Here is a 113,067-nt window from a genome sequence, read left to right as displayed (position 1 = left end):
AGGCCTTGCAGGTCGAGGCGGCCGTCGCCCTCCAGCAGCAGTTTACCGGCCGGCAGCTGCGCCTGCTCGCCGGCATGCAGGCAGATGTCCTCGCCGTTGATGGTCAGCCAGTGCGCACCGCTCAGCGCGCGGACCTGGCCGGGGCGCACCAGTTGCAACACCAACAGTTCCTGCCGTTGCAGGGTCAGATGCAGTACGTGTTCCATAGCGTTTCCCTCCAAGTAGTGTTGCTACTATAAGCTGGTGAAACACAAAGAAAAATTGATGATTTCTGCCGAGACGTGTTAGTTTTTCTTACATGAAAGCTCTGCCGCCCCTCACTGCGCTGCGCAGTTTCGAAGCCGTTGCCCGCCTGGGTGGCATTACCCGTGCCGCCGGCGAGCTGAACGTCACCCACTCCGCCATCAGCCAGCAGATCCGCCTGCTGGAAGAGCTGTTGGGGGTGACGCTGTTCGTGCGCGAAGGGCGCGGACTGCGGCTGAGCGAAGAAGGGCGCTTCTACGCGCTGCAGATCCGCTCCGGCCTGGCCGAACTGAGCGAGGCCACCCGGCTGGTACAGGCGCGGCCGCGCGAGGGCGATCTGGCGGTGGCGGTGCTGCCGTCGTTCGGCTCGCAGTGGCTGCTGCCGCGGCTGCACCGTTTCCAGGCGCTGTACCCGCGCTACCGGGTGAGCATCCGCGCCAGCCTGGACATTCTCGACCTGCGCCAGGGGCTGGTGGATGTGGGCATCCGCATTGGCCAGGGCGACTGGGAAGGCTTGCAGCAGCTAAAGCTGTTCGATGACGAATTGTTGATGGTGGCGGCGCCGACGTTCAACGGTGGCCGTCTGCCGCAGACGCCGCAGCAGGTGATGGCCGGGCCGCTGATCCGCTCGGTGGAAAGCTGGCAGCCGTGGTGCCAGCTGGCCGGCATCGACGAGCCGGGCGAGGCCTGGCTGTGGATCAACGATTCCAACCTGATCCTGGAGATGGTGCGCCAGGGGCAGGGCATTACCCTGGAGCGGCGCAGCCTGGTGCAGCGAGACCTGGAGGCCGGCCGGCTGGTACAGCTGACTGATATCGTGGCGCCGTATCCCTACCCCTGCTGGCTGGTGTGGCCGCCGCGCGAAAGCTCGCGCTACAAGCAGGAGATCTTCGCCGCCTGGCTGCAGCAGGAAGTGGCCGCTTACCTGGCCGGGCTGGCGCGCGGGACGGCGGCTTAGCGCGGCAAGGTTGGCCGCAGGCGTGATGCGCCGAGGTTTTCCTGGCGCGCGGCTTTTGGTACCGTGTCGGCCATGAAGATCACCCGCCATATCCCCCGCGAAGAAATCAAGGCGCTGCCGCTGTTTGCCGGCCTGGCGCTGCCGCAGATCACCCTGGTGCAGGACGAGGCGGCGCTGGCCGCCGCCGTGGCCCGGCTGGCACAAGAGCCGGTGCTGGGCTTCGATACTGAGTCGCGGCCAACCTTTCACAAGGGGCAGCAGCCCACCGGGCCGCACCTGGTGCAGTTGGCCAGCGCCGAGCATGCCTGGCTGTTCCCGCTCGGCGAGGGGCCGATGCCGGCGCCGCTGGCGGCGCTGCTGGCGCGCCCCGGCCTGACGCTGGCCGGCTTCGACCTCAGCTCCGACCGCGCGCATCTGAAGAACCGTTTCGGCGTGACCGATCTGGCGCTGCTGGACCTGGGCAACCGCTTCCAGTGCGAGGACAAGCGGCTGACCATCGGCGCGGTGCAGGCGGTGGCGCAGCTGTTCGGCCAGTACTTTCGCAAGTCGAAGAAGGTGTCCACCTCCAACTGGTCGCTGCGCCAGCTCAGCGAGTCGCAGCAGCTGTATGCGGCCAACGATGCCTGGGTGGCGTTCCGCGTGTGGCAGGCGCTGCAGCAAGGCTAGCCCGCCCTGCCGGCAGGGGTGAAGCAGCTGCCGATTCGTGGTAGTCTCATCGCCCCGCCGCCCGGCGGGTTTTCTCATTGTTTTTCATCGAGTTCCAGCATGCTGTTTGATCGTCCCCTCGCCATCGTCGACCTGGAAACCACCGGCGGCCACATCACCCGCGACCGCATCACCGAAGTGGGCATGATCCTGATCGACGGCGAGCAGGTAGAGCGCTTCGACCTGCTGGTCAACCCGGGGCAGAGCATCCCGCCGTTCATCGAAGAGATGACCGGCATCAGCGACGCCATGGTGGCCGACGCGCCGCCGTTCGCCGCGGTGGCGGAGCAGCTGCTGCACAAGCTGCAGGGCCGGCTGTTCATCGCCCACAATGTGCGCTTCGATTACGGCTTCCTGAAGAACGAGTTCAAGCGCGTCGGCATCAAGTTCCGCAGCGAGGTGCTGTGCACCGTCAAGCTGTCGCGCAAGCTCTACCCGCAGCACTACAAGCACAACCTGGACAGCATCATCGCGCGGCATGAAATTCAGTTGCCGTCGCGGCACCGCGCCATGGCCGACGCCGAGGCGCTGTACCAGTTTCTCGGCCAGTCGCTGGCCACGCTCGGCCGCGACGCGGTGGAGGCGGCGGCCAGCGAGCTGATGGCGCAGGCCACGGTGCCGCCGGGGCTGGACCCGGAGGTGATGGAGCAGCTGCCGGACGTGCCGGGGGTGTACCTGCTGTACGGCGAGCACGACCTGCCGCTGTACGTGGGCAAGAGCAGCAATCTGCGCAACCGCGTGCTGGCGCACTTTACCGGCGGCCAGCAGCACAAGGAGGTGCGCCTGGGGCAGCAGATCAAGCGGGTGGAATGGCACGAAACCATCGGCGACTTCGGCGCCCAGCTGCTGGAGCTGGAACTGGTCAAGGCCAGGCAGCCGATCCACAATCAGCGCGGCCGGCTGGAACAGGAGCTGTGCTCCATCCAGCTGCAGCAGGGCGGCAGCGGCTTCCTGCTGCCGCGGGTGGTGCACGCGCGCGAGGTGGATTTCTCGCAGCTGTCCAGCCTGTACGGCCTGTTCCGCAGCCCGAAGGAGGCGAAGAAGACGCTGACCGAGCTGTGCGAGTTTAACGGTCTGTGCCAGACCTGTTTGCAGCTGGAGAAGCGCGGCGCGCGCAAGGGCGCCTGTTTTGCGCATCAGCGCGGCCGCTGCAAGGGCGCCTGCGTCGGCAAGGAAGACGCCGCCGCGCACAATATCCGCCTGCTGCAGGCCTTGTCGCGGCTGCAGCTGAAGGCGTGGCCGTATGCCGGCGCGGTGGCGGTGCGCGAGACCGATCCGGTGAGCGGCGAGTGGGAGGAGTTTTTGTTCGAGCGCTGGTGCTATCTGGGTTCGCGCCGCGCCGACAGCAGCCAGCAGCAGGCCAAGCCGCGTTTCGATCACGATGTGTACAAGCTGCTGGCGGCGTTCCTCAAGAAGCCGACCGACCATGCCCAGCTGCTGGCGCAGCCGCCGGAGTGAGCCGCCGCGCGGTGGCCGCGTCAGCAAAACGCCCGCTGTTAGCGGGCGTTGTCGTTGGGGCGGGAGAGGCTAGTCGGTAATGGCCTGGAAGCCGCGCAGCCGCGCCTCGATCTGGCGCGGGTTCTCGCCGTTGGCGATGGCGACGATGCCCTCGATCACCAGCTCGCGCGCGGTGCTTTCCAGTGTGATCAGGTGCTTGAGCTTGTGCGCCATCGGCAGGAACAGCAGGTTGGCCGCACCGACGCCGTACACGGTGGCGACGAAGGCCACGGCGATGCCGCCGCCCAGCTTGGACGGGTCGGACAGGTTTTCCATCACGTGGATCAGCCCCAGCACCGCACCCATGATGCCCATGGTCGGCGAGTAGCCGCCGGCGGATTCCCAGATCTTGGCCGCCAGCTTGCGAGCGTGTTCGTGCGCTTCCAGTTCCACCTCCAGCACATCGCGGATCATCTGCGGCTCGCCGCCGTCCACCAGCAATTGCAGCGCCTTCTTGGTGAACGGGTCTTTCTGCGCGTTGAGGTAGCCTTCCAGCGCCAGCAGGCCGCTGCGGCGCGAGGTGTTGCTCCAGCCGACGATGTCGCGGATCTGCTTTTCGAACTCGAAGTTGGGCGGCACGAACACCCACTTGGCCATCTGCAGCCCGGTCATGAACTGGCGCGGGGTGGACTGCAGCATCACCGCGCTGGCGGTGCCGCCGATGACGATGAGGAAGGCGGTGACCTGAACCAGCGAGGCGATGTGGCCGCCTTCCAGCGCCTGGCCGGCCAGAATGGCGGTCAGCCCGCCAAGAATGGCGATAAAACTGATCTTGTCCAACATGTAGGGTTCCGTTTACTGGCGGCGCAAAAGGTTGGCCGCATCAAATCCAGTCGCGCAGCCGGCTGCGCAGGCGGGTTACCGCCTGGCTGTGCAGCTGGCAGACGCGCGATTCGGAGACGCCAAGCACGGCGCCAATTTCCTTCAGGTTCAACTCTTGTTCGTAGTACAGGCTCATCACCAGCTGGTCGCGTTCCGGCAGTAGCTTGATCGCCTCCACCAGCGCGCTGCGGAAGGCGCCGCTGGCGAGGATGTCGGCCGGCTCGTGGCTGTTCTCGTCCACCACGTTTTCCACGTGGTGGCCACTGCTGTTGCCTTCGTCGTCTTCGAAATCGGAAAAATGCACCAAGCTGACGCCACGGCACTCGCCCAGCATGTCCTGATATTGCTCCAGCGGCAGCTCCATGTGCCCGGCGATTTCGCTTTCCAGCGGCGGGCGGCCCAGCTGCTGTTCCAGCGTATGGATGGCGGTTTCGATCTGGCGCGAATTGCGCCGCGTCTGGCGCGGCATCCAGTCTTCGCGGCGCAACTCGTCCAGCATGGCGCCGCGGATGCGCTGGCTGGCAAAGGTCTCGAACTGCACGCCCTGGCTGGCATCGAACTGCTTGGCCGCTTCCATCAGCCCGATGATGCCGACCTGGATCAGGTCGTTGATATCGACGCTGGCCGGCAGCCGGGCCACCAGCATGCTGGCAAGCTTCTTCACCAGCGGGGTGTGGCGCTCGATGTCGATCTGTTCGCGCGTGGCGGCAACCTGGGCATAGGCGCGTATTTTATGGGGGGCTGCCATGTCAGCTTCCTGTCAGATCTGCAAGCGATTTGGTAGTCATCAGCAAGTGTTCCAGATAGCTGGCGCGCTGGGTAGCGCTGTCCGGGCCATGCCAGCGCGGCAGCATCTGTGCCAGCTGGCGGCAGGCCTGCGACGCTTCGCTATCGGCAAACGCTTCCACCGTGGGGCGGCGCAGGGTCTGGCTTTTGCGCACGGTGTGGTCCAGCGGCACGAAGCCCACCCAGCGCAGCGCTACCGACAGGTAGTCGCCGGCCACGCCGCTGAGGCGGTTGAACACTGCCTGGGCTTCGTTGAAATCCTGTGCCCGGTTCACCAGCACGTTGAAACGGCGGCGGGCGTAGTCGCCGGCCAGCCGCTTCAGGCTGGCATAGCCCTGGGTGAGGCTGTCGGCATCCGGGCTGAGCACCAGCACCAGATTGTCGGCGATGCACAGCGGCGCCGGGTCGGTGGTCAGCGCCGGGGCGTCGACCAGCAGCACGCTGTTGTCGGCTTCCAGCGCGGCGAATTCGCTGGCCAGCCGCCGCCACAGCCGCGGCGACATGCGGGTGCGTTCCTCGCTGCTGGCCACCAGGTTGACCAGGCTCAGGCCATAGCGGTTGCTGACCAGCAAGTCGCTGACGCCGCCCAGGCTGATGGCCAGGCTGGCGAAACTGGCGCTGGTGGGCAGCCCCAGCCGGCGGGCCTGATGGTTGCCCGGCTGGTGTTCCACCAGCAGCGGACGTTGGCCGCTCATGGCCAGCGCGGCGGCCAGCTCGCCGACCACGGTGCTGACGCCGCTGCCTTCGCCGCCAAAGAAGGCGAACGAGGGCGGGTAGTGGGATTGCGCGCGCGCCTGGCGCAGGCTGGAGGCTTGGTCGCTCATGCTGTTAGCCCAGCCAGCCGGATTGCGCGGCGTTGACCAGATTCAGCTCGTCGCCGGACGGGCTGAACGGCGAGTGCTGCTGCGCGGCGCGCAGCGCGCGGTCGATCAGCAGCTCGGCGTGGGCGGCGTGGATGTCTTCCGGCACGCGCTGGCCGTTGGTGACATAGAACAGCCGCAGGCGGTTGCGGATCACCACGTCCAGGCTGGGGCCCAGCGCCAGCGCCTCGTCGATCTTGGAGACGATGGCGCCGGTCAGGCCTTCGCCCTTGTAGTGGCGCACCACGTCTTCCAGCGTGTGGCCGTCGGCGTTGGCCGCCAGCAGCAGCAGGCGCTGCACCGGGCGGCCGGCCTGCTTGAACATTTCCAGCTGGCTCTGCACCCGCGCATCGCGCTGGCTCATGCCCACGGTGTCGATCAGCACGATCTTGCGCGGGGTCAGGTCGGCCAGCGTCAGCTGCAAATCGCCTTCGTTCTGTACCGAGAACACCGGCACCCCGAGAATCTTGCCGTAGATGCGCAGCTGGTCCTGCGCGCCGATACGGTAGGTGTCGGTGGTGATCAGCGCCACGTTCTGCGCGCCGTGGCGCATGGTGGCGCGTGCGGCCAACTTGGCGACGGTGGTGGTCTTGCCGACGCCGGTGGGGCCGACCAGCGCGAAGATGCCGCCGGCCTCGATCGGGTCGTGCTGCGGATCCATGCACTTGAGGTTGTGGATCAGCGCCGAGCGTGCCCATTTCTGCGCGATTTCGCCATCGTATTGCGGCGGCAGTTTCTGGGTGAGCTGGCGGATCAGCGCCGAGCTGAAGCCGGCGGTGAGCAGGTGGCGGAACAGCTCGGCGCGGTTGGGCGCGCGCTGTTCCATGTCCGACCAGGCGAAGCCGGCCAGCTGGCTTTGCAGCAGGCTGCGCAATTGCTTGATCTCGTCGCTGATCTGCTTGAGCTCCTGCGACATCTGCTCGCGTTCGGCATCGGTTTCCGCGGCATTGCTGCTGCGCGGGGTGGCCGGCGCGGCGGCGGCCGGGCGGCGGCTGCTGTTCTGCTGCACGTGCTGCAGGAAGGGCTGCGGCTGGTTGCGCGCCGGTTCCGGCGGCGGTGCGGGCGCGGGGGGCGTTGGCGGCGGTGGTGGTTCGTCCAGCGGTTCCACCGGCATGGCATAGGTGCGCGCCAGCGCGCGGTTGACGGCCGGCGCACTGCTGCCGGCGGGCGTGGCCGGCGGCGCAGGGTTGGCCGCAGGCTGCGGCGCGGTGTTGCGCGGCGGCTTGGGCTGCGCCGGTGGCGTCAGCGTGGTGGCAATCGCGGACACGTCAGCATCGGCAACCGCCATGATCTCTACCCCACCGCCCAGCGTCGGGCGGTTGGACAGGATCAACGCGTCGGCGCCAAGTTCTTCCCGAACCTGGCGCAGCGCGTCGCGTGTAGTTTTGCCGTAGAACTTTCTGACGACCATGCGTTAGCCTTTGCTCCCCCCGATCACCGCAATTATACGAATGGATTTGCTGTCGGGTATCTCATTATGAGAAATGACCCGCAGTTGCGGCAGCGCCCGGCGCAAGAAGCGTGCCAAAAGCGGCCGCAAGCCAGGCGGTGTGAGCAGCACCGGATTGTACCCCTGATTTTCAACATTTTCTGTTTGATGCGCGGCGTTGGACAGCAGGTTCTCTGCAAGACCCGGCTCCAGCCCGCCGCCGGCCTTGCTGTTCACCGCCTGCATCAGGATGTTTTCCAGCTGCGGCTCCAGCGTCATCAGCGGCAGCTCCTGTTCGCCGGGGAACAGCTGCTGCACGATGGCGCGCGACAGCGCGGTGCGCACGGCGCTGGTCAGGTCGTCGATATCCTGGGTGATGGCGACATGGTCGGCCAGCGTCTCGATGATGGTGCGGAAGTCGCGCAGGTGGATGCCATCCTGCAGCAGCTGCTGCAGCACCTTCTGCAGGATGCCGATCGGCACCACCTTGGGCACCAGATCCTCCACCAGCTTGGGCGCTTCCTTGGCGACGTGTTCGATCAGCGCCTGCACTTCTTCGCGGCCCAGCAGCTCGGCGGCATGGGTCTGCAGCAGGTTGGAAATGTGAGTGGCCACCACGGTGCTGGCATCCACCACCGTGTAGCCCAAGTTCTGCGCCTCGTCGCGCTTGCTGGCGTCGATCCAGATTGCCGGCAGGCCGAACGCCGGGTCGGTGGTGGGCGTGCCCTGCAGCTCGCCGCTGACCTGGCCGGGGTTGATGGCCAGGAACTGGCCGATATAGGCCTCGCCGTTGCCGATCTCCACGCCCTTGAGCAGGATGCGGTAGGCGTTGGGGCGGATTTCCAGGTTGTCGCGGATGTGTACCGGCGGCACCAGGAAGCCTAGCTCCTGCGCCATCTTCTTGCGGATGCCGCGGATGCGGCGCAGCAGCTCGCCGTCCTGGTCGCGGTCCACCAGCGGGATCAGCCGGTAGCCCACTTCCAGCCCCAGCGCGTCCACCGGCTGCACGTCCTTCCAGCCCACCTCGGCCAGTGGTTGTTCCAGCACCGCCGGCGGCGGCTGCTCGCTGACGGTGGCCACCGCCTGCTCTTTTTGCTGGCTGAGTTTTTCCAGCCAGCGGGCGGTTGCGGCCAACGTGCTGGCAATCAGCAGGAACGCCAGATGCGGCATGTTGGGAATCATGCCCAGCAGGCCGATGACGCCGGCGGTGAGGTACAGCACGGTGGGGTTGGCGAACAGCTGGCCGGCCAGCTGCTCGGAAATGCCCTTCTCGGTGCCGACGCGCGCCACCACCATGCCGGCAGCGGTCGAGATGATCAGCGCCGGAATCTGTGCCACCAGGCCGTCACCGATGGTCAGCAGGGTGTAGCTCTCGGCGGCGCTGGCCACGTCCAGGTCATGCTGCACCACGCCGATGATCAGGCCGCCGACGATGTTGATCACCATGATCAGGATGCCGGCCACGGCGTCGCCGCGCACGAACTTGGAGGCACCGTCCATGGAGCCGAAGAAGTTGGCCTCTTCGGTGATCTTGGCGCGGCGGCGGCGGGCGTCGTCTTCGCCGATCAGGCCGGCGTTGAGGTCGGCATCGATCGCCATCTGCTTGCCGGGCATCGCGTCCAGGGTGAAGCGCGCCGATACCTCGGCGATACGGCCGGCGCCCTTGGTGATCACCACGAAGTTGATGATGGTGAGGATGACGAACACCACGATACCGATGGTGATGTTGTCGCCGATCAGGAAGTGGGCAAACGATTCGATCACCTTACCGGCGGCACTGGCACCGGTATGGCCTTCCAGCAGGATGATGCGGCTACTGGCCACGTTCAGCGACAGGCGCAACAGGGTGGTGATCAGCAGCAGGGTAGGGAAGGAGGAGAACTCCAGCGGCTCGCGCGTGTTTACCCCCACCATCAGCACGATGATGGAAATGGCGATGTTGAAGGTGAAAAAGATGTCGAGCAGCAGCGGCGGCAGCGGCAACACCATCATCGACAGCACCAGCATGATCAGGATCGGGCCTGCCAGGGTGTTGACGTCGACTTTCTTGAGCAGTTCGGAGAGCTTGTTCATGCCTCGTTACGGGGTGCCGGTGGGCGCAGTATGTTGATTGCGTTTGGATTCGGGGTCAAGTTCGGGCGGCACCTGCAGTTGTTCCGGGAAAACCGGCGAAATGCCGCCGCTCTGCTCATACTGCTGCAGCTGGTAAACATACGCCAGCACTTGCGCGGCGGCAGTATACAGCTTGGCCGGAATGGCTTCGTTCAGCTCGACATTGAAATACAGCGCGCGGGCAAAGCTGGGCGCGCGCAGCACCGCCACGCGGTGTTCCTTGCCCTTGCCGATGATGCGCTCGGCCAGCTTCAGCGAACCCTTGGCGATCAGCTTGGGGGCGCCCATGCCTTCTTCGTACTGCAGCGCCACCGCGTAGTGGGTCGGGTTGGTGACGATCACGTTGGCCTTGGGTACTTCCTGCATCATGCGTTTGCGTGCCGCTTCGCGCTGCAGCTGGCGGATGCGGCCTTTCACTTCCGGCGAGCCTTCCTGCTCCTTGTATTCCTGTTTCAGCTCTTCCTTGGTCATGCGCAGGTTCTTCTGGTATTGCCACAGCTGGAACGGCACGTCGATCAGCACCAGCAGCAGCATGGCGCCCACCACCATGATGAAGGTGTGCTCCATCAGCCGGACCAGCTCGGGCAGCGCGCGGTCCAGCGGCATGCTCGCCAGCCCGACCAGCTCGCCGCGTTCGCTCCAGATCACCCAGGTGGCGACGCCGCCGATCAGCGCGCTTTTCAGCACGGCCTTCAGCCCTTCGGTGGCGGCCTGTACCGAAAACATGCGCTTGATGCCGGCGGCGGGGTTGAGCTTGGCAAAGTTGGGCATGAAGCCCTTGCTGGTCAGGTTCCAGCCGCCGATGCTCAGCGGCGTCAGCGCGGCGGCGAGGAACAGCGCGCCGAGGATGGGGGCCAGGATCTGCAGCGCATCCAGCAGGCTGCCACGGAAGCGCTCCATGATCTGCACGGCATCGAAGGCCTGGCGCTGGTCGAAGCTGAACCAGTCGATCATCAGCTTGTGCAGAAACTGGTAGATGCTGCTGCCGGTGGCCATCAGCAGCGCCAGGCCGGTAGCGGTAACGGCAAAGGTGGACAGCTCGCGCGAACGCGGCACATTGCCCTCGGCGCGGGCCTGTTCCAGCCGCCGGGGCGAGGGTGCTTCGGTGCGGTCTTCCTTGTCGCTTTCTTCTGCCATTGCTCGCGTTGCTTCTATCTAGAGCTGCCAAGCGGCGATGTTAGCCGATTGCAACCCGGCTGCGGTGGAGTTTGATCAAGCGGCCAGGCCGTGGTGACGGCGCGCAGGTTGGCCGCAGACGGCAATGACCGTACAATCGTGCGGTTTCTCTACTGGTTTTTTTCGAGGTACCGATGAAGCAATATCTAGATCTGATGCGCCATGTGCTGGAGCACGGCGTCGACAAGTCCGATCGCACCGGTACCGGCACGCGGTCGGTATTCGGTTACCAGATGCGTTTCGACCTGGCGCAGGGCTTTCCGCTGGTGACCACCAAGAAGTGCCACCTGCGCTCCATCATTCACGAGCTGCTGTGGTTCCTGTCCGGCGACACCAATATCCGCTACCTGAAGGAAAACGGGGTGTCGATCTGGGACGAATGGGCCGACGACAACGGCGAGCTGGGGCCGGTGTATGGCTACCAGTGGCGCAGCTGGCCGGCGCCGGATGGCCGTCACATCGACCAGATCGCCAATGTGCTGGAGATGATCAAGCGCAACCCGGACTCGCGCCGGCTGATGGTGTCGGCGTGGAACCCGGCGCTGGTGGACGAGATGGCGCTGCCGCCGTGCCACAGCCTGTTCCAGTTCTACGTGGCGGACGGCAAGCTGTCCTGCCAGCTGTATCAGCGCTCGGCGGACATCTTCCTCGGCGTGCCATTCAACATCGCCAGCTATGCGCTGCTGACCATGATGGTGGCGCAGGTGTGCGGCCTGCAGCCGGGCGATTTCGTGCACACCCTGGGCGATGCCCACCTGTACAGCAACCACCTGGAGCAGACTCGGCTGCAGCTGTCGCGCCAGCCGCGCGCGCTGCCGACCATGCGCATCAACCCGGATGTCAGCGATCTGTTCGCCTTCAAATTCGAAGACTTCACGCTGGAAGGCTACGAACCGCACCCGCACATCAAGGCGGAGGTGGCGGTATGAGTCTGCGGCCAACCTTGACCCTGGTGGCGGCGATGGCGCACGACAACGTGATCGGCATCGACAACACCCTGCCGTGGCATCTGCCGGAAGACCTCAAGCACTTCAAGGCGGTGACGCTAGGCAAGCCGGTGATCATGGGGCGCAAAACCTTCGACTCCATCGGCCGGCCGCTGCCGGGGCGGCTGAATATCGTGGTGACGCACCAGCACGACTGGCAGCACGACGGTGTCAGCGTCGCGCACTCGCTGGCAGCGGCGCTGCAACTGGCCGGCGCGGTGGACGAGGTATGCGTGATCGGCGGCGCCAATCTGTACGCGCAGGCGTTGCCGCTGGCGGACAAGCTGTGCCTGACCCACATCGATCTGGCGGTGGCCGGTGACGCGCGCTTCCCGGCCTGGGTCGCCGACGAATGGCAGTGCACGGCCCAGCCCGCCCTCGTTGCGGCCAACGGCTTGCAGTATTACTTTGCCGACTATCAGCGGCGGGCCTGATCCGTCGCCACATGCAATAAAAAAGCGGCCCGGCGGCCGCTTTTTTATTGTCGCCCGGTTCTAGCCCAGCAGTTCCGCGGCGGCGGCCTGCGCGGTATGGCTGTACTGGATGGCGAACTCGCGCAGCATCTGTCGCAGCTGGCTGCCATCGCGCGCCACGATGGCCTTGAGCAGGCGGTCGAGGAAGTCGTAGGTGCGGTCGATCTGGTTCTTGCCGGCGCGCAGGATGGCAAACAGGCAGCGCTGCGACTGCGGCAGCAGGTCGAACAGGGTCTGCTGCAGGTAGCGGTTGCCGCAGTGCAGGTACAGCAACTCCAGGAACTGCACCCCGGAGCGGTAGAAGCCCTCGCTGTCGCTCTTGCGCTGCTGCTCGCCCAGCTCGGTCATCAGCTCGATGAAACCGGCCAGGTCGTCGTTCTGCCAGTTGGCCGCCAGATTGTCCACCGCCTGCTCCAGCAGCAGGAACCACAGCGCGAACAGCTCGCGCACGTCTTCCGGGCTGATGCTGGAGACGATGGCGCCGCGGCGCGGGTAGATGTCCACCAGGTGGCGGCGTTGCAGGATCAGCAGTGCCTCGCGCACCGAGCCGCGGCTGACATCCAGCTCGGCGGCAATGCGCAATTCCTGGATGCGCTCGCCCGGCTGCATGTCGCCGCTGACGATCTTGTGTCCCAGGTATTGCGCGATCTGTTCGGTAAGCGAGTCGTTGGCCTTGAAGCTCACACGCGCCTCCTGCTGGCTGCTAGTCATGGTGATGGTCGGAATTGAAGTTTGTCGATTGTCCGGCAATCGAACAGCAGGATTCTAGCATTGCCGGCGCTGCCGGCGTGCGCGCCCGTGCTATCGGACAGGCGATAGCGGCAAGTTGTGGCGTAAAAACAAACGGTTGTTTGACCGTGGCGAGAAAAACCTTGCCTGCAGGGCGGCGGCAAACGTACTATTCAAACGCTTGTTTAAGCAAGGCCAAGCGAGGAATCAGGGGCTAACACGACAAGTGGCTCGCAAGGTAGGTTTGAACAGCTGCTTCAAGAGCAATAACGCCGTTATTGCGTGTTCCATTGGGAACCTTGCAGGTACGACACGGGTGTTGACCTCTCCCTTCATCGGGAGAGGTCTTTTTTTTTTGCCCGCGGTCAGCGCGCGCCGCGTTCGCGTTCGGCGGCGATCAGGTCGGACAGCAGGATGTTCAGCGCATCGGTGGACATGCGCAGCTCCAGCAGCGACATGCCCAGCGACATGATCATCAGCAGCAGGCTGGCGCCAAAGGTGACCTGCGCCACCTGCGGCCAACCGGTATAGATCTGCAGCATCGCCAGCACGCACAGGAACAGGCTGCCCACCCCCAGGCTCTGCATCCACTTGATCAGCGCGATGCGGCGGCGCAGGTTGCCGATCTGCTGCACCAGTTTTTCGTCCGGCGCCTGCTGGTAGTCGTCGTACAGGTTGCGGATGATGCTGGCCAGCGCCAGGTAGCGGTTGGTATAGGCCAGCAGCAGCAGGGAGATCGCCGGGAACAGCAGGGCAGGAGTGGTGAGGTTGAGCATGGGTCACAGGTTTTCGTTGATCAGGACGTCCAGGCCGTTGCCGGTCAGGGCAAACAGCTCGACGATGTCTTCATTGCGCATGCGCACGCAGCCGCGTGAGGTCGGGGTGCCGAACGCCACGTGCTCGCCAGCGCCGTGGATATAGATGGCGCGGTCGTAGCTATCCACCTCGCCGCCCTGGTTCTTGCCTGGCTCCATGCCGCACAGCCACAGGATGCGGGTGAGGATCCAGTCCTTGTCCGGGTATTCCTGGTGCAACTGTGGGCTGTATTTCCACGGTGTCACCTGGCGGCGGTAGATGATGGTGCCCGGCGTCACGCCATCGCCGATACGCTCGCAAACCCTGTGCCAGCCGCGTGGCGTCTGGTAGCTGTTGGCCAGTTCGCCGACGCCGTTCTTGGCGGTGGAAATGGCGTAGTGGGCGCGGGCAACGCCCAGCGCGTCGTAAAACACCAGCGACTGGCTGCGTACCCCCACTTCCAGCCACGGGCTGCCCGGGGTGTAGGGGTTGGGTTTGATCTCCGCCGCCTGTACCGGCTGCAGCTGGCTGGCCAGCAGGTACTCCGCCTCCGGCGGGCTGGCCGCCAGTGCCGGCAGTGTCAGCAGCACCAGCAGGGCCGGCAAATAGGGCAGACGAGTGGACATGCTGCTCTCCTCGGTTACCTGCGTTGGGCAAAGAAATCGGCCAGAAGTGCCGTCGCGGCGTCGGCCGCGATGCCACCGTCGATGGCTGTGTGGTGATTGAGGCGGCGCTCGGCAAACAGATTGAGCACGCTGCCGGCGGCGCCGGTGCGCGGCTCGGCCGCGCCGTACAGCACGTGATCCAGCCGGCTGTGCAGGATGGCGCCGGCGCACATCGCACACGGCTCCAGCGTGACGTACAGCTGGCAGCCATGCAGCCGGTAATTGCCAATGTTGGCCGCCGCCTCGCGCAGCGCCAGCATCTCGGCATGGGCGCTGGGGTCGTGGCTGCCCAGTGGGCGGTTGTAGCCGCGACCGATGATGCGCCCGTGCTGCACCACCACCGCGCCGACCGGCACCTCGCCGTGCTGCGCGGCCTCGGCCGCCAGCGTCAGCGCCTCGGTCATGAACGCCTGTCGTTCCGCCTGCGGCGGTAACGGCCGCACCGGCGGGTGCTTGGCCGCCGCCTGGCGCAGCGCGGTGCGGCTGGCATCGTCCAGTGCCGACCAGTGCTCGCCGCGTGCGGCCGCCGCCAGCGCGAACAGCAAGCGTTCGGTAGCGGTGTGGCCGCTGGCTTTCAGCAGCAGAAAGGCGCGCACCACGCCGGCGCGCTGCAGATCGGCGCGGCTGTGGATGTTCAGTGCCGCCAGCCAGCGGATGGCATTGGGCGGCAAGGGAGGCGAAGTCAGCATGGGGCAGGCTTAAATGCTGCGGCCAACCTGCACGTCGTGTCAGGTTGGCCGCAAGGTGGTCACGCCGGCAACATCAGCCCGGACGGCGCATGGCCAGCAGGTAGTTGACGTCGGTGTCGTCGTTCAGGCTATAGATATGTGTCAGCGGGTTGTAACCCATGCCCTTGACCTGCACCAGCTCCAGCCCGGCGCCGCGCGCCATGCGCGCCAGCTCCGAAGGCTTGAGGAAGCGGCGGTACTCGTGGGTGCCGCGTGGCAGCATGTTCAGCACGTACTCGGCGCCGACCACCGCCAGCAGATAGGCCTTGGCATTGCGGTTGAGGGTGGAGAAGAACACCCAGCCGCCGGGCTTCACCAGCTCGGCGCAGGCGTGTACCACGCTCAGCGGGTCCGGCACATGTTCCAGCATCTCCATGCAGGTCACCACGTCGAAGCTGGCCGGCGCTTCTGCGGCCAACTCTTCCACCGGCACGCAGCGGTAGCTGACGCTGACGCCGGATTCCAGGCTGTGCAGCTGCGCCACTTTCAGCGATTTCTTCGCCAGGTCGATGCCGGTGACGCTGGCGCCCTTGGCGGCCATGCTCTCGGCCAGAATGCCGCCGCCGCAGCCCACGTCCAGCACCGTCTTGCCGGCGATGGCGGCGAAGTCATCGATAAAGCCCAGGCGCAGCGGGTTGATCTCGTGCAGCGGCTTGAACTCGCTGTCCTTGTCCCACCACTTGTGGGCAATCTGGCTGAATTTATCCAGTTCCTGTTCGTCTACATTGCTCATTTGGTGTCCTGCTTATTTGGCCAGAATGCGTACGCGCCAGTCTTCGGCCTTGGCCTTCAGTTCGGCTTCGTTCAGGGTGGTGAGCGTGCGTTCGCGCAGTACCGCGCGGCCGTTCACCCATACGTGGCTTACCTGTTCGCGGCCGGCGGCGTACACGATGTGCGAGATCGGGTCGAACTGCGGGCTGGTTTCCACCGCCGACAGATCGACGGCGATCAGGTCGGCCTGCTTGCCCACGCTGACCGTGCCCACCTTATCGGCGATGCCCAGTGCCTGCGCGCCGTGCAGGGTGGCCATGCGGATGGCGGTGGCCGCCGGCACCGCGGTCGGGTCCAGCGTGCCGACCTTGGCCAGCAGCGCGCCCATGCGGGTCTCGCTCAGCATGTCCAGCTTGTTGTTGGAGGCGGCGCCGTCGGTGCCGATGCCCACGTTGACGCCGGCGGCCAACAGTTTCTGTACTGGGGCGATGCCGGAGGCCAGCTTCATGTTGGAAGTCGGGTTGTGGGCGATGGACACGCCATGCTTGGCCACCAGCGCGATTTCCTCGTCGCTCAGATGCACCATGTGTGCGGCGATCAGGCGCGGCGACAGCAGGCCGAGACCGGCCAGGCGCGCCAGCGGGCGCTGCTGGTACTGGTCGATGCTGCCGTTCACCTCGTCCAGGGTTTCGTGGATGTGGCAGTGGATCAGCATGTCTTCCTGCTCGGCCAGGGTCACCACCTTGCGGAAGGTGTCGTCGGACACGGTGTACGGCGCGTGCGGTGCCAGGGTGAAGGTAATCAGCTCTTCGCCGAGGAACTGCTGGCGCTCGGCCATGCCCTTGGCGATGTAGTCGTCGGCGTTCTGGCCGTAGACGGTGGGGAATTCTAGGATCGAGCAGCCAACGAAAGTACGCATGCCGGCCGCCAGGCCGGCGCGGGCCATGGCGGCGTGGAAGAAGTACATGTCGTTGATGGTGGTGGTGCCGCTGCGGAACATCTCGCCCATTGCCAGCAGCGCGCCGTCGAATACGAAGGCATCGCTGACATGCTTGCCTTCCGCCGGCCAGATGTGGTTCTGCAGCCAGTCCATCAGCGCCTTGTCGTCGGCCATGCCGCGCAGCAGGGTCATCGCCGAGTGGCCGTGCAGATTGATCAGCCCCGGCATCAGCACGTGCTGCGGCAGGTTGATATGCTCGGCGGCGCTGGCGCCGGCAATCTCTTCCGGTCGCAGGATTGCCACAATGCGGCCATTTCGCACGCCTACTGCGTGGTTTTCCAATACCTGGCCATCCTGCTCTACGGGGATGATCCAGCGCGCGCAAATCAACTGATCAAAAGCGGTATTTTGCATGAAATGTTGCCTATAAAAGTATGCGGGCGATTGTAGGCGCTGGCTTCCCGGTTCGGCAACCTGCCTTATACTATGCAAAAAGAGAAATTCCGCGCACGGGCAAGCACTTCCGTATAATCTGTTTCAATAAATTGAACATCCATGGCGCCTAGCCTTTGGGGAACCCGAGTCCATGACCCAGAAGCCTGACAATTTCGATAGCTATACCATTGGTTCGCGCCTGTCGTTGCGACAGGTCTTTCTGATGGCGCTGGTCCTTGGACTACTTATTCCCGCCGTCATCATCAGTGTGCTGAGTTTCAACCTGCAGCGTGAGCAGGCCGAGAACCAGCTGGCGGTGGACCAGAAGCGCCTGCTGGATATCGTGGCGCTGGGCATGCAGGAGCCGCTGTGGAACCTCAGCCGCCAGGCTGGTGCGCCGCTGGTGTCGTCGGTGATGGACGACCCGCGCGTGATCTCCATCCGTGTGTCCGACACCCAGTCCAATACCGTGTTCCTGTCCACCCTGCGCAGCGAACGCCGCATCGGCAGCGTGGCCTTCGTGCAGAAGCCGGTGGTGTACCGCGGCGAGGAGATCGGCCAGGTCAGCATCGAGTTCGACACCGAGCACCTGGCCATCTACCAGCGCAACCAGCTGAAGAACCTGTTGCTGATCGTGGCGGCGCAGTTGCTGCTGTCGGTCATTCTGGTGATGACCATCCTGCATTCACGTTTCCTGCGCCCCATCGCCCAGCTGTCGCAACAGGCCACCAGGTTGGCCGCACTCAAGCTGGACGAGCCGTTCCACTGGGGGCGGCATGACGAGATCGGCACCGTCGGCAAGCATCTGGAGTGGACCCGCTCCGAACTCAAGCGCCTGATCGACGAGCTGAAAGCCAAGACCCTGGCGCTGGAGGCGGATATCGAACGCCGTCGCGAGGTGGAAGACGCGCTGCGCCGCTCCGAGAACAAGTACCGTGAGCTGTTCTGGTCCAACCTGGACGGCATCGTGATCAGCTCGCTGGAAGGGCAGATCATCGACGCCAACCCGGCCTTCCTCAGCCTGCTGGGCTACAGCCTGGACCAGCTCAAGCTGCAGAACTTCTGGGGCCTGCTCGATCGCGACAGCGAGGCCCACGAGCGTTACAACCTGGACAACAAGGTGATGCGCTTCGGCTTCTGCGACGAATTCGAAGTGCAGTACATCAACCGCATCGGCAACCCGATTCCAGTCAGCGTCAAGACCGTGGCGATGCGTGATGCCAGTGGCCGTATCACCGCGGTGTGGCGCATGGTGCGCGACATCTCCGAGCGCCGTGCCGCCGAGGAGCGCATGCAGCTGGCGGCCAAGGTGTTCGAGAACACTGCCGAAGGCATCATGATTACCGATGGCGATGTGCGCATCCGCAGCGTCAACCGTGCCTTTACCGAAATTACCGGCTTTGCGCAGGAGGAAGTGCTGGGCCAGCGCCCGATGGTGCTCAGCTCCGGCCGCCACAACAAGGACTTCTACGACAGCCTGTGGCAGGTGTTGAACGAGCAGGGCTCGTGGCAGGGCGAGGTGTGGAACCGCCGCAAGAACGGCGAGGTATACCCGGAGTGGCTGGCGATCAACGCGGTGAAGAGCCCGTCCGGCGACGTGACCCACTATGTCGCCATCTTCAGCGACCAGTCCGAGCGAAAGGCCGCCGACGAGCGCATCCAGTTCCTGGCGCACTTCGACGTGCTCACCGGGCTGCCCAACCGCGGCCACCTGCAGGATCGTGCCTTGCTGGCGATCCAGAACGCCACCCACGACAACGGCAAGCTGGCCATCCTGCTGCTGGACCTGGACCGCTTCAAGACCATCAACGAATCGCTGGGCCATGCTGCCGGCGACATCCTGCTGAAGATGGCCTCCGAGCGCATCCGTAGCGTGCTGGGCAGCGGTGAGGTGGTGGCGCGCCAGGGCGGGGACGAATTCATCATCCTGCTGCCGCTGGTCAGCGATGCCGCCGCCGCCGCGCACGCCGCCGAGCGCATCCTGTCCGAGTTCACCACCCCGCTGGAGGTGTACAACCACGCGCTGATGGTGACCGGCAGTATCGGCATCAGCGTGTTCCCAGACGACGGCCGCGATTTCGACACGCTGGTGCGCAACGCCGATGCGGCGATGTACCACGCCAAGTCCAGCGGCCGTAACAACTACAAGTTCTACACCGCCGACCTGAACGCGCGGGCGCGCGAAATCCTGGCCATCGAGAGCCAGCTGCGTTACGCGGTGGAGCGCGGCGAGTTCGTGCTGCACTACCAGCCGCAGGTGGAAATCAAGAGTGGCCGCATCGTCGGCGCCGAGGCGCTGATCCGCTGGAACCATCCGTCGCTGGGTCTGCTGGGGCCGCTGCACTTTATCGACGTGGCGGAAGAGCGCGGCTTCATCGTGCAGATCGGCAACTGGGTGATCCGCGAAGCCTGCCGCCAGATTGCCGCCTGGCACGCTGCCGGCCTGCCGCTGATCACCATCGGTGTCAACCTGTCGGCGCTGCAGTTCCGCCATCAGGACCTGACCCAGGTACTGGGCAATGCGCTGGCGGCCTACAACCTGCCGGGCAGCTGCCTGGACGTGGAAGTGACCGAGAGCGTGATCATGGACGACATGGAGTCCACGGTGCAGTCGATCCGCGCCATTCAGGACATGGGCATCCGGCTGTCGATCGACGACTTCGGCACCGGTTACTCCAGCCTGGCCTATTTGAAGCGCTTCAAGGCCGACAAGCTGAAGATCGACCGCTCCTTCGTGCGCGATATCCCGGACGATCAGGACGATACCGCCATTACCCGCGCCATCATCAATATGGCGAAGAACCTGAACATGCAGGTGGTGGCCGAAGGTGTGGAAACCATCGAGCAGTGGCACTTCCTAGAACAGCATGGCTGTGATCAGGTGCAGGGTTACCTGCTGGCCAAGCCGATGGCGGCAGAGCTGGTGGAGCCTATGCTGCGCAAGGCCAGCCTGTTGCCGCAGGGCTGAACGCGCAGCATGCGGCCAACGTTGGCCGCATGCTGAAAACCCCGCCGAGACTGGCGGGGTTTTTTCTTGGCCGCCGGATGGCGGCGAGGGCGGCCGGCAGCGTCGCAGGGGGCAGGGCTGGTGCCAGGGGATGGCGGGTTCTCTGCACGATGCGCGACAGTGCACGACTGCTGGGCAAGAAAAAGCCCGCCATCTTGCGATGGCGGGCTTTCTTTAATCCGCAAACTGCCGGATTAGATCATGCCTTTGGACTTCAGCAGCTCGAACATGGTCTTGCCGATCTCAGCCGGGCTGCGGGTGTAGGCGATGCCGGCACGCTCGAAGGCCTTGAACTTCTCTTCGGCCGTACCCTTGCCGCCGGAGATGATGGCGCCGGCGTGACCCATGCGCTTGCCTTTCGGGGCGGTAACACCGGCGATGTAGCCTACTACCGGCTTGGTCACGTACTGCTTGGCGAATTCGGCGGCCTCTTCCTCGGCGCTACCGCCGATTTCACCGATCATGATGATGGCGTCGGTATCCGGATCGTCCTGGAACAGCTTCAGGGAATCGATGTGGGAGGTACCCGGGATCGGGTCGCCGCCGATACCGATGCAGGTGGACTGGCCCAGGCCCAGCGCGGTGGTTTGTGCCACGGCTTCGTAGGTCAGAGTGCCGGAGCGGGACACGATGCCGATGCGGCCCGGGTTGTGGATGTGCCACGGCATGATGCCGATCTTGCACTCGCCCGGGGTGATGATGCCGGGGCAGTTCGGGCCGATCAGGCGGATGCCGGCTTCGTCCACGGCTTTCTTCACGTACAGCATGTCCAGGGTCGGCACGCCTTCGGTGATGCACACGATCAGCTTAACGCCGCTGTCGATGGCTTCCAGGATGGAGTCCTTGGCGAAAGCTGCCGGTACGTAGATCACAGAGGCATCGGCCTGGGTCTGGCGCACGGCGTCCTTCATGGTGTTGAACACCGGCAGGCCCAGGTGCTCAGCACCGCCCTTGCCCGGGGTAACGCCGCCGACAACCTTGGTGCCGCACTTCAGTGCCTGTTCGGCGTGGAAAGTACCGTTCTTGCCGGTGAAACCTTGCACCAGCACTTTGGTGTCTTTGTTTACCAATACGCTCATTTTGAAATCCTTATGCGGTGCGGGTGATTAGAGGGCGGCCACGGCAGCAACGATCTTCTCGGCTGCGTCGTTCAGGCCCTGGGCGGAGGTCAGTTTCAGACCGGAGTCGTCTAGGATCTTGGCGCCCAGCTCGGCGTTGTTGCCTTCCAGGCGCACAACCACCGGCACGGTCACGTTCACTTCCTTCACCGCGGCAATGATCGCTTCGGCGATCATGTCGCAACGCACGATACCGCCGAAGATGTTGATCAGCACGCCCTGTACCGAGGTATCGGCCAGGATCAGCTTGAACGCTTCGATCACGCGCTCCTTGGTAGCGCCGCCGCCCACGTCTAGGAAGTTGGCCGGCTGGCCACCCTTCAGCTTGATGATGTCCATGGTGGCCATCGCCAGACCGGCGCCGTTCACCATGCAGCCGATGTTGCCTTCCAGGGCCACGTAGTTCAGGTCGAACTCGGAAGCTTTCACTTCACGCTCGTTCTCCTGCGACTTGTCGCGCATGGCCAGCAGTTCCGGGTGACGGTACAGGGCGTTGGAGTCCAGGTTGATCTTGCCGTCCACGCAGGCCAGTTCGCCGTTTTCGCGCAGCGCCAGCGGGTTCACTTCGAACAGCGCGAAGTCGTTCTCGATGAAGGCCTTGGCGGCACCCAGGAACAGTTTGGTGAAAGCGGCAACCTGCGCGCCTTCCAGACCCAGGGCGAATGCGGCATCACGGCCCTGGAACGGCTGCGCGCCAACCAGCGGGTCGATCTCGATCTTGATGATCTTTTCCGGGGTTTCCTCGGCAACCTTCTCGATCTCGACACCACCTTCGGTCGACACCATGAACACCACGCGCTGGGTGCCACGGTCAACCACGGCGCCCAGGTACAGTTCGCGCTGTACCGGGTACATGTCTTCGCATACCAGCACGCTGTTTACCGGCTGGCCGGCGGCGTCGGTCTGATAGGTCACCAGGTTGGTGCCGATCAGGGTCTTGGCAACTTCAGCGGCTTCTTCGCGGCTCTTCACCACTTTTACGCCACCGGCCTTGCCACGGCCACCGGCGTGCACCTGGGCCTTCACAACGGCAAACTTGCCGCCCAGCTTGTCGTACGCAGCAGCGGCTTCTTCCGGCGAGTTGGCCAGAATGCCCTGTTGCACCGGCAGGCCGTACTTGGCCAGCAGCTCTTTCGCTTGGTATTCGTGCAGGTTCATTGATTTTCCTTTCGGGTGGAAATGATGGCGGGGCCTGTCTGGCCTACGTCTCTATTCCTTGACTGTTCACACAGCCTTATTTTGCCGGCGGCAAGCGCGGGTAGCGCCTGCCGCACCGTTCACGTGGGCCGCGACATTGTACACGGCCCGCCTGGCTTTAGCCGTGCAGCGCGCGCTTGTCGGCGGCCAGCGCAGCTTCGTGCACCACTTCGGACAGCGACGGGTGGGCGTGGACAATGCGCGCCAGGTCTTCGCTGGCGGCCTTGAATTCCATTGACACCACGCCTTCGGTCACCAGTTCGGACACCATCGGGCCGATCATGTGCAGGCCGAGGATGCGATCGGTCTTGGCGCAGGCCAGGAGCTTGACGGTACCCTGGGCATGGCCCAGACCCAGCGCGCGACCGTTGGCCGCAAAGCCGGAAGTGCCCTTCTTGTACTCAATGCCTTCGGCCTTCAGCTGCTCTTCGGTCTTGCCGACCCAGGCGATTTCCGGCGAGGTGTAGATCACCCACGGAATCACGCCGAAGTCCACGTGCGGCTTCTGGCCGGCGATGCGCTCGGCAACCGCCACGCCTTCTTCCGACGCCTTGTGCGCCAGCATCGGTCCGCGCACCACGTCACCGATGGCCCATACGTTCGGCAGGTTGGTGTGGCAGTGGTCGTCCACCACCACGAAACCGCGCTCGTCCAGCTGCAGGTTCACGTTGTCGGCGCCCAGACCGCCGGTGTTCGGCACGCGGCCGATGGCCACGATCAGCTTGTCGAACTCGGCCTTCACGGCTTCGCCGTTCAGTTCGTAGTTCACGGTCACGCCGTTGGCGCCCTTGCTGATCTCGCCGATTTTCACGCCCAGCTTGATGTCGAGGCCGGTGTCCTTGGTCAGCGACTTGAATGCTTCCTTGGCGATCTGCTGGTCGGCAGCGGCCAGGAAGGTCGGCATGGCTTCCAGGATGGTGACGTCGGCGCCCAGGCGCTTCCATACCGAACCCATTTCCAGGCCGATCACGCCGGCGCCGATCACGCCCAGGCGGGCCGGTACGTCGGCCAGCGCCAGCGCGCCGGCGTTGTCCAGCACGATCTGGTTGTCGGTCGGCAGGCCCGGCAGCTGGCGCGGGTTGGAGCCGGTGGCGATGATCACGTGGCCGGCTTCCAGGGTGTCCACCACCGCGCCGTTGTCCACCACTTCGATGATCCACTTCTCGCCCTGGCGGGACTTCAGCGTGGCCAGACCGTGGATGTTGGCTACCTTGTTCTTCTTGAACAGGAAGGCAATACCGCCGGCGTTCTTGGTGATGATGCCGTTCTTGCGATCCAGCATGGTGGCCACGTCCATCTTGGCACCGTCGACCGAGATGCCGTGCTTGGCGAAGTCATGCTGGATGGCGTGGAAGTTTTCCGAGGACTGCAGCAGCGCCTTGGACGGGATGCAACCCACGTTCAGGCAGGTACCGCCCAGGGAGGCCTTGCCTTCCGGGTTCTTGTAGGCGTCCACGCAGGCGGTGCTGAAACCCAGCTGTGCCGCACGGATGGCTGCCACGTAACCGCCGGGGCCGCCGCCGATCACTACTACGTCGAATTGTTGGCTCATTAATCTTTCCTTTGCACGTTGCGGCCAACCTTGTGGGTTGGCCGCACGCGGATGTGCCGAAGCAGGCGGGTACTTACAGGTCCAGGATCAGGCGGGCCGGATCTTCGATGGCTTCCTTCACTGCCACCAGGCTCAGTACCGCCTCACGGCCGTCGATGATGCGGTGGTCGTAGGACTGCGCCAGGTACATCATCGGGCGAACCACCACCTGACCGTTTTCCACCACGGCACGTTCCTTGGTGGCATGCATGCCGAGGATCGCGGATTGCGGCGGGTTGATGATCGGGGTGGACATCATCGAGCCGAAGGTGCCGCCGTTGGAGATGGTGTAGGTACCACCGGTCAGCTCTTCCACGGTCAGCTTGCCTTCCTGTGCGCGCTTGCCGAAGTCGGCGATCTGCTTCTCGATCTCGGCCAGCGACAGTTGGTCGGCATTGCGGATGACCGGTACTACCAGGCCGCGCGGGCTGCCAACCGCTACGCCGATGTCGAAGTAGCCGTGGTAGATCACATCGTTGCCGTCAACCGAGGCGTTCACTACCGGGTATTTCTTCAGCGCGGCAACCACGGCTTTGACGAAGAAGCCCATGAAGCCCAGCTTCACGCCGTGCTCTTTCTCGAACTTGTCTTTGTACTTGTTGCGCAGGTCCATCACCGGCTTCATGTTCACTTCGTTGAAGGTGGTGAGGATGGCGTTGGTCTGCTGCGACATTACCAGACGCTCGGCCACGCGCTGGCGCAGGCGGGACATCGGCACGCGCTGTTCCGGACGGCCGGACAGTACCGAGGTGTTGATCGCCGGGGTGGAGGCCAGCGCCTTGCCCACGTTGGCCGCAGCCGGTGCGATAACCGGGCCGGACTGGGCCGGCGCAGCCGGCTTGGCGGCGGCGACGTCTTCTTTCAGGATGCGACCGTCGCGGCCGGAGCCGGCGACGTCAGCCAGGTTGACGCCGGTTTCGGCGGCCAGCTTGGCAGCGGACGGCATGGCGGCGCCACCGGTGGCGGCAGCCTGTACCGGGGCAGCAGCAGCGGCAGCCGGTGCGGCGGCAGCGGCCGGGGCGGTGGCGCCGGCGGTGGCTTCAGTGTCGATGTGAGCGATCAGCTGGCCGGAGGTAACGGTAGCACCGTCCTGCTCGATGATCTTCACCAGTACACCAGCTTGCGGTGCCGGCAGTTCCAGCACCACCTTGTCGGTTTCCAGGTCGATCAGGTTTTCGTCACGGGCGACGGCCTGGCCGACTTGCTTGTGCCAGGTCATCAGGGTGGCTTCGGACACGGATTCCGGCAGCTGGGGGACTTTGACTTCAATGATGGCCATTGTTCTTCTCCGTTGGGGGGCGGCGCTATGCCGCCCCGTTCTTATGTGCAGGTGTTATTTGTTGAACGACAGTGCTTCTTCGACGAAGGCTTTGAGCTGGGCAACGTGCTTGCTCATATAGCCGACGGCCGGGGAGGCGGAAGACGGACGGCCGGCGAAGTCCAGGGTCTGCTTGGCTTGCAGCAGGCCTTCCAGACGGTGGCGGATCTGGTACCAGGCACCCTGGTTACGCGGCTCTTCCTGTACCCATACCAGTTCCTTGGCGTGGGTGAACTGTGCCAGTTCCGCCTGCAGCTGCTCGGTGGGGAACGGGTACAGCTGCTCGATACGCACGATGGCCACGTCTTCTTCCAGGCCACGCTCCTTGCGACCGTTCACCAGGTCGTAGTACACCTGACCGGCGCACAGCAGCACGCGCTTCACCTTCTTGGCGTCCTGGATGGCGGCATCGCCGATCACCGGGCGGAAGCTGCCGCTGCTCAGGTCGCTGATCGGGCTCATCGAGTCCTTGTAGCGCAGCAGGCGCTTGGACAGGAAGATCACCAGCGGCTTGCGGTACGGACGCAGCACCTGGCGGCGCAGCACGTGGAACATCTGGCTGGCTTCGGACGGCATCACGATCTGCATATTGTGCTCGGCGCACAGCTGCAGCCAGCGTTCCAGGCGGGCGGAGGAGTGCTCCGGACCCTGGCCATCGTAGCCGTGCGGCAGGATGGTGGTCAGGCCGCACAGACGGCCCCACTTGGTTTCGCCGGAGGAGATGAACTGGTCGATGGCGACCTGGGCGCCGTTGGCGAAGTCGCCGAACTGGGCTTCCCAGATCACCAGCTGGTCCGGAGCGGAGCAGGCGTAGCCGTACTCGTAGGCCAGTACCGCTTCTTCGTTCAGGATCGAGTCGATCACCAGGAAGTCCCCCTGGTTGTCGCTCATATTGCGCAGCGGCACGTAGCTGCCCTGATCCCAGCGTTCGCGGTTCTGGTCGTGTACCACGGAGTGGCGGTGCGAGAAGGTGCCGCGGCCGGAGTCTTCGCCGGAGATGCGCACGCCGTAGCCATTGGTCACCAGGCTGGCGTAGGCGGTGATTTCCGCCATGCCCCAGTCCAGCGGCTGGTCGCCGCGGGCCATGGCCATGCGGGCTTCCTGCACTTTCTTCACGGTCGGGTGCAGCTTGAACTCGGCCGGTACGCTGGTGAACTTCTCGGCCAGGCGCACGATGTCGGCCTGTGGCAGCGAGGTGTCGGTCGGGTGTGCCCAGTGAGTGCCCTGGTACTGGCTCCAGTCCAGTGCGTGTTCGCGGCGGTAGTTGGACAGCACGGTCTGTTCGACGTGTTCGCCCTTGTCCAGCGCATCGCGGTAGGCGCGGATCAGGTCTTCGGCTTCCTCGGCCTTCAGCACGCCTTCAGCCACCAGACGCTGCGCGTACAGGGCGCGCGGACCGGCATGCTTGGCGATCTTCTTGTACATCATCGGCTGGGTCAGGAACGGGTCGTCGCCCTCGTTGTGGCCCAGTTTGCGGTAGCACACCAGGTCGATCACCACGTCCTTGTTGAAGGTCATGCGGTAGTCGAGCGCGGCCTGCATCACGTAGCACACCGCTTCCGGATCGTCGCCGTTGACGTGGAAGATCGGTGCTTCGACCATCTTGGCCACATCGGTACAGTACAGCGTGGAGCGCATGTCGCGGGTGTCGGAGGTGGTGAAGCCCACCTGGTTGTTGATCACCAGGTGCAGGGTACCGCCGGTACCGTAGCCGCGGGTCTGCGACAGGTTGAAGGTGCCCTGGTTCACGCCCAGGCCGGCAAAGGCGGAGTCACCGTGGATCAGCAGCGGCACCGCGGTCTTGCGGTCGCTGTCCTTGCGGCGGTCCTGGCGCGCGCGCACCGAACCTTCCACCACCGGGTTGACGATTTCCAGGTGCGACGGGTTGAACGCCAGCGATACGTGCATCGGGCCGTTGGCGGTCGGGATGTCGGAGGAGAAGCCCATGTGGTATTTCACGTCACCAGAGGCCAGGTCCTGCGCGGCCTTGCCTTCGAATTCGGCGAACAGGTCGCGCGGCAGCTTGCCCAGGGTGTTCACCAGCACGTTCAGGCGGCCGCGGTGGGCCATGCCGATGATCAGTTCCTGGATGCCGTGCGAGGTGCCGGTCTGGATCAGGTGGTCCAGCGCGGCGATGGCGGCTTCGCCACCTTCCAGCGAGAAACGCTTCTGACCGACGTAGCGGGTATGCAGGTAGCGCTCCAGGGTCTCGGCGGCGGTGATCTGCTTGAGGATGCGTTTCTTCTTGTCGGCGCCGTAACGCGGGGTGGACAGATCACCTTCGAAACGCTGCTGGATCCAGTGCTTTTCGGCGGAGTTGGTGATATGCATGTATTCCACGCCGACATTGCCGCCGTAGGTCTGCTTCAGACGGGCAATGATGTCGGACAGCGGCAGCTTCTGCGGCGCGATCAGCGAGCCGACATTGAACTGCACCGCCATGTCGGCGTCGGACAGGCCGTGCGAAGCCGGGTCCAGTTCGCGGACGGTGGCCTGGTCCATGCGCTTGAGCGGATCGAGGTTGGCCTGGCGGGAACCCAGCACGCGCCAGGCGGAGATCAGCTTCAGTACGCCAACCTGCTTCTGCATCGATTCCCAGTTGGCCACATCGCTGCTGCGCTGACCGGTAATCGGCTTTTTCGCCAGCTGGATGAAGGATTCCTGAATCGGCTGGTGTGCCACGTCGCGCTCGGCGGCGCCCGGAACCATTGCCAGCTTGTCGAAGTAATCCCGCCATTCTGCCGGAACCACGTTCGGATCAGCGAGGTACTGCTCGTACAGCTCCTCGATGAACGGTGCATTCCCACCAAACAGGTGGGAATGACTGTACATGGATTGCATCATTGTTCGACCCTTTTGTCTGCGTTGCAGCTTTGCAAAAACCGTTTTGACAAAGAGAGAGGCTGGCGCTGACTGCGCGCCGGCTGCTCCCTTTGACGGAACGCTCTTGCGGGTGCCGGCGGTGTGCTTTGCCGCGGGCGGAGAAAAAGGTTGGCCGCATTGCGGCCAACCTTTACTGCGCGTTTAGCGCTTTGCTGCCGGTACGAAGTCGCGACGCGGCGAGCCGGTGTACAGCTGGCGCGGACGGCCGATCTTCATGCCCGGGTCGGCGATCATTTCGGTCCAGTGCGAGATCCAGCCCACGGTACGTGCCAGCGCGAAGATCGGCGTGAACATGGAAACCGGAATGCCGATGGCGGACAGTACGATGCCGGAGTAGAAGTCGACGTTCGGGTACAGCTTGCGCTCGATGAAGTACGGGTCTTCCAGCGCAATCTTTTCCAGTGCCATCGCCAGCTTGAACTTCGGATCGTCCTGCAGGCCCAGCTCGGTCAGTACTTCGTCGCAGGTCTGCTTCATGATGGCGGCGCGCGGGTCCATGTTCTTGTACACGCGGTGACCGAAGCCCATCAGCTTGTAGCGCTTGTCCTTCACGCCCTGCATGAATTCGGCCACGTTGTCCACGCTGCCGATTTCGTCCAGCATCTTCAGTACCGCCTCGTTGGCGCCACCGTGGGAGGGGCCCCACAGGCAGGCGATACCGGCGGCGATACATGCGAACGGGTTGGCACCGGAGGAGCCGGCCAGACGCACGGTGGAGGTGGAGGCGTTCTGCTCGTGGTCGGCGTGCAGGGTGAAGATGCGGTCCAGCGCGCGCGCGGTAACCGGGTTCACCTTGTACTCTTCGCACGGGGTGGAGAACATCATGTGCAGGAAGTTCTCGGCGTAGGTCAGACCGTTCTTCGGGTAGGAGAACGGCAGGCCCTTGTTGTAGCGATACGCCTGGGCGGCGATGTTCGGCAGCTTGGCGATCAGGCGGTGCGCCGAGATCTTGCGGTGTTCCGCGTTATTGATGTCCAGCGAGTCGTGGTAGAACGCGGACAGCGCGCCCACTACACCCACCATCACCGCCATCGGGTGCGCGTCGCGGCGGAAGCCTTTGTAGAAGCTGATGATCTGATCATGCAGCATGTTGTGGCGCATGATGCCGCGCTCGAATTCCTTGCGCTGTTCTGCGTTCGGCAGTTCGCCGTTCAGCAGCAGGTAGCACACTTCGAGGTAGTCGCTGTTTTCGGCCAGTTGCTCGATCGGGTAGCCGCGGTAGTACAGCTGGCCCAGGTCACCGTCGATGAAGGTGATCTGCGATTCGCAGCTGGCGGTGGCCAGGAAGCCCGGGTCGAAAGTGAACATGCCGGTCTTGGAGAAGGCACGGATGTCCACCACGTCCGGACCCAGGGTGCCCGGCAGTACCGGCAGGTCCAGCGCGTCCTTGCCGTCGTTATAGGTGAGCGTTACTTTGCGATTGTTTTCCACAGCAATACTCCCAGTTCCAGTTTGTGGTCGTTGTAATATTTTTGCTGCCGCGGCCAGTCAGACTGTCCGCAAGATCCCGATGATGTGTGTCAGCTCGGGATCGGGTACTTCCGCCTTGCCGTTGACGTAGTCCAGGAAGTCGGTGTCGTCCAGCTCAAGACACTTCCGGTACGAGGCAAGCTCGGCCATGGTGAGCTGCTCGAAACCGTTGGCGAGGAAACGTTCCAGCACCAGATCGAGTTCGAGCAGGCCACGGCGCGAGCGCCAGCGGATCCGTTTGATTTCAACCGGATCGATGTCGGTCATACGGCACGCTTGACCATCAGGTCCTTGATCTTGCCGATGGCCTTGGTCGGGTTCAGACCCTTAGGACATACGTCCACGCAGTTCATGATGCTGTGGCAACGGAACAGGCGGTACGGGTCTTCCAGGTTGTCCAGACGTTCGTTGGTGGCGGTGTCGCGGGTATCGGCAATGAAGCGGTACGCTGCGAGCAGGCCGGCCGGGCCAACGAATTTGTCCGGGTTCCACCAGAACGACGGGCAGGAGGTGGAACAGCACGCGCACAGAATGCACTCGTACAGGCCATCCAGTTCCAGACGGTCTTCCGGCGATTGCAGGCGTTCCTTCTCCGGCTTCTGGCTGTCGTTGATCACGTACGGCTTGATCGAGTGGTACTGCTTGAAGAACTGGGTCATGTCCACGATCAGGTCGCGGATTACCGGCAGGCCAGGTAGCGGGCGTAGCTCGATCGGCTGTTTCAGGTCAGCCCAGTTGGTCACGCAGGCCAGACCGTTCTTGCCGTTGATGTTCATGGCGTCAGAGCCACAGATACCTTCGCGGCAGGAGCGGCGGAACGACAGGGTGTCGTCCATGGCTTTCAGCTTGACGATCACGTCCAGCAGTTTTACGTCGTTCGGGCCGAGCTCGATCTCGTAATCCTGCATGTACGGCTTGGCGTCCTTGTCCGGATCGTAGCGGTAAATGGAAAAACGGGCTTTGGTCATCTTCGATCTCCTGGTCGCCGCTTAGAAGGTACGCTCTTTCGGCGGGATGTAATCCACCGACAGCGGCTTGGTGTGCACCGGCTTGTAGCTCAGGCGACGGTCTTCACCGTAGTACAGCGAGTGCTTCATCCACACCTCGTCGTCGCGCTGCGGGTAGTCGGCGTGGGCGTGGGCACCACGGGACTCCTTGCGGGCGTCGGCGGCAATCAGGGTTGCCACGGCCACTTCGATCAGGTTTTCCAGCTCCAGCGCTTCCACGCGGGCGGTGTTGAACACCTTGGACTTGTCCTTGATCTGGGTGCGCTTCACGCGCTCGGCCACTTCCTGGATTTCCTTCACGCCCAGCGACAGGTTCTCGGAGTTGCGGAACACGGCGGCGCGGGCCTGGACGGTACGCTGCATGGCGGTACGCACTTCGGTCACGTCTTCGCCATTGGTCTGGTTGTCCAGACGCTCGATGCGGGCCAGCGACTGCGCCGCGGCGTTGGCCGGCAGCGGTTTCCAGGTCGGCATCTCGTTCTTGATGAATTCGACCATGCTGTCGCCAGCGGATTTGCCGAATACCACCAGGTCGAGCAGCGAGTTGGTGCCCAGACGGTTGGCGCCGTGTACGGATGCACACGCGCATTCGCCGGCGGCGTAGAAGCCGTTGACGCGGCTTTCCGGGTCATCGCCCTTCGGAATCACCACTTCGCCACGGTAGTTGGTCGGAATACCGCCCATCTGGTAGTGGCAGGTCGGGATCACCGGAATCGGATCCTTGATCGGGTCTACGCCGGCGAACTTGATGGCGATCTCGCGGATGCCCGGCAGACGCTGTTTGATGATGTCCGGACCGAGGTGATCCAGCTTCAGCAGTACGTAGTCCTTGTTCGGGCCACAACCACGGCCTTCCAGCACTTCCTGTTCCATGGAGCGGGCAACGAAGTCGCGCGGCGCCAGGTCTTTCAGGTTCGGCGCGTAACGCTCCATGAAGCGCTCGCCATTGCTGTTCAGTAGGATGCCGCCTTCGCCGCGCACGCCTTCGGTAATCAGCACGCCGGCACCGGCCACGCCGGTCGGGTGGAATTGCCAGAATTCCATGTCTTCCAGCGGGATGCCTGCGCGCACGCTCATGCCCAGGCCGTCGCCGGTGTTGATGAAGGCATTGGTGGACGCGGCGTAGATGCGACCGGCACCGCCGGTGGCGAACAGCACGGCCTTGGCGTGGAAGATGGACACTTCACCGGTTTCCATTTCCAGCGCGGTGACACCTACTACGTCGCCGGCTTCGTCACGGATCAGGTCCAGCGCCATCCATTCCACGAAGAACTGGGTGTTGGCACGCACGTTGCGCTGGTACAGGGTATGCAGCATGGCGTGGCCGGTACGGTCGGCGGCGGCACAGGCGCGCTGTACCGGGGTCTGGCCGTTGTTCTGGGTGTGGCCGCCGAACGGGCGCTGGTAGATCTTGCCGTTTTCCAGGCGGTCGAACGGCATGCCGAAGTGCTCAAGCTCGATCACGGCTTCAGGCGCCTTGCGGCACATGAATTCGATGGCGTCCTGGTCACCCAGCCAGTCCGACCCCTTCACGGTGTCGTACATATGCCATTCCCAGCGGTCTTCCTGCACGTTGCCCAGCGAGGCGGAGATGCCGCCTTGTGCTGCAACGGTGTGGGAACGGGTCGGGAATACTTTGGAGAGTACGGCAGTTTTCAGGCCGGACTCGGACAGTTGCAGCGCAGCACGCAGACCTGCGCCACCGCCGCCAACAATCACTGCGTCAAAACGACGAACGGGTACAGTCATTACAGCCCCCAGACAACCTTGAGTGAATAGATGAAACAGGACACCAGCCAAACCGCAGTCAGGGAGTGCAGCGCCAGGCGCACGCCAACCGGTTTGATGTAGTCCATCCACAGGTCACGGATGCCAACCCAGGCATGCATGAACAGGGCCAGCAGCGAGGTCTGGGTAAGTACTTTCACCCAGGTCAGGCTGAACAGGGTTTTCCAGCCCTCGTAGCCGGCCGGCATGGCCAGCAGGAACAGCACCAGCATCACGGTGTAGGCCAGCATGATGACGGCAGTAATACGCTGAACGATCCAGTCCTTCAGGCCGTAATGAGCGCCAACGACGTTGCGGTTTACCATAGGATCGCCCCCAGGATCACGGTCAGGGACAGGCTGACGGCCAAGACAATCTTGGCGGTAGCGCGAGCGGTTTGCAGCTCGAGGCCCTTGTGAATGTCAAGAAACAGGAAACGGACGCCAGCACACACGTGGTGCAGGAAGGCCCACAGGAAACCGATCAGTATCAGTTTCATCAGTGGATGGGCGACTACTGCGTGGTAGCTATCGAAAGTTTCAGCTGCGCTGAGAGAACCGGCGAGGAGGTAAATCAATAACGGCAGGGCGAAGAAGAGTGCCACGCCGCTGATCCGGTGCAGGATCGAGACGATGCCCGGGACAGGCAGTCTGATCTTCCCCAGATCGAGGTGCTTTGGTCGTTGCTTCTGCATAGAGCTTCCTTGGATGTGCATGTACCAAGTGGTTATATCGGGCTCCGCTGTACGGCTGCGAAGTCCTCTGAACAGGGGCCTGGTGGCTGCCCCCACCCGATTAAAAACATGTCGAACCGATGCTGCAGGTGCAACATGCCCGTAAATTCTAGCAAATTAGCGCCGCCATGCCGACGCCTGACATAAAACGGTCGCCTGCTTACAGCTTTGCGACACGCAAAAACGTTAGTCCTGCTGCAGTCTGGTCAGGCCCAGCGAGCCGGTCAGGCACCAGCGTTCACGCCACTCCACCGCCTGTCCCTGCATATCTTCCGCCACCCGCAGGTAGAACAGGGCGGCATCGCCTTCGCGGCCCTGCAGCAGCTGGGCCTCCTCCCGCGGCAGCGCCACGGCGCGCCACTGTTCTGCCGCCACGCGTAGCCGCACGCCAAAGTGCTGCTGCAATACCGCCCACACGCCGGCACTCTGCCGCAGCCAGCGCGCGTCCAGCGTGTCGAAGCGCTCCAGCGGCAGCGTCACCTCGTCGAGGGCGACCGCCTGGCCCTGCTGGCGCCACAGCATCCGGATGCGATGCACGCTGGCGCCGCGGCGCAGTCCCAGCAATGCGGCCAACTCCTCGCTCGCGTGCGCGCGACTGATGCCCAGGAATTCGCGTGCCAGCCGGTCCGGCTTTTCATGCAGCAGGCCGGGGGTCACCAGGCTCATGCCGGCCCAGTCGTCCAGTGCTTCGGCAACAAAGGTGCCGCGGCCCTGCCGGCGAAACAGCACGCCGTCGTTGACCAGATCGGTCAGCGCCTTGCGCACGGTGCCCTGGCTTACCGCAAACTGCTCGGCCAGATCCCATTCGCTGGGCAACAGCTCGTTGCTGGCCCATTCACTGTTCGCAATCCGCTGCAGAATCTGCAGTTTGATCTGCTCGTACAGCGGGAGGCGAAGAAGGGATTTGGCATTCATGGCTACTTTTTAACATCAAACAAATCAAGCGTAAAGGCTGGTCTTATATAAGACACAAGACAAATCTTGCGAAGCGGCCGCGATAAGGGGTAAGGTGGTGGCCACAAGTCGGGTGTCGCGTGCTACACTCGCCCTGTATTGCATAGCAACATGCGCAGCTAGAAGCATGTGCGCGCAACCATCGCCACGTCCAAAGGAGAGTACCTCGATGAAAGCCCCCGTACGCGTTGCCGTTACTGGCGCAGCCGGTCAGATTGGTTACAGCCTGTTGTTCCGTATCGCCAGCGGCGAAATGCTGGGTAAGGACCAGCCGGTTATCCTGCAATTGCTGGATCTGCCGCAGGCCCAGAACGCCGTGAAAGGCGTGATGATGGAACTGGAAGACTGTGCCTTCCCGTTGCTGGCCGGCATGGTGGCCACCGACGACCCGGAAGTGGCTTTCAAGGACGTGCAGGTTGCCCTGCTGGTGGGTGCCCGCCCGCGTAGCAAAGGCATGGAACGCAAGGATCTGCTGGCCGCCAACGCCGAGATCTTCACCGTGCAAGGCCGTGCACTGAACAAGGTTGCCGACCGCAACGTGAAAGTGCTGGTGGTGGGCAACCCGGCCAACACCAACGCTTATATCGCCATGAAGTCGGCGCCGGATCTGAATCCGAACAACTTCACCGCCATGCTGCGCCTGGACCACAACCGCGCGCTGTCGCAAATTGCCGCCAAAACCGGCAAGGCCGTGGCCGATATTGAGAAACTGGCGGTATGGGGCAACCACTCCCCGACCATGTACGCCGACTACCGTTACGCCACTATCAACGGCGAATCGGTAAAAACCATGATCAATGACCACGAATGGAACCGCGACGTGTTCCTGCCGACCGTGGGCAAGCGCGGCGCGGCCATCATCGAAGCACGCGGGCTGTCCTCCGCCGCCTCTGCGGCCAACGCTGCCATCGACCACATCCGCGACTGGGTGCTGGGCACCAATGGCAAGTGGGTGACCATGGGCATCCCGTCCGACGGCTCCTACGGCATTCCGCAGGAAGTGATGTTCGGCTACCCGGTGACCTGCGAAAACGGCCAGTACAAGATTGTAGAAGGCCTGGAAATCGACGAATTCAGCCGTGAGCGCATCAACTTCACCCTGGCTGAGCTGGAAGAAGAACGCGCCGGCGTTGCCCACCTGCTGGGTTGATGTCGGAGTGTTGCAGGCAAAAGCGCACCGCGAGGTGCGCTTTTTGTCGTTACTGAAATACCGCATTTACTGCATCGAATTGTTCTTTACCGTGGAGATGTCACACCATGATTGAAGCCGAAGTTCTCAATCAGATTCAGGCCCAGATCGACGATCTGGGTGCGCGCAACACCGCCATCCGGGGGTATCTTTGACTTCGACGGCAAAAAAGACCGTCTGGAAGAAGTATCGCGCCTGACCGAAGACCCGGATGTCTGGAACGACCCGAAAAAAGCCCAGGAACTGGGCCGCGAGCGCAAGCAGCTGGAAGACGTGGTACTGGTGATCGAAGGCATTGCCGCCACGCTGGGCGACTGCGCCGAGCTGTTCGACATGGGCAAGGCCGAAGGTGACGACGATACCATCCTCGCCGTGAAGGCCGACCTGGACGAGGTCGAGACCAAACTGGCCAAGCTGGAATTCCGCCGCATGTTCCACGACCCGATGGACCCGAACAACTGCTTCGTGGACATCCAGGCGGGGGCGGGCGGCACCGAGGCGCAGGATTGGGCCGGCATGCTGCTGCGCATGTACGTGCGCTACGCCGAGCGCAAGGGCTTCAAGGTCGACGTGCTGGAAGAATCCGAGGGCGACGTCGCCGGCATCACCAGCGCCACCATCAAGATCGAAGGCGAATACGCCTACGGCCTGCTGCGCACCGAAGTGGGCGTGCACCGCCTGGTGCGCGTGTCGCCGTTCGACTCCAACGCGCGCCGCCATACCTCGTTCTGCTCCGTGTTCGTGTATCCGGAAGTGGACGACAGCTTCGAGATCACCATCAACCCGGCCGATGTGCGTACCGATACCTATCGCGCCTCCGGTGCCGGTGGTCAGCACATCAACAAGACCGACTCCGCCGTGCGCCTGACCCACGCGCCGACCGGCATCGTGGTGCAGTGCCAGAACGACCGTTCGCAGCACCGCAACCGCGACGAAGCCTGGCAGATGCTGCGTGCCAAGCTGTACGAGCGCGAGCTGAAGCTGCGCAACGAAGCCAAGCAGTCGCTGGAAGACAGCAAGACCGACGTGGGCTGGGGTCACCAGATCCGCTCCTACGTGTTCGACCAGTCGCGCATCAAGGATCTGCGCACCAGCTACGAGGTGGGCAACATCAAGGCGGTGATGGACGGCGACCTCGACGGTTTCATCGAAGCCAGCCTGAAGCAGGGCGTGTAACGCATTCCCAAGGTTGGCCGCAGTGTTGCGGCCAACCTTTGACATTTGACGGAGATTTCCATGTCGGAACAAGAATCCAGCCTGGTGCAGCATGATGAAAACCACATCATGGCCGAGCGTCGCGAGAAGCTGAAAGCGCTGCGCGAAGCCGGTGTCGCCTTCCCCAACGACTTCAAGCGCGAGCACCTTGCCGGTGAACTGCACGCCGGCTACAACGACAAGAGCAAGGACGAGCTGGAGCCGCTGAACATCCATGTCGCCGTGGCCGGCCGCATGATGCTCAAGCGCGTAATGGGCAAGGCCAGCTTTGCCACCATCCAGGACATGTCCGGCCAGATCCAGCTGTACATCAACGACCAGGGCGTGGGCCCGGAAGTGCATGCCGCGTTCAAGCACTGGGACATGGGCGACATCGTGGCCGCCAAGGGCGTGCTGTTCAAGACCAACAAGGGCGAGCTGTCGGTGAACGTCACCGAGCTGCGCCTGCTGACCAAGAGCCTGCGCCCGCTGCCGGACAAGTTCCACGGCATGACCGACCAGGAGCAGAAGTACCGCCAGCGCTACGTCGACCTGATCATGAGCGACGACAGCCGCAACACCTTCATCAAGCGCTCCAAGATCGTGCAGGCGCTGCGCGAGGTGATGGTGGGCGAGGGTTACCTGGAAGTGGAAACCCCGATGATGCACCCGATTCCGGGTGGTGCCACCGCCAAGCCGTTCGTCACCCACCACAACGCACTGGACATGCCGCTGTACCTGCGCGTGGCGCCGGAGCTGTACCTGAAGCGCCTGGTGGTGGGCGGTCTGGAGCGCGTGTTCGAGATCAACCGCAACTTCCGCAACGAGGGGATGAGCACCCGCCACAACCCCGAGTTCACCATGATCGAGTTCTACGAGGCCTATAGCGACTACCAGCGCATGATGGACCTCACCGAGCAGATCATCCGCAGCTGCGCCATCGCCGCCACCGGCCACACCGTGGTGAGCTACAACGGCAAGGACGTGGACCTGGGCAAGCGCTTCGACCGCTTCACCATCGTCGGCGCCATCAAGCACTACAACCCGCAGTACAGCGACGTGCAGCTGGGCGATGCCGAGTGGGTGGCCGCCGAGATCAAGCGTCTGGGTGGCAAGCTGCCGCCGGCACCGGGTCTGGGCAGCCTGCAGCTGGCGCTGTTTGAAGAGTGTGCCGAAGGCCTGCTGTGGAACCCGACCTTCATCATCGACTACCCGGTGGAAGTGTCGCCGCTGGCCCGCGGTTCCGATACCCAGCCGGGCATCACCGAGCGCTTCGAGCTGTTCATCGTTGGCCGCGAACACGCCAACGGCTACTCCGAGCTGAACGACGCGGAAGACCAGGCCGCGCGCTTCCTGTCGCAGGTGGCACAGAAGGACGCCGGTGACGACGAGGCGATGCACTACGACGCCGACTACATCCGTGCCATGGAATACGGCCTGCCGCCGACCGGTGGCTGCGGCATCGGCATCGACCGCCTGGTGATGCTGCTGACCGACGCACCGTCGATCCGCGATGTGATCCTGTTCCCGCAGATGCGTCACGAGCATCAGGATTAAGCGCGCTGCGGCTTGCCGCCGCCCGCAACGCCCAACGCCACGAGCCTCGCTCGTGGCGTTTTTCATGCCGCATCGTGCAACGCAATATCGACAACGCTTGCGGCGTGGTCGGCACAGGCGTAATCTCGCCGCCACCTGTCGTGCCGCGCGCGGCAGGTCTGTTAGCAACGGAGACCAACATGAATCTGCTTGTCTGCGCTGCGACAAGCTGGGGTGCCAGCCTGACGCAGTCCCACTGGTACAACCTCGACGTTGTGCTGACCTACGATTTCCCCCGCGCTTGATGCTCCCTGCAGCCTGCCGGCTGCCGTCCCGTTTTTCCCTTTTCTACAATTGAATTGATTGACTTGTGGCCCCGCCACGCATTGCGCCTGCCTGCCGTTTCCACGAGCACAGGCGCGGCTGCCGTGCGCGCAAGGGTTGGCCGCAAGCCAAGGAGCATCCTCATGGCACGACGCATTCCCGAACCGTTCCGCATCAAGATGGTGGAACCGATCAAGCAAACCACCGGCGAGTACCGCCGCCAGGCCCTGCAGACAGCCGGCTGGAACCCGTTCCTGCTGCGCGGTGACGATGTCTACATCGACCTGCTGACCGACAGCGGTACCGGTGCGATGTCCGACCGGCAATGGGCCGGCATCATGACCGGCGACGAGGCCTATGCCGGCAGCCGCAACTTCTACCAGCTGTCCGATACGGTGCAAGAGGTGTTCGGCTACCAGCACACGCTGCCGACGCACCAGGGCCGCGGTGCCGAACAGATCCTGTTCCCGGAGCTGGTGAAGCGCTGCCGCGGCGATCGCCCGGTGTTCATCTCCAACTATCACTTCGACACCACCAAGGCGCACGTGGAGATTGCCGGCGCCCGCGCCATCAACGTGCTGACCGACAAGGCGCTGGACACCACCACGCCGTATGACTGGAAGGGTGATTTCGACCTGCCGCGGCTGGCGGCCACCATCGCCGAAGTCGGTGCGGCCAACGTGGCCGGCCTGATCATCACCGTGACCTGCAACAGCGCCGGCGGCCAGCCGGTGAGCATGGCCAGCATCCGCGAATCGGCGGCGCTGGCGCGCAAGCACGGCATTCCGGTGATCATCGACGCGGCGCGTTTTGCCGAGAACGCCTGGTTCATCCAGCAGCGCGACCCGGATTACGCCAGCGCCAGCGTGCCGGCCATCGTGCGCGAGATGTTCAGCCACGGCGACATGTTCACCATGTCGGCGAAGAAGGACGCGCTGGTGAATATCGGCGGCCTGTGCTGCTTCAAGGACGATGTCGAGCTGTTCCGCAGCGTGCAGGTACGCTGCGTGGCGATGGAAGGCTTCGTCACCTACGGCGGCCTGGCCGGACGCGATATGGCGGCACTGGCTATCGGCCTGAAAGAGGGCATGGACGAAGGCTATCTGGCCTACCGCATCGGCCAGGTGGCCTACCTGGGCGACAGGTTGGCCGCAGCCGGCATTCCGATCCAGACCCCGACTGGCGGCCACGCGGTGTTCGTCGATGCCAAGAAGCTGCTGCCGCACATCCCGGCCGAGCAGTTTCCGGCGCACGCGCTGGCCTGCGAGCTATACCTTGAAGGGGGTATCCGCGGGGTGGAAATCGGCTCGCTGCTGCTGGGGCGCAACCCGGCAACCGGCGAGCAGGAGGCGTCGCCGTTCGAGTTGCTGCGACTGACCATTCCGCGCCGGGTGTATACCAACGATCACATGGACTATATCGCCGATTGCCTGATCGACATCCGTGACCGTGCGGGCAGCATTCGCGGCCTGAGTTTCGACTATGAGCCGCCGATCCTGCGTCACTTCACCGCACGGCTGAAGCCGGTGTAAGGTAGGCGGGCAGGGCTGCGGCCCTGCCCGTTGTGGCGCACGCCGGCAGGAGGCACGATGAAGCGGTTGCTGGTGGTTGTCGGTTTGTTGTTGCCTGGCGTGGCCACGGCGCTGACCACGGTGGAGCTGTCGCTGTCGGGGCAGGCGCTGATTTACAGCGGCGAGCTGTCGGCAGCGGCCAACCAGCGCTTGTACCAGCTGTACGAGGCGCTGGAACCCAAGCCGGATACGCTGGTGATCTCCAGTCAGGGCGGCAATTTCGAGCATGGCCTGGCGCTGGGCGAGTGGGTGTTCCGCCATCGGCTGAAGGTGTCGGTGCCGCGCTACTGCAATTCTTCCTGTGCCAATTACGTGTTCACCGCCGCCAGCAGCCGCGAGCTGGGGCTGTATGCCATCGTCGCTTTTCACGGCGGCATGATGGATACCGCCGATCGCATCGGCCAGCTGCTGTACAAATATCCCGCCGAGCGCCGCGAGGCCCAGCGCCCGCGCATCGCGCAGCTGGTGCGCGACAAGCAGCAACGTGAAACCGCGTTTTTCCGGCAGATCGGCGTCGATCAGCGCATCACTTCCTATGGTTACCTGCCGGCCTACCGCAGCGGGCTGCAGCGCTACGCGGTGTGGAGCTACAGCCTGCCGATGCTGGCCTATTTCGGTGTCGGCGCGGTGCGCGTCGCCACCGACGACAAGTGGTTCCCGCGCCCGGCCAACCACGGGCTGATGCTGATCAGCGCACCGGGCGAATTCGCCTGCATACCGCCGGGCATGGCGATCGACCGGCTGATCGATTGCCGCGATGGTCGCGTGCTGCAGGGCTGAAGTTGCCGCGCCGGGTGTCGCCAGGCGGTAGTTGTTGATAATTATTCTCGCTTTGGCTATGGTGCCTGCTTTCGCCCTGGTGCCGCCATTATGTCCGACGCATTGCCGCCGCTAGACCGCATCCCGCCCGACCTGGTCAGTGCTGCTGATTACCAGCGCTACGCCAGCCGCCATCTCTCCGCCAATGCCCGTGCCTATATCGACAGTGCCGCCGCCGACGAGCTGAGCCATGCGGCCAACCTGTCCGCATTTGCGCGCTGGCGCTTGCAGTCGCGGGTGCTGGCCGATGTGCGTGGCGGGCATTGCCGCCGCGAGCTGTTTGGCCTGTCGCTCAGCCACCCGTTGCTGCTGGCACCGGTGGCCTACCAGAAGCTGGCGCATGCCGATGGCGAACGGGCGGCAGCCTATGCCGCGACCGCGGTGGGCAGCAGCATGCTGGTGAGCACGCTGGCCAGCACGCCGCTGGAGGAGATCGCTGCCGCGGCGCAGGGGCCGTTGTGGTTCCAGCTGTATTGGCAGCCGCAGCGCGACATCACACTGCAGCTGCTGCAGCGCGCCGAGGCCGCCGGCTATCGCGCCGTGGTGCTGACGGTGGATGCACCGCTGGCCGGGGTGCGCAATGTCGAACAGCGCGCCACTTTCCAGCTGCCGGCGGCGGTATATGCGGCCAACCTGCCGGGGCAGGCGATGGCGCTGCCCGCGCTACAGCACGGGCAAAGTGCGGTGTTCGATGGCTTCATGGCGCAGGCGCCGCGCTGGGAGGACATCGCCTGGCTGCGGCAGCAGACGCGCCTGCCGCTGCTGCTCAAGGGCATCCTGTCGCTGCAGGATGCCGAGCTGGCGGTGCAGCACGGGGTGGATGGCATCATCGTCTCCAATCACGGCGGCCGGGTGCTGGATACGGTGCCGGCCAGCCTGGAGGCGCTGCCGGCGATTGCCGCCGTGGTGGCCGGGCGGGTGCCGCTGTTGCTGGACGGCGGGGTGCGCCGCGGCAGCGATATTCTCAAGGCGCTGGCGCTGGGCGCGCAGGCGGTGCTGATCGGCCGCCCTTTCGTGCATGCGTTGGCGGTGGCCGGCGCGCTGGGGGTGGCGCATCTGCTGCGCATCCTGCAGGAAGAACTGGAAGTGGCGATGGCGCTGACCGGTTGCCGGACGCTGGACGATATCGACCAGCGGGTGCTGTGGCCGCAGTAGTGCGGCCAGCTTGGCCGCAAGCCTGGCGCTAATAACCAAGCCCGCCGATTGGCGGGCTTGGTCGTGGCGGGCAGGGCTTAGTCGATGGCGATCATCTGCAGGCGCACCTGCGGTCCGGCGCTGTTGCCATCCATGCTGGCCACCTGCTCGCGGCCCTGCATGCGCAGCTCGCCGTCGACAAACAGGCGGGCATCCACCACGTAGCGGCGGCTGGCCTGCACGCCCTGGGCGTCGTAGCACAGCGAATACGCGGCCGGGGTGCCGACCTTTTCCAGCGACTGTTCCGCCAGCACCGCCGGCGCGGCATTGCTGTCGGTGATGTCCAGCAAGCGCAGGCGCAGCAGGGTCTTGTCGCGCGGCCACTGGATTTTTTCCAGGTAGAAGGCGCTGCCATTCAAATAGGCCAGGCGGGCCTGGCCGCGGCTGGCGCAGGCGCTCAGCAGTGCCGCGCTCAGGCCCAGCAGCAGGGTGCGGCGGGGCAGGGTGGGGGCGGGTTTCATCATTCTGCAGGCTCCAGTTTCGGGTTGCCGAGTTCGACCATCTGGCTTTCATGCGGGCGCCACTCGCCCTGTAGGCGCCAGGTGCCGGCCTTGTCCTGCAGCCGCACATACCAGTGGGCGGCGTTGTAGCGGGTGATCTTGCCCTGATACAGGTTGTCGCCCTGGCGCTGCAGGGTGATGGTCTGGTCGTCCTGCTGGCGGGTCGGGTGCAGCAGTTGCAGCTCTAGGTTGGCCGCCAGCGGCTGTTTGCTGCTGGTGATGATGCGCACGTGCTGCATGTCGTCGCTGAACATGGCCTGGGCCTTGATGCCCATGCTGACGGCGGCCTTGTCGCGGCTCAGCTCCAGGTTGATGTCCTTGCCACGCTTGTAGTAGTCGTCGTTCACCATGTCGTCGGCGCTCACCACCGCCAGGCGGAAGGTGACGATGCCGGCGATCACGGCAATGGCCGGGCCGGCCATCAGCAGCCACGGCCAGCGGTTCTTGTACCAGGGGGTGGGGGTCCCGGTGGTTTTCTGCATGTTATTCCCCGATGAAACTGGATTTTTCGTGCACGGTGCTGCCGTCTTGCAGCGATTCAACCGTGAAGTGGATTTCGTGGCTACCCTTGGGCGCCTCTTCCGGCGAAACCTGCACCCGCACCGCAATCAGCTCGTTTTCGGTGGGCTTGACGACGATTTCCTTGTGGTCGGTGGCCAGCTTGATGCCGTTCAGACCTTCGACTTGGATGCGGAAGTGCTGTACTTGTTCCGACACGTTCATGATGCGGAGGCTGTAGCTGTTTTCCAGCAGGCCGTCGTCGGTTTCGCGCACCAGCGAGGCACGGTCGCGGATCACGTCCACCCGGAACGGTTTGCGCATCACCAACGAGGTCAGCGCCGCTACCAGCACGATGGCCAGCACCAGCACGGTCATCACCACGCGCGGCCGTTTCAGCCGCGACAGGAACTGGCTTTCCGGGTACTTGCCCGCCAGCGCGGCCTCGGTGGTGTAGCGGATCAGGCCCTTGGGGCTGCCTACTTTCACCATCACATCGTCGCAGGCATCGATACAGGCGGCACAGCCGATGCATTCGTATTGCAGACCGTTGCGGATATCGATACCGACCGGGCACACCTGTACGCAGATGCCGCAATTGACGCAGTCGCCCAGGTTCTGCTGCTCCTGCCCTTTCTTGCGCGCGCCGCGCGGCTCGCCGCGCTTTTCGTCGTAGGAGATGATCAGTGTGTCTTCATCGAACATGGCGCTCTGGAAGCGGGCATACGGGCACATGTACTTGCAGACCTGATCGCGCATGTGGCCGGCAAACAGGTAGGTGAAGCCGGCATAGAAGAACATCCAGAACGTTTCCCAGGTGCCGTAGTTGAAGCTGGGCAGGGCGGCGATCAGCTCGTGCATCGGGGTGAAGTAGCCGACCAGGGAGAAGCCGGTCCACAGCGAGAACACGATCATGAGGCCCTGCGAGGTGCCCTTGAGGCGCAGCTTGCGCAGGCTCCACGGCTCCTTGTCCAGCTTCATGCGCTTGTTGCGGTCGCCTTCCACCCATTGCTCGATCCACAGCATGATTTCGGTGTACACCGTCTGCGGACAGGAGTAACCGCACCATAGCCGGCCGGCGATGGTGGTCCAGGCGAACAGGCCGAAGGCGCTGACCATCAGCAGCGCGGCAAGGTAGACAAAGTCTTGCGGCAGGATGGTGAGGCCGAACAGGTAGAATTTGCGGTTGACGAGATCGAACAGTACCGCCTGGCGGTCGTTCCACTGCAGCCAGGGCAGGCCGAAATAAAGCAGCTGGGTGCCGATGACGAACAGGATGCGCCAGTTGGCGAACAGGCCTTTTACGCTGCGCGGGTAGATTTTTTTCTGGGCGGCGTATAGCGAGACGGTTTCCAGCTTGGGTTTTTCGACTTTGACGGCTATGTCTTTGAGCTTGTCGGTCATGGTGGGATTCCTGCAAGAAATTTCCGTCAAGGGCATGCGTCATTGTATGGCCTTGGCGCAAACTTCTGGGGCGGTAAATGATTTACAAAAAAATATACTGATTGCACAAAAGATACTGCCCGCTTGCGCGGGCAGTATTGAGCGGTATCAATTACTGAGCTTTGCCGTTATGGGACAGGCCATAAACGTAAGAGGTCAGCAGGTGTACCTTGCCGTCACCCAGGAAGTCTTTCCAGGCCGGCATCTGGTTGTTGCGGCCGTTGGTGATGGTTTCGATGATGGTCTTCTCGGTACCGCCATACAGCCATACGTTGTCGCTCAGGTTCGGCGCGCCGACAGCCTGATTGCCCTTGCCGTCAGCACCGTGGCAGGCCGAGCAGATGGCGGCAAAGGTTTCCTTGCCACGCGCCGCGCGTTCTGCGTCATGCTTCTTGCCGGACAGCGACATTACGTAGTTGGCCGCATCCTTTACCTTGTCCTCACCGAAAGCCGCGCCGAAGGCCGGCATCTGGCCGTGGCGACCGCCGCTGATGGTGGTCTTGATGATTTCCGGCGTACCACCGTACAGCCAGTCGTTGTCGGTCAGGTTCGGGAAGCCCTTGGCACCGCGTGCATCGGAGCCGTGGCACTGTACGCAGTAGGTCTGGAACAGGCGCTTGCCCATGGCCTGGGCTTCCGGGTCGGCAGCCACAGCCTTGACATCCTGTTTCAGGAACTTGTCGTACAGCGGTTGGTACTTGGCTTCCGCCTGGGCCTTCTCTTCGGTGTACTGACCGACGGAAGTCCAGCCACGCAGGCCTTTCCAGGTACCCAGACCCGGGTACAGGGTCAGGTAAACGGCACCAAACACCAGCGTGATGTAGAACATCAACATCCACCAGCGCGGCAGCGGGTTGTTGTACTCGGCCAGATCGTCATCCCAGACGTGGCCGGTAATTTCAACCTGCTCACCTTTCTTGACCGTGGTTTTCGACTGCGTGAACAGCAGGTAGGCGAGGCCTACGAAGCCCACGATTACCACGACGGCGATATATACGCCCCAGAAGTCACTTACGAAATCACTCATTACTCAGGCTCCGTTGGAAGCGTTCGAGTTGTGCGGCAGCTGGTCATCTTCATCCAGCACCAGCTTGGCCGCTTCGTCATAACGCTTCTTGGATTTTTTGCCGAAGGCACCTATCGCGATCACGGTGAACACGGTAAAGCAGAACACCGTGAACAGGATACGTGCCAGATTGGTCCAGTCCATGGCTCAGCGCGCGTTCTTCAGCGCAAGGCCCAGGCCCTGCAGGTAGGCGACCAGTGCATCCAGCTCGGACTTGCCTTCCACCATGGCCTGGCCTTCGGCAATTTCCTTGTCGCTGTACGGTACGCCAACCTTGCGCAGCGCGGTCATCTTGGCGGCAACGCCTTCGGCGTCGGCCAGGTTACGCGCCAGCCACGGGAATGCCGGCATGTTGGACTCCGGCACCACGTCGCGTGGGTTGGTCAGGTGTACACGGTGCCATTCGTCGGAATAGCGGCCGCCGACACGGGCCAGGTCCGGACCGGTACGCTTGGAGCCCCACTGGAACGGGTGGTCGTATACCGACTCACCAGCTACCGAGTAGTGGCCATAGCGCTCGGTTTCGGCGCGGAACGGACGGATCATCTGCGAGTGGCAGGTGTAGCAGCCTTCGCGGATGTAGATGTCGCGACCGGTCAGTTGCAGCGCGTTGTACGGCTTCACGCCGGCAACTGGCTCGGTGGTCGACTTCTGGAACATCAGCGGTACGATCTCGACCAGGGCAGCCACGCTGATTACCAGCAGGGTCAGCACGATCAGATACGCTACGTTTTCTTCGATCAGTTTCTGGATTTTTTCCATGATGTTTCCCTTGGTCCCTTAGTGCGCGTGAGCGGCAACGGCCGGGATCTTGGCATCAACGGCACGGCCGGCAGCGACGGTGCGGAAGGTGTTGTAAGCCATGAGCAGCATGCCGGACAGGAACAGCACACCGCCCAGGAAGCGTACGAACAGGTACGGGTAGGAGGCTTTCACTGCTTCCACGAAGGCGTAGGTCAGGGTGCCGTCCGCGTTCAGCGCGCGCCACATCAGGCCCTGCATCACACCGGCGATCCACAGCGAGGCGATGTACAGCACTACGCCGATGGTAGCCAGCCAGAAGTGCGCTTCGATCAGCTTCACGCTGTGCATGCCGTCACGGCCGAACAGGCGCGGCAGCAGGTAGTACATGGAACCGATGGAGATGAAGGCAACCCAGCCCAGTGCGCCGGAGTGCACGTGGCCGACGGTCCAGTCGGTGTAGTGCGACAGCGCGTTGACGGTCTTGATCGACATCATTGGGCCTTCGAAGGTGGACATGCCGTAGAAGGACAGCGATACCACCAGGAACTTCAGCACCGGGTCGGTGCGCAGCTTATGCCAGGCGCCGGACAGGGTCATGATGCCGTTGATCATGCCGCCCCAGGACGGTGCCAGCAGTACCAGCGAGAAGGCCATGCCCAGCGACTGGGTCCAGTCCGGCAGGGCGGTGTAGTGCAGGTGGTGCGGGCCGGCCCACATATAGGTGAAGATCAGCGCCCAGAAGTGCACCACGGACAGGCGGTAGGAGTACACCGGACGGCCGGCCTGCTTCGGTACGAAGTAGTACATCATGCCCAGGAAGGCCGCGGTCAGGAAGAAGCCCACTGCGTTGTGGCCGTACCACCATTGCACCATGGCATCCACGGCACCGGCGTATACCGAGTAGGATTTCCACATGGAAACCGGTACTTCCAGGCTGTTGACGATGTGCAGCAGGGCCACGGCCAGGATGAAGGCGCCGTAGAACCAGTTGGCCACGTAGATGTGCTTAACCTTGCGGATGGCGATGGTGCCGAAGAACACGATGGCGTAGGCAACCCATACCACGGTGATCAGAATGTCGATCGGCCATTCCAGTTCGGCGTACTCCTTGCCGGAGGTCAGGCCCAGCGGCAGGGTGATGGCGGCTAGCACGATGACCAGTTGCCAACCCCAGAAAGTGAATGCCGCCAGCTTGTCGGACAGCAGGCGGACATGACAGGTACGCTGCACCACGTAGTACGAAGTGGCAAACAGCGCGGAACCGCCGAACGCGAAGATCACGGCGTTGGTGTGCAGCGGACGCAGACGACCGTAGTGGAACCAGGGCCCAAAATTGAGCTCCGGCCACACCAGCTGGGCCGCAATAATCACGCCGACCAGCATGCCGACAATGCCCCAGACTACGGTCATTATCGAAAACTGGCGCACCACCTTATAGTTATAAGTGGATTGCGTATCCATTAGGGTTTTCTCCAAGGTTGCGAACTAGAACGTGTGAAACCGGTGACTTGAAGTCCGGATGCGTACCCCCATGTAGTGCAGGAGGCCCGGCAAGTCGCAGGAACCGAGGCCTGGTTTGCGGTGCTGGCCGGCAGTGCAGTGCACTGCGAAAAGCCAGGCAATCTCCGCGGAAAACGCGCTCGATCCCCAGTTGTTCAACAGGCGATTCTAAATCAATTCGGGCATGCGCTCCTAGTCGATAGAGAACCGGATGGTCGCAAATTGCGCGAATCGCACCGTCTGCAGACCCATTCCCGCCATTGACATGCAGGCGATTATATTGTCATCGCTTGCTTCGCTATTGACGCATATCAAGCCGTAAGGTCAGGCGCAGCACAGGGTGGCTGGTGCTAGAATTCGCGCTTCTTCCGTTTCCCTCCGGACTGCCATCATGTCTACCGCTGTCAGCTATCGCATTCGTCCCGTCGCACCCGAGGCCCACCTGTTCGAAGTCACGCTCACCGTGGCGCAACCGGCGGCAGCGGGGCAGGTACTGCGGCTGCCGGCGTGGATTCCCGGCAGCTACATGATCCGCGAGTTCGCGCGCCACATCGTGGCCATCCGCGCCGAATGCGGCAACCAGGCGGTGGCGCTTGCCAAGCTCGACAAGCACAGCTGGCAGGCGGCGCCGGTGACGGGGGCGCTGAGCGTGCATTACACCGTGTACGCCTTCGATCTGTCAGTACGCGGCGCCTACCTCGATGCCGAGCGCGGCTTCTATAACGGCACCAGCGTGTTCCTGCAGGCCGACGGCTGCGAGCACGAGCCGTGCGAGGTGGAAATCCTGCCGCCGCAGGACAAGGCGCAGGCCAAGTGGCAGGTGGCCACCAGCCTGCCGGCGCTGGACACCAAGAAATCCGGCTTCGGCCGCTACCGTGCGGCCAACTACGACGAGCTGATCGACCACCCGGTGGAACTGGGCGAGTTCCAGCGCGTCAGCTTCAAGGCCTGCGGCGTGCCGCATGAATTCGTCGTCTCCGGCAAATACAAGGCAGACCTGAAAAGGTTGGCCGCAGACACCAAGCGCATCTGCGAATGGCAGATCCGCTTCTTCGGCGAGCCGGCGCCGTTCGAGCGCTACGTGTTCATGCTGTTCGCCGGTGGCGACATCTACGGCGGGCTGGAGCATCGCGCCTCCACCGCGCTGGTGGCCAGCCGCGACGACCTGCCGCAGCCGGGAGAGGACGGCATCGGCGACGGCTACCTCAAGCTGCTGGGGCTGATCAGCCACGAGTATTTCCACACCTGGAACGTCAAGCGCATGAAGCCGGCGGCGTTCACCCCCTACGACCTGAACCGCGAAGGCCACACCACGCTGCTGTGGGCGTTCGAGGGCATCACCTCCTATTACGACGACCTGGCGCTGGTGCGCTGCGGGCTGATCGACGCGCAGCGCTACCTGGGGCTGCTGGCCAAGACCATCACCGGCGTGGCGCGCGGCAACGGCCGCAGCAAGCAGACGCTGGCCGACTCCAGCTTCGATGCCTGGACCAAGTACTACCGCCAGGACGAGAACAGCCCCAACAGCATCGTCAGCTACTATACCAAGGGCTCACTGGCGGCTTTGGCGCTGGACTTGCACATCCGCCAGCACACGGCTGGCGGCAAGAGCCTGGACACGGTGATGCAGGCGTTGTGGCAGCAATGGCTGGCCGACGGCCGCGGTCTGGCCGAGGATGAATGGGAGCGCGTGGCCGAGCAGGTTACCGGCCTCAAGCTCGGCAAGTTCTTCGACCTGGCGATCCGCTCCACCCGCGAACTGCCGCTGGCGGAACTGCTGGCCGGCCAGGGTGTCGAGATGCAACTGGTGCCGGCCGACGGCGCCGCCGATGGCGGCAGTGTAGTGGCCGAGATCGTGGCGCCCACCGCGCGGCCAACCTTGGGGGTGAAGACCGGTGCCGATGCGCAAGGCGTCAAGCTGGTGTCGGTGCTGGACGGCGGCGCCGCGCAGGCGGCCGGACTGGCCGGCGGCGACGTGCTGATCGCCGTGGACGGCCTGAAGCTGAATGACCTCGACAAGGCGCTGCGCCGTTACCGCGTCGGCGACAAGCTGAAGCTGCACGCCTTCCGCCGCGACGAGCTGCTGAGCTTCCGCGTCGTGCTGCAGGGCGCGCCAGCCGATACCTGCCGCCTGCGTCTGGCGGCAGACGGCGGCGCCTGGATCAAGGGCTGAGCAGCGCGCGACACAGAACATGACCGGGGACGCGTCAGCGTCACAACGATAAAGGCGGGCACCCGACGACCCGTCCTACCCTTTGCAGGATTGAAGTAGATGAGCCAACAACCGCAGATCAAATACCGCAGCGACTACCAGCCACCCGCCTACCTGGTGGACAAGGTGGACCTGACTTTCGACATCATCGACGACACCCTTACCCGCGTGCACTCGCGCATGGTGATGCGCCGCAACCCGGCCGCCACGGCGGCGGGCGTGCTGCAGCTGGATGGCAGCGCGCGGCTGGCCAGCGTGACGCTGGACGGCGACAAGTTGGCCGCAGACGCCTACACGCTGAGCGCCGAGGTGCTGAGCATCGCCAATGTGCCGGACAGCTTCATCCTGGACGTGGAAACCGAGATCGACCCGGTGGCCAACACCAGCCTGATGGGGCTGTACGCCTCCGGCGGCAGCAACCTCTACACCCAGTGCGAGCCGGAAGGCTTCCGCAAGATCACCTTCTATCCGGACCGTCCGGACGTGATGGCCAAGTTCACCACCACCATCATCGCCGACAAGGCCAAGTACCCGGTGCTGCTGTCCAACGGCAACAAGGTGGGCGAGGGCATGCTGGACCGCAAGCGCCACTGGGTGAAGTGGGTGGATCCGTACAAGAAGCCGTCCTACCTGTTCGCGCTGGTGGCCGGCAAGCTGTCCGCGCTGCGCGACAGTTACACCACCCGCAGCGGCCGCAATGTGCTGCTGGAAATCTGGACCGTGCCGGCCGACCAGGACAAGGTGGCGTTCGCCATGGGCGCGGTGAAGCGCTCGATGCAGTGGGACGAGGAGCGCTTCGGCCTGGAATACGACCTCGACATCTACATGATCGTGGCGGTGGGCGACTTCAACATGGGGGCGATGGAGAACAAGGGCCTCAACATCTTCAACACCTCGGCGGTGCTGGCGCGACAGGACACCTCCACCGACGCCGACTTCCAGCGCGTGGAGGCCATCATCGGCCATGAATACTTCCACAACTGGACCGGCAACCGCGTCACCTGCCGCGACTGGTTCCAGCTGTCGCTGAAGGAAGGCCTCACCGTGTTCCGCGACCAGGAGTTCAGCTCCGACCTGGACAGCCGCGCGGTGAAGCGCATCCAGGACGTGAAGAACCTGCGTCAGCTGCAGTTCCCAGAGGATGCCGGCCCGACCGCGCACCCGATCCGCCCGGACAGCTACATCGAGATGAACAACTTCTACACCATGACGGTGTATGAAAAGGGCGCCGAAGTGGTGCGCATGTACCACACCCTGCTCGGCGAGACAGGCTTCCAGCAGGGCATGCAGCTGTACTTCAAGCGCCACGATGGCCAGGCGGTGACCTGCGACGATTTCCGTGCCGCCATGGCCGATGCCAACGATGTCGACCTGTCGCAGTTCGCGCTGTGGTACAGCCAGGCCGGTACCCCGCTGCTGACCGTCAGCGGCGAATACGACGAGGACGCGCGCAGCTACACCCTGCACGTGCAGCAAAGCTGCCCGGCCACGCCGGGGCAGAGCGACAAGCAGCCGTTGCACATCCCGTTTGCCGTCGGCCTGATCGGCGCGGACGGCAATGACCTGCCGCTGCAACTGCAGGGCGAAGAGGCGCCGCAGGGCGGCAGCCGCGTGCTGGAGGTGCGCGCCGCGGCGCAGACCTTCACCTTTGTCAACGTCGCCAGTGCACCGGTGCCGTCGCTGCTGCGCGGCTATTCCGCACCGGTGAAGCTGTCCTTCGCCTGGCGTGACAGCGAACTGGCCTTCCTGATGGCCAACGACAGCGATGCCTTCGCGCGCTGGGAAGCCGGCCAGGCCTATGCCGAGCGCCTGCTGCGCCAGCTGCTGGCCGATCACGCCGCCGGCAAGCCGCTGCAGCTGGCCGCCGGCTTTGTCGACGCTTTCCGCGCGGTGCTGGAAGACCATGCGGCGGATCCGGCCTTCAAGGCGCTGATGCTGAGTCTGCCGAGCGAGGCCGAGATACTGGAAATGGTGGATGAGGCCGACCCGGCCGCCATCCACACCGTGCGCGACTTCGTGCTGGACACCCTGGCGCAGGCGCTGCGCGGCGAGCTGCGCGAAGCGTTCGATGTCAACCAGAGCCGCGAATACAAGCCGGCCGATGCCGGTCGCCGCGCGCTGAAGAACCTGGCGCTGGGCATGCTGGCGCGCCTGCCGGACCCGTGGCCGCTGGAGGCCGCCGAGCGGCAATGCCTGCAGAGCAACAATATGAGCGACCAGATGGGCGCCATGTTGGCGCTGCGCGATCGCGACAGCGAGGAGCGCGACAACTGCTACCTGGCGTTTGCCGAGCGCTGGCAGGACAACGCGCTGGTGATGGACAAGTTCTTCTCGCTGGTGGCCAGCAGCCAGCTGCCGTGCACATTGGAGCACGTCAAGGCGGCGATGGCGCATCCGGCGTTTACCCTGCGCAACCCGAACAAGGCGCGCGCGCTGCTGGGCAGCTTCGGCCGCAACATGCTGCATTTCCACGCCGAAGACGGCTCCGGCTATCGCTTCCTGGTGGACCAGGTGCTGGCGCTGGACGCCATCAACCCGCAGGTGGCCAGCCGCCTGGTGTCGCTGTTCAACCGTCGCCAGAAGCTGGAGCCGCTGCGCCGCGACCTGATGACGCGCGAGCTGCAGCGCATCCTGGCCAAGGACGGGCTGTCCAAGGACGTGTACGAGATCGTGTCCAAGAACCTGAGCGTGTAAGCGGGCAGGGGCAAACAGCAAGGCCGGCAGCGATGCCGGCCTTTTTCATTGCGGCCAACGTTGGCCGCATCAGCGCGCCGGTGGCTGCAGCGGCAGGCGGGTGGTGTGCTTGATCGGCTCTAGTGCCACGGTGGATTTCACGCTGCGCACCAGCGACAGCGTCATCAGCTTGTTCATCACGAAGCGCGACAGTGACGGCAGGTCTTGCACCACGATGCGCAGCCAGTAGTCGGCCTCGCCGGCCACTGCGTAGCACTCCAGCACCTCCGGCAGGTCGCTGATGGCGGCGGCGAACTCGCGGATCGACGCTTCGCCGTGGCGCTCCAGGCTGACGCTGGCGAAGGCGGTCACCGACAGGTCCAGCAGGTCGGGGCGCAGTGCGATGTGGTAGCCCTGGATGATGCCGGACTCCTCCAGCCGCTGGATGCGGCGGCCGATCTGCGATGCCGACAGCGGCACCTCCTGCGCCAGCTTCTGATGCGTGGCGCGCGCGTCCCTCTGTAGCGCCTCCAGAATCTGGTAGTCGTAACGATCAAGCTCGATTCCGCGCATTTTCTGCATTTCTCCATGTTTATGTGCGGTAAGTATGCAAAAAAAGGTCTGCAGACTCAAATCATGCGGCCAACACGCATGCGCTTGCACCTACACTCGGAATATAGGCAGCCACTGCCAAGCCAATCGAGAGACAACACCATGGAAATGAATACCTACACTGTGCCGGACATCACCGTGCGCAAGAACCAGGGGCTGACACATGCGGCGGACTTTACCCTGCCGCAGCCATGGGATCGCTACACCGCCGAGGATCACCAGACCTGGGCCACGCTGTACCGGCGCCAGAGTGAGATGCTGCCGGGGCGCGCCTGTGACGAATTCCTGCAGGGCCTGGCCGCGCTGCAGGTGGATGCGCACCAGGTGCCGGACTTCGGCCGCCTCAACCAGACGCTGATGGCCGCCACCGGCTGGCAGATCGTGGCGGTGCCGGGGCTGATTCCGGACGACGTGTTCTTCGAGCACCTGGCCAACCGCCGCTTCCCGGTGACCTGGTGGCTGCGCGAGCCGCAGCAGCTGGATTACCTGCAGGAACCGGACGTGTTTCACGACCTGTTCGGCCACGTGCCGCTGCTGATCAACCCGGTGTTCGCCGACTACCTGCAGGCCTACGGCAAGGGCGGCATGAAGGCCAAGGAACTGGGCTACCTGCCGCTGCTGGCGCGGCTGTACTGGTACACGGTGGAGTTCGGCCTGATCAACACCGCGCAGGGCATGCGCATCTACGGCGCCGGCATCGTGTCCAGCAAGTCGGAATCGGTGTACAGCCTGGAGAGCGACAGCCCCAACCGCGTCGGTTTCGATCTGCAGCGCATCATGCGCACCCGCTACCGCATCGACACCTTCCAGAAGACCTACTTCGTCATCGACAGCTTCCAGCAGCTGTTCGAGGCCACCGCACCGGACTTCACCGCGGTGTACCACGCGGTGGAACAGCAGGGCCTGCTGGGCGCCGGCGAGATCGATGCGCAGGATCGCATCTTCCACGTCGGCAACCGCGTAGGCTGGGCCGATACCGCCGACGCGTAAAGCGCCGAGCGCCGCCGCGGTTGGCGGCAATAACAAAAACGCCCGCTAAGCGGGCGTTTTTTTACCTCAGGGTTGGCCGCAACGGCTTATTCCCATTCGATGGTTGCCGGCGGCTTGCCGCTCACATCGTAAACCACGCGGTTGATGCCGCGCACTTCGTTGATGATGCGGTTGGACGCGCGGCCCAGCAGGCTGTACGGCAGCTCGGCCCAGTGTGCGGTCATGAAGTCGCTGGTGATGACTGCGCGCAGCGCCACTACGTAGTCGTAGGTGCGGCCGTCGCCCATCACACCCACCGATTTCACCGGCAGGAACACGGCGAAGGCCTGGCTGGTGAGGTCGTACCAGTTCTTGCCGGTCTTCTCGTCCACGGTGCCCCGCAGTTCTTCGATGAAGATGGCGTCGGCGCGGCGCAGCAGCTCGGCGTATTCCATTTTCACTTCGCCCAGGATGCGCACGCCCAGGCCCGGGCCCGGGAACGGGTGGCGGTACACCATGTCGTGCGGCAGGCCCAGTGCCACGCCCAGCTGGCGTACTTCGTCCTTGAACAGGTCGCGCAGCGGCTCCAGCAGCTTGAGGTTCATGTCTTCCGGCAGGCCGCCCACGTTGTGGTGGCTCTTGATCGCGTGCGCCTTCTTGGTCTTGGCGCCGGCGGATTCGATCACGTCCGGGTAGATGGTGCCCTGTGCCAGCCACTTGGCGTTGGTGAGCTTGCCGGATTCACGCTGGAACACTTCCACGAATTCGGCGCCGATGATCTTGCGCTTCTTCTCCGGGTCGGTCTCGCCGGCCAGCTTGCCCATAAACTGTTCGCTGGCATCGACCCGGATGACTTTCACGCCCAGGTTCTGCGCGAACATTTCCATCACCATCTTGCCTTCGTCCAGGCGCAGCAGGCCGTGGTCGACGAAGACGCAGGTGAGCTGTTCACCGATGGCGCGGTGGATCAGCGCGGCGGCCACCGAGGAATCCACGCCGCCGGACAGGCCGAGGATGACTTCCTCGTCGCCCACCTGGTCGCGGATCTTCTGGATCGCTTCCTCGATGTAGTTCGGCATGGTCCACGACGGCTTGGCGCCGGCCACGTGCAGCACGAAGCGGTGCAGCATCTCGGTGCCGCGCTTGGTGTGGGTCACTTCCGGGTGGAACTGCACGGCGTAGAAGCCGCGGTCCTCGTCGGCCATGGCGGCCACCGGGCAGGACGGGGTCTCGGCAATGACATGGAAACCGGCCGGCAGCGCGGTCACCTTGTCGCCGTGGCTCATCCATACGTCGAGGAAGCCGTTGCCGGCGTCGTCGACGCGGTCCTGCAGGCCTTCTAGGATCTTGGAGTGGTGGCGGGCCTGGATCTCGGCGTAGCCGAACTCACGCTTGTCGCCGGCCTCCACCTTGCCGCCCAGGCTCTGCGCCATGAACTGCATGCCGTAGCAGATGCCCAGCACCGGCACGCCCAGCGCGAACACTTGCGGGTCGGCCTGGTAGTCGGACTCGTACACCGAGTTCGGGCCGCCGGACAGGATGATGGCCTTGGGGTTGAACGCACGGATCTCGTCGATGGGCATGTCGAACGGGTGCAGCTCGCAGTAGACGTGGGCTTCGCGCACGCGGCGGGCGATCAACTGGCTGACCTGGGAGCCGAAGTCGAGGATGAGGATTTTGTCCATGGCAGTCCTTGCGTGTATTAACCGGCTGGGGTTGGCCGGTGTCATTTTGAATACGGTGTCTCGTCAGGAGCGGCGGCGCGGCAGCCGGCGCTCCGGTATGCGGTCGCTGCGGGCGATCAGCAGCAACATGCCCAGCAGCATCATGCCGACTGCGGCGACATGGCTGAAGCGCACGAAATAGTGGTCGTACAGGTAAATGGCGGCACCGGCGTAGATCAGCAGCGGGCTGCTGACCACGGTGGTCTTGGTCAGTCCGTCCAGCAGGCCCAGCACCACGCCGGCGCCGGCCAGCAGCAGCGCCAGCAGGGTGGAGGTTTCCGGCAGCAGGGCGGTAGTCTTGAGCAGCCACAGGGCGCCCAGAATAATCAGCAGGATGGGTTGGACGACGCTGGGTTTCATGTTCAGCCCTTGTTGCGCATCAGGCGCTGCTTCTCGCGCTGCCATTCGCGCTCTTTTTCGCTTTCGCGCTTGTCGTGCTGCTTCTTGCCCTTGGCTAGGCCGATGTCGGCCTTGATGTTGCCTTTGCTGTAGTGCAGGTTGAGCGCCACCATGGTGTAGCCGGCGCGCTCCACCTTGCCGATCAGGCGGCTGATCTCGTGCTGGTTCAGCAGCAGCTTGCGGGTGCGGGTCGGGTCGGGCTTGACGTGGGTGGAAGCGGATTGCAACGGGGTGATGTGGCAGCCGAACAGGTAAAAAGCGCCATCGCGGTAGATGACGTAGCTTTCTTTCAGCTGCACGCGACCGGCGCGGATGGCCTTGACTTCCCAACCTTCCAGCACCAGGCCGGCTTCGAGCTGCTCCTCGATGAAGTAGTCGTGAAAGGCTTTGCGGTTGTCGACAATGCTCATGGGGTCCAAGGCGGGTATTGCAGGGAATCGCGCATTCTAGCAGAACGGGCGCATTCGCCAAAGCGCTGAAAATTCATGGGCTTGATCTGACGGCTTGCCGCCGGCTTGGCCGATTGTGTACCCTTCGGGCTTTCCCTAGTCCCGTTTCAGCATGCATGTCATCGAAAAGAGCGTCCTGGTGGCGCACACCCCGGAGCAGATGTTCCGGCTGGTGGATGATGTAACCCACTATCCGCGCTTTCTGCCGTGGTGCGCCAAGGCCGAGGAGCACGAGCGCGACGGCGACCAGTTGGTGGCCAGCCTGCATATCGACTACCTGAAGGTGAAGCAGCATTTCACCACCCGTAATCGCAACGAGCCGTACGGCAGCATCCTGATGGAGCTGGTGGACGGGCCGTTCCAGCACCTGGAAGGGCGCTGGCATTTCCAGCCGCTGGGCGATTTCGGCTGCAAGGTGGAGTTCCGCCTCAGCTACCAGTTCTCCAGCCGGATTCTGGAAACCATCATCGGCCCGGTATTCGGCCACATTTCCGGCACGCTGGTGGATGCCTTCATCAAGGAAGCGGATCGCGTCTATGGCGACGACTGAAACGCTGGCCATCGAGGTGGCGTTCGCGCTGCCGGGGCGGCAGAAGATCGTGGCACTGCAGGTGCCGGCCGGTACTACCGCGCAGCAGGCAGTGGTGCTGTCCGGGTTGGCCGCAGAGTTTGCGGAGATCGACCTGGCCGATCTGAAGCTGGGCATTTTCAGCAAGGCGGTCAAGCCGGACAGCGTGCTGCGTGCGCACGACCGGGTGGAGATCTACCGCCCGCTACAGGCCGACCCGAAAGCAGTGCGGCGCCAGCGCGCCGAGGCCGGCAAAGGCATGAAGAAGGGCGGCGACTAGCCGCCGTCTGCGTGGCGCGCGGTCATGAAAAAACGGGGCAATGCCCCGTTTTTGTTTGCCGGCCCGGTTCAGTTCTCCGCAGATAGCGTGCGGTTCTTGCCGGCCAGCTTGGCCTGGTACATCACGCGGTCGGCGCGCTCGATGATGTTCACGTCCTGCTCGCCGCGGTGCCATTGCGCCACGCCGGCGCTGAAGGTCACCACCAGTTTCTCCTGGTTGGCGAGGAAGAAGTTCTTGGTCAATTCGCGCTGTAGGCGTTGCATCAGCGAGACGGCTTCTTCCGCCGGAGTATCCGGCAGCAGGATGATGAATTCCTCGCCGCCGAAGCGGCCAACGATGTCCGAGGCGCGCACGCAGTGGCGCATCATGTCCACCAGGTACTTCAGTACGTTGTCGCCGGTGAGGTGGCCATAGCTGTCGTTCAGCTGCTTGAAGTTGTCCACGTCCAGCAGCGCCACCGACAAAGGTTGGCCGCTGCGCTCGGCGCGGCTGATTTCGCGGGTGAAATGCTCCTCCAGGCCACGGCGGTTGTAGGCGCCGGTCAGCTGGTCTTCCTTGATCTTGGCGCTGGCCGCCTCCAGCGCCTGCTCCAGCTCGCGGATGCGCGATTGCGCGTTTTCGACATCGTGCTGCGCATCCATCAGCTCCAGCTGCGAGTGCTGCAGGTTGTTCTGCATGCTGGCGGTGTCTTCCAGCAGCAATTGCAGGATGTCGTTCAGCGAGCTGCTGTCACTGCTGGCACGGATGCGTTCGCTATGCTCGCGCAGTTTCTGCTGGAACTGCCCGGTGCCGCTGCTCATTAACGACAGCTTGTCGAGGAAGGTGTCCAGCAAGGTGCGCAGCGAGTCGGTGGCTTCGTCCAGCGAGCTGCGCAGCACCCCCTGCTTGTGGATCACTTCCTTGAGCGTGGACTCCAGGTGGTAGATGTGCTGGATCGAGATATTGGGCTGCGCCAGTATCTGCTGCAGGTTGCTGATCTGGCCGATCAGGTAGTTGTCGCCGCGGTTGAGCTCGGCCACGTTCTGCAGCATCAGCCGCATCAGGTTGGACAGGCCGGAGACCAGGCGCTCGTCTTCCTGCGACAACAGCTCCAGCCGGATCAGGAAGCTGCGCAGGCGCGGGAAGAACACCGCCAGCTCGTCTTCGCTGCCACATTGCTGCAGGCTGAGCTGTACTTCCTCGAACTGCGGCATCAGGTCGGGGTAGTGCAGCAGGCGCGGGGCGATGCCGTAGCGCACCGCATATTCCAGCACGTCACGCCATACCATGCTGCCGCTCTGGGCGGCATCGTGTTCGGTCACTGTCGCTGCCGGCGCGGCGGCAGGGGATTCCCCGGGGCTGTCCGCGTCGGCGGTTTCGATGCCGCTGGCCGGGCTGTCCGGCTGCGTCCAGCTTCTCACCAGATTGCTGAGCTTGTCGTTAAGCTCCTGCGGATTGTTGCCGAAGGTGGCAATCACGCGCTCCAGTGCCGATTGCTTGTAGCGCTGGCCCATCTCCGGGCTGCGGATGTCCCAGGCCTGAATCAGTTCCAAGATCAGCTTGCCCCAATGCTGGCTCAGCTCGCGGCTGCGCTGGTGCTGCTCGGACAGGTCCATGACCAGCTGCGGCACCAGTTCCCATTTTTCCTCTTGGATGGCCTTGCGCAGTTTGGCCAGGGAAATCTTGTAGCTGCTGTCGGTGACCGGCAGCTTTTCAAAGGCATGAAACAGCAGTTCGGCCAGCTTGTTCTTCTGGGATTCGGGCTCAACGCCGGCGATCTCGCAGTACAGGCGCTCGAAATTGTCTGGCGTGGGAAGGAGTTTACGTTGCGTCAGCTGTTTCAGCGTCTCACGCGCGGTGTCTATTGGATTGTGCGTCGTCATGGACCAGACCCTGAAGCCTTTTTTGCCAACCATGTTTGTCGTTATCGCTTGTGGTCCGTTTCCCGTCAATGCCTGTTATGGGGATGCCGGGGTGGGTGGATGTGACGGATCAAGAAGCTGGAAAAATACCTCACCTTGCCGAATCATGCCAAGCTCGTTGCGAGCCCGCTCTTCAATTGCGGCGGTTCCTTGCTTTAGATCACGTACTTCCGCATCCAGCGCCGTGTTGCGGCCAACCAGTTGCCGGTTGGCCGCACGTTGCTCTTCAACCTGCTTGTCAAGTTGCCAGACCCTGAGCCAACTGCCCTTGCCCAGCCAGAGTGGCCATTGCAAAGCAGCAAGCAGCAGGATGAGCAGCAGGGTCAGGCGTTTCATGATTACTTCAGGTTATAGAAGGCGGCACGGCCCGGGTACCAGGCGGCATCGCCCAGTTCTTCTTCGATACGCAGCAGCTGGTTGTACTTGGCCATGCGGTCGGAGCGCGACAGCGAGCCGGTCTTGATCTGCATGCAGTTGGTGGCCACGGCCAGATCGGCGATGGTGCTGTCTTCGGTCTCGCCGGAACGGTGGCTCATCACGCTGGTGTAGCGCGAACGCTTGGCCAGGTCGACTGCCTTCAGGGTCTCGGACAGGGTGCCGATCTGGTTCACTTTCACCAGCAGCGCGTTGGCCACGCCGCTTTCGATGCCCTTGGCCAGAATCGCCGGGTTGGTCACGAACACGTCGTCACCCACCAGCTGCACGCGACCAGCCAGACGTTCGGTCAGCAGCTGCCAGCCGGCCCAGTCGTGCTCGCTCATGCCATCTTCGATGGAGATGATCGGGTAGTTGTTGACCAGGGTTTCCAGGTAGTCGGCGAACTGCTCGGAAGTCAGGGCCAGGCCTTCGGCGGTCAGGTGGTACTTGCCGTCCTTGTAGAACTCGGAGGAAGCGCAGTCCAGTGCCAGCAGCACGTCCTGGCCGGCTACGTAACCGGCGGCGTCGATGGCTTCCAGAATCAGCTTGATGGCGTCTTCGTGGCTGGCCAGGTTCGGGGCGAAGCCGCCTTCGTCACCCACGGTGGTGGCGTAGCCCTTGCTGTCGCACAGTTTCTTCAGGGTGTGGAAGATCTCGGCGCCACAGCGCAGCGCTTCGCGGAAGGTCTGCGCGCCCACCGGCATGATCATGAATTCCTGGATGTCCAGGGTGTTGTTGGCGTGCGCGCCACCGTTGATCACGTTCATCATCGGTACCGGCATCGCCATCGGACCGGCGCCGCCCAGGTAGCGGTACAGCGGCAGGCCGGCATCTTCGGCGGCGGCGCGGGCCACGGCCATGGACACGGCCAGCATGGCGTTGGCGCCCAGGCGGCCCTTGGTCTCGGTGCCGTCCAGCTCGATCATGGTCTTGTCGATGAATGCCTGGTCGGAGGCGTCCAGGCCGATGATGGCTTCGCAGATTTCGGTGTTGATGTTCTCGACCGCCTTCAGCACGCCCTTGCCCAGGTAGCGGCTCTTGTCGCCGTCACGCAGCTCCAGTGCTTCCTTCTCGCCGGTGGAGGCGCCGGACGGTACGGCGGCACGGCCCATTACGCCGGATTCCAGCAGTACATCGGCTTCAACAGTCGGGTTACCGCGCGAATCCAGAATCTCGCGGGCAATCACGTCAACGATCGCACTCATCTATGTTTCCCTTTGGGTATCAAGGTTAGTCAAACCGGGTTCGGTGCGGCCAACCTTGAGACAGGCTGGCCGTGGAGTCAACCTGTTACAGCGAAAGCTCGGCCAGCGGTTGCGCTTTTACCAGCTTGTCGATGGCGATCAGGGTGCTCAGCAATTCTTGCATGCGCGGTAGCGGCCAGGCATTGGGGCCGTCGGACATGGCTTTGGCAGGGTCCGGGTGGGTTTCCATGAACAGGCCGGCCACGCCGGCGGCGACCGCGGCGCGCGCCAGTACCGGTACGAACTCGCGCTGGCCGCCGGAGCTGGTGCCCTGGCCGCCCGGCAGCTGTACCGAGTGGGTGGCGTCGAACACTACCGGGCAGGCGGTCTCGCGCATGATCGCCAGGCTGCGCATGTCGGACACCAGGTTGTTGTAGCCGAAGGAGGCGCCGCGTTCGCAGGCCATGAAGCTGTCCGGGTCCAGGCCGGCCTCGACGGCGGCATCGCGCGCCTTGTCGATCACATGTTTCATGTCGCCAGGGGCCATGAACTGGCCTTTCTTGATGTTCACCGGCTTGCCGCTTTGCGCCACGGCGCGGATGAAGTCGGTCTGGCGGGCGAGGAAGGCCGGGGTCTGCAGCACGTCGACCACGGCAGCGACGTGCGGCACTTGCTCTTCGGTATGGATGTCGGTGAGTACCGGCACGCCGATCTGGCGTTTCACTTCCGCCAGGATGCGCAGGCCTTCGTCCATGCCGAAGCCGCGGAAGGACTTGCCGGACGAGCGGTTGGCCTTGTCGAAGCTCGACTTGTAGATGAAGTTGATACCCAGTTGCTGGGCGATTTCCTTCAGTTGGCCGGCGGTATCCAGTGCCATCTGTTCGCTCTCGATCACGCACGGGCCGGCGATCAGGAACAGCGGGTGATTGAGGCCAACGTCAAATCCGGCGAGTTTCATGGTGTGTCCTTTCAAGACAAGGTTGGCCGCATCAGCCGCGAAACCTGCGTTTCGCTACCTTGCGGCCAACTTTGGTCAGACGGGCTGACGATTCAGCAGACTCAGGCGTTGGCCTTGTCGGCCTGGTAGGCCAGGGCTGCCTGCACGTAGGCGATGAACAGCGGGTGGCCATCGCGCGGCGTGGAGGTGAACTCCGGGTGGAACTGACAGGCGAAGAACCAGCGGTGGTTGGCCAGTTCGATGGTTTCCACCAGTTTCTCGTGACCGGCGGACAGGCCGCTGATGGTCAGGCCGGCAGCCTGCAGGCGCGGTACGTAGTGGTTGTTCACTTCGTAACGGTGGCGATGGCGCTCGGTGATCTCGGTGTTGCCGTACACGCGTGCCGCCAGCGAGCCGTCGGTCAGTTCGCACTGCTGGCCGCCCAAGCGCATGGTGCCGCCCAGGTTGGAGTTTTCGTCGCGGGTTTCGATCTTGCCGTCGTGGTTCACCCACTCGTCGATCAGCGCCACCACCGGGAAATCGGTTTCCAGGTCGAACTCGGTGGAGTTGGCGCCGCTCATGCCAGCCACGTCACGGGCGTATTCGATCAGCGCGATCTGCATCCCCAGGCAGATGCCCAGGTAGGGGATGTTGTTCTCGCGGGCGAACTTCACCGCCTTGATCTTGCCTTCCACGCCGCGCTTGCCGAAGCCGCCCGGTACCAGGATGGCATCCATGTCCTTCAGCGATTCAGCGCCGTCGCGCTCGATCTCTTCGGAGTCGACATAGATGATGTTGACATTGGTGCGGGTGTGCACGCCGGCGTGCTTCAGTGCCTCGGACAGCGACTTGTAGGACTCGGTCAGGTCGACGTACTTGCCCACCATGGCGATGTTCACGCTATGGTCCGGGTGCTCGATGGCGTCGATGATGCGGTTCCAGGTCGACAGGTCGGCCTTCGGCAGCTCCAGTTGCAGCTGTTCGGCGATGATGTCGTCGATGCCCTGCGCGTGCAGCATGGCCGGCACCTTATAGATGGAGTCGGCGTCGTAACAGCCGATCACCGCGTTCTCTTCCACGTTGCAGAACAGCGCGATCTTGCGCTTTTCGTCTTCCGGCAGCTCGCGGTCCATGCGGCACAGCAGGATGTCCGGCTGGATGCCGATCTCGCGCATCTCTTTTACCGAGTGCTGGGTCGGTTTGGTCTTGATCTCGCCGGCGGTGGCGATGTACGGCACGTAGGACAGATGCACGAACAGGGTGTTCTTGCGGCCGAAGTTGGAGCGCATCTGGCGGATGGCTTCTAGGAACGGCAGCGATTCGATGTCGCCGACGGTGCCGCCGATCTCGACGATGGCAACGTCAACGTCGCCGGCGCCTTCGCGTACCTTCTGCTTGATTTCGTCGGTGATGTGCGGGATCACCTGTACGGTGCCACCCAGGTAGTCGCCGCGGCGCTCCTTGGTGATCACCGATTCGTATACCTGGCCGGTAGTGAAGTTGTTGCTCTTCTTCATCTTGGCGTGGATGAAGCGCTCATAATGGCCAAGGTCGAGGTCGGTTTCCGCGCCGTCTTCGGTGACGAACACTTCACCGTGCTGGAAGGGACTCATGGTGCCCGGATCTACGTTGATGTAGGGATCCAGTTTCAGCATGGTGACCTTGAGACCACGGGATTCGAGAATGGCGGCGATGGACGCGGCTGCGATGCCCTTGCCCAGAGAGGACACCACACCACCGGTAACGAAGATGAACTTGGTCATGGGATTACGGCTCTATGAGAATCTGGGATTCTAACAGCAACGCCCCTGTTTTTGAATGGGGCGGCACGAGAGTTTGTGACGCCGCGGCACGGCTTGTGGCGCGCAAGTAGCAGTGTCGCTTTCTGCAGTGGCATGATTTTTATGCATTTTTTCTGATCTCTGTGGCCTGGTGAGCGTGGGGCTTAGGTTTTTGCTGCAAGACGCGTGGGCTTTCGGTATGATCTTGCCTTTCTTTATGAACCCGATGCCGCTGCATCTCGTCGCCACCGCCCCCGTGCTGTGCGTCCGGCTTGTGTGATGGCATCGATTTATGGTATAAGTCTTTCTTTTACCGGCTTTTGGGAGTGACTCACCATGGCGCGTGTTTGCAAAGTCACCGGCAAGCGTCCGATGACCGGGAACAATGTGTCCCACGCCAATAACAAGACCAAGCGTCGTTTTCTGCCGAACCTGCAGTACCGCAAGTTCTGGGTAGAGAGCGAAAACCGTTGGGTGCGTCTGCGCATCTCCAACGCAGCTCTGCGTACCATCGACAAAGTAGGTATCGATGCCGTTCTGGCCGACCTGCGTGCTCGCGGCGAACTGTAATCAGTTTCCGACAGCTCTTTAAGGAATAAGCCATGCGCGACAAGATCAAACTGGAATCGACCGCCGGTACTGGTCATTTCTACACCACCACCAAGAACAAGCGCACTATGCCGGAAAAAATGGAGATCAAAAAATTTGATCCCGTTGCCCGCAAGCATGTTCTGTACAAAGAAACCAAGCTGAAGTAATTCGGCCCGGTTTCATGCAAAAAGCCCTCGTTAGCGAGGGCTTTTGTTTTGCGGCCCCGCCTTCGCGGGGCATTGTCATTTCTGCTTAAGCAATTGACGCACCCGACACCAGTCCTGCCAGGCCTTGGCTTTTTCGGTAGGGCTGCGCAGCAGATAGGCCGGGTGAAAGCTGACGAGTACCGGGTATTGTCCGTGCTGGTGCAGCTTGCCGCGCAAACTGCTGAGCGATGCCTGTGTCTGCAGCAGGCTCTGGGCCGCAAAGCGGCCAACTGCCACGATCAGTTCGGGTTGTACCGCCGCAATCTGCCACTGCAGGAATCGGTCGCATTCGGCGATTTCGTCTGACGCCGGGTTGCGGTTGCCGGGCGGGCGGCATTTGAGCAGGTTGCAGATGTAAACATCACGCTCGCTGTCGATGCCGGCTGCGGCCAACATATTTTCCAGCAATTGTCCGGCCTTGCCGACAAACGGTAGTCCCTGCCTATCCTCCTGCTCGCCGGGGGCCTCCCCAATCAGCAGCACGCGTGCCTTGCGGTTGCCGCGCCCGACTACGGTATTGCTGCGGGTCTTGGCCAGCTGGCATTGCTGGCAGGTGCTGACCTGCGCGTGCAGATCGTCCCAGTCAGCAATCGGGATTACTGTCGCTGCTGCAATGGTACTGCCGGTGGCCGTAGCAACTGGCGATTGCTCGGCGAGGTTAGTTACGCCAGCGGTAATTTGGGGCGTGGCAGCAGGTAGGGGGGCGGTCATGCTGGCGGCACTCTCCGCGGCGGCCGGCGCGGAGGCGGGTAGAGCCGTGGCAGGAGGCTGGCGCAATTGCCACAGGGTGCGGTGGCCGATTTCGGCCAGAACCTGTTCTCGTCGGCTCATAGCGGGGCCTCCATTAGAATGGCGTGCTCGCGCGGGCCGTCAGCGGTACGGTAGTAGTGCTTGCGGCGGCCGGTTTCGCTAAAGCCGCAGCTCAGGTATAGCTGTCTGGCTGCATGGTTGCTTTCCCGTACTTCCAGTAGCATGCGGCTGGCGCCCTGGCTGGCGGCATATTGCATCAGCTGCTGCAGTAGTTGGCGGCCATGGCCCTGGCGTTGCCAGGGCTGGCAAACGAAAACATTCTGCAGATGGGCTTCGTCCAGCACTTGCAGCAGCACGGCAAAACCGATGGCCTGCTCCGGCGCGAGATGATAGGCAAAGACCAGATCCTGTCCGGCGATCGAGTCGGCATACATGGCGGCGGACCACGGGTGTGCGCAGCTGCCGGCCTCGGCACTGGCGATGGCTTCGGCGGCAACGCTATCCACGATGCGGCGCAACTCAGCCACGCTGTTGTTCCCGTTGCTCGGCGGTGGTCAGTGCTACCTTGTCACGGACATAAAACAGGTCAGCGCTATCGCTGCCTTGATAGCGTTCTGGTTGGCGTTGAAACAGCTGGATGTAGTGTTCGGCCAGTGGCTCACAGCTAATAAAACGTTGCGGCCAACCGGCAAAATAGCTGGCGGCATCGCCGGCCAGTACATCGTCGGGCTGCAGCGGCAACTGGGCCGGCTTGCACACGGTGATGCTGGAGGCGTGCCCGGCCTGGTAGCGGCAGGCATACACCTCTTGCATGCGCGCATCCAGCACCGCTACCCCGGTTTCTGCCGGCAACTGCAGGGCGATGGCATCCAGGGTGGTAATGCCGTGTACTGGCACGTTGGCCGCAGTGGCGAGTCCTGCGGCAATGCCGGCGGCAATGCGCAGGCCGGTAAAGGCGCCCGGGCCTTTGCCAAACAGGATGGCGTCCAGTTGTGGCAGTGCAATGCCGGCTTGTTGCAGCAGGTCGGCAATCACCGTCAGCGCCAGGTCGGAGTGGCCCTGTTTGACGGTCTGGTGGTAACGGTACAGCTGCTGCTTACTCAGCAGCGCGACCGACAGATTGTAGTTGGAGCAGTCGAAGGCAAGCAGGTGGGTCATCAACAATGGTTTCGATCAGAGTTCTTCCACCCAGGCGAGGGCGGAGGTGTGTAGCAGATTGAGCTGGTCCGGATCCAGTCCGAGATGCTCCGCCTGTTGTGGCAAGGTGTCCAGCCCCTGTTCCAGTGCCAGTGCCAGCTTGAAAATGCTGGCAAAACTGCCTTGCTGGTGCAGCAAGACCTGTTGCACCTCGTGCGGCAGATTGATGTGTTCCAGAATCTGTGGCATGGGCATGTCAAAGATGACATCCAGCAGCGAGAACATGCCGACAATGAAGGCATTGTCGCAGAATTCGCTGCCATGGCTGGTTTCCAGCGCCAGCAGCTCCATGACGCGCGCTCGGGTGATGGCGGTCTTTTGCAGCGCGGGTGCCAGATGACCGCTTTCGTTGCTGGTGACCAGCAGCAAGGTCAGCCAGCGGTACAGCTTCTGGTAGCCCAACACGGTTACGGCATGGCCGAAGGAGCTGATGGTGGTGTTCAGCCCGGCTGCTGCCGAGTTGACGTAGCGCAGCAGTTTGAACGACAGCGCGACATCGCCCTTCAGCACCTGTTCGATGTCGCGCAATGGCGCATCGGCACGCAACAGGTTGAGCAACTTCAGCGTATTGCTGAACGAGGCGTGGATGATTTTGGCCGACAGTGTTTCCGGGCGAGCGAAATAGTAGCCCTGATAGCCGTCCAGCCCGAGGTCGCGGCACAGGTTGTAGTGCTCGTAGGATTCGATGCGCTCGCCGATACGAATTACCGGGTAGCTGCGCAGGCGTGCGGCCAACGCCTGGAATTGCAGCTTGTCCATCGCCTGCACATCCAGCTTCACGTAGTTGGCCAGCTCCAGCAACGCGGCCGCGGGCTGTTCGAAATTGAAGTCGTCCAGCGAAATGCCGAAACCGAGTGAGCGTAGGTAGCGTACGCGGGAAACCAGCTCATTGCCGGGCTGGATATTGGCCGCAATATCCAGCACCACCCTCCGTGGCGGCAGCAGCTCTAGGAAGTCGCTGCCTAGCATGGCCTCCCCCACGTTGATGAAGGCCAGCTTGCTGCCGATCAGCCAGTTGGTGCCCATATTGTTGAGGGCGTTCACCAGGACCTGGGTGTCGGCTTCCAGCGGTGCGTGCGGAGCGGCAGACGCCGCATCGCCAGAACTACGAAAAAGCAGCTCATAACCGATGAGCTGCTGGTTCCTGTTCAAAACAGGCTGACGCCCAAGAAAGGCGGAATTCGACATCGTAAACAGTCTTTAGTAAGCGAAGTTGTCGGCGTTCCTGGCCATGATGCCGCCAGCGGCCGCGTTGTCCAGCTGACCGGTCAGCAGGTCTTCCATGTCCAGCACCAGCACGACCGAGCCATCTCCGGACAGGGTGGCGCCCGCCACGCCTTTCGGGCGGATATTCTGCAGCGGCTTGATCACCACATCGTCGCGGCCGACGAACGAGTCCACGGCGAGAATGAAAGACTTTTCGGCCGACTGCATCAGCACACCGAAGTTCGGCTTTTGCGTCGCCTCCCAGTTCAGCAGGCCGGACAGGGTTTTCAGTGGCAGGATTTCATCACGTACCACGATGGTGGGGCGCCCAGATACTTCCTGAATGGCGGTGGTGTCGATCGGAATGATCTCGCGCACCATGGCCAGCGGTACCGCAAACGGCTGGTTGCAGGCGCGCACCACCAGTACCGGCAGAATGGCCAGGGTCAGCGGCAGGGAAATGCTGATCCGCGTACCTTCGCCCTGAATGGAGTTGATGTCGATACGACCATTCAGCTTTTGGATGTTGGTGCGCACCACGTCCATGCCGACGCCGCGGCCGGAAACGTTGGAAATCTGATCCTTAGTAGAGAAGCCCGGCAGGAAAATCAGCTGCAGGCATTGCTTCTCATCCAGCGAGTTGGCGGTTTCGGCGTCGATCAGGCCCTTGGCAATTGCCTTGCGACGCAGCACTTCGGGGTTCATGCCTTTGCCATCGTCGGTAATCTCGATCACGATGTGATCGCCTACCTGCTCGGCCGACAGCTCCACCAGCGACTGCGGCTTCTTGCCGCTAGCGATGCGCTCTTCAGCAGATTCAACACCATGATCCACCGCATTGCGCACCAAGTGCACCAGCGGATCATTCAGATCCTCGATCATGGTCTTGTCGAGTTCGGTTTCCTCGCCAGTAATGACCAGTTCCACTTCCTTGCCCAGCTGGCGGGCCAAGTCACGCGCCAAGCGTGGATACTTCTGGAACAGGCGGCCGATCGGCTGCATCCGCGTCTTCATCACTGCGTTCTGCAGATCGCTCACCAGCAGGTCGAGCTGGCTGATCGCTTCGTCCAGCGAACGCAGGGTGTTGGTTTCCATATTGCCCTGCAGAATCTCGGTGCGCAGGGTGGTCAGGCGGTTCTTGGTCAGCCCGATTTCACCTGACAAGTTCAATACTTGGTCAAGGCGTACGGTGTCGATACGGATCGTGTTTTCCTGGCCGGAAATCGAACCACCACTCGTGGGGGCGACCTTTGCCGGAGGCTTGGGTGCAGCAACGGGCGCAACGGCGGTTGACGGGGCGCTTGCCGGTGCGGCGGCAGGAATGACTTCAACTGCAGCCGGCGCCGCCGGTGCTGCGGGTGGCGTTGCCGCCGCCGGGCTGGTACTGCTGGTGGTGACGACTGCATGCAGCGCGTTCCAGTCCGGCTCGCTGCCAGTGGGGGTGGCGGCTACGGTTGGTGCTGCGGCAGCCTCAAGATTGCCGGCAAGTGCGGCATCCAGGGCCGCGAGCAAGGCCGGGTCCGGGGTTGCTGGCGGCAGGCCTTGCGACAGGGTGGTGAACATGTCGCGCACGGCGCCGGTCGCGTCCAGAATCACATCCATCAGCTTGGTGGACAGCTGCAGTTCGGAGTTGCGCAGCTTGTCGAACAGGTTCTCGGTGCGATGGCAGACGGTTACCATCGGGGCAACATTCAGGAAGCCGGCACCACCCTTGATGGTATGGAAGCCGCGAAAAATGTCGTTGAGCAATGCCCGGTCATTCGGGCGCTTTTCCAGTTCGACAAGCTTGTTGTCGACATCGGACAGCAACTCGGTCGATTCGAGCAAGAAGTCTTGCAACAGTTCTTCCATGCCAGCGAAGTCGCTCATTTTTACTTCCTTAATTGAATGTCGGCCCGACTAGCGCCAGGCGGCAAGTATGCGCTCAGAAACCCAGGCTTTCGAGCAGGTCGTCTACCTGCTGCTGGCTGGTAACTACGTCGGTACGGCCATCCGGATTGACCACGGGGCCTTGCAGCAGGTCAGAGCCGAGCTCCATCTTGCGGTCCGCGGGCAGGTATTCGATCAGTACGCTAAGCAGCTCGTTTTCTAGCGTCTTGACCATCTCCATGACTTTCTTGATTACCTGCCCGGTAAGGTCCTGAAAGTCTTGTGCCATCACGATTTCCAGCAACTGGTTGCTGGTGGCTTCGGTCTGCTTGGGAACCAAGGCGAGATAAGTACGTGTTTCCTGTGCCAGCTGCTTGAACTCGGCAGTGCTCAGCTGGTTGGCGAACAGTTTTTCCCAGCGCTGGTTCAGGGATTCGGCTTGGTTCTGTAGTTCATCCTGAATCGGTTTGGCAATGTCGGTGGCGTTGAGAACCCGCTCTGCCGCATTGGCTGTCAGGGTGGCGATATAACCCAGGCGATCCTTGGCATCAGGAATGGCATCTGCCATTTTTTCTAGCGACTTGTCGTAACCCAGTTCGCGCAGGGTGTCGTGCAGTTTGCGGGTCATCTGGCCAATCTGGGCATACATGCCCATTACGGCCTCCGGGGACATGTCTGCGGGAAGTGCGGCCGGGGTGTCACCACCAGTGGCATTGTGTTGCTGGGCGATACTGTCGAACAGGGCTTCCAGATCTGGAGAGTCACCACTTTCAAGAGTGTGGTCAGGCACGTTAACTCCTCCTGCGCGTAGCACTTAGGTGCTGGCTTAATTAATGTTATTTGCTCAGGTTCTGGAAGATTTTGTTCATCTTTTCTTCCAGTGTGGCGGCAGTGAACGGCTTCACAATGTAGCCGCTGGCCCCGGCCGTGGCAGCTTCGATGATGTTTTCGCGCTTGGCTTCCGCGGTAATCATCAGAAAAGGAATGGGCTTCAATTGTGCGTCTGCGCGTACGGCACGCAGCAGCTCGATGCCGGTCATGTTCGGCATATTCCAGTCCGACACAATAAAGTCGAAATGCTGTGTCTTCAGTTTGTGCAGGGCAACCTGGCCATCTTCTGCTTCATCAACGTTGGTAAAGCCCAGTTCCTTGAGCAGGTTGCGCACGATACGTCTCATAGTGGAAAAGTCATCTACCACGAGGAAACGAAGATTCTTGTCTGTCATTAGCGTTGTCCTGACCTGGGTGGTGGTTAACCCGTTATTTTAACGTTGCAGGAACGGAATTAAAGTGTCTGCAAGAACTGCCGGATCGAATTTTGCAACGTAGGCATCAACACCGACACTGGCTCCCATTGCACGATTGGCATTGGAAGAGAGCGAGGAGTGCATGACGACAGGGATGCCGCTGAAGCGATGGTCGGACTTGATCAGCTTGGTCAGCACGTAGCCATCCATTTCCGGCATTTCTGCATCGACCAGGATCAACTTCAGCGTGTCGTGCAGGGACTCTTCGTCCGACCAGTTGCGATTGGCCAGTACCTGCAGTTTGTCCCAGGCTTCCTTGCCATTATTTGCCTGGTGATACTTGATCGCCATTTTGTCGAGCACGCCGCAGATTTCCTTGCGCGCCACAACGGAGTCATCGGCAAAAAACACGTACTGGTCAAGTTCCAGCGGAGCTTGCGGCAGGTCCGGCACGTGGGATTCCCCTACCACACTGGCCAGAATTTGTTCGACGTCCAGAATGGAGACGAGCTTGCCGTCGTCTAGTTCGGTAACGGCGGTGATCAGCGTCTGTTGCGAGGTACTCATGACGTTTTCCGGGGCGCGTACCTTGTCCCAGTCCACACGGATGATGCGATCGACAGAGCCGACCAGGAATGCCTGAGTGCTCTTGTTGAATTCGGTCACGATCATGGTGCTGTAGCTGACATCCCCGGTTTCACAGCCAATGAATTTGGCCAGCGAGATCACCGGAATAATGTTGCCGCGCAACGACAGCACACCTTCGACGCCAAATGGCATATTGGGTGTCTTGGTGATGAACGGGGTCTGCGATACTTCGCGAACCTTGAAAACGTTGATGCCGAATGTTTCCCGCGTTCCCAGCGAGAACAGCAGGATTTCCATTTTGTTGGAGCCTGCCAGCTTGGTTCTTGCGTCAATGCTGGCCAACAGAGAAGCTTCAGATGCCGCCATAGCAATTCCTCATTTATTCCTGTGTCTTTAAGAGTCAGATCTTCAGCATTTCGCGGATCTTCATCGACAGCTTTTGTGGCTCGAACTTGGACACATAGGCATCCACCCCCACGGATTCGCCCAGTTTCTGGTTCGATTGACCGGACAGGGAGGAGTGCATCAGAACCGGAATGCCGGCGAAGCGCGGATCGGACTTGACCATTTTGGTCAGCATGTAGCCGTCCATTTCCGGCATTTCCACATCGGTCAGGATCAGGTGTACAACTTCATTGAGTTTGCGTCCGGCCAAGTCGGCCTGACCGGCCATCCGTTGCAGGTCATCCCAGGCGCGCATACCATTGATGGCATAGGCATATTTTACCTGCATGGCCTGGAAGGTGCGTTCGATCTGCTTGCGGGCAACCGCCGAGTCGTCGGCAAAGTACACCATGCGCTCTTCGCGCAACGGCTCGATGTTGATGAACTGGTGTTCGTCGCTGTACATGGCGGTTTCGGCCAGGACTTTTTCCACATCCATCATCATGACCAGTGTGCCGTTGTCCAGCTCGGTGACAGCGGTGACCAGGCCCCCCATCCGGTTGGTGATCATTTCCGGGGGGACGCGCATGGCGGCCCAGTCAAGACGCAGGATGGTATCAACCGCTTCAACCAGGAAGCCTTGGGTGTGACCGTTGTATTCGGTCACGATCATGATTTCGGGCTTTTTGTCGCTAATTACGCCTGCATATTTTGCCAGGTCGATGACCGGAACCAGGCTGCCGCGCAGGCTGACCATGCCTTCCACCGAAGACGGCATTTCCGGCGCCGAGGTGATCTCCGGAGTGCGCATCACTTCGCGGACTTTGAACACATTGATGCCAAAGGTTTCTTTTCTTCCCGTACGCTGGTCGACACCGAGCGAGAAGAGCAGGATCTCCAGTTTGTTGGTGCCTGCCAGTTTGGTACGGGCATCAATTTTTTTAAGCAGTTCTGACACGGAAACCTCCGGAGGGTTGGCCGTCGTGCAACGGGTTCGCTGACAATACTATTAATACAAGTTTCGCGCAAAAAGGCCAGAGCAACCACCTGGCGGTTTTGCAGGCCCTATTTGGGCATTTGGCAGGTCAGCGGGCATTATCATACTGTTCAAGCAAGTTTTACAAATCATGCGCCACTAGTATGTAAGGATTTTAACAATGCAGGGCAATAGTGAGCAGTTGCGCGAGGTGTTCGAGCACTTCAACAGTGTCACCGACGAGCTGATCAGCGCTTACAAGCTGCTGGAAGGACAGGTCGCCGAGCTGAACAGCAAGCTGCAGCGCGCCAATGACGAGTTGCTGCAGAAGTCTGCGGCCAACGAGCGACTCGCCGCCAAGCTGACGGCTCTGCTGGCGGCGATGCCGGTAGGGGTAGTGGAGCTGGACGAGGCCGGTATCGTTACCGGCGTCAATGAAGCCGCAACCATGCTGTTGCCTGACCTGGCAACGCAGCAGTCCTGGCAGCTGGACACCTTGCTGGAGCGGGATGCGCAAGACGGGGAGTATGTGTGTCGTGGAGCAGATGGTGCACTGGCTTTTGTCTCGGTGGCGGAGGTCGCGCTGCAGGGGCAGGGCAGTTTTATGCTGCTGGTGGATGTGACCCATCTGCGCCAGTTGCATGAGCAGCTGGCGCAACAGGCAAAGCTTGCTTCAATGGGGCGGATGGCGGCCTCGTTGGCACATCAGATACGTACTCCGCTGGCAACGGCACTGCTGTATGCGGCCAACCTGCGCCGAGAGGACCTGCCCGAGGAGGCAAGAAGCCGCTTTGCAGGCAAGATCGTGGAGCGACTGCAGGCACTGGAGTCCTTGGTGCAGGATATGTTGAGTTTTGTGCGCTCAGGGGTAGTGAGTGGCGTGCAGGAGCCGGTAGAGGTGAACGCGTTGCTGCAGGAAGTGGCATTGATTGTGCAGCCGTTGTTGGAGAAGAAGCAGCTCGACTGGCAGGTGGCGACGGGAGAGCCCGCTTTTGTGCAGGCGGTCCGCTCCGATCTGGTTGGCGCTTTGACCAATTTGGTTGAAAATGCCTGCCAGTTTTGCCCGGAGCATGGGCAGGTGCGCCTGGACGTATCTGTGCAGGCCGGGCAGTTGCAACTGCGGGTGGCTAATGACGGCGAAGCCATTGCCGAAAGCTTGCAACAGCAAATTTTCGATCCATTCTTTACCACAAGAGCAAATGGCACCGGTCTTGGACTTGCCATTGTCAAAAGAGTGGTCGAGGATATGAATGGAGCGATCAGATACACGCGCGATGGCGAGATGACGGTTTTTGAGTTGAAGCTGCCAATTGCTGTCACCGCCATCACCAAAGGCAAGTAGGGGAGAGTATGAAGCCTATCGTCAGGATCGAAGGTAAAAAAGGGTCAATTGTGCTGGTCGGCCAGTTCGACTTCAATGTGCACAAGGACTTCCGCGCGGCCAGCCAGGAGCTGCTGGAAAATGGCGCTATATCCCATATCGAGGTGGATTTCGAGCAAGTGCCCTATCTCGACAGCTCCGCGCTGGGCATGCTGCTGCTGCTGAAAGAACGCGCGGGGGCCGCAGGTAAGGAGCTGGCATTGATAAATTGCCGCGACACCGTGCGCCAGGTGCTGGAAATCGCCTGCTTCACCAAACTGTTCACCATCCGCTGACGCCTGCCCATCTGCTGGCGATGAAGTCGCGGAAGAACTGTTTCTTGCTGTAACCCTGCGCCCCATGCTCAACGAACCCCGCATAGCGCGTGCGGGGTTGATTTGTGGCGGGCAGCGGTACATTCCCTGGAATGATTGGATAGCTGGCTATGGCCAAAAAAATACTCACGGTAGATGACTCTGCCTCGATCAGACAGATGGTCACCTTCACATTGAAGAGCGCCGGTTACGACGTGGTTGAAGCCGCGGACGGCAACGCCGGCCTTGCCAAGGCTCAGGTCTCCCAGGTCGACCTGGTGCTGACCGATCAGAACATGCCTGGCATGGATGGTCTGACCCTGATTCGTTCCCTGCGACAGTTGCCCAGCTACGCCGCCACACCGATCCTGATGCTGACGACCGAGTCCAGCGACCAGATGAAGGCGCAGGGTCGTGCTGCCGGCGCCACCGGCTGGCTGGTCAAACCGTTCGACCCGCAAAAGCTGATCGACGTCGTGCGTCGCCTGGTGGGCTGAAACCTGCGTTGATCTGTCCCGAGGGGGCTGCCGATGTCTTTTGATATGTCCCAGTTTCATCAGGTTTTTTTTGATGAGACGGCCGAACACCTGGCCAGCATGGAGTCCTTGCTGCTGGTAATCGATATTGCCCGGCCGGACAGCGAAGATCTGAATGCCATTTTCCGGGCAGCTCACTCTATCAAAGGCGGGGCGGCGACCTTCGGCTTTAGTGATCTGGCCGACCTTACCCACGTACTGGAAAACCTGCTGGACAAGGTGCGCAAGCTGGAGTTGCCGCTTAGCCGGCAGATCGTGGATGCCTCCTTGCAGTCTGGCGACTTGCTCAAGGACATGCTGGCGCATCATCGTGGTGGCGACGCGGTAGCGAACGAGCGGGTGCAGGCGCTCAAGCAGGTGCTGGTGCAGCTGTCGCAAGCAGAACGCGTCGTCGTGGCGCCCGCGCCGGTGGTCGAGCCGGTTTGCGGGCGTTTGCATATCGAGTTGCACCCGCCGCTGGCGCTGTCCGAGGCGGAGGTATGGCAAAGGTTGGCCGCACTGGGGCAAATCGAAGTCATCAGCAGCCTGCCGGCGGATGGCAGTGCCGGCTTGCCGGCCATTGCCCTGCTGACCACCACGGTAAGTTGTGCCGATGTCAGCGAAATGCTGGCTTTTGTGTTGGCGCCGGCGACCTTTCGCGTGCTGCCGGATGTCACCACCGAGGATGATGGCTTCGGCCTGTTTGACGTGGATGAGGCGGAGACCTTGGGCGCGGTATTGCCAGTTGACATCCTGCTGGAAGAGGACGGCTTCGGCCTGTTTGCGCCATTGCCGGCCGCCGCCGCTGACGAGCATATCGCCTACGAAGAGCCGGGTTTCGGTCTGTTTGCGCCCTTGCCGCCAGCCGATAGTGCTGCAGCACCGGCCGCGGTGGTGGAGACGGTGGCCGCGCAACCCGTGGTTGCTGCCCGTAGCGATAGCCGCGCCGCCGGCGCCAGCAGCCAGGGGGGCGAAAGCTCCATCCGGGTCAGTACCGACAAGGTGGATCTGCTGCTGAACCTGGTGGGCGAGCTGGTCATTACCCAATCCATGCTGGTGCAGTATGGCGGCGGGCTGGACACCGTGGCGCACGAGAAGCTGCTCAACAGCATCTCACTGCTGCAGCGCAATTCTCGCGAGCTGCAAGAGGCGGTGATGTCGATCCGCATGATGCCGATTTCCTTCGTCTTCCAGCGCTTCCCGCGCGTAGTGCGCGACCTGGCTGCCAAGCTCGACAAGCAGGTCGAGCTGAAAATGGTGGGCGAGAGTACCGAGCTGGACAAGGGCTTCATCGAAAAACTGTCGGACCCGTTGACGCACCTGGTGCGTAACAGCCTAGACCATGGCATCGAGTCGCCGCAACAACGGCTGGCCAAGGGCAAGCAGGCCGGTGGCCTGCTGACCCTGCGCGCCTTTCACGAGGGCGGCAGCATCGTGATCGAGGTCACCGACGATGGTGCCGGCCTGCGTCGCGAGAAAATCCTGGCCAAGGCGCGCGAGCGTGGCCTGCCAGTGCAGGACAGCATGACGGATGGCGAGGTGTGGGCGCTGATCTTCGAACCGGGTTTCTCCACCGCGGCGGAAGTCACCGATGTGTCCGGCCGCGGTGTGGGCATGGACGTGGTGCGCAAGAACATCGTGGCCATGGGCGGGCGCATCGACATCAGCAGCATGGCCGACATCGGCACCACCATGACCATCCGCCTGCCGCTGACGCTGGCCATCATGGATGGCATGTCGGTGATGGTGGGCGACGAAACCTATGTACTGCCGCTGAACTACATTCTGGAATCGCTGCAGCCGCAGCCGGGGGATGTGAAGAATATCGTTGGCCGCGGGCGCATCGTCAGCATTCGCGGTGAGTACCTGCCGATCATCAGCATCGCCGATGCCTTCGAGATCGTGCCGCTGCATCCGCAGCCGGAGCAGGCCATTCTGATCGTGGTGGAGGCCGGCGGACAGAAGTTCGCGCTGATGGTGGACGAGCTACTGGGACAGCAGCAGTTTGTGGTGAAGAACATTGAAGCGAATTACCGGAAGGTGGCCGGTCTGTCCGGCGCCACCATTCTGGGAGATGGCCGTGTGGCGCTGATTCTGGATGTCGGCGCGATTGTCAGAATGAATATGCAGAAAGCGCCGCAGACCGATGCGGTCGCAGTCTGATCCAACCGTAACGGGATGCGGCAAACATCATGGTGGATATGAGAACAATGGCAGAAGCCGACGCCCAGCGCCGGGAGTTCCTGGTATTCACGCTGGGGCAGGAAGAGTACGGCATCGACATCCTGAAGGTGCAGGAGATCCGCGGCTACGACGCGGTGACCCGGCTGGCGAAGTCGCCTGACTTCATCAAGGGGGTGATCAACCTGCGCGGCCACATCGTGCCGATCATCGACATGCGCATTAAGTTCGGGGTGGGCAACATCGTCTACAACGACTTCACCGTGGTGATCATCCTCAATGTGCTGGGGCGTACCGTGGGCATGGTGGTGGATGGCGTCTCCGACGTGATCGAGCTGTCCGGTGACGATATCAAGCCGGCGCCGGAGTTCGGTTCCATCATGGACACCGCCTACATCCAGGGCTTGGGGGCCATCGGTGAGCGCATGATCATCATGGTGGATATCGAGAAGTTGATGAGCAGTCAGGAAATGGCACTGATGGATACCGCGCTGGCGGCCAACGTGTAAGGGGCGGAAAACATGAAAGTAAAGAACCTGCTGGTGTTGGGCTTTGGCATCTTGCTGCTGCTGATCGCGGCAACCTCGCTGCTGGGGATTGCCAGGCTGAAGCTGATCTCGTCGGAGATCGTGACCGTATCCCAGGAGCACATGCCGCGCGCCGCTGCGGCCAACCATGTTGCCGACCACGTCAATGACACGGCGCGCACGGTGCGCACCGCGCTGCTGAGCCCGGATGCCACGCTGGCGGCGCAGCAGATCAAAGCGGTCGATGATGCGCTGCAGGCCATCGACACCGCCTACGAGCAGTTGAAGCAGCACCCGGCCAGCACCGAGGCGCAGCCGCTGGAAGCAGCGATGAGGCAGGCCGACCTGAGCTACCGTGCCGACCTGCAGCATTTCCGCCAGCTGTTCAATGCCGGCCAGACCGAGGAGGCCAAGACGTTCCTGTTCGCCCGCATGCGCCCCAGCCAGCTGGCCTACCAGTCCAGCATCGAAAAGCTGGTGGAGTATGAAGAGGGCCAGGCCGAGAAGCGCGCCGGCATCATGCGCGACACCGCCGACAGCACGCTGCAGATGACCATGCTGCTGCTGGGCGTGTCGTTGCTGGTCGGCGTACTCGCCGCCTGGCTGATCAGCCGCACGCTGTTCCGTACCCTGGGCTGCGAGCCGGCGGTTGCCGCACAGGTGATGAAGGAGCTGGCGGCCGGCAGCCTGGAGGCCAACCTGCAGGTGGCGGATGGCGACAATAGCAGCCTGGCACACTACATGAAGTTGGCCGCAGACAAGGCGGTGGACAACATCCTGGTGCGCAACGCGCTGGACGTGGCCGCCACCAATATCATGATCGCCGACGCCAACGGCGTGGTGGTGTACGCCAACCGTGCGGTGCAGGACATGCTGGGCAATGCCGAAGCCGACATCCGCAAGGAACTGCCCAACTTCACCGCGCGCGGTGTGGTCGGCAGCAATATCGATGGCTTCCACAAGCACCCGGACTACCAGCGCAAGCTGCTGGCCGGCCTGCGCGGTGCCCATCGCGCGCAGATCGCCGTGGGTGGCCGAACTTTTGTCTTGCTGGTGAACCCGATCAGCGACACCAAGGGCCGTGGCATCGGCATGGTGGTGGAATGGCAGGACATCACCGAGCAGCTCAAACTGCAGGCGCAGGAGCAGGACAAGCGTCAGGAAGAACTGCGGCTGATGGCGGAAAACACCCGCATCCGCAAGGCACTGGACAATGTGTCGTCCAACGTGATGATCGCCGACGCCGAGCGCAGCATCATCTACATGAACCGCAGCGTGCAGGACATGCTGCGCAATGCCGAGGCCGACATCAAGAAGGCGCTGCCGAACTTCGACTCGCGCACCCTGCTGGGTACCAGCATGGACGGTTTCCATCGTAATCCGGCACACCAGCGCGAGCTGCTGGCCTCGCTCAAGCAGACCTACACCGCACAGATCGTGGTCGGAGGCCGCACCTTCCGCCTGATCGCCAACCCGGTGTTCAGCGACGCCGGCGAGCGCCTGGGTTCGGTGGTGGAGTGGTCCGACCGCACCGACGAGGTGCGGGTGGAGCAGGAAGTGTCCGACATCGTCGGCGCCGCAGTGCGTGGCGACTTCCTGCAACGCATCCCGATGGATGGCAAGAGCGGCTTCTTCGCCACCCTGTCCGAGCAGATCAACCAGCTGATGGCCGTTTCCAACCAGGGGCTGTCCGATGTGGCCACGGTGTTGGCCGCCTTGGCCAAGGGCGACCTGACCCACACCATCGCTGCCGACTATCAGGGCATGTTCGGCCAGCTGAAGACCGATACCAATATGACCGTATCGCGGCTGCGCGAGATCGTCGGCAACATCCAGGATGCCGCCTCGGCCATCAACACCGCCGCGCGCGAGATTTCCGCCGGCAACAGTAACCTGTCCAGCCGCACCGAGCAGCAGGCGGCCAGCCTGGAGGAAACCGCCTCCAGCATGGAAGAGATCACCAGCACCGTGAAACAGAACGCCGAGAACTCGCGCAAGGCCAACAGCCTGGCGGTGGGCGCCTCGGACATCGCCTCGCGCGGCGGGGTGGTGGTAGGGCAGGTGGTGTCCACCATGAACGAGATCAACCAGAGCGCCACCAAGATCGTGGACATCATCAGCGTGATCGACGGCATTGCCTTCCAGACCAATATCCTGGCGCTGAACGCGGCGGTGGAAGCGGCACGCGCCGGCGAGCAGGGTCGTGGTTTCGCAGTAGTAGCCAGCGAGGTGCGCAACCTGGCGCAGCGCTCCGCCGCCGCCGCCAAGGAGATCAAGGGCCTGATCGGCGATTCGGTGGACAAGGTGGAATCCGGTACCCGTCTGGTGGATGAGGCGGGTCGTACCATGGAGGAGATCGTGTCGTCGATCCGCCGCGTGGCCGACATCATGAGCGAAATCTCCGCCGCCTCCATCGAGCAGAGTTCCGGCATCGAGCAGGTGAACCTGGCGGTGAGCCAGATGGACGAGAACACCCAGAAAAACGCCGCGCTGGTGGAAGAAGCCGCCGCTGCCGCCGAGTCGCTGGAGGAGCAGGCATCGGTACTGCTGGATGCCGTCTCCATCTTCCATCTGGACGGCAGTGCCGCCCGGGCGCCGGCCAAGTTGGCCGCCGCGGCGCCGCTAAAGCAGGCGGCCATCGTGTTGCCCAAGGCCGCCGTAGCTGCGCCGCAGCCGGCCAAGCTGAACAGCCGGTCGCACGCGGTGCACTCCCCGCTGCATCCGGTGCCGAGTGACGAAGGCGAGTGGGAGGAGTTCTGAGAGCGATAGCCGATGCTGAGGCGATCTTCCCGCGCGATCTGCATTTTTCCGAGGCAGATTTTCGCGCGGTAAGGTCGCTGCTGTACCACAAGACCGGTATTGCGCTCAGCGATGCCAAGAATCACATGGCGTATGCGCGGCTGGCCAAGCGCGTGCGCCACCAGGGCTTCAAGTCGTTTGCCGCCTACCTGGCGTTGCTGGATTCTCCCGACGGGGCCGGCGAGTGGGAGCATTTCATCAATGCGCTCACCACCAACCTGACGTCGTTCTTCCGCGAAAACCACCACTTCGATCTGTTGCAGCAGCATGCCCGGCAGCATGCCGGCGGCGCGGATGCCTACCGGGTGTGGAGCTCGGCCGCCTCGACCGGCGAAGAGCCTTATTCCATTTTGTTTACGCTGGCGCAAAGTCCGGCGGCCAGCAACTACGCTATCGTGGCATCGGATATCGATACGCAGGTGTTGGCCAAGGCGGCGGCCGGGGTATACGGCTACGACCGGGTGTCCAAGCTGGCGCCGGGGCTGCTGCAACAGTTTTTTGTGCGCGGCGTGGGCAGCAATGCCGGCAAGGTCAAGGTCAAGGCGGCCTATGCCCGGCAGATCCAGTTCCGCCAGATCAACCTGGTGGACGACAGTTGGCCGCAGCTGGGGCTGTTTGACGTGATTTTTTGCCGCAACGTACTGATCTATTTCGATAAACAAACACAAGCTGGCATTCTCGAGCATTTTGCCCGCCACCTGAAGCCGCATGGCCTCTTGTTGCTGGGGCATTCCGAGAATATCCAGCACATCAGCAATACCTTTGCGCCTTGTGGCAAGACGGCTTATCGCCTGGCGCGTGGATAACGATATGGTGCAGGGGCGCAAGATCCGGGTGGTGGTGGTGGATGATTCCGCACTGATCCGCGAGGTGCTGAGCAAGATCATCAATGCGGCGCCGGATATGGAAGTGGTGGCGCTGGCGCCCGATCCGGTGGCGGCGCGGGAGCGCATTCGCGAAACCAGCCCGGACGTGATTACGCTGGATGTGGAAATGCCGCGCATGGACGGGCTGGAGTTCCTGCGCCGGCTGATGAGCCTGCGGCCAACCCCGGTGCTGATGATTTCCTCGCTGACCGCCGCCGGCTCGGATATCGCGCTGCGTGCGCTAGAGCTGGGGGCGGTGGACTGCATCGCCAAGCCGCAGGGGGATGTCGGCCGCGGCATGCAGGACTACGCCGAGCTGATCTGCGACAAGATCCGTACTGCCGCGGCGGCGCGCGTGCAGTTGCCGAGCCGTTTCGTCCAGCCGGCGCCGGTGCCGACGGCCAGCGCGGCCGGCTGCAACATCCTGCGCAAGGACGCGGTACTGGTGGTGGGCGCCTCCACCGGCGGCACCGAGGCGCTGCGCGAATTTCTCAGCGCGCTGCCGGCCACTACCCCGCCGGTGCTGGTGGTTCAGCACATGCCGGAGCATTTCACCCTGTCGTTTGCGCAGCGGCTGGACCAGTGCTGTGCGATGAGCGTGTGCGAGGCGAGCGATGGCCAGCCGCTGAGCAGCGGTACGATCTACATCGCCCCCGGGCATTCCCATCTGAGTATCGTCAGCCGTGGCGGGCAACTGCTTACCCGTCTGGCGCAAAGCGAGCCGGTGAACCGTCATCGCCCGGCGGTGGATGTGCTGTTCGATTCCGCCGCCGCGCTGCTGGGCAAGCGTGCGGTCGGGGTGATCCTGACCGGCATGGGCAAGGACGGTGCCGCCGGCATGCTGCGCATGCGCGAAGCCGGCAGCCATAACTTCGGCCAGGATCAGGCGTCCTGCGTGGTGTATGGCATGCCGCGTGCGGCTTACGAGCTGGGGGCGGTGCACGAGGTGGTGCCGCTGTCGCGCATGGCCGAGCGGGTGCTGGCCTATCTGTGCGGCCAACGTAAGCGGGAGGACTGATGCCAACCGGTCATGCAGCGCACCGCTATTTCGACAAGCATTTCAACAAGCATGCCGCCAAGCTGTTGCCGGGCGAATACCAGGCTTCCGATGACGGCCTGCTGCTGGTGACGGTGCTGGGGTCCTGTGTATCCGCCTGTCTGCGCGACCGCGTCACCGGCATTGCCGGCATGAACCACTTCATGCTGCCGGACCAGGGCAGCAGCAGCAGCGACCGGCTGATGCCGGCGCGTTTCGGCACCCATGCCATGGAGCTGCTGATCAACGACATGCTGAAGCTGGGTGCCAACCGCCGCAGCCTAGAAGCCAAGGTATTCGGCGGCGGCAACGTGCTGGACGGCATGAGCAAGGTGAATATCGGTCAGCGCAACGCCAGTTTCGTGCATGCCTTCCTGGCACAGGAACATATCCCCATCGTGGCGGAAGACTTGGGGGCGGATATTGCGCGCAAGGTGTATTTCTTTACCGATAGCGGCAAGGTGCTGATCAAGAAAATCCGTCCGCAGCAGACCCTGGTGCAGGAAGAGGACAGCTACCGCCGCCGCATCGACCGCGATACGGAAAGCAAGGGTAGCGGCGATATCGACCTGTTTATCTGAGCCGCTGCGTCAGCGTTCCAGCAGATCGCGCTTGTCGCTGACGCCGGCCCAGTGCTCGTGATCGGGCAACGGCTCTTTCTGGCTGACGATCACCGGCCAGGTTTTCGACAGCTCGGCATTCAGCGCCAGCATCACCAGTTGCCCTGGCGGCAGCTCCTCTTCGGTGGTGATGGCGTCGATTGGGCACTCCGGTACACACAGCGTGCAGTCGATGCACTCGTCCGGGTCGATCACCAGGCAATTGGGGCCTTCATGGAAGCAGTCCACCGGGCACACTTCCACGCAGTCGGTGTATTTGCATTTGATGCAGGCTTCAGTTACAACGTGCGTCATTTCCCGTCCTCCGTCTATTGCCGGCCGCACCGTGCCAACGGTGCCTGTCTGTGATTATTGTCCGCCCGTTCCCGTATGTCTGCCCAGAATCCTGATTATCGCGGCCGTTTCGCTCCCAGCCCCACCGGCCTGCTGCATGCCGGCTCGCTGACCACGGCGGTCGGCAGTTACCTCGAGGCCCGCAGCCGCGGCGGACAATGGTTGCTGCGCATGGAAGACCTGGATCCGCCGCGCGAAATGCCGGGGGCTGCGGCCAACATCCTGTGCACGCTGCAGGCGTTCGGCTTCGAGTGGGACGGCGAAGTGGTGTACCAGAGCCAGCGCCACGCACTGTACCGCGCGGCGCTGGCGCAGCTGATCGCCCAGGGCGATGCCTACGGCTGCGGCTGCACGCGCAAGGAAATCGCGGAACATGGCCAACGTGGTGTCGACGGCATGGTCTACCCCGGCAGCTGCCGCCACGGCGTGGCGCCGGGGCGCACGCCGCGCGCCTGGCGGCTGCGGGTGCCGGACGCCGTGCTGGGCTTCGACGATCGCCTGCAAGGCCACTACGCGCAGCAATTGCAGCGCGACATCGGCGACTTCGTGCTGCTGCGCGCCGACGGCTTCTGGGCCTACCAGCTGGCGGTGGTGGTGGACGACATCGAGCAGGGCATCAGCGACATCGTGCGCGGCGCCGATCTGCTGGTGTCTACGCCGCGTCAGCTGTGGCTGCGGCAATGCCTGGGCGGCGCGGCGGTCAGCCACTGCCACCTGCCGCTGATGGTGAATGCCGCCGGCGAGAAACTCTCCAAGCAGACGCTGGCGCCGGCGATTACCCCGGCGCTGGCGGCGCAGGAACTGCGGCTGGCGCTGCTGCGCCTCGGCCACGCCGCGCCGGCCGAGGCGGGTAGCCTGGCCGAGCTGTGGCAGTGGGCGCACGGCCAGTGGTCGCTGTCGCGGGTGCCGGCCGGGCCGGTGACCATTACCTGAGTTGTTGCGCTACCAGCCACCGCGTCAGCCGTGGCTGGCACGCTAAGCGGTTGGCCGCAAAGCGAAATATCACGCCCGGCAGGCAAGGACTTGCCGCAAGTGCCTGAAAAATGGACAAAACCCGACTTGCCAAGCCGGCGGGGGGCGACGATAATCGCCGCATTCCGCAGGAGAGTGCAGCCGCAGGGCTGCCGCCGAAGGCGCAAGTGCACCCGCAATCGCTCAGGCAAAAGGACTGCAAGAATCGGATCGCAAGGTCCGTAGAATCTGGAGAGCGGCGCATATCGCGCCCACCGAAGGGGCTAACGGCGCAATGCCGGAAAATCTCAGGTGCAGGGACAGAGGGGTGTGAGCTAGCGGAAAAACTCACTCCGAGGACTTGCCCATGACGGCCCCGAAACGTACCCCCCTGTTTGATGCGCACATCGCCGCCAATGCAAAGATGGTCGACTTTGCCGGCTGGGAAATGCCCATCCATTACGGCTCGCAGCTGAAAGAACATGAAGTCGTGCGTAGTGACGCCGGCATGTTCGATGTGTCCCACATGACCGTGGTGGACATCACCGGCAGCGACGCCAAAGGCTGGCTGCAAAAGCTGATCGCCAACGACGTGTCCAAACTGGGCTTCGAAGGCAAGGCACTGTACTCCGGCATGCTCAACGAGCAAGGCGGCGTGGTGGACGACCTGATCGTGTACCTGGCGGCCAACGGTTACCGCATGGTGATCAACGCCGGTACCACCGAAAAAGACCTGGCATGGATGGACAAGCAGTCCGCCGGTTTCGACGTGGCACTGAACGTGCGCCGCGACCTGGCCATGCTGGCGGTGCAAGGTCCGCAAGCCATCGCCAAAGTCTGTGCGGTTAAGCCGGACTGGGCCGAAGCCATCCAGGGCCTGAAAGTGTTCCAGGGGCTGCCGTTCGGCGACTGGTTCGTCGCCCGCACCGGCTACACCGGTGAAGACGGCCTGGAAATCATGATTCCCGCTGCCGAAGCCATCACCTTCTTCAACCAGCTGCAAGCTGCCGGCGTAGCGCCGATCGGCCTGGGTGCCCGCGACACCCTGCGCCTGGAAGCCGGCATGAACCTGTACGGCCACGACATGGACGAAACCGTGTCGCCGCTGGAAGCCGGCATGGGCTGGACCATCGCCTGGAACCCGGAAGAGCGCGACTTCATCGGCCGCCAGGCACTGCAGGCGCAGAAGGCCGCCGGCGTGGCCATGAAGCAGGTCGGCCTGGTGCTGGAAGGCCGCGGCGTGCTGCGCGAAGGCCTGAAAGTGGTGGTGGACGGTGCCGAAGGCATCATCACCAGCGGCACCTTCTCGCCGACGCTGAAGCATTCCATCGCCATCGCCCGCGTACCGGCCGCCACCGGCGCCACCGCCCTGGTGGACCTGCGCGGCACGCTGACCGAAGTGCGCGTGGTGAAAATGCCGTTCGTGCGCAATGGCAAGAAAGTTTTTGAATAAGCTGGTGTATAACGACGAGGCGAGAGCGTCGCCCGGTAATACCCAACCAAGATCCAAACTATCTGCATCAGGAGAAACCCCATGAGCAACATCCCCGCCGAACTGAAATACGTTTCCAGCCATGAATGGCTGCGCCTGGAAGCCGACGGCTCCGTTACCGTTGGCATTACCGAGCACGCGCAGGAGCTGCTGGGTGACATCGTATTCGTGGAACTGCCGGCCGTTGGCAGCAACCTGGCCGATGGCGAACAGGCTGGCGTGGTGGAATCGGTGAAAGCCGCTTCCGACGTATATGCACCGATCGCCGGCGAAATCCTGGCGGTGAACGGCGACCTGGAAGCCACCCCGGACCTGGCCAACAGCGAGCCGTACGGCGCTGGCTGGTTCTTCAAGATCAAGCCGGCCAACGCTGCCGATCTGGATGGCCTGATGGACGCCGCTGCCTACGCAGCCGAAGTCGGCGCCTGATCCAATGGCCCTGCCGTCGCAAGACGGCGGGGTTTTTGTTTTTTAGCCATGGCAACACACGCAAACACACGCAACCGGGCGCGGCAGCGCCAAGGTTGGCCGCAGTGGCGCGGCCGGTATTTTTCCGTGTGTTGCCGTGGCCAGTGAAATACGGAATCGAAGACATGACGCTCTCGCAACTCTTCAATCATCAAGAATTCATCGAACGCCACATCGGCCCGTGCGAGGCCGAGAAGGCCGAGATGCTGGCCTACGTAGGCGCTGCCTCGCTGGAAGACCTGGTGGCGCAGACCGTGCCGGCCAATATCCGCTTCAACCGTGCGCTGGACATCCCGCCGGCACAGCGCGAAGCCGACGCCCTGGCCGACCTCAAGGCCGTGGCCAGCAAGAACGTGGTGAACAAATCCTTCATCGGCCTGGGTTACTACCCGGTGCTGACCCCGGGCGTGATCCTGCGCAACGTGCTGGAAAACCCGGGCTGGTACACCGCCTACACCCCGTACCAGGCTGAAATCGCCCAGGGCCGCCTGGAAGCGCTGCTGAACTTCCAGCAGATGATCATCGACCTGACCGGCCTGGAAGTGGCCAACGCCTCGCTGCTGGACGAAGCCACTGCTGCCGCCGAAGCCATGGCCATGGCGCGCCGCGTATCCAAGTCCAAATCCAACCAGTTCTTCGTGGACAGCCGCGTGCTGCCGCAGACCCTGGACGTGATGCAGACCCGCGCCGAATACTTCGGCTTCGAGCTGGTACAGGGCCACCCGGAAGAAGCCGGCAACGGCGACTACTTCGGCGTGCTGTTCCAGTACCCGGGCGCATCCGGCGAGCTGCTGGACCTCACCCCGTACATCGCCGCCGCCAAGGCCAAGGGCGCGCTGGCGGTGGTTGCTGCCGACGTGATGGCACTGGTGGCGCTGAAGTCGCCGGCCGATATGGGCGCCGACGTCGCCGTAGGCAATACCCAGCGCTTCGGCGTGCCGATGGGCTTTGGTGGCCCGCACGCCGCCTTCTTCGCGTTCAAGGACGAGATGAAGCGCTCGGCACCGGGCCGCATCATCGGCGTGTCGGTGGATGCCAAGGGCAAGACCGCGCTGCGCATGGCGCTGCAGACCCGCGAGCAGCACATCCGCCGCGAGAAAGCCAACTCCAACATCTGTACCTCGCAGGTGCTGCTGGCCAACATCGCCGGCATGTACGCCGTGTACCACGGCGCCGAGGGCGTGAAGCGCATCGCCGCGCGCATCCACCGCATGGCAGCCATCTTCGCCCACGCGGTGAAGGCTGCCGGCGGCAAGCTGGTGTTCGACCGCTTCTACGACACGGTACAGGTTGAGCTGGGCGATCGTGCGGCCAACGTTTACGCCGCAGCGCTGGCCGCCGGCATCAACCTGCGCGATGCCGGCAACGGCGTGCTGGGCGTGGCCTTCCATGAAGCCGCCACCACCGCCGACCTGGCACTGCTGGTGGAAATCTTCACCGGCAAGCCGGCTGACATCGCCACGCTGGACGCCGCTGCTGCCGACGCCATCCCGGCCGCGCTGAAGCGTGAATCCGCCATCCTGTCGCACCCGGTGTTCAACACCCACCACAGCGAACACGAGATGCTGCGCTATCTCAAGAAGCTGGAAAACCGCGACCTGGCGATGAACCACTCCATGATCAGCCTCGGCAGCTGCACCATGAAGCTGAACGCCACCAGCGAGATGATCCCGATCACCTGGCCGGAATTCGCCAACATGCACCCGTTCGCCCCGCGCGAACAGACTGCCGGCTACCTGGAAATGATCGAAGGCCTGCAGCAGCAGCTGATCGCCATCACCGGTTTCGACGCCATCTCCATCCAGCCGAACTCCGGCGCGCAGGGCGAATACGCCGGCCTGCTGGCGATCCGCCGCTTCCACGCCAGCCGTGGCGAAGCGCACCGCACCATCTGCCTGATCCCGCAATCCGCGCACGGTACCAACCCGGCCACCGCGCAGATGCTGGGCATGCAGGTAGTGGTGGTGAAGACCGACGACAACGGTAACGTGGACATGGCTGACATGCGTGCCAAGGCCGAGCAGCATGCGGCCAACCTCGGCGCGCTGATGATTACCTACCCGTCCACCCACGGTGTGTTCGAGGAAGGCATCAAGGAAATCTGCGAGATCGTGCACGCGGCCGGTGGCCAGGTGTACATGGACGGCGCCAACATGAACGCCCAGGTGGGTCTGACCCGCCCGGCCGACATCGGTGCCGACGTGCTGCACATGAACCTGCACAAGACCTTCTGCATCCCGCACGGCGGCGGCGGCCCGGGCATGGGCCCGATCGGCATGAAGTCGCACCTGGCGCCGTTCATGGCCAACCACGTGGTGTCCGCCGTACCGGGCGCCGTGGCCGGCCAGGGTGCGGTATCCGCCGCGCCGTTCGGCTCCGCTTCCATCCTGCCGATCTCCTACATGTACATCCGCATGATGGGCGCGGAAGGCATGAAGCACGCCACCGAAATGGCACTGCTGAACGCCAACTACCTGATGAAGCACCTGTCGGGGCACTACCCGGTGCTGTACACCGGCCGTAACGGCCGCGTGGCGCACGAGTGCATCATCGACCTGCGCCCGCTGAAGGCCGCCTCCGGCGTGACCGAAGTGGACGTGGCCAAGCGCCTGATGGACTACGGCTTCCACGCGCCGACCATGAGCTTCCCGGTAGCGGGCACGCTGATGATCGAGCCGACCGAATCCGAATCCAAGGCCGAGCTGGACCACTTCATCGCTGCGATGCTGGCCATCCGCCAGGAAATCGACAAGGTGCAGAACGGCGTATGGCCGGCGGACAACAACCCGCTGGTGAACGCGCCGCACAGCAAGGCAGATATCGCCGGCGAGTGGACCCGCCCGTACAGCCGCGAGGAAGCCTTCTTCCCGCTGCCGTACGTGCTGGAAAACAAGTTCTGGCCGAGCGTGAACCGTATCGACGACGTATACGGCGACCGCAACCTGATCTGCAGCTGCCCGTCCATCGACAGCTACCAGTAAGCCCAAGGTTGGCCGCATGCGGCCAACGTCGGCATGGCAAAGCCCCGCGCAAGCGGGGCTTTTTGTTTGTGCAGCTAGGGCGTTCCGCCGGGCCAGGCCGCTGCAAGGTTGGCCGCAAGCTGGCGCAACACGGTGGAACGCCCCTGCGGGGCTGCCACCCTACGCCAATGCACTGGTAGGGCGGAAGCCCGGTTCACCGGGCGTTCCGCCGATACAGAACCCGTAGTCCGGATAAGCAGCAGGCGCATCCGGGGAAAGCAAGCCGCGTAGTACGCAGGTGTTGGCGCGCGTTGAAAACTGACCATTTTTCGGGGGTTGTTAGCGTTCAAAATAGACCAGGGTGTTCAATCCACCTGCTGCATTTTTCAGCAGGAGAACAGGAGTGATCACCATGGGTATGTACGCCAAGATCCGGCGGATGCATTTCCGCGAAGGGCTGACGATCAGCGAGATCCAGCGCCGCACCAGTCTGTCCAGAAACACTATCAAGAAGTGGCTGCGTGAGCCCGAGGGCGAGACGCCGCACTATCACCGGGAATCCTCCCCCAGCAAGATTGCGCCGTACAAAGACTGGCTGATCCGGGCACTCCTACTGGATGCTCGCCGCCCCAAACGTGACCGTCGTACAGCACTGCATCTCTTTCATGAGCTGCAGAAAGCTGGCTTCTCTGGCAGTTACTGTCGTGTCAGTAATTTCATCCGCCACTGGCGCATGGAGGCCGGGAGTCAGGCCAGCCAGAAAGCCTTTGTGCCACTGCGCTTCGAGCTGGGCGAAGCCTTCCAGTTTGACTAGAGTGAAGAGCGGCTAGTGATCGGCGGTATCTACTGCAAGGTGCTGGCAGCACACCTCAAGCTCTGTGCCAGCCGGGCCTTCTGGATCAGTGCCTATCCTTCACAAAGTCACGAGATGCTGTTCGATGCCCACACCCGCGCGTTCCAGGCACTCGGTGGCATTCCGCTGCGCGGCATCTACGACAACATGCGAACTGCCGTCGACAAGGTCCAGCCTGGCAAGCTTCGCATCGTGAACGCCCGGTTCTCGGCGCTGTGTGCGCACTACCTGTTCGATCCCGACTTCTGCAATGTGGCATCTGGTTGGGAGAAGGGTGTGGTGGAGAAGAATGTCCAAGACAGTCGCCGCCGAATCTGGATTGACGCGTCTCAGCAGCGTTTCAGTACCTTTGCCGAGGTAAACCACTGGTTGGCGGCTCGCTGCCGTGCCCTCTGGCAGGAGTCTCGCCATCCCGACTATCCCGACCTGACCCTGGCCGAGATGCTGGAACATGAGCATCCTCATTTGATGCCTATGCCCAGCCCCTTTGATGGCTACGTTGAGGTCATGTCACGGGTATCCAGTACCTGCTTGGTCACGGTGCAGCGGAATCGCTACTCGGTGCCATGTGAACTGGCCGGCCAGATCGTCAGTGTACGGCTCTACCCGGAACAGGTTGCGATCTACAACGAGCAGGCAGAAGTCGCACGCCACGGCCGGCTGTTTGATCGAGACCAGATCCGGTACGACTGGTTGCACTACGTATCGCTCATCGAGCGCAAGCCAGGTGCACTGCGCAATGGGGCGCCATTCAAGGAGATGCCGACACCACTCCTGCAGCTACAGGCGCGGTTACTCAAGCAAACAGGGGGAGATCGGCTGATGGCCAAAGTCTTGGGCGCAGTGCCCAAGTTTGGACTGGAAGCCGTGCTGGTCGCGGTCGAACTGGTACTCACCTCCGGCAATCACAGCGTTGAGCATGTCATCAATGTGCTAGCGCGACTTCACCAGTCGGAGCGTCCCAAAGAAGTTGAGACGGCCCTGCAAGTCCACGAACCGCCCGCAGCGGATGCGGCACGCTACGACAGGCTGAGGAACCTGGAGGGCCGTCATGTCTGAGCTCGTCACCGAATTCAAAGCGCTGAAGCTATACGGCATGGCCAGCGCGTACGCAGAATGGTTGGCGCAAGCCAGCAGCGTTGAACAGCAGTCGACCCATTGGTTGATCCGGCACTTACTGGAGGCGGAGCAAACCGATCGTGCCCTGCGTTCCATCAGCTATCAGATGCATGCCGTCAGATTCCCTATCCATCGTGATTTGGCCAGCTTCGAGTTTGCGGAAGCCAAGGTAGAGCGGTCATTGATTGATGAGCTGGCGAGCATGCAGTTTCTTGATGCCGCACACAATGCGGTGCTGATTGGCGGCACCGGTACTGGCAAAACACATCTAGCCATTGCGCTGGGAGAGGCGGTCGTCAAATACCACGGCAAACGGGTCCGCTTCTTTGACACCGTTACTTTGGCCAATCAGCTGGAACAGGAGAAACAGGCTGGCAAACAGGGAAAGCTGGCCTATAGCCTGATGCACATTGATCTGGTCATCTTGGATGAGCTGGGCTATCTGCCATTCTCCCAGGCCAGCGGTGCACTGCTGTTCCACCTGCTATCCAAGCTGTACGAACGTACCAGCGTACTGATCACCACCAATCTGACCTTTGCCGAATGGTCAGCGGTATTTGGTGATGCGAAGCTGACAACGGCCTTACTGGACCGACTTACCCATCACTGCCACATCGTGGAAACAGGAAATGATTCCTACCGTTTCCGCCACAGTACGGCGGTGTCAAAAGAGCGGATTCAATCTCGGGAAGGGGTAAAGCGCGTGAAACCGGCAGAGAGCCATCTTGCACAAAAGGACGATATCGGTTGATGCGAGATGGGGCACGACTGGGCGCGTGTCCCGTTTCCCCCCGCTGAAACGGGGGACAGGCACTATAGTTATGCACAGTGCCAGATGGTTTGGGCACGTGTTAGCCCTGGTCAAAATTGAACGCTAACGCCTAGTCAAAATTCAACGCACACCAACACGCAGGTTGCGGTTGAGCGCAGCGAAGCCCAACACCAACCACCTTGGGGGGGGGAGCCTCACGCGCTGTGCCGTACCGTCCACAGCGCGCCGCCCAGCAGGATCAGCCCGCCGAACTGCAACGGTCCCAGCGCATGGCCGTAGGCCAGCCAGTCGATGACGATGGCGGTGGCCGGGTAGATGAACTGTAGCACCGCGATGCGGCCGGTGGGCAGGCGGCTCATGCCAGCATACAGCAGCACGTAGGCCAGGCCGGTGTGCAGGCTGCCCAGGCCGACCAGCCAGCCCCAGGCGGCGCCGGCCGGCGGCAGGCCATGCCACAGCGGCCACCACGCACTCAGCAACACGCCCACCGCACACTGCCACCACGCCAGGGCGAAGGCGCTGACACCCGGCGCCAGCTTGGCGATCAGCGGCACCCCGGCATAGCACAGAGAGCCCAGCAGGCACAGCAGCAGGCCGGTCATGTAAGGGGTGGTCAGCACCTGCGCCGCCGGCTGGTCGAACAGCCCGGTGGCCAGCGCCAGCCCCAGCAGCGCCACGGCGCAGGCCAGCGCGCGGGTGGACGACAGATGCTCGCGCAGCAGCCAGGCGCCCAGCAGCAGCACCCAGAACGGCTGCAGATGGAATACCACCGTGCTCACCCCGATGGAGGTCAGCGGAATGGCGGCGAAGAACAGCGCCCAGTTGCTCACCATCAGTACCCCGGCCAGCACCGCCGCCAGCAGCGCGCGGCCGCTCAGGCGCAGCTCTGCCAGCCGGCCGCTGAGCGCGCCCCACAGCAGCAGCGCCAGGCCGCCGAACAGGCAGCGGAACAGCACCGTGGTCATCGGGTCCTGGCCGGCTTCGGTAATGAAGATGCCGATGCTGCCCAGCAGCAGGCCGCCGGCGCTCATCAGCAGGCTGCCGCGTTGCTCGCTGGCGCTGTCGCCGGCCGCAGCGGGGGAGAGGGTGGGGGTAGCGGTTTTCATGCACTCATTGTGGGTGGCGCGCAATGCCGCGGAAAGCGGATTTATAGCGATGCTATGATTCGATTTTCGAATGCTTGGAGCCGCCATGAACAGCAATGACCTGCAACTGGACTGGCTGCGCGCCTTCGTCACCGTGGTGGACTGCGGCACGCTCACCGCGGCGGCGCGGCAGCTGTACCGCTCGCAGTCGGCAATCAGCATGCAATTGAAGAAGCTGGAAGACGCCGCCGGCCGACCGCTGCTCGCTCGCGGTCCACGCCATTTGCTGCTGACCGTGGCCGGCAGCGAGCTGCTGCCGCATGCGCGGCGCCTGCTGGCGGTGCATGCCGAGGCGCAGGCGACGCTGCATGGCCCGGCGGTATCCGGCCGCATCAGCCTGGGGGTGCCGGAAGACTACGCCATGGCCTACCTGGCGCCGCTGCTGCGCACTTTTTCCAGCCGCTACCCTGGGGTGGAGATCACCCTGGTGTGCGAGCAGTCGACGGTGCTGATTCCACGCGTGGAGCGCGGCGAACTGGATCTGGCGCTGGTCACCCGCGACCAGCCGCAGCGCGGCGAGTTGCTGTTTCGCGAGGCCTTGCTGTGGGTGGGAGCGGAGGAGCACGAAGCCTGGCGCCGCGAGCCGCTGCCGATCGCGGTGCACGAGCAGGGCAGCCGCGCGCGCAGCGGGGCGCTGGCCGCCATCGAGGCGCAGCAGCGCGCCTACCGCATCGTCTACAACAGTCCCAACGTGGCCGGCCAGCTGGTGGCGGCGCTCAGCGGCATGGCGGTAGCGGTGTTCACCCGCTGCAGCTTGCCGGCGGAACTGAAAGTGCTGGATGAACGTCACGGCCTGCCGCCGTTGCCGGAAATGGAGGTAGCGCTGATCCGCAGCGGCCCCTCGGCGCGCACGCCGGCGGTGGATGCCATGCACGAACAGCTGCTGCGCAGCCTGCGGCGGGAGGGTATCAGCTAGTACGTGCCGGGAAGGTCGGGTGGCGTGCACCAAGGGAATAGTTGGGCTTCTTCATTTTGACTTGGCTTACCGTGTCGGCATTACTTGTTAATTAATGGTTTTTACTGTTTTGTCATTTTTTGATGCGTCGCATAATAGATGGCTGAATTTTCACGGAAATATGCCCATGCATTTCTTAGGTGCACAGACACGATTGGTAGCTTGGTCGGCTTTCTTAACTTTGCTTCTGACTCTAATCGGGGGGGGCGCATATGGGGCGACAATCAATTGCGAGCGAATCATTAACCAAACCGATGCGACGATTTGTGGGCAAAGCAAGTTACTCGTGTTGGATATCCAGCTCGGCAGGGTATATCAGCAAAGGTTGTTGCATGTTCCCCAGCTGGCTGGACAATTACAACGGTTGCAGCTGTACTGGCTGAAGCAGCGGGACCGCTGCCAGTCGAATGTGCGTTGCATCGAGCGCCAATACCGGCGGCAATTGCGAGTTTTGGCTGACCAACCGGATCAACTCGACCAGCTGGCACTGCACGATTTGCATGGGCTACTGACAAGCCGTACAAGGGTCGACGCGGAAATGGCATTGCCATGGGTGCTTGCGCAACTGGCAATCAAGAATGGCATGAGTTACTTCTCAAATATAAGCTTGCCTGATGGTGGGGGGGAGAAGGCGGCTTTTCCGCTGATGAGGCCAAGTGGGGTTTCCTTGGATGAGTGGCGGGCTTTGCAAGCTTCCAACGTCGCAGAAATTAGTGGGGAAAATGGGCAAACCAGTTATACGTTGTTGGATATGGATGGAGATGGCAGGCGCGACCTGATTGTTGAAGTGTATGCAGGTGGTACTGGCCTGTGGTCTTACACCTGGCTCGCGCACCGTCAGGGGCGACGGTTTGTAACCGTAGGAATGCAACTACAAGAGGATGATCTCGACTCCTCTTTTTTTGCCATTAATGACCGTGGCGCTAATCAACGAGTGACTTGGATTCGTTTACAGGGACGGGTGTATGCCGCCTATCGTGATAGTCAATACGGCAAGGATGCCGTGTATTTGTTGCGGCCATTCATTGTGCGGGATCAGGTGCCGATGCTGTGGGTTCACTATCGCTACCAGCTGGCCATTCCGCGCATGCAAGCTGAAGATAGTAACTCAAGAACACTGCACGCCATGGAGGCTAGCCAGCATACTGCATTGAGTGCGGCTTTGCGCAATATGGCCGCAGAGCAGAAAAAACGAACAAGAGAAACTGTCAATTTGCCACTGTGTCCGCCACCAGAAGGGCAAAGCAAGGAGGAGGGTGAGGCATATTCCACCTATGGTCCAGGCCATTACTCATACGAGGTGGTTGCGGATTTTTCCGCCTGGATTAGTGGTCGTTGCCATCTGGCGCGACTGATCGACTGGTTCGGTCATTATGATCAGAAAGAAAAACTATACGCGCAACTACAACTACGTTTGCCCGATGGCGATGATGAGCAGAGTTATCGGGTCAAGGGGTTACGCCGTATCAGTAGTTTACAGATGGTACCCACTGCCCGCTTTGACATGCGTTAGGTTAGGCTGGGCTAAGCAGCCACCGGCAGCTCGATCACCACCCGCCACAGCGCATGGCCGGAGTGGTGGTATTTGCGTTCGAACGGGGTGAGGAAGTCTTGCGGCTGCCAGCGTTCGGCGTGGCAGGGTTGGCCGCAGAGCTGGCTTACCGCCAGCGCGTGCTCTTCGGCATAGGTCTGCCAGTTGCTGCGCAGCTCCAGCCGGCCGCTCAGGGCCAGCGCGATGGGGAAGACCGCGTGGCCGTGCCAGCGGCGTTGCAGGTGTTCCGGCTTGGGCCACGGGTTGGGGTAGAGCATCCATTGCTGTGCCGGGCGGATGCCGTCGGCGGCCAGCAGGCGCCAGATGTCTACCATGTCGGCGCGCAACAGCAGCGCGTTGTCCGGCAGCGGCGCCGGTTTGCCGCGCTGCAGCCGGTCCAGCGACTGGTCGATGCCGACCACGAAGTGATCCGGCTGCTGCGCCGCCAGGTTCAGGGTGGAGGCGCCCACGCCGCAGCCGGTGTCCAGCACCAGCGGCGCGCGGCCGTCCCAGGCGGCCAGCAGGGTGGCGTAGGCGGCGCGGTTGTAGTCGGCGAACGGTTTCTGGAACGGATGCTCGGCATGGCGCGCCACCACCTCGGCCAGGCGGCTGTGCGGGCCGGGTTGCGAACTGGTAACGGAGCGGGAGTTGGCGAACATGGTGAATCCGGTAAGGGGTTGGCCGCATGGTGGCGGCTGCTTGGTGGGTTGGTGGGCACGCTGCGCTTTGCCCACCCTACGGTTGGCATTTAAGAACACCCCGTGAAGCGCAGTACAAGGTTGGCCGCATGCGGCCAACCCGGGTGAATCATTTGCCGCGCATGAACAGATTGTCCAGGTCGCGCATGCTGAGCCGGCTCCAGGTGGGGCGGCCGTGGTTGCACTGGCCGGAGCGCTCGGTGGCTTCCATGTCGCGCAGCAGAGCGTTCATTTCCGGCAGTGTCAGCTGGCGGTTGGCCCGCACTGCGCCGTGGCAGGCCATGGTGGCCAGGAGCTCGTTGCGGCGCTCGGTCAGTACCTCGCTAAGGCCGAATTCGCGCACGTCCTGCAGCACCGCGCGCGCCAGCTCTACCGGGCTGCTGTCCTGCAGCCACACCGGCACGCCGCGCACGGCGATCTGGGTGGGGGACAGCGGCGCCAGCTCGATGCCGAGGCGCTGCATGGCCTCGCCGTGCTCGTGCACGGTGGCTACTTCGAACTTGTCGGCGGCGAACGATACCGGCAGCAGCAAGGGCTGCATCGGGATGGTGTCGGCTTCCAGCGCGGTTTTCAGCCGCTCGTAGACGATGCGCTCGTGGGCGGCGTGCATATCCACCACGATCAGCCCGTCCTCGCACTGGCTGAGGATGTACACGCCGTGCAGCTGCGCCAGCGCAAAACCCAGTGGCGGAATGCCGTCGCTGGCATCCGGCAGCCGCTGCGGCGCGCCGTTGGCCGGCGGCAGCAGGTAGCTGGCCGGCGCGGGTACCGGGCCGCGCTCTTCGTCGCGCAGGCCGGAGAACATCTTGTCGTACACGCCGACCGCCTCGCGCGCCACGTTCAGCGGGATGCTCTGCTGCTGGTAGCGGAACGGCTGCGGCAGCGGGTTGCGGCCAACGTTGCCGCCGGTACTGCCGCCCAGGCTGCCGGCCGGCGTAGTGCGCGCCGGGAACAGTGCCTCCTGTGCCGGGGCGCTGGCGGCAGGGTTGGCCGCAGGGAGGGCACCGCGGTCGCCATCGCCCAGCTGTACTGGCGGGCTGGCGCCGGCGGTGGTGCTGGCCAGCGCGCGCTGCACGCTGTGGAACAGGAACTGGTGCACCGCCTGGCTTTCGCGGAAGCGCACCTCGATCTTGGTGGGGTGCACGTTGACGTCGACATTGGCCGGGTCCAGCGTGAAGAACAGCGCGTAGGCCGGGTGGCGGTCATGGTGCAGCACGTCGCGGTAGGCCTGGCGCAACGCGTGCTGCGCGGTCTTGTCGCGCACGAAGCGGCCATTGACGTAGAAATACTGCGCATCGCGGCTGGCCTTGGAATAGGTGGGGCTGGCGATGAAGCCGGTGAGCGTCAGGCCGGCGGCCACGGTTTCCACCTGCAGTGCCGCGTCGACGAAATCCTTGCCCAGCAGCGCCGATACGCGATCGGCCAGGTTCTGCTGCGGCAGCCGCCACACCACCTTGCCGTTGTGGCGCAGGGTGAACTCCACCTGCGGGTGCGCCAGCGCGATGCGCTCGAAGGTGGCGGCGCAGTGCGCGTACTCGGTGTTCTCGCTCTTGAGGAATTTGCGCCGCGCCGGGGTGTTGAAGTACAGGTCCACCACTTCCACGCTGGTGCCTTCCGGGTGTGCCGCCGGCTCCACCGGGTGCAGCGTGCCGTCGATGGCGATGATCTGGTGGGCGTGGTCGGCGCCTTGCGGCCGGCTGGTGAGGGTGAGGCGCGACACCGAGGCGACGCTGGCCAGGCCCTCGCCGCGAAAACCCAGCGTGGCCACGCTTTCCAGGTCGTCCAGGCTGCCGATCTTGCTGGTGGCGTGGCGGTCCAGTGCCAGCGGCAGCTGTTCGGCTTCAATGCCGCTGCCGTTGTCGCTGACGCGGATCAGCTTGATGCCGCCTTGCGCCAGATCGACGGTGATCTTGTCGGCGCCGGCATCCAGGCTGTTTTCCAGCATCTCTTTCAGCGCCGAGGCCGGGCGCTCCACCACCTCGCCGGCGGCGATCTGGTTGACCAGGTGGTCCGGCAGTTTCTGGATCGGCCTCATGTCTGGCCTGCCTTGCCGGCCAGCTTGCTGCGCAGCATGGCGATGACGGTGGGCGCCAGCGAGATGGCGATGATGGCCAGCATCAGCAGCGACAGGTTGTTGCGCACTACTGGCAGGTTGCCGAAGGCGTAGCCCAGCAGGCAGAAGCCGCCCACCCACAGCACGGTGCCGATGACGCTGGAGGCCAGGAAGCGCGGGTAGCGCATGTGGCCCATGCCGGCGATGAACGGCGCGAAGGTGCGCACGATGGGGGCGAAGCGCGCCAGGATGATGGTCTTGCGGCCGTGGCGCTGGTAGAAGGCTTCGGTCTGCGCCAGGTAGCTGCGGCGGAACAGGCGCGAATCCGGGTTGGCGAACAGGCGCTTGCCGACGGTGCGGCCGATCAGGTAGTTGCAGGAGTCGCCGAGGATGGCGGCCGTCGCCAGCGTGGCCAGCACCAGCGGCAGCGACATGTCGCCGGTTGCCGCCAGCGCGCCGGCCATGAACAGCAGCGAGTCGCCCGGCAGGAACGGGGTGACCACCAGCCCGGTTTCGCAGAACACGATCAGGAACAGGATGGCGTAGATCAGCGTGCCGTACTGGGCGATCAGCTCGGCCAGGTGCACATCGATGTGCAGGATGAAGTCGATCAGGAAGCTAATGATTTCCATGCGGGATTACCGGAGTGGCTGACAGGGCCGGGCTGCAGGCAACCCGGCGTTGTCAGGCACCCAAACAAAGTTGGCCGCAGGGTATGCGGCCAACCTTGAGGGCGACGGCGGGGTGGGTTACACCACCGCTTCTTCCTTGGCTTTGGTCACCTTGATCATGTGCTCGCGCTTGGTACCCAGCGCCAGCGCCAGCGGGCTGGCCACCAGTACCGAGGAGTAGATGCCGAACACGATGCCGATGGTCAGCGCCATGGCGAAGCCGTGCAGCGCCGGGCCGCCGAAGACCAGCATCGACAGCACCATGGTCTCGGTGGAGCCGTGGGTGATGAAGGTACGGCTCATGGTGGCGGTAATGGCGTTGTCGATCACCTCGGCGGTGCTCTTGCCGCGCATTGCCGGGCGGCGGAAGTTCTCGCGAATCCGGTCGAACACCACCACCGATTCGTTCACCGAGTAGCCCAGCACCGCCAGCACGCCGGCCAGCACGGTGAGGCTGAACTCCCACTGGAAGAAGGCGAAGCAGCCGAGGATGATCACAACGTCATGCATGTTGGCGATGATGGCCGACAGCGCCAGCCGCCATTCGAAGCGGATCGCCAGGTACAGCACGATGCCCAGGCACACCAGGGAAATGGCGGTCAGGCCGTGGGTGACCAGTTCTTCGCCGACGCTGGGGCCGACGAACTCCACCTTGCGCAGCTGCACGCTGCCATCGCCCTGCTTGAGCAGGCCCATCACCTGTTCGGACAGCTTGGCCGAGTTGGTGCCCGGCTTGTTGGCCAGGCGGATCATCACGTCGCGGCTGGTGCCCAGGCTCTGCACCTGCACCTCGCCCAGCTTCAGGCCCTCCACGCGGTGGCGGATGTCCGGCAGGTTGGCCGCCTGCTGGTACTGCACTTCCATCACCGTGCCGCCGGTGAATTCCACCGACAGGTTCAGGCCCTTGGTAAACAGGAACACCACGGCGAGGAGGAAGGTCACCAGGGAAATCATGGTGGTGACTTTGCCGTAGCTCATGAACGGGATGTCCCGTTTGATGCGGAAAAACTCCATCTTGCAGGATCCTTAGTTGTTTTCCGGTTTCCACACCTGGCCGATAGACACGGCAGTCAGGCGGCGGCGGCGGCCGTACCACAGGTTGACCACGGCGCGCGATACCAGCACGGCGGAGAACATCGAGGTCAGGATGCCCAGGCAGTGCACCACGGCAAAGCCGCGTACCGGGCCGGAGCCGAAGATCAGCAGCGCCAGGCCGGCGATCAGCGTGGTGACGTTGGAGTCCAGAATCGTCGCCCAGGCATGGCCGTAGCCGGCGTTGATCGCTGATTGCGGCGGCATGCCGTTGCGCAGCTCCTCGCGGATACGCTCGTTGATCAGCACGTTGGCGTCGATGGCCATACCGAGGGTCAGCGCGATCGCCGCGATACCCGGCAGCGTCAGCGTGGCCTGCAGCATGGACAGGATGGCCACCAGCATGAACAGGTTGGCCGCCAGCGAAATCACCGAGATCACGCCGAACACGCCGTAGTAGATCATCATGAATACCGCGATGGCGGCGAAGCCCCACATGGTGGAGTGGAAGCCCTTCTCGATGTTCTCTTTACCCAGGCTCGGGCCGACGGTGCGTTCCTCGATGATGTTCATCGGCGCGGCCAGCGAGCCGGCGCGCAGCAGCAGCGCGGTGTCGTTGGCTTCCGCCGGGTTCATGCTGCCGGAGATCTGCACGCGGCCACCGCCGATTTCACTGCGGATCACCGGTGCGGTCACCACTTCGGCCTTGCCTTTTTCCACCAGGATCATCGCCATGCGCTTGCCGATGTTCTGCGCGGTTACGTCGCGGAAGATGGCGGCGCCGGCGGCGTCCAGGTTGATGTGCACGGCGGCGCCGCCGTTTTCGTCAAAGCCGGCCTGGGCGTCGTTGATGTTGTCGCCGGTCAGCTCCACATCTTTCTTCACTAGGATCTTCTGCGGGCCTTGCGGCGTCAGCTCGTCCAAGAGGTCGTAGCCGGCGGGCGTGCTGCCGGCCAGCGCTTCGGCCATCTTGGCGGAGTCGTCTTCCACCATGCGTACCTGCAGCGTGGCGGTGCGGCCGAGGATGTCCTTGGCCTTGGCGGTGTCCTGCACGCCCGGCAGCTGCACTACGATGCGGCTGGGGCCGGCTTGCTGGATCACCGGCTCGGCCACGCCCAGCTCGTTGACGCGGTTGTGCAGGGTGGTGATGTTCTGTTTCACCGCATCGCCCTGCACGCGGCTGATTTCTTCCGCTTTCAGCGTCAGCACCAGGCGGTTGCTGGCCTTGTCCGGGCTGAACGACAGCGTGGGCAGGGTGCGCGCCAGCGCGTCGGCGGCGGCGGTGAGGGTGGCCTCGTCACGCAGCTGCACTTCCAGCACGGTGTTGCCGCTGCGCTTGATATTGCCGTAGCGGATCTTGGCGTTGCGCAGTTCGCGGCGGATGTCGCCGGCGTAGCGCTCCATGGTCTTGTCCACGGCGGCTTTCATGTCCACTTCCAGCAGGAAGTGCACGCCACCGCGCAGGTCCAGGCCCAGGAACATCGGGTTGGCATGCAGGCGGGTCAGCCAGTCGGGCGAGGCCGGCAGCAGGTTCAGCGCGATGATGTAGTTGTCGCCCAGCAGTTGCTGGATGGCATCGCGCGCCTTGATCTGGGTATCCGGGTCCTTGAAGCGGACTTTCAGGCTGTTGCCGTCTAGGAAAATGCCCTGGGGGGCAATGCCCTGTTGTTTCAGGGCGTCTTCGATGCGGGCCATCAGCGCGGTATCCACCGGAATGGATTGTCGGCTGCTGGACACCTGCACCGCCGGCGTTTCGCCGAAGAAATTGGGCAGGGTGTAGATCGACGATGTGATCAGCACCAGCGCAATGAGTAGGTATTTCCAGATCGGGAAGCGGTTCATGGAAGCTAGGCAGTAAAAGGGCCGCACACGCGGCCCGGGGTTTTACAGGGACTTGATGGTGCCTTTTTCCAGCTTGGAACCCACGGCGCCACGCTGAACGTTGATTTCTACACCACTGGCGATTTCGATGCTCAGGTACTGCTCGCCGGTCTTGGTGACGCGGCCGATGATGCCGCCCTGGGTGACCACTTCATCGCCTTTGACGATTTCGGACAGCATCTTCTGGTGTTCCTTGGCGCGTTTCTGTTGCGGGCGTACCAGCAGGAACCAGAACAGCACGAAGATGACGATCATCGGCAAAAACTGCATGAACTCGGTGGCGTTAGCCATGGGGGTCTTCCTTTGAAGGTGTTGATCTTATATGCGGACGGGCATTGTAGCCACGGCCTGCGGGTTTTCCAACCGCACTAAAGGTTGGCCGCAACGGCGTGAGACTGCGGCCGCTGCGGCGGGTTCACTCCGGTGTCAGTTCACGCCGCGGGCGCGGCGCTGATGGAAGCCGGTCTGCCAGTCGGCGAACTGGTCGGCATCGATGGCGTCGCGCATCTCCTGCATCAGCGCCTGATAGTAGTACAGGTTGTGGATGGTATTCAGCCGCGCGCCGAGGATTTCACCGGTGCGGTGCAGGTGGTGCAGGTAGGCGCGGCTGAAGTTGCGGCAGGTGTAGCACTGGCAGTGCTCGTCCAGCGGCTTCTTGTCGGCCTTGTAGCGCGCGTTCTTGATCTTGACGTCGCCCCACTGGGTGAAGATCCAGCCGTTGCGCGCGTTGCGGGTCGGCATCACGCAGTCGAACATGTCGATGCCGTTGGCCACGCCGTGCACCAGGTCTTCCGGCGTGCCCACGCCCATCAGGTAGTGCGGCTTCTGTGCCGGCAGCATGTCTTTCAGCTCGGTGAGCATGCGATACATTTCGGGCTTGGGTTCGCCTACCGACAGGCCGCCGATGGCGATGCCGTCGAAGCCGATGTCCATCAGGCCGTTCAGCGATTCCTCGCGCAGGTCGCGGTACAGGTTGCCCTGCACGATGCCGAACAGCGCATTGGGGTTTTTCAGCTCGTCGAAGGCGCGGCGCGAGCGCTCGGCCCAGCGCAGGCTCATGCGCATCGATTTGGCGGCGGTGGCGTGGTCGACCTGGCCCGGGGTGCATTCGTCGAAGATCATCACGATGTCCGAGTTCAGTACCTTCTGAATCTCCATCGACTTTTCCGGCGACAGGAACAGTTTGTCGCCGTTCACCGGGCTCTGGAAGGTGACGCCTTCCTCGGTGATCTTGTTCAGCGCCCCCAGGCTGAATACCTGGAAGCCGCCGGAATCGGTGAGGATGGGTTTGTCCCAGCCGATGAAGTCGTGCAGGCCGCCGAATTGCTCGATGATCTCCAGCCCTGGGCGCAGCCACAGGTGGAAGGTGTTGCCGAGGATGATCTGGGCGCCGATGTCGGTCAGCTCGTGCGGGCTCATCGCCTTCACCGAGCCGTAAGTGCCTACCGGCTGGAACACCGGGGTTTCCACGGTGCCGTGGTTCAGTTCCAGTGTGCCGCGGCGAGCGCCGCCGGAGGTCTTGTGTAGGGTAAACTTCAGCATGTGCTTGATATTAATCGCGAGATTTCTGAATTCAGCCGCGCAGTATACACCGCCGCACCGGGCTCTGCGCGGCGGCGGCTTGTCAGTGCCTGGATTTGCCGCTAGTATTGCCCCCCTAGACAACAGGCACGTAGCTCAGCTGGTTAGAGCACCACCTTGACATGGTGGGGGTCGTTGGTTCGAGTCCAATCGTGCCTACCAACAGAATTTCGCCGGAGAGTGACCATGGCTTTGCGAACTACCACCACCCGTATCTCGAAATGAGTTCGAGCCTACGGGTGTTTGCGTAAAGCGGAACACTCCTCAGCAAAAAAGTGCGGCTCAAGGCCGCACTTTTTTTTTGCCATTTTGAAAACTGTCCACCTTTGAGCTGGAGTTGCTATGCCTGACATTCGCCTGCCCGACGGTTCCATCCGTTCCTTCGACCAGCCGGTAACCGTGCATGAAGTGGCTGCGTCCATCGGCACCGGTCTTGCGCGCGCAGCGCTGGCTGGCCGTGTGGACGGCAAGCTGGTCGATACCTCGTACCGGATTGCGGCCAACGCCGACCTCGCCATCATCACCGACAAGGACGCCGACGGCCTGTCCATCATCCGTCACTCCACTGCCCACCTGCTGGCCTATGCGGTGAAGGAGCTGTTCCCAGAGGCGCAGGTCACCATCGGTCCGGAAATCGAAAACGGCTTCTACTACGATTTCGCCTACAAGCGCCCGTTCACCCCGGAAGACCTGGTGGCGATCGAGAAGAAGATGGCCGAGCTGGCGAAGAAGGACATCCCGGTGGAGCGTTACGAGCTGCCGCGTGACGAGGCCATTGCCTACTTCAAGAGCATCGGCGAGGCGTACAAGGCCGAGATCATCGCCTCCATCCCGCAGGGCGAGGTATTGAGCCTGTACCGCGAAGGCGAATTCACCGACCTGTGCCGCGGCCCGCACGTGCCGTCCACCGGCAAGCTCAAGGTGTTCAAGCTGATGAAGGTGGCCGGCGCCTACTGGCGTGGCGACAGCAACAACGAGATGCTGCAGCGCGTGTACGGCACCGCCTGGGCCAAGAAGGAAGACCTGGAGCAGTACCTGCACATGCTGGAGGAAGCCGAGAAGCGCGACCACCGCAAGCTGGGCAAGCAGCTGGACCTGTTCCACCTGCAGGACGAGGCGCCGGGCATGGTGTTCTGGCACCCGAAAGGCTGGCAGCTGTGGCAGAGCATCGAGCAGTACATGCGCAAAACGTTGGCCGCAGCCGGCTACCAGGAGATCCGCACCCCGATGGTGATGGACCGCGTGATGTGGGAGAAATCCGGGCACTGGGAAAACTACCGCGACGCGATGTTCACCACCGAGTCGGAAAAGCGCGACTACGCAGTGAAGCCGATGAACTGCCCGGGCCACGTGCAGGTGTTCAACGCCGGCCTGCGCTCCTACCGCGAGCTGCCGATGCGCCTGGCCGAGTTCGGCGCCTGCCACCGCAACGAGCCGTCCGGCGCGCTGCACGGCATCATGCGCGTGCGCGGCTTCGTGCAGGACGATGCGCACATCTTCTGTACCGATGACCAGATCATTGCCGAGGCCAAGGCCTTCAACGAACTGACCATGGCGGTGTACCAGCGCTTCGGCTTCGAGCAGGTGTCGGTAAAACTGAGCCTGCGCCCGGAAAAATACGCCGGCACCCTGGAAACCTGGGACCGCGCCGAGGAAGGCCTGCGCGAAGCGCTGCGCGCCTGCGGCATCGAATGGGAAGAGCTGCCGGGCGAGGGCGCGTTCTACGGCCCGAAGATCGAATACCACATCAAGGACGCGCTGGGTCGCTCCTGGCAGTGTGGCACCCTGCAGCTGGACTACGTGCTGCCGGAGCGCCTGGATGCCGAGTATGTGGCCGACGACAACAGCCGCAAGCGCCCGGTGATGCTGCACCGCGCGGTGCTGGGTTCGCTGGAGCGCTTCATCGGCATCCTGATCGAGAACCACGCCGGGGCCTTCCCGCTGTGGCTGGCGCCGGTGCAGATGGTGGTGATGAATATCACCAGCAACCAGGCCGAATATGCCGGCCAGGTGGCGGCAAAACTGCGCGAACACGGCTTCCGTGTCGATCTTGACTTGAGGAACGAAAAGATCGGCTATAAAATCCGCGAACACAGCCTGCAAAAGCTTCCATATCAAGTCGTTATCGGCGACAAGGAAATGGAAGGCGGCTTGGTGGCCGTGCGTGCCCGCGGTGAAGACCTGGGCCAGATGTCGGTGGACGCCTTTGTACAGCATTTGAACGCTGCGCTGGCACAACACTGATTGCCGTACGGCCAATTCGAATTTTTTAAGGAGTAACAGCTATAGCTCAGGAACGCGAATCGCGGATCAATGGCGAGATTACCGCTCGCGAAATCCGCCTGGTAGGTGAAGAAGGCGAACAGCTTGGCATCGTCAGCGTGCGTGAAGCACTGGCGCTGGCCGAGGAACGTGATGTGGATCTGGTGGAGATTTCTCCGACTGCCCAGCCGCCGGTATGCAAACTGATGGACTACGGTAAGTTCAAATACCAGCAGTCCAAGAAGAAGCATGAAGCCAAGCTGAAGCAGAAGCAGGTGCAGATCAAGGAAATCAAGTTCCGCCCGGGTACGGACGACGGCGACTACAACGTCAAGCTGCGCAACCTGATCCGTTTCCTGGGTGAAGGCGACAAGGCCAAGATCACCCTGCGTTTCCGTGGCCGTGAAATGGCGCACCAGGACATCGGTCTGGCTCTGCTCAAGCGAGTGGAGGCCGATCTGGCCGAAGTTGGCACCGTGGAACAGTTCCCGAAACTGGAAGGTCGCCAAATGGTCATGATGATTGCCCCGAAAAAGAAATAATCGGGTATAATCATTGACTTCCGCACGGCAGGCTCGCCTGCCGTGTTGGTTTTGTGGGCCGCAAGGCTTGCAACAAAAGCGTGACGCAGTGGTTTCAAGTGCCGATGGCCACCCTGTGTCTAATCTAACGAAAATTCAGCAGGAGATTTCCATGCCGAAGATGAAAACCAAGTCGAGCGCGAAAAAGCGTCTCAAAGTGCTGGGTAACGGCGGCGTTAAACGCTCCATGGCCTTCAAGCGTCACATCCTGACCAAGAAGACCACCAAGAGCAAGCGCCAGCTGCGCGGTACCACCATGGTACACGCTACCAACATGGCCTCTGTTCGCGCCATGATGCCCTACGCATAAGGAGACTGAATAAATGCCACGCGTAAAACGCGGTGTAACCGCACGTGCTCGTCACAAGAAAATCCTAGCCCTGGCGAAAGGCTATCGCGGCCGTCGCAAGAACGTCTATCGCATCGCCAAACAGGCGGTGATGAAAGCCGGTCAATATGCATACCGCGACCGTCGTCAGAAAAAGCGTCAGTTCCGTCAACTGTGGATTGCTCGTATCAACGCAGCTGCTCGTGAAAACGGCCTGCCGTACAGCAAGTTCATGAACGGTCTGAAAAAGGCTCTGATCGAAATCGACCGTAAGGTCCTGGCCGACCTGGCCGTGTTCGACAAGCCGGCCTTTGCTCTCATCGTTGAGAAAGCAAAAGCAGCCCTCGCTTAATCGCAGGACACCTGAAAGGGAGGCTGATGCCTCCCTTTTTTTTCGGTTTGATTGCAGAAAGCTGATTCGAGCGGCCAACGTTCCGGTCAGTTTTCTGGACGCTACTGGTGCGACACATGAACAATGTTGACGTGATTCTGAAGGAAGGTCTGGTGGCGCTCGACGCCGTGACGGACCTGGTGGAACTGGAACAGGTCAAGGCCCGTTATCTCGGCAAGAGTGGCGCCATGACCGAACTGCTCAAGCAGCTGGGCAAACTGTCGCCGGAAGAGCGCAAGAGCGCCGGCGCCGCCATCAATGCTGCCAAGCAGGCATTCGAGAGCCGTCACAACGAAGTGCGCGACGGCATCAACAACGCCAAGCTGGAACAGCAGTTGGCCGCAGAGGCACTGGACGTGTCGCTGCCGGGCCGCGGTGCCCAGCCGGCCGGCCTGCACCCGGTGACGCTGACGCTGGAACGCATTACCGAGCTGTTCTCCAGCCTGGGCTTTGCCGTGGCCGACGGCCCGGAAATCGAAACCGATTTCCATAACTTCCAGGCGCTGAACATTCCGGAAAACCACCCGGCCCGCGCCATGCAGGACACCTTCTACGTGGAAGGCGGCGACGTGCTGCGCACGCATACCAGCCCGATCCAGGTGCGCTACATGCTGGACAACCAGCCGCCGATCAAGATCGTGGCCCCGGGCCGCGTGTACCGCGTGGATTCCGACGCCACCCACTCGCCGATGTTCCACCAGATGGAAGGCCTGTGGATCGACCGCGACGTGAGCTTTGCCGATCTGAAGGCCACCGTTACCGACTTCCTGCGCCGCTTCTTCGAGCGTGACGACCTGCAGGTGCGTTTCCGCCCGTCCTTCTTCCCGTTCACCGAGCCGTCCGCCGAGATCGACGTGCTGGGCGAGCGCGGCTGGCTGGAAGTAGGCGGCTGCGGCATGGTGCACCCTAACGTACTGCGCAATGTGAACATCGACCCGGAACAGTTCACCGGCTTTGCCTTCGGCATCGGCCTGGACCGCTTCGCCATGCTGCGTTACGGCGTCAACGACCTGCGCCTGTTCTTCGAGAACGATCTGAACTTCCTCAAGCAATTCAACTGAGCGCGCGGAGACTGAGCAATGCAATTTTCCGAACAATGGCTGCGTAGCCGCGTTAATCCGTCGCTGACCACCGACGAGCTGTCCTACCTGCTGACCATGGCAGGCCTGGAAGTGGAAGAAGTACAGCAGGCCGCGCCGGCCTTCAGCGGCGTGGTGATTGCCGAAGTAAAGGAATGCGAGAAGCACGAAAACGCCGACCGCCTGCGCGTCACCAAGGTGGACGCCGGCACCGGCGAGCTGATCCAGATCGTGTGCGGCGCACCCAACGTGGCGGTGGGCGTAAAGATTCCGTGCGCGCTGCCGGGTGCCGTGCTGCCGGGCGATTTCAAGATCAAGCCGACCAAGATGCGCGGCGTGGAGTCCGGCGGCATGCTGTGCTCCGGCAAGGAACTGGGCGTGCCGGACGAGGCTGACGGCTTGCTGCTGCTGCCGGCCGACGCGCCGGTAGGTCAGAGCATCCGCGACTACCTGGGGCTGGACGACGCGCTGTTCACCCTGAAGATCACCCCCAACCGCGCTGACTGCCTGTCGCTGCGCGGCATCGCCCGCGAAGTGGCCGCGCTCACCGGCGCGCCGCTGGCACCGCTGGCCATCGACGCCGTGGCACCGCAGTGCGACGACAAGCGCGCTATCCGCATCGATGCGGCCAACGCTTGCGGCCGCTACATCGGTCGCGTCATCAAGGGCGTCAATGCCGCCGCCGCTACCCCGGAATGGATGCAGCGTCGTCTGGAACGCTCCGGCCTGCGCCCGATTTCCGCCATCGTCGACATCACCAACTACGTGCTGCTGGAACAGGGTCAGCCGATGCATGCCTTCGATCTGGCCAAGCTGGATGGCGGCATCAACGTGCGCTTTGCCCGTGATGGCGAAAAGCTGGTGTGCCTGAACGAAAAAGAAGTGGCGCTGACGCCGGAACTGCTGGTGATCGCCGATGACAGCAAGCCGCTGGCCATTGCCGGCATCATGGGCGGGCTGGAAAGCGGCGTTACCACCGCAACCAGCGACATCTTCTTCGAAAGCGCGTTCTTCAACCCGGACACCATCGCCGGCAAGGCGCGTGAGCTGGGCTTCGGCTCCGACTCCTCCTACCGCTATGAGCGCGGCGTGGACTTCATGCTGCAGCAGGAAGCCATCGAGCGCGCCACTGTGCTGACGCTGGAAATCTGCGGCGGCGAAGCCGGCCCGCTGGTGGAAACCGTGGCCGAGCTGCCGGCGCGCAACCGCGTGCAGGTGCGCACCGCACGCGTGGCCAAGGTACTGGGCGTAACGTTGGCCGCAGAGCAGATCGCCGCCATCTTTACCCGCCTGGGCTTTGCCTTCGACGCAGTGGAAGACGGTTTCGTGGTCGAGGCGCCGAGCTTCCGCTACGACATCGCCATCGAAGAAGACCTGATCGAGGAAATCGCCCGTGTCTACGGTTACGACGCGATTCCATCCGACGCGCCACGTGCGCGCCTGGCCATGCTGCCGCAGCCGGAAACCCTGCGCCCGCGCAGCGAAGTGCGCCGCCTGCTGGTCGGCCGTGACTTCCAGGAAATCGTCAGCTACGCCTTCGTGGAAGAAAAGTGGGAGCGCGACTTCGCCGGCAACAGCGACCCGGTGCGCCTGCAGAACCCGATCGCCAGTCAGATGAGCGTGATGCGCTCCAGCCTGATCGGCGGCCTGGTGGACGTGCTGGTGGGCAACCTCAACCGCAAGCACAACCGCGTGCGCGTGTTCGAGATCGCCCGCGTGTTCCTGAAACAGGCCGACGGCAGCGTACAGCAGCCGGAGCGCGTCGCCGGCCTGGCTTATGGCAGCCGCGTGGACGAGCAGTGGGCCAGCAAGGCCGAGCGCGTGGATTTCTACGACGCCAAGGCCGATGTGGAGGCCCTGCTGCACCCGCGCGTGGCCGAATATCGCAAGGGCGAGCATCCGGCATTCCATCCGGGCCGCTGTGCCGAGGTGGTACTGGATGGCGCCGTGGTGGGCCATGTGGGCGAACTGCACCCGCGCTGGGTGCAGGCTTACGGCCTGAACACCGCGCCGGTGCTGTTCGAACTGGCGGCCGAGGTGGTGGAACAGAGCCGCCGCGTGGCTGTGCAGCCGGTGAGCAAGTTCCAGCCGGTGCGCCGCGACCTGGCGCTGGTGGTGGCCGAGGAGGTTACCCTGGCCAGCCTGCAGCAGGCGATGCTGGCCGCCGCGCCGGAAGCGGTACGCGAACTGGCACTGTTCGACGTGTACCGCGGCAAGGGCGTGGAGGAGGGCAAGAAGAGCCTGGCGCTGCGCATCATCCTGCAGGCACAGGATCGCACCCTGGTGGACGAGGAAGTGGAGCAGGGCGTGGCCGCCATGCTGGCTGCCGCCCAGGCCTGCGGCGCCGAACTGCGCGCCTGAGCGCGGCCGTCCCGATTGTTATCTGTTAAGCCACCCGCGCGGTGCGGGTGGCGAGTTCAAGCATCTGATTTGTAGTGAGGAATTGTCATGACTTTGACCAAGGCCGAGTTGGCCGATTTGCTGTTCGATAAAGTGGGTCTGAACAAGCGCGAAGCCAAAGACATGGTGGAATCTTTTTTTGAAGAAATCCGTGCCACGCTGGAATCCGGTACCAGCGTAAAACTGTCCGGTTTCGGCAATTTCCAGTTGCGCGACAAGCCGCAGCGTCCGGGGCGCAACCCGAAAACCGGCGAAGAGATTCCCATCACTGCCCGCCGCGTGGTAACTTTCCACGCTAGCCAGAAACTCAAGGGAATGGTTGAACTCTATCATGCCGACAAACAAGGCTGAGCTGCCGCCGATCCCGGCCAAGCGCTACTTCTCCATTGGTGAGGTCAGCGAGCTGACCGGTGTCAAACAGCACGTGCTGCGCTACTGGGAGCAGGAGTTCTCCGAGCTGCGCAATGTGACCCGTCGTGGCAACCGCCGCTACTACCAGCATGCCGAAGTGCTGCTGGTGCGCCGCATTCGCGAGCTGCTTTATGACGATGGTTTCACCCTGCACGGCGCACGTCAGCGGCTGTCCAGCGATGAGCCGGCGCCGATGACCGCGCAGCAGGTACGGGCGGAACTGCAGTCGCTGGTGGATTGGCTGGATATCTCGCTTGGCAAGAATTGATTCATTGCCTATAATTGTGCCCTCTTTCGTCGGGGCGTAGCGCAGCCTGGTAGCGCACCTGCATGGGGTGCAGGGGGTCGGAAGTTCGAATCTTCTCGCCCCGACCAAAGAACCCGTTTCAGCCAAAAAAGCCATCCACTCGGATGGCTTTTTTGCGTTCGCGTGTTTTATTGCTGGCGGCGGATTATTACGGCCGGCCACTTGCCGTCTTTTTGCCAATCAATGTCACGGCCTGCGCATTTATATTCGGCATGCCGCATACTTTCCCGTCTGAGGGTAATGCTTGAATCGGAGGCCAATATGAAGCACTGGTTGTGTGCGGTAACGCTGGCGGTGCTGCCGCTGCTGGCGCAGGCGGAAAAAGTGGGCGATGTATCTACTGCCTTCAAGCTGATCGGGTCCAATCACAAGATCGTGGTGGAGGTGTTCGACGACCCGCTGGTGGCCGGGGTGAGCTGCTACCTGTCGCGCGCCAAGACCGGCGGCGTGTCCGGCGCGCTGGGGCTGGCGGAGGACAAGGCCGAGGCGTCGGTGGCTTGCCGCCAGGTGGGCACCGTCGCCTTCAAGGGGCCGCTGCCGCAGGAGGACGAGGTGTTCACCGAGCGCGCGTCGATCCTGTTCAAGCATGTGCGCGTGGTGCGCATGGTGGATGCCCGCCGCAACACGCTGGTGTACCTGGTGTATTCCGACCGCCTGATCGACGGCAGCCCGAAGAACAGTGTTACCGCGGTGCCGGTGCCGGCGGCAATGAAGATTCCGCTCAAGTAAGGCTTGCGGCCAACCCTGGCCGATGAAAAACCGCCCTGGCGCTCATCGCGGCAGGGCGGTTTTGTTTTATGGCCGGGACAAGGTTGGCCGCATGCTGTCTCAGACCGTGAAGGAGAAGCTGCGCAGGGTATACGGCTGCTCGCCCAGCTGCGCTTCGCGCCGCGCCAGGGTGACCACCTGTTCGTGCTGCGGCGAGCGCTCGCACACCGGGTCCAGCGTGTTGGCGCTGCCGGCCAGCGCCAGCGCCTGGCAGCGGCAGCCGCCGAAGTCGCGTTCCTTGTGCTCGCAGCCACCGCAGGGTTCCGGCATCCAGGCCGTGCCGCGGTAGGCGGCAAAGGCCGGCGACTCGTACCAGGCGGCGTGCAGGGTGCTGTGCGGCACGCGTGGGAACTGCAGGTGCGCCAGCGTCTGCGCTGCGTGGCAGGGCAGCAGGGTGCCGTCCGGCATCACGTTGAGGAAGCGCTGCGCCCAGCCGCCCATGCAGGCCTTGGGACGACGCGCGTAGTAGTCGGGGATCACGTAGTCGATCACCATGCGGCCGCGGCTACGCTCGCGCCACTGCGTCACGGTGGCGGTCATCGCGTCCAGCTGCGCCTCGCTGGGAATCAGCGCCGCGCGGTTCTGCAGCCCCCAGCCGTAGTACTGGGTGTTGGCCACTTCCACGCGGGCGATGCCGTGCTGGTCGGCGTAGTGCAGCATGGCGTTCAGCTCGTGGGCATTGCTGCGGGTGATGACGAAGTTCAGCGTCAGCGCCAGCCCGCTTTGCTGCACCAGCGCCAGCGCCGCCTGTTTTTTCGCCACGCCGCCGCGAAAGCCGGACAGCCGATCCGCCTGCGCGTCCTCCAGCCCCTGGAAACTCAGCTGTACGTGATTGAGGCCGGCGGCCTGCAATGCGGCCAACCTTGGTGCATCCAGCAGCACGCCGGAGGTGATCAGGTTGCTGTACAGCCCCAGCTCGCTGGCGTAGGCCACCAGCTCGGTGAGGTCGCTGCGCGCCATCGGCTCGCCGCCGGAAAAATGCACCTGTAGCATGCCCATGTCGGCGGCCTGGCGCAGCACCTCGCGCCAGCCGG

Annotated in this window: 104 protein-coding genes, 2 tRNA genes, 1 pseudogene and 2 riboswitches (2 of these 109 cut by a window edge); of the genes and pseudogenes, 47 read left to right on the top strand and 60 right to left on the bottom strand. The window is 63.0% G+C overall.

Annotated features, from left to right (window positions below; translation table 11 throughout):
* A protein-coding gene (locus ACFOLG_RS17890) for a DUF2917 domain-containing protein (RefSeq protein WP_386094667.1) crosses the window boundary here: on the bottom strand, nt 1–206 show its 5' portion. It extends 85 nt beyond the left edge of the window; the window shows 206 of its 291 coding nt (coding positions 1–206); the start codon lies at nt 204–206; its stop codon lies off the left edge, out of view.
* 92 nt (nt 207–298) lie between these two features.
* Here ACFOLG_RS17890 and ACFOLG_RS17885 point away from each other — a divergent pair, with 92 nt between their 5' ends.
* From ACFOLG_RS17885 to ACFOLG_RS17875, 3 genes are all read left to right on the top strand, one after another.
* Nucleotides 299–1,201, top strand: a complete 903-nt coding sequence (locus ACFOLG_RS17885; RefSeq protein WP_386094664.1) for a LysR substrate-binding domain-containing protein — start codon at nt 299–301, stop codon at nt 1,199–1,201.
* Between the two features lie 72 nt (nt 1,202–1,273).
* Nucleotides 1,274–1,867 (top strand): 3'-5' exonuclease, encoded by a 594-nt coding sequence (locus ACFOLG_RS17880; RefSeq protein ID WP_386094661.1) that lies wholly within the window; start codon nt 1,274–1,276, stop codon nt 1,865–1,867.
* A 99-nt stretch (nt 1,868–1,966) separates the two neighbouring features.
* A complete protein-coding gene (locus ACFOLG_RS17875; protein ID WP_386094658.1) occupies nt 1,967–3,364 on the top strand; it encodes an exonuclease domain-containing protein in 1,398 nt (465 codons plus the stop codon).
* A gap of 69 nt (nt 3,365–3,433) precedes the next feature.
* Here the strand turns inward: ACFOLG_RS17875 and ACFOLG_RS17870 are convergent, their stop codons facing one another.
* The 6 genes from ACFOLG_RS17870 to flhB are packed head-to-tail and all read right to left on the bottom strand — an operon-like array spanning nt 3,434 to nt 10,549.
* Entirely contained in the window at nt 3,434–4,186 is a 753-nt protein-coding gene (locus tag ACFOLG_RS17870; RefSeq protein WP_386094655.1) for a flagellar motor protein, read from the bottom strand.
* Between the two features lie 40 nt (nt 4,187–4,226).
* Complete coding sequence (locus ACFOLG_RS17865; protein ID WP_386094652.1) at nt 4,227–4,973, bottom strand: RNA polymerase sigma factor FliA; 747 nt, start codon at nt 4,971–4,973, stop codon at nt 4,227–4,229.
* Between the two features lies 1 nt (nt 4,974).
* Entirely contained in the window at nt 4,975–5,835 is an 861-nt protein-coding gene (locus ACFOLG_RS17860) for a MinD/ParA family ATP-binding protein (RefSeq protein ID WP_386094649.1), read from the bottom strand.
* Between the two features lie 4 nt (nt 5,836–5,839).
* Nucleotides 5,840–7,282: a flagellar biosynthesis protein FlhF gene (flhF, locus tag ACFOLG_RS17855; protein ID WP_386094645.1), complete on the bottom strand. Its 1,443-nt coding sequence runs from the start codon at nt 7,280–7,282 to the stop codon at nt 5,840–5,842.
* Nucleotides 7,283–7,285: 3 nt separating this feature from the next.
* Entirely contained in the window at nt 7,286–9,373 is a 2,088-nt protein-coding gene (gene flhA, locus ACFOLG_RS17850; RefSeq protein WP_386094642.1) for a flagellar biosynthesis protein FlhA, read from the bottom strand.
* Between the two features lie 6 nt (nt 9,374–9,379).
* Nucleotides 9,380–10,549, bottom strand: a complete 1,170-nt coding sequence (gene flhB / locus ACFOLG_RS17845; protein WP_386094639.1) for a flagellar biosynthesis protein FlhB — start codon at nt 10,547–10,549, stop codon at nt 9,380–9,382.
* A gap of 173 nt (nt 10,550–10,722) precedes the next feature.
* Between flhB and ACFOLG_RS17840 the strand changes: the two genes are divergently transcribed.
* Both ACFOLG_RS17840 and ACFOLG_RS17835 read left to right on the top strand, forming a co-directional pair.
* The gene (locus tag ACFOLG_RS17840; RefSeq protein WP_386094636.1) at nt 10,723–11,517 is read left to right on the top strand and encodes a thymidylate synthase; all 795 of its coding nucleotides are present in this window, start codon (nt 10,723–10,725) and stop codon (nt 11,515–11,517) included.
* Nucleotides 11,514–12,008: a dihydrofolate reductase gene (locus ACFOLG_RS17835; RefSeq protein ID WP_386094634.1), complete on the top strand. Its 495-nt coding sequence runs from the start codon at nt 11,514–11,516 to the stop codon at nt 12,006–12,008. The genes ACFOLG_RS17840 and ACFOLG_RS17835 overlap by 4 nt, the downstream gene beginning before the upstream one ends.
* Before the next feature lie 60 nt (nt 12,009–12,068).
* Here ACFOLG_RS17835 and ACFOLG_RS17830 read toward each other — a convergent pair whose 3' ends face one another.
* From ACFOLG_RS17830 to ACFOLG_RS17805, 6 genes are all read right to left on the bottom strand, one after another.
* Nucleotides 12,069–12,758, bottom strand: coding sequence for a GntR family transcriptional regulator (locus tag ACFOLG_RS17830; RefSeq protein ID WP_386094631.1), 690 nt, complete (start codon nt 12,756–12,758; stop codon nt 12,069–12,071).
* A 383-nt stretch (nt 12,759–13,141) separates the two neighbouring features.
* On the bottom strand, nt 13,142–13,552 hold the full coding sequence (locus ACFOLG_RS17825) for a DUF2721 domain-containing protein (protein ID WP_349588861.1): 411 nt from the start codon (nt 13,550–13,552) through the stop codon (nt 13,142–13,144).
* Nucleotides 13,553–13,555: 3 nt separating this feature from the next.
* Nucleotides 13,556–14,197, bottom strand: coding sequence for a L,D-transpeptidase family protein (locus ACFOLG_RS17820; RefSeq protein WP_386094628.1), 642 nt, complete (start codon nt 14,195–14,197; stop codon nt 13,556–13,558).
* Between the two features lie 14 nt (nt 14,198–14,211).
* The gene (gene tadA / locus ACFOLG_RS17815; RefSeq protein WP_386094625.1) at nt 14,212–14,925 is read right to left on the bottom strand and encodes a tRNA adenosine(34) deaminase TadA; all 714 of its coding nucleotides are present in this window, start codon (nt 14,923–14,925) and stop codon (nt 14,212–14,214) included.
* Between the two features lie 73 nt (nt 14,926–14,998).
* A complete protein-coding gene (ubiG, locus tag ACFOLG_RS17810) occupies nt 14,999–15,697 on the bottom strand; it encodes a bifunctional 2-polyprenyl-6-hydroxyphenol methylase/3-demethylubiquinol 3-O-methyltransferase UbiG (RefSeq protein ID WP_386094622.1) in 699 nt (232 codons plus the stop codon).
* Nucleotides 15,698–15,709: 12 nt separating this feature from the next.
* The gene (locus tag ACFOLG_RS17805; protein ID WP_386094619.1) at nt 15,710–17,029 is read right to left on the bottom strand and encodes a TRZ/ATZ family hydrolase; all 1,320 of its coding nucleotides are present in this window, start codon (nt 17,027–17,029) and stop codon (nt 15,710–15,712) included.
* Between the two features lie 172 nt (nt 17,030–17,201).
* Here ACFOLG_RS17805 and ACFOLG_RS17800 point away from each other — a divergent pair, with 172 nt between their 5' ends.
* Nucleotides 17,202–20,018 carry an EAL domain-containing protein gene (locus ACFOLG_RS17800; RefSeq protein ID WP_386094616.1) on the top strand — a complete coding sequence of 939 codons (2,817 nt, stop codon included), beginning with the start codon at nt 17,202–17,204 and terminating at the stop codon, nt 20,016–20,018.
* A gap of 233 nt (nt 20,019–20,251) precedes the next feature.
* Here the strand turns inward: ACFOLG_RS17800 and sucD are convergent, their stop codons facing one another.
* The 12 genes from sucD to ACFOLG_RS17740 all read right to left on the bottom strand — a co-directional run bounded on the left by sucD (nt 20,252) and on the right by ACFOLG_RS17740 (nt 34,056).
* Nucleotides 20,252–21,136, bottom strand: coding sequence for a succinate--CoA ligase subunit alpha (sucD, locus tag ACFOLG_RS17795; protein ID WP_088965087.1), 885 nt, complete (start codon nt 21,134–21,136; stop codon nt 20,252–20,254).
* Between the two features lie 27 nt (nt 21,137–21,163).
* Nucleotides 21,164–22,333: an ADP-forming succinate--CoA ligase subunit beta gene (sucC, locus tag ACFOLG_RS17790; protein WP_088965086.1), complete on the bottom strand. Its 1,170-nt coding sequence runs from the start codon at nt 22,331–22,333 to the stop codon at nt 21,164–21,166.
* Nucleotides 22,334–22,490: 157 nt separating this feature from the next.
* Nucleotides 22,491–23,924 carry a dihydrolipoyl dehydrogenase gene (gene lpdA, locus ACFOLG_RS17785; protein WP_386094613.1) on the bottom strand — a complete coding sequence of 478 codons (1,434 nt, stop codon included), beginning with the start codon at nt 23,922–23,924 and terminating at the stop codon, nt 22,491–22,493.
* Between the two features lie 73 nt (nt 23,925–23,997).
* A complete protein-coding gene (gene odhB / locus ACFOLG_RS17780; RefSeq protein WP_386094610.1) occupies nt 23,998–25,242 on the bottom strand; it encodes a 2-oxoglutarate dehydrogenase complex dihydrolipoyllysine-residue succinyltransferase in 1,245 nt (414 codons plus the stop codon).
* A gap of 54 nt (nt 25,243–25,296) precedes the next feature.
* Nucleotides 25,297–28,125 carry a 2-oxoglutarate dehydrogenase E1 component gene (locus ACFOLG_RS17775; protein WP_386094607.1) on the bottom strand — a complete coding sequence of 943 codons (2,829 nt, stop codon included), beginning with the start codon at nt 28,123–28,125 and terminating at the stop codon, nt 25,297–25,299.
* A 180-nt stretch (nt 28,126–28,305) separates the two neighbouring features.
* A complete protein-coding gene (gltA, locus tag ACFOLG_RS17770) occupies nt 28,306–29,595 on the bottom strand; it encodes a citrate synthase (RefSeq protein WP_386094604.1) in 1,290 nt (429 codons plus the stop codon).
* 57 nt (nt 29,596–29,652) lie between these two features.
* The gene (locus ACFOLG_RS17765) at nt 29,653–29,901 is read right to left on the bottom strand and encodes an FAD assembly factor SdhE (RefSeq protein ID WP_386094602.1); all 249 of its coding nucleotides are present in this window, start codon (nt 29,899–29,901) and stop codon (nt 29,653–29,655) included.
* Nucleotides 29,898–30,602: a succinate dehydrogenase iron-sulfur subunit gene (locus tag ACFOLG_RS17760; RefSeq protein ID WP_386094599.1), complete on the bottom strand. Its 705-nt coding sequence runs from the start codon at nt 30,600–30,602 to the stop codon at nt 29,898–29,900. The genes ACFOLG_RS17765 and ACFOLG_RS17760 overlap by 4 nt, the downstream gene beginning before the upstream one ends.
* A 21-nt stretch (nt 30,603–30,623) precedes the next feature.
* Nucleotides 30,624–32,390 (bottom strand): succinate dehydrogenase flavoprotein subunit, encoded by a 1,767-nt coding sequence (sdhA, locus tag ACFOLG_RS17755; protein ID WP_386094596.1) that lies wholly within the window; start codon nt 32,388–32,390, stop codon nt 30,624–30,626.
* On the bottom strand, nt 32,390–32,734 hold the full coding sequence (sdhD, locus tag ACFOLG_RS17750) for a succinate dehydrogenase, hydrophobic membrane anchor protein (protein ID WP_386094593.1): 345 nt from the start codon (nt 32,732–32,734) through the stop codon (nt 32,390–32,392). Before sdhD ends, sdhA begins: the two co-directional genes overlap by 1 nt.
* Nucleotides 32,728–33,102, bottom strand: a complete 375-nt coding sequence (sdhC, locus tag ACFOLG_RS17745; RefSeq protein WP_386094590.1) for a succinate dehydrogenase, cytochrome b556 subunit — start codon at nt 33,100–33,102, stop codon at nt 32,728–32,730. Before sdhC ends, sdhD begins: the two co-directional genes overlap by 7 nt.
* A gap of 225 nt (nt 33,103–33,327) precedes the next feature.
* On the bottom strand, nt 33,328–34,056 hold the full coding sequence (locus tag ACFOLG_RS17740) for a GntR family transcriptional regulator (RefSeq protein WP_386094587.1): 729 nt from the start codon (nt 34,054–34,056) through the stop codon (nt 33,328–33,330).
* Nucleotides 34,057–34,264: 208 nt separating this feature from the next.
* Here ACFOLG_RS17740 and ACFOLG_RS17735 point away from each other — a divergent pair, with 208 nt between their 5' ends.
* From ACFOLG_RS17735 to ACFOLG_RS17710, 6 genes are all read left to right on the top strand, one after another.
* A complete protein-coding gene (locus ACFOLG_RS17735) occupies nt 34,265–35,245 on the top strand; it encodes a malate dehydrogenase (protein ID WP_386094585.1) in 981 nt (326 codons plus the stop codon).
* Between the two features lie 110 nt (nt 35,246–35,355).
* A protein-coding gene (gene prfB, locus ACFOLG_RS17730; protein ID WP_386094805.1) for a peptide chain release factor 2 occupies nt 35,356–36,460 on the top strand; the annotation gives its coding sequence in 2 pieces (ribosomal slippage) (nt 35,356–35,436 and nt 35,438–36,460; 1,104 coding nt in all).
* 60 nt (nt 36,461–36,520) lie between these two features.
* Nucleotides 36,521–38,035, top strand: a complete 1,515-nt coding sequence (gene lysS, locus ACFOLG_RS17725) for a lysine--tRNA ligase (RefSeq protein ID WP_386094582.1) — start codon at nt 36,521–36,523, stop codon at nt 38,033–38,035.
* 446 nt (nt 38,036–38,481) lie between these two features.
* Nucleotides 38,482–39,870 carry a tryptophanase gene (locus ACFOLG_RS17720; protein ID WP_386094579.1) on the top strand — a complete coding sequence of 463 codons (1,389 nt, stop codon included), beginning with the start codon at nt 38,482–38,484 and terminating at the stop codon, nt 39,868–39,870.
* A 57-nt stretch (nt 39,871–39,927) separates the two neighbouring features.
* Nucleotides 39,928–40,689 (top strand): hypothetical protein, encoded by a 762-nt coding sequence (locus ACFOLG_RS17715; protein WP_386094576.1) that lies wholly within the window; start codon nt 39,928–39,930, stop codon nt 40,687–40,689.
* A 90-nt stretch (nt 40,690–40,779) separates the two neighbouring features.
* The gene (locus ACFOLG_RS17710) at nt 40,780–41,883 is read left to right on the top strand and encodes an alpha-hydroxy acid oxidase (protein ID WP_386094573.1); all 1,104 of its coding nucleotides are present in this window, start codon (nt 40,780–40,782) and stop codon (nt 41,881–41,883) included.
* Nucleotides 41,884–41,960: 77 nt separating this feature from the next.
* Here ACFOLG_RS17710 and ACFOLG_RS17705 read toward each other — a convergent pair whose 3' ends face one another.
* The 7 genes from ACFOLG_RS17705 to ccoN form a co-directional block, all read right to left on the bottom strand.
* A complete protein-coding gene (locus tag ACFOLG_RS17705; RefSeq protein ID WP_386094570.1) occupies nt 41,961–42,386 on the bottom strand; it encodes a YbaY family lipoprotein in 426 nt (141 codons plus the stop codon).
* Nucleotides 42,383–42,904, bottom strand: a complete 522-nt coding sequence (locus tag ACFOLG_RS17700) for a FixH family protein (RefSeq protein ID WP_386094567.1) — start codon at nt 42,902–42,904, stop codon at nt 42,383–42,385. The genes ACFOLG_RS17705 and ACFOLG_RS17700 overlap by 4 nt, the downstream gene beginning before the upstream one ends.
* Nucleotide 42,905: 1 nt before the next feature.
* A complete protein-coding gene (ccoG, locus tag ACFOLG_RS17695; RefSeq protein WP_386094564.1) occupies nt 42,906–44,324 on the bottom strand; it encodes a cytochrome c oxidase accessory protein CcoG in 1,419 nt (472 codons plus the stop codon).
* A 151-nt stretch (nt 44,325–44,475) separates the two neighbouring features.
* Nucleotides 44,476–45,390 carry a cytochrome-c oxidase, cbb3-type subunit III gene (gene ccoP / locus ACFOLG_RS17690; RefSeq protein WP_386094561.1) on the bottom strand — a complete coding sequence of 305 codons (915 nt, stop codon included), beginning with the start codon at nt 45,388–45,390 and terminating at the stop codon, nt 44,476–44,478.
* A gap of 3 nt (nt 45,391–45,393) precedes the next feature.
* Nucleotides 45,394–45,573 carry a cbb3-type cytochrome oxidase subunit 3 gene (locus ACFOLG_RS17685; RefSeq protein WP_386094558.1) on the bottom strand — a complete coding sequence of 60 codons (180 nt, stop codon included), beginning with the start codon at nt 45,571–45,573 and terminating at the stop codon, nt 45,394–45,396.
* Nucleotides 45,574–45,576: 3 nt separating this feature from the next.
* Nucleotides 45,577–46,191 (bottom strand): cytochrome-c oxidase, cbb3-type subunit II, encoded by a 615-nt coding sequence (ccoO, locus tag ACFOLG_RS17680; RefSeq protein WP_386094555.1) that lies wholly within the window; start codon nt 46,189–46,191, stop codon nt 45,577–45,579.
* 18 nt (nt 46,192–46,209) lie between these two features.
* A complete protein-coding gene (gene ccoN, locus ACFOLG_RS17675) occupies nt 46,210–47,634 on the bottom strand; it encodes a cytochrome-c oxidase, cbb3-type subunit I (RefSeq protein ID WP_386094552.1) in 1,425 nt (474 codons plus the stop codon).
* Nucleotides 47,635–48,064: 430 nt separating this feature from the next.
* Between ccoN and ACFOLG_RS17670 the strand changes: the two genes are divergently transcribed.
* Entirely contained in the window at nt 48,065–49,846 is a 1,782-nt protein-coding gene (locus tag ACFOLG_RS17670) for a M61 family metallopeptidase (RefSeq protein ID WP_386094549.1), read from the top strand.
* A 99-nt stretch (nt 49,847–49,945) separates the two neighbouring features.
* A complete protein-coding gene (gene pepN, locus ACFOLG_RS17665; RefSeq protein WP_386094546.1) occupies nt 49,946–52,579 on the top strand; it encodes an aminopeptidase N in 2,634 nt (877 codons plus the stop codon).
* A gap of 69 nt (nt 52,580–52,648) precedes the next feature.
* On the opposite strand, the gene ACFOLG_RS17660 is transcribed toward pepN, so the two are convergent.
* The gene (locus ACFOLG_RS17660; protein ID WP_386094543.1) at nt 52,649–53,131 is read right to left on the bottom strand and encodes an Lrp/AsnC family transcriptional regulator; all 483 of its coding nucleotides are present in this window, start codon (nt 53,129–53,131) and stop codon (nt 52,649–52,651) included.
* Between the two features lie 141 nt (nt 53,132–53,272).
* Here ACFOLG_RS17660 and phhA point away from each other — a divergent pair, with 141 nt between their 5' ends.
* A complete protein-coding gene (gene phhA, locus ACFOLG_RS17655; protein ID WP_386094540.1) occupies nt 53,273–54,160 on the top strand; it encodes a phenylalanine 4-monooxygenase in 888 nt (295 codons plus the stop codon).
* Between the two features lie 86 nt (nt 54,161–54,246).
* Here the strand turns inward: phhA and guaA are convergent, their stop codons facing one another.
* The 3 genes from guaA to smpB all read right to left on the bottom strand — a co-directional run bounded on the left by guaA (nt 54,247) and on the right by smpB (nt 56,672).
* Entirely contained in the window at nt 54,247–55,824 is a 1,578-nt protein-coding gene (gene guaA / locus ACFOLG_RS17650; RefSeq protein ID WP_386094537.1) for a glutamine-hydrolyzing GMP synthase, read from the bottom strand.
* Between the two features lie 63 nt (nt 55,825–55,887).
* Complete coding sequence (locus ACFOLG_RS17645) at nt 55,888–56,223, bottom strand: hypothetical protein (RefSeq protein WP_386094534.1); 336 nt, start codon at nt 56,221–56,223, stop codon at nt 55,888–55,890.
* 2 nt (nt 56,224–56,225) lie between these two features.
* Nucleotides 56,226–56,672, bottom strand: coding sequence for an SsrA-binding protein SmpB (gene smpB, locus ACFOLG_RS17640; RefSeq protein ID WP_386094531.1), 447 nt, complete (start codon nt 56,670–56,672; stop codon nt 56,226–56,228).
* Between the two features lie 151 nt (nt 56,673–56,823).
* On the opposite strand from smpB, the gene ACFOLG_RS17635 reads away from it, so the two are divergent.
* Complete coding sequence (locus ACFOLG_RS17635) at nt 56,824–57,261, top strand: type II toxin-antitoxin system RatA family toxin (protein ID WP_386094528.1); 438 nt, start codon at nt 56,824–56,826, stop codon at nt 57,259–57,261.
* Nucleotides 57,248–57,559, top strand: a complete 312-nt coding sequence (locus ACFOLG_RS17630; protein WP_386094525.1) for an RnfH family protein — start codon at nt 57,248–57,250, stop codon at nt 57,557–57,559. The genes ACFOLG_RS17635 and ACFOLG_RS17630 overlap by 14 nt, the downstream gene beginning before the upstream one ends.
* Nucleotides 57,560–57,627: 68 nt before the next feature.
* Here ACFOLG_RS17630 and ACFOLG_RS17625 read toward each other — a convergent pair whose 3' ends face one another.
* From ACFOLG_RS17625 to ACFOLG_RS17605, 5 genes are all read right to left on the bottom strand, one after another.
* Nucleotides 57,628–59,421 (bottom strand): GGDEF domain-containing protein, encoded by a 1,794-nt coding sequence (locus tag ACFOLG_RS17625; RefSeq protein ID WP_386094522.1) that lies wholly within the window; start codon nt 59,419–59,421, stop codon nt 57,628–57,630.
* 75 nt (nt 59,422–59,496) lie between these two features.
* A complete protein-coding gene (gene ftsB / locus ACFOLG_RS17620) occupies nt 59,497–59,796 on the bottom strand; it encodes a cell division protein FtsB (protein WP_349588955.1) in 300 nt (99 codons plus the stop codon).
* Nucleotides 59,797–59,798: 2 nt separating this feature from the next.
* Entirely contained in the window at nt 59,799–61,082 is a 1,284-nt protein-coding gene (gene eno, locus ACFOLG_RS17615; RefSeq protein ID WP_386094517.1) for a phosphopyruvate hydratase, read from the bottom strand.
* 85 nt (nt 61,083–61,167) lie between these two features.
* Complete coding sequence (kdsA, locus tag ACFOLG_RS17610) at nt 61,168–62,019, bottom strand: 3-deoxy-8-phosphooctulonate synthase (protein WP_386094514.1); 852 nt, start codon at nt 62,017–62,019, stop codon at nt 61,168–61,170.
* Nucleotides 62,020–62,120: 101 nt separating this feature from the next.
* Nucleotides 62,121–63,761, bottom strand: coding sequence for a CTP synthase (locus ACFOLG_RS17605; RefSeq protein ID WP_386094511.1), 1,641 nt, complete (start codon nt 63,759–63,761; stop codon nt 62,121–62,123).
* A gap of 354 nt (nt 63,762–64,115) precedes the next feature.
* Here ACFOLG_RS17605 and rpmB point away from each other — a divergent pair, with 354 nt between their 5' ends.
* Complete coding sequence (rpmB, locus tag ACFOLG_RS17600; protein ID WP_026107616.1) at nt 64,116–64,349, top strand: 50S ribosomal protein L28; 234 nt, start codon at nt 64,116–64,118, stop codon at nt 64,347–64,349.
* Nucleotides 64,350–64,381: 32 nt separating this feature from the next.
* Nucleotides 64,382–64,537 carry a 50S ribosomal protein L33 gene (gene rpmG / locus ACFOLG_RS17595; protein WP_017506994.1) on the top strand — a complete coding sequence of 52 codons (156 nt, stop codon included), beginning with the start codon at nt 64,382–64,384 and terminating at the stop codon, nt 64,535–64,537.
* A 75-nt stretch (nt 64,538–64,612) separates the two neighbouring features.
* Here the strand turns inward: rpmG and ACFOLG_RS17590 are convergent, their stop codons facing one another.
* Genes ACFOLG_RS17590 through ACFOLG_RS17550 form a run of 9 tightly spaced genes read right to left on the bottom strand, consistent with a single transcriptional unit; the run spans nt 64,613 to nt 72,775 of the window.
* The gene (locus tag ACFOLG_RS17590) at nt 64,613–65,407 is read right to left on the bottom strand and encodes a uracil-DNA glycosylase (RefSeq protein ID WP_386094504.1); all 795 of its coding nucleotides are present in this window, start codon (nt 65,405–65,407) and stop codon (nt 64,613–64,615) included.
* Nucleotides 65,404–65,853 carry a ribosomal protein S18-alanine N-acetyltransferase gene (gene rimI, locus ACFOLG_RS17585; RefSeq protein WP_386094501.1) on the bottom strand — a complete coding sequence of 150 codons (450 nt, stop codon included), beginning with the start codon at nt 65,851–65,853 and terminating at the stop codon, nt 65,404–65,406. Before rimI ends, ACFOLG_RS17590 begins: the two co-directional genes overlap by 4 nt.
* Nucleotides 65,846–66,484 (bottom strand): tRNA (adenosine(37)-N6)-threonylcarbamoyltransferase complex dimerization subunit type 1 TsaB, encoded by a 639-nt coding sequence (gene tsaB, locus ACFOLG_RS17580; protein WP_386094498.1) that lies wholly within the window; start codon nt 66,482–66,484, stop codon nt 65,846–65,848. Before tsaB ends, rimI begins: the two co-directional genes overlap by 8 nt.
* Nucleotides 66,485–66,499: 15 nt before the next feature.
* Nucleotides 66,500–67,711, bottom strand: a complete 1,212-nt coding sequence (locus ACFOLG_RS17575; RefSeq protein ID WP_386094495.1) for an EAL and HDOD domain-containing protein — start codon at nt 67,709–67,711, stop codon at nt 66,500–66,502.
* 12 nt (nt 67,712–67,723) lie between these two features.
* The gene (locus tag ACFOLG_RS17570; RefSeq protein ID WP_386094492.1) at nt 67,724–69,598 is read right to left on the bottom strand and encodes a chemotaxis protein CheA; all 1,875 of its coding nucleotides are present in this window, start codon (nt 69,596–69,598) and stop codon (nt 67,724–67,726) included.
* A gap of 55 nt (nt 69,599–69,653) precedes the next feature.
* Nucleotides 69,654–70,388 carry a protein phosphatase CheZ gene (cheZ, locus tag ACFOLG_RS17565; protein WP_386094489.1) on the bottom strand — a complete coding sequence of 245 codons (735 nt, stop codon included), beginning with the start codon at nt 70,386–70,388 and terminating at the stop codon, nt 69,654–69,656.
* A 46-nt stretch (nt 70,389–70,434) separates the two neighbouring features.
* Nucleotides 70,435–70,824, bottom strand: a complete 390-nt coding sequence (cheY, locus tag ACFOLG_RS17560; RefSeq protein WP_174875268.1) for a chemotaxis response regulator CheY — start codon at nt 70,822–70,824, stop codon at nt 70,435–70,437.
* A gap of 39 nt (nt 70,825–70,863) precedes the next feature.
* Entirely contained in the window at nt 70,864–71,799 is a 936-nt protein-coding gene (locus ACFOLG_RS17555; RefSeq protein WP_386094486.1) for a chemotaxis protein, read from the bottom strand.
* 34 nt (nt 71,800–71,833) lie between these two features.
* Nucleotides 71,834–72,775: a chemotaxis protein gene (locus tag ACFOLG_RS17550; RefSeq protein WP_386094483.1), complete on the bottom strand. Its 942-nt coding sequence runs from the start codon at nt 72,773–72,775 to the stop codon at nt 71,834–71,836.
* 199 nt (nt 72,776–72,974) lie between these two features.
* Here ACFOLG_RS17550 and ACFOLG_RS17545 point away from each other — a divergent pair, with 199 nt between their 5' ends.
* The 9 genes from ACFOLG_RS17545 to cheD all read left to right on the top strand — a co-directional run bounded on the left by ACFOLG_RS17545 (nt 72,975) and on the right by cheD (nt 82,972).
* The gene (locus ACFOLG_RS17545) at nt 72,975–74,135 is read left to right on the top strand and encodes a sensor histidine kinase (protein WP_386094480.1); all 1,161 of its coding nucleotides are present in this window, start codon (nt 72,975–72,977) and stop codon (nt 74,133–74,135) included.
* Nucleotides 74,136–74,143: 8 nt separating this feature from the next.
* Nucleotides 74,144–74,449: an STAS domain-containing protein gene (locus ACFOLG_RS17540; protein WP_386094477.1), complete on the top strand. Its 306-nt coding sequence runs from the start codon at nt 74,144–74,146 to the stop codon at nt 74,447–74,449.
* A 149-nt stretch (nt 74,450–74,598) separates the two neighbouring features.
* Nucleotides 74,599–74,964: a response regulator gene (locus ACFOLG_RS17535; protein WP_386094474.1), complete on the top strand. Its 366-nt coding sequence runs from the start codon at nt 74,599–74,601 to the stop codon at nt 74,962–74,964.
* Between the two features lie 33 nt (nt 74,965–74,997).
* Nucleotides 74,998–77,145, top strand: coding sequence for a chemotaxis protein CheW (locus ACFOLG_RS17530; protein WP_386094471.1), 2,148 nt, complete (start codon nt 74,998–75,000; stop codon nt 77,143–77,145).
* Nucleotides 77,146–77,192: 47 nt separating this feature from the next.
* Nucleotides 77,193–77,672: a chemotaxis protein CheW gene (locus ACFOLG_RS17525; RefSeq protein ID WP_386094468.1), complete on the top strand. Its 480-nt coding sequence runs from the start codon at nt 77,193–77,195 to the stop codon at nt 77,670–77,672.
* Between the two features lie 12 nt (nt 77,673–77,684).
* A complete protein-coding gene (locus ACFOLG_RS17520) occupies nt 77,685–80,450 on the top strand; it encodes a methyl-accepting chemotaxis protein (protein WP_386094465.1) in 2,766 nt (921 codons plus the stop codon).
* The gene (locus tag ACFOLG_RS17515) at nt 80,435–81,295 is read left to right on the top strand and encodes a CheR family methyltransferase (RefSeq protein WP_386094462.1); all 861 of its coding nucleotides are present in this window, start codon (nt 80,435–80,437) and stop codon (nt 81,293–81,295) included. Before ACFOLG_RS17520 ends, ACFOLG_RS17515 begins: the two co-directional genes overlap by 16 nt.
* Nucleotides 81,288–82,373, top strand: a complete 1,086-nt coding sequence (locus ACFOLG_RS17510; RefSeq protein WP_386094459.1) for a protein-glutamate methylesterase/protein-glutamine glutaminase — start codon at nt 81,288–81,290, stop codon at nt 82,371–82,373. The genes ACFOLG_RS17515 and ACFOLG_RS17510 overlap by 8 nt, the downstream gene beginning before the upstream one ends.
* Entirely contained in the window at nt 82,373–82,972 is a 600-nt protein-coding gene (cheD, locus tag ACFOLG_RS17505; RefSeq protein WP_386094456.1) for a chemoreceptor glutamine deamidase CheD, read from the top strand. Before ACFOLG_RS17510 ends, cheD begins: the two co-directional genes overlap by 1 nt.
* A 9-nt stretch (nt 82,973–82,981) precedes the next feature.
* On the opposite strand, the gene fdxA is transcribed toward cheD, so the two are convergent.
* Nucleotides 82,982–83,305: a ferredoxin FdxA gene (gene fdxA, locus ACFOLG_RS17500; protein ID WP_386094453.1), complete on the bottom strand. Its 324-nt coding sequence runs from the start codon at nt 83,303–83,305 to the stop codon at nt 82,982–82,984.
* 75 nt (nt 83,306–83,380) lie between these two features.
* Here fdxA and gluQRS point away from each other — a divergent pair, with 75 nt between their 5' ends.
* The 6 genes and pseudogenes from gluQRS to istB all read left to right on the top strand — a co-directional run bounded on the left by gluQRS (nt 83,381) and on the right by istB (nt 91,938).
* Nucleotides 83,381–84,277, top strand: coding sequence for a tRNA glutamyl-Q(34) synthetase GluQRS (gene gluQRS / locus ACFOLG_RS17495; protein WP_386094450.1), 897 nt, complete (start codon nt 83,381–83,383; stop codon nt 84,275–84,277).
* A 157-nt stretch (nt 84,278–84,434) separates the two neighbouring features.
* A riboswitch (glycine riboswitch) is annotated at nt 84,435–84,525 on the top strand.
* Between the two features lie 9 nt (nt 84,526–84,534).
* Nucleotides 84,535–84,629, top strand: a riboswitch (glycine riboswitch).
* A gap of 33 nt (nt 84,630–84,662) precedes the next feature.
* On the top strand, nt 84,663–85,748 hold the full coding sequence (gcvT, locus tag ACFOLG_RS17490) for a glycine cleavage system aminomethyltransferase GcvT (protein WP_386094448.1): 1,086 nt from the start codon (nt 84,663–84,665) through the stop codon (nt 85,746–85,748).
* 81 nt (nt 85,749–85,829) lie between these two features.
* Nucleotides 85,830–86,216, top strand: a complete 387-nt coding sequence (gene gcvH / locus ACFOLG_RS17485; protein ID WP_386094445.1) for a glycine cleavage system protein GcvH — start codon at nt 85,830–85,832, stop codon at nt 86,214–86,216.
* Between the two features lie 164 nt (nt 86,217–86,380).
* Nucleotides 86,381–89,236 (top strand): aminomethyl-transferring glycine dehydrogenase, encoded by a 2,856-nt coding sequence (gene gcvP / locus ACFOLG_RS17480; RefSeq protein WP_386094442.1) that lies wholly within the window; start codon nt 86,381–86,383, stop codon nt 89,234–89,236.
* Nucleotides 89,237–89,627: 391 nt separating this feature from the next.
* A pseudogene (gene istA, locus ACFOLG_RS17475) lies at nt 89,628–91,127 on the top strand (IS21 family transposase).
* A complete protein-coding gene (gene istB, locus ACFOLG_RS17470; protein WP_386094439.1) occupies nt 91,120–91,938 on the top strand; it encodes an IS21-like element helper ATPase IstB in 819 nt (272 codons plus the stop codon). Before istA ends, istB begins: the two are co-directional and overlap by 8 nt.
* 215 nt (nt 91,939–92,153) lie before the next feature.
* Here istB and ACFOLG_RS17465 read toward each other — a convergent pair whose 3' ends face one another.
* Entirely contained in the window at nt 92,154–93,065 is a 912-nt protein-coding gene (locus tag ACFOLG_RS17465; RefSeq protein ID WP_386094436.1) for a DMT family transporter, read from the bottom strand.
* A gap of 85 nt (nt 93,066–93,150) precedes the next feature.
* On the opposite strand from ACFOLG_RS17465, the gene ACFOLG_RS17460 reads away from it, so the two are divergent.
* Together ACFOLG_RS17460 and ACFOLG_RS17455 are read left to right on the top strand one after the other, a co-directional pair.
* Nucleotides 93,151–94,020: a LysR family transcriptional regulator gene (locus ACFOLG_RS17460; protein WP_386094433.1), complete on the top strand. Its 870-nt coding sequence runs from the start codon at nt 93,151–93,153 to the stop codon at nt 94,018–94,020.
* A 166-nt stretch (nt 94,021–94,186) separates the two neighbouring features.
* Entirely contained in the window at nt 94,187–95,572 is a 1,386-nt protein-coding gene (locus tag ACFOLG_RS17455) for a hypothetical protein (protein WP_386094430.1), read from the top strand.
* Nucleotides 95,573–95,583: 11 nt separating this feature from the next.
* On the opposite strand, the gene trmB is transcribed toward ACFOLG_RS17455, so the two are convergent.
* From trmB to tgt, 7 genes are all read right to left on the bottom strand, one after another.
* Nucleotides 95,584–96,249 (bottom strand): tRNA (guanine(46)-N(7))-methyltransferase TrmB, encoded by a 666-nt coding sequence (trmB, locus tag ACFOLG_RS17450; protein ID WP_386094427.1) that lies wholly within the window; start codon nt 96,247–96,249, stop codon nt 95,584–95,586.
* Between the two features lie 148 nt (nt 96,250–96,397).
* Nucleotides 96,398–98,323, bottom strand: coding sequence for a DNA mismatch repair endonuclease MutL (gene mutL / locus ACFOLG_RS17445; protein ID WP_386094425.1), 1,926 nt, complete (start codon nt 98,321–98,323; stop codon nt 96,398–96,400).
* Entirely contained in the window at nt 98,320–98,967 is a 648-nt protein-coding gene (locus ACFOLG_RS17440) for a DedA family protein (RefSeq protein ID WP_386094803.1), read from the bottom strand. The genes mutL and ACFOLG_RS17440 overlap by 4 nt, the downstream gene beginning before the upstream one ends.
* 123 nt (nt 98,968–99,090) lie before the next feature.
* The gene (secF, locus tag ACFOLG_RS17435) at nt 99,091–100,026 is read right to left on the bottom strand and encodes a protein translocase subunit SecF (protein ID WP_386094423.1); all 936 of its coding nucleotides are present in this window, start codon (nt 100,024–100,026) and stop codon (nt 99,091–99,093) included.
* A gap of 12 nt (nt 100,027–100,038) precedes the next feature.
* Nucleotides 100,039–101,886 (bottom strand): protein translocase subunit SecD, encoded by a 1,848-nt coding sequence (gene secD, locus ACFOLG_RS17430; RefSeq protein ID WP_386094420.1) that lies wholly within the window; start codon nt 101,884–101,886, stop codon nt 100,039–100,041.
* Between the two features lie 42 nt (nt 101,887–101,928).
* Entirely contained in the window at nt 101,929–102,216 is a 288-nt protein-coding gene (gene yajC / locus ACFOLG_RS17425; protein WP_174875290.1) for a preprotein translocase subunit YajC, read from the bottom strand.
* A 135-nt stretch (nt 102,217–102,351) separates the two neighbouring features.
* The gene (gene tgt, locus ACFOLG_RS17420; protein ID WP_386094417.1) at nt 102,352–103,467 is read right to left on the bottom strand and encodes a tRNA guanosine(34) transglycosylase Tgt; all 1,116 of its coding nucleotides are present in this window, start codon (nt 103,465–103,467) and stop codon (nt 102,352–102,354) included.
* Between the two features lie 124 nt (nt 103,468–103,591).
* Here tgt and ACFOLG_RS17415 point away from each other — a divergent pair.
* The 11 genes from ACFOLG_RS17415 to ACFOLG_RS17365 all read left to right on the top strand — a co-directional run bounded on the left by ACFOLG_RS17415 (nt 103,592) and on the right by ACFOLG_RS17365 (nt 111,994).
* Nucleotides 103,592–103,668 (top strand) — tRNA-Val (locus ACFOLG_RS17415).
* A 180-nt stretch (nt 103,669–103,848) separates the two neighbouring features.
* A complete protein-coding gene (thrS, locus tag ACFOLG_RS17410; protein ID WP_386094414.1) occupies nt 103,849–105,750 on the top strand; it encodes a threonine--tRNA ligase in 1,902 nt (633 codons plus the stop codon).
* 41 nt (nt 105,751–105,791) lie between these two features.
* Nucleotides 105,792–106,310, top strand: coding sequence for a translation initiation factor IF-3 (gene infC / locus ACFOLG_RS17405; protein ID WP_386094800.1), 519 nt, complete (start codon nt 105,792–105,794; stop codon nt 106,308–106,310).
* 151 nt (nt 106,311–106,461) lie between these two features.
* Entirely contained in the window at nt 106,462–106,659 is a 198-nt protein-coding gene (rpmI, locus tag ACFOLG_RS17400) for a 50S ribosomal protein L35 (protein ID WP_017507004.1), read from the top strand.
* Nucleotides 106,660–106,672: 13 nt separating this feature from the next.
* Complete coding sequence (rplT, locus tag ACFOLG_RS17395) at nt 106,673–107,029, top strand: 50S ribosomal protein L20 (protein WP_017507005.1); 357 nt, start codon at nt 106,673–106,675, stop codon at nt 107,027–107,029.
* Between the two features lie 116 nt (nt 107,030–107,145).
* Nucleotides 107,146–108,129 carry a phenylalanine--tRNA ligase subunit alpha gene (pheS, locus tag ACFOLG_RS17390; RefSeq protein WP_386094409.1) on the top strand — a complete coding sequence of 328 codons (984 nt, stop codon included), beginning with the start codon at nt 107,146–107,148 and terminating at the stop codon, nt 108,127–108,129.
* Between the two features lie 18 nt (nt 108,130–108,147).
* Nucleotides 108,148–110,508, top strand: coding sequence for a phenylalanine--tRNA ligase subunit beta (pheT, locus tag ACFOLG_RS17385; protein WP_386094406.1), 2,361 nt, complete (start codon nt 108,148–108,150; stop codon nt 110,506–110,508).
* 87 nt (nt 110,509–110,595) lie between these two features.
* Entirely contained in the window at nt 110,596–110,898 is a 303-nt protein-coding gene (locus ACFOLG_RS17380; protein WP_174875295.1) for an integration host factor subunit alpha, read from the top strand.
* Entirely contained in the window at nt 110,879–111,226 is a 348-nt protein-coding gene (locus tag ACFOLG_RS17375) for a MerR family transcriptional regulator (protein WP_349589047.1), read from the top strand. Before ACFOLG_RS17380 ends, ACFOLG_RS17375 begins: the two co-directional genes overlap by 20 nt.
* A gap of 30 nt (nt 111,227–111,256) precedes the next feature.
* A tRNA-Pro gene (locus tag ACFOLG_RS17370) sits at nt 111,257–111,333 on the top strand.
* A gap of 193 nt (nt 111,334–111,526) precedes the next feature.
* Nucleotides 111,527–111,994 carry a CreA family protein gene (locus ACFOLG_RS17365; protein WP_386094401.1) on the top strand — a complete coding sequence of 156 codons (468 nt, stop codon included), beginning with the start codon at nt 111,527–111,529 and terminating at the stop codon, nt 111,992–111,994.
* A gap of 99 nt (nt 111,995–112,093) precedes the next feature.
* On the opposite strand, the gene pqqE is transcribed toward ACFOLG_RS17365, so the two are convergent.
* A protein-coding gene (gene pqqE, locus ACFOLG_RS17360; protein ID WP_386094398.1) for a pyrroloquinoline quinone biosynthesis protein PqqE crosses the window boundary here: on the bottom strand, nt 112,094–113,067 show its 3' portion. The gene runs 154 nt beyond the window's last position; the window shows 974 of its 1,128 coding nt (coding positions 155–1,128); the start codon falls outside the window, past its right edge — the gene reads right to left on this strand; its stop codon occupies nt 112,094–112,096.

The sequence above is a fragment of the Vogesella facilis genome (assembly GCF_042648525.1).
In the GTDB taxonomy this organism is placed as follows: domain Bacteria; phylum Pseudomonadota; class Gammaproteobacteria; order Burkholderiales; family Chromobacteriaceae; genus Vogesella; species Vogesella facilis.
Note: the sequence above shows the minus strand (reverse complement) of the source record. Positions and strands in the feature narration are given on the sequence as shown.

Excerpts from the sequence above, each read along its gene's own strand:
- kdsA (WP_386094514.1), bottom strand. The coding sequence starts at position 62,019 with ATGAAACTCGCCGGATTTGACGTTGGCCTCAATCACCCGCTGTTCCTG.
- smpB (WP_386094531.1), bottom strand. The coding sequence starts at position 56,672 with ATGAGCATTGTCGACAACCGCAAAGCCTTTCACGACTACTTCATCGAG.
- ACFOLG_RS17465 (WP_386094436.1), bottom strand. The coding sequence starts at position 93,065 with ATGAAAACCGCTACCCCCACCCTCTCCCCCGCTGCGGCCGGCGACAGC.
- ACFOLG_RS17630 (WP_386094525.1), top strand. The coding sequence starts at position 57,248 with ATGGCGACGACTGAAACGCTGGCCATCGAGGTGGCGTTCGCGCTGCCG.
- guaA (WP_386094537.1), bottom strand. The coding sequence starts at position 55,824 with ATGGACAAAATCCTCATCCTCGACTTCGGCTCCCAGGTCAGCCAGTTG.
- ACFOLG_RS17555 (WP_386094486.1), bottom strand. The coding sequence starts at position 71,799 with ATGGCGGCATCTGAAGCTTCTCTGTTGGCCAGCATTGACGCAAGAACC.
- tsaB (WP_386094498.1), bottom strand. The coding sequence starts at position 66,484 with ATGACCCACCTGCTTGCCTTCGACTGCTCCAACTACAATCTGTCGGTC.
- gluQRS (WP_386094450.1), top strand. The coding sequence starts at position 83,381 with ATGTCTGCCCAGAATCCTGATTATCGCGGCCGTTTCGCTCCCAGCCCC.
- tadA (WP_386094625.1), bottom strand. The coding sequence starts at position 14,925 with ATGCTGACTTCGCCTCCCTTGCCGCCCAATGCCATCCGCTGGCTGGCG.
- ACFOLG_RS17805 (WP_386094619.1), bottom strand. The coding sequence starts at position 17,029 with ATGCAAAATACCGCTTTTGATCAGTTGATTTGCGCGCGCTGGATCATC.
- tgt (WP_386094417.1), bottom strand. The coding sequence starts at position 103,467 with ATGCTGAAGTTTACCCTACACAAGACCTCCGGCGGCGCTCGCCGCGGC.
- thrS (WP_386094414.1), top strand. The coding sequence starts at position 103,849 with ATGCCTGACATTCGCCTGCCCGACGGTTCCATCCGTTCCTTCGACCAG.
- ACFOLG_RS17525 (WP_386094468.1), top strand. The coding sequence starts at position 77,193 with ATGGCAGAAGCCGACGCCCAGCGCCGGGAGTTCCTGGTATTCACGCTG.
- rpmI (WP_017507004.1), top strand. The coding sequence starts at position 106,462 with ATGCCGAAGATGAAAACCAAGTCGAGCGCGAAAAAGCGTCTCAAAGTG.
- sdhD (WP_386094593.1), bottom strand. The coding sequence starts at position 32,734 with ATGGTAAACCGCAACGTCGTTGGCGCTCATTACGGCCTGAAGGACTGG.
- ccoO (WP_386094555.1), bottom strand. The coding sequence starts at position 46,191 with ATGGAAAAAATCCAGAAACTGATCGAAGAAAACGTAGCGTATCTGATC.
- secD (WP_386094420.1), bottom strand. The coding sequence starts at position 101,886 with ATGAACCGCTTCCCGATCTGGAAATACCTACTCATTGCGCTGGTGCTG.
- ACFOLG_RS17875 (WP_386094658.1), top strand. The coding sequence starts at position 1,967 with ATGCTGTTTGATCGTCCCCTCGCCATCGTCGACCTGGAAACCACCGGC.
- rpmB (WP_026107616.1), top strand. The coding sequence starts at position 64,116 with ATGGCGCGTGTTTGCAAAGTCACCGGCAAGCGTCCGATGACCGGGAAC.
- flhB (WP_386094639.1), bottom strand. The coding sequence starts at position 10,549 with ATGGCAGAAGAAAGCGACAAGGAAGACCGCACCGAAGCACCCTCGCCC.
- ACFOLG_RS17735 (WP_386094585.1), top strand. The coding sequence starts at position 34,265 with ATGAAAGCCCCCGTACGCGTTGCCGTTACTGGCGCAGCCGGTCAGATT.
- ACFOLG_RS17365 (WP_386094401.1), top strand. The coding sequence starts at position 111,527 with ATGAAGCACTGGTTGTGTGCGGTAACGCTGGCGGTGCTGCCGCTGCTG.
- flhA (WP_386094642.1), bottom strand. The coding sequence starts at position 9,373 with ATGAACAAGCTCTCCGAACTGCTCAAGAAAGTCGACGTCAACACCCTG.
- eno (WP_386094517.1), bottom strand. The coding sequence starts at position 61,082 with ATGAGTGCGATCGTTGACGTGATTGCCCGCGAGATTCTGGATTCGCGC.
- ACFOLG_RS17835 (WP_386094634.1), top strand. The coding sequence starts at position 11,514 with ATGAGTCTGCGGCCAACCTTGACCCTGGTGGCGGCGATGGCGCACGAC.
- ACFOLG_RS17865 (WP_386094652.1), bottom strand. The coding sequence starts at position 4,973 with ATGGCAGCCCCCCATAAAATACGCGCCTATGCCCAGGTTGCCGCCACG.
- ACFOLG_RS17685 (WP_386094558.1), bottom strand. The coding sequence starts at position 45,573 with ATGGACTGGACCAATCTGGCACGTATCCTGTTCACGGTGTTCTGCTTT.
- ACFOLG_RS17625 (WP_386094522.1), bottom strand. The coding sequence starts at position 59,421 with ATGACGACGCACAATCCAATAGACACCGCGCGTGAGACGCTGAAACAG.
- ACFOLG_RS17710 (WP_386094573.1), top strand. The coding sequence starts at position 40,780 with ATGTCCGACGCATTGCCGCCGCTAGACCGCATCCCGCCCGACCTGGTC.
- ACFOLG_RS17825 (WP_349588861.1), bottom strand. The coding sequence starts at position 13,552 with ATGCTCAACCTCACCACTCCTGCCCTGCTGTTCCCGGCGATCTCCCTG.
- cheY (WP_174875268.1), bottom strand. The coding sequence starts at position 70,824 with ATGACAGACAAGAATCTTCGTTTCCTCGTGGTAGATGACTTTTCCACT.
- secF (WP_386094423.1), bottom strand. The coding sequence starts at position 100,026 with ATGGAGTTTTTCCGCATCAAACGGGACATCCCGTTCATGAGCTACGGC.
- fdxA (WP_386094453.1), bottom strand. The coding sequence starts at position 83,305 with ATGACGCACGTTGTAACTGAAGCCTGCATCAAATGCAAATACACCGAC.
- ACFOLG_RS17660 (WP_386094543.1), bottom strand. The coding sequence starts at position 53,131 with ATGCGCGGAATCGAGCTTGATCGTTACGACTACCAGATTCTGGAGGCG.
- ACFOLG_RS17570 (WP_386094492.1), bottom strand. The coding sequence starts at position 69,598 with ATGAGCGACTTCGCTGGCATGGAAGAACTGTTGCAAGACTTCTTGCTC.
- ACFOLG_RS17885 (WP_386094664.1), top strand. The coding sequence starts at position 299 with ATGAAAGCTCTGCCGCCCCTCACTGCGCTGCGCAGTTTCGAAGCCGTT.
- odhB (WP_386094610.1), bottom strand. The coding sequence starts at position 25,242 with ATGGCCATCATTGAAGTCAAAGTCCCCCAGCTGCCGGAATCCGTGTCC.
- ubiG (WP_386094622.1), bottom strand. The coding sequence starts at position 15,697 with ATGAGCAATGTAGACGAACAGGAACTGGATAAATTCAGCCAGATTGCC.
- ACFOLG_RS17670 (WP_386094549.1), top strand. The coding sequence starts at position 48,065 with ATGTCTACCGCTGTCAGCTATCGCATTCGTCCCGTCGCACCCGAGGCC.
- ACFOLG_RS17455 (WP_386094430.1), top strand. The coding sequence starts at position 94,187 with ATGCATTTCTTAGGTGCACAGACACGATTGGTAGCTTGGTCGGCTTTC.
- pepN (WP_386094546.1), top strand. The coding sequence starts at position 49,946 with ATGAGCCAACAACCGCAGATCAAATACCGCAGCGACTACCAGCCACCC.
- ACFOLG_RS17535 (WP_386094474.1), top strand. The coding sequence starts at position 74,599 with ATGGCCAAAAAAATACTCACGGTAGATGACTCTGCCTCGATCAGACAG.
- ACFOLG_RS17530 (WP_386094471.1), top strand. The coding sequence starts at position 74,998 with ATGTCTTTTGATATGTCCCAGTTTCATCAGGTTTTTTTTGATGAGACG.
- ACFOLG_RS17460 (WP_386094433.1), top strand. The coding sequence starts at position 93,151 with ATGAACAGCAATGACCTGCAACTGGACTGGCTGCGCGCCTTCGTCACC.
- ACFOLG_RS17645 (WP_386094534.1), bottom strand. The coding sequence starts at position 56,223 with ATGAAACCCAGCGTCGTCCAACCCATCCTGCTGATTATTCTGGGCGCC.
- ACFOLG_RS17575 (WP_386094495.1), bottom strand. The coding sequence starts at position 67,711 with ATGTCGAATTCCGCCTTTCTTGGGCGTCAGCCTGTTTTGAACAGGAAC.
- ACFOLG_RS17700 (WP_386094567.1), bottom strand. The coding sequence starts at position 42,904 with ATGCAGAAAACCACCGGGACCCCCACCCCCTGGTACAAGAACCGCTGG.
- ACFOLG_RS17800 (WP_386094616.1), top strand. The coding sequence starts at position 17,202 with ATGACCCAGAAGCCTGACAATTTCGATAGCTATACCATTGGTTCGCGC.
- pheT (WP_386094406.1), top strand. The coding sequence starts at position 108,148 with ATGCAATTTTCCGAACAATGGCTGCGTAGCCGCGTTAATCCGTCGCTG.
- ACFOLG_RS17840 (WP_386094636.1), top strand. The coding sequence starts at position 10,723 with ATGAAGCAATATCTAGATCTGATGCGCCATGTGCTGGAGCACGGCGTC.
- ACFOLG_RS17540 (WP_386094477.1), top strand. The coding sequence starts at position 74,144 with ATGAAGCCTATCGTCAGGATCGAAGGTAAAAAAGGGTCAATTGTGCTG.
- ACFOLG_RS17830 (WP_386094631.1), bottom strand. The coding sequence starts at position 12,758 with ATGACTAGCAGCCAGCAGGAGGCGCGTGTGAGCTTCAAGGCCAACGAC.
- ACFOLG_RS17715 (WP_386094576.1), top strand. The coding sequence starts at position 39,928 with ATGAAGCGGTTGCTGGTGGTTGTCGGTTTGTTGTTGCCTGGCGTGGCC.
- ACFOLG_RS17705 (WP_386094570.1), bottom strand. The coding sequence starts at position 42,386 with ATGATGAAACCCGCCCCCACCCTGCCCCGCCGCACCCTGCTGCTGGGC.
- ACFOLG_RS17375 (WP_349589047.1), top strand. The coding sequence starts at position 110,879 with ATGCCGACAAACAAGGCTGAGCTGCCGCCGATCCCGGCCAAGCGCTAC.
- gcvP (WP_386094442.1), top strand. The coding sequence starts at position 86,381 with ATGACGCTCTCGCAACTCTTCAATCATCAAGAATTCATCGAACGCCAC.
- ACFOLG_RS17775 (WP_386094607.1), bottom strand. The coding sequence starts at position 28,125 with ATGATGCAATCCATGTACAGTCATTCCCACCTGTTTGGTGGGAATGCA.
- ACFOLG_RS17765 (WP_386094602.1), bottom strand. The coding sequence starts at position 29,901 with ATGACCGACATCGATCCGGTTGAAATCAAACGGATCCGCTGGCGCTCG.
- ACFOLG_RS17590 (WP_386094504.1), bottom strand. The coding sequence starts at position 65,407 with ATGAGCCGACGAGAACAGGTTCTGGCCGAAATCGGCCACCGCACCCTG.
- ACFOLG_RS17635 (WP_386094528.1), top strand. The coding sequence starts at position 56,824 with ATGCATGTCATCGAAAAGAGCGTCCTGGTGGCGCACACCCCGGAGCAG.
- lysS (WP_386094582.1), top strand. The coding sequence starts at position 36,521 with ATGTCGGAACAAGAATCCAGCCTGGTGCAGCATGATGAAAACCACATC.
- gcvH (WP_386094445.1), top strand. The coding sequence starts at position 85,830 with ATGAGCAACATCCCCGCCGAACTGAAATACGTTTCCAGCCATGAATGG.
- rplT (WP_017507005.1), top strand. The coding sequence starts at position 106,673 with ATGCCACGCGTAAAACGCGGTGTAACCGCACGTGCTCGTCACAAGAAA.
- ACFOLG_RS17880 (WP_386094661.1), top strand. The coding sequence starts at position 1,274 with ATGAAGATCACCCGCCATATCCCCCGCGAAGAAATCAAGGCGCTGCCG.
- sucC (WP_088965086.1), bottom strand. The coding sequence starts at position 22,333 with ATGAACCTGCACGAATACCAAGCGAAAGAGCTGCTGGCCAAGTACGGC.
- ACFOLG_RS17720 (WP_386094579.1), top strand. The coding sequence starts at position 38,482 with ATGGCACGACGCATTCCCGAACCGTTCCGCATCAAGATGGTGGAACCG.
- ACFOLG_RS17545 (WP_386094480.1), top strand. The coding sequence starts at position 72,975 with ATGCAGGGCAATAGTGAGCAGTTGCGCGAGGTGTTCGAGCACTTCAAC.
- pheS (WP_386094409.1), top strand. The coding sequence starts at position 107,146 with ATGAACAATGTTGACGTGATTCTGAAGGAAGGTCTGGTGGCGCTCGAC.
- ACFOLG_RS17520 (WP_386094465.1), top strand. The coding sequence starts at position 77,685 with ATGAAAGTAAAGAACCTGCTGGTGTTGGGCTTTGGCATCTTGCTGCTG.
- ACFOLG_RS17740 (WP_386094587.1), bottom strand. The coding sequence starts at position 34,056 with ATGAATGCCAAATCCCTTCTTCGCCTCCCGCTGTACGAGCAGATCAAA.
- rpmG (WP_017506994.1), top strand. The coding sequence starts at position 64,382 with ATGCGCGACAAGATCAAACTGGAATCGACCGCCGGTACTGGTCATTTC.
- ACFOLG_RS17820 (WP_386094628.1), bottom strand. The coding sequence starts at position 14,197 with ATGTCCACTCGTCTGCCCTATTTGCCGGCCCTGCTGGTGCTGCTGACA.
- istB (WP_386094439.1), top strand. The coding sequence starts at position 91,120 with ATGTCTGAGCTCGTCACCGAATTCAAAGCGCTGAAGCTATACGGCATG.
- flhF (WP_386094645.1), bottom strand. The coding sequence starts at position 7,282 with ATGGTCGTCAGAAAGTTCTACGGCAAAACTACACGCGACGCGCTGCGC.
- yajC (WP_174875290.1), bottom strand. The coding sequence starts at position 102,216 with ATGGCTAACGCCACCGAGTTCATGCAGTTTTTGCCGATGATCGTCATC.
- ftsB (WP_349588955.1), bottom strand. The coding sequence starts at position 59,796 with ATGAAACGCCTGACCCTGCTGCTCATCCTGCTGCTTGCTGCTTTGCAA.
- ccoP (WP_386094561.1), bottom strand. The coding sequence starts at position 45,390 with ATGAGTGATTTCGTAAGTGACTTCTGGGGCGTATATATCGCCGTCGTG.
- ccoG (WP_386094564.1), bottom strand. The coding sequence starts at position 44,324 with ATGACCGACAAGCTCAAAGACATAGCCGTCAAAGTCGAAAAACCCAAG.
- cheD (WP_386094456.1), top strand. The coding sequence starts at position 82,373 with ATGCCAACCGGTCATGCAGCGCACCGCTATTTCGACAAGCATTTCAAC.
- lpdA (WP_386094613.1), bottom strand. The coding sequence starts at position 23,924 with ATGAGCCAACAATTCGACGTAGTAGTGATCGGCGGCGGCCCCGGCGGT.
- sucD (WP_088965087.1), bottom strand. The coding sequence starts at position 21,136 with ATGAGCGTATTGGTAAACAAAGACACCAAAGTGCTGGTGCAAGGTTTC.
- ACFOLG_RS17605 (WP_386094511.1), bottom strand. The coding sequence starts at position 63,761 with ATGACCAAGTTCATCTTCGTTACCGGTGGTGTGGTGTCCTCTCTGGGC.
- ACFOLG_RS17860 (WP_386094649.1), bottom strand. The coding sequence starts at position 5,835 with ATGAGCGACCAAGCCTCCAGCCTGCGCCAGGCGCGCGCGCAATCCCAC.
- mutL (WP_386094425.1), bottom strand. The coding sequence starts at position 98,323 with ATGAGGCCGATCCAGAAACTGCCGGACCACCTGGTCAACCAGATCGCC.
- phhA (WP_386094540.1), top strand. The coding sequence starts at position 53,273 with ATGGAAATGAATACCTACACTGTGCCGGACATCACCGTGCGCAAGAAC.
- ACFOLG_RS17870 (WP_386094655.1), bottom strand. The coding sequence starts at position 4,186 with ATGTTGGACAAGATCAGTTTTATCGCCATTCTTGGCGGGCTGACCGCC.
- sdhC (WP_386094590.1), bottom strand. The coding sequence starts at position 33,102 with ATGCAGAAGCAACGACCAAAGCACCTCGATCTGGGGAAGATCAGACTG.
- sdhA (WP_386094596.1), bottom strand. The coding sequence starts at position 32,390 with ATGACTGTACCCGTTCGTCGTTTTGACGCAGTGATTGTTGGCGGCGGT.
- trmB (WP_386094427.1), bottom strand. The coding sequence starts at position 96,249 with ATGTTCGCCAACTCCCGCTCCGTTACCAGTTCGCAACCCGGCCCGCAC.
- gcvT (WP_386094448.1), top strand. The coding sequence starts at position 84,663 with ATGACGGCCCCGAAACGTACCCCCCTGTTTGATGCGCACATCGCCGCC.
- ACFOLG_RS17380 (WP_174875295.1), top strand. The coding sequence starts at position 110,596 with ATGACTTTGACCAAGGCCGAGTTGGCCGATTTGCTGTTCGATAAAGTG.
- ccoN (WP_386094552.1), bottom strand. The coding sequence starts at position 47,634 with ATGGATACGCAATCCACTTATAACTATAAGGTGGTGCGCCAGTTTTCG.
- ACFOLG_RS17760 (WP_386094599.1), bottom strand. The coding sequence starts at position 30,602 with ATGACCAAAGCCCGTTTTTCCATTTACCGCTACGATCCGGACAAGGAC.